97 protein-coding genes, 4 tRNA genes and 4 pseudogenes (1 of these 105 running past the window's edge) are annotated in these 115,343 nt (G+C 68.4%); 57 read left to right on the forward strand and 48 right to left on the reverse strand.

Going from position 1 to position 115,343, the window contains the following annotated elements:
- The first annotated feature begins 79 nt into the window (after positions 1–79).
- The 3 genes and pseudogenes from ACWCP8_RS12825 to ACWCP8_RS12835 form a co-directional block, all read left to right on the forward strand.
- Positions 80–313 carry a hypothetical protein gene (locus ACWCP8_RS12825; protein WP_382828987.1) on the forward strand — a complete coding sequence of 78 codons (234 nt, stop codon included), beginning with the start codon at positions 80–82 and terminating at the stop codon, positions 311–313.
- 591 nt (positions 314–904) lie between these two features.
- Positions 905–1,248, forward strand: a pseudogene (locus ACWCP8_RS12830) (replication initiator); the annotation flags it as partial.
- A gap of 163 nt (positions 1,249–1,411) precedes the next feature.
- Positions 1,412–1,847, forward strand: a pseudogene (locus ACWCP8_RS12835) (site-specific integrase); the annotation flags it as partial.
- Between the two features lie 896 nt (positions 1,848–2,743).
- On the opposite strand, the gene ACWCP8_RS12840 reads toward ACWCP8_RS12835, so the two are convergent.
- Both ACWCP8_RS12840 and ACWCP8_RS12845 read right to left on the reverse strand, forming a co-directional pair.
- A tRNA-Arg gene (locus ACWCP8_RS12840) sits at positions 2,744–2,816 on the reverse strand.
- A 215-nt stretch (positions 2,817–3,031) separates the two neighbouring features.
- Positions 3,032–3,122: transfer RNA gene (locus ACWCP8_RS12845), tRNA-Ser, on the reverse strand.
- Between the two features lie 199 nt (positions 3,123–3,321).
- Here ACWCP8_RS12845 and ACWCP8_RS12850 point away from each other — a divergent pair.
- The 4 genes from ACWCP8_RS12850 to ACWCP8_RS12865 all read left to right on the forward strand — a co-directional run bounded on the left by ACWCP8_RS12850 (position 3,322) and on the right by ACWCP8_RS12865 (position 9,765).
- On the forward strand, positions 3,322–3,813 hold the full coding sequence (locus ACWCP8_RS12850; RefSeq protein ID WP_451115880.1) for an SSI family serine proteinase inhibitor: 492 nt from the start codon (positions 3,322–3,324) through the stop codon (positions 3,811–3,813).
- A gap of 226 nt (positions 3,814–4,039) precedes the next feature.
- The gene (locus ACWCP8_RS12855; protein WP_451115882.1) at positions 4,040–8,104 is read left to right on the forward strand and encodes a PAS domain-containing protein; all 4,065 of its coding nucleotides are present in this window, start codon (positions 4,040–4,042) and stop codon (positions 8,102–8,104) included.
- Between the two features lie 116 nt (positions 8,105–8,220).
- The gene (locus tag ACWCP8_RS12860) at positions 8,221–8,985 is read left to right on the forward strand and encodes a hypothetical protein (RefSeq protein WP_451115884.1); all 765 of its coding nucleotides are present in this window, start codon (positions 8,221–8,223) and stop codon (positions 8,983–8,985) included.
- A 558-nt stretch (positions 8,986–9,543) separates the two neighbouring features.
- Positions 9,544–9,765 carry a winged helix-turn-helix domain-containing protein gene (locus ACWCP8_RS12865; RefSeq protein WP_352264095.1) on the forward strand — a complete coding sequence of 74 codons (222 nt, stop codon included), beginning with the start codon at positions 9,544–9,546 and terminating at the stop codon, positions 9,763–9,765.
- 113 nt (positions 9,766–9,878) lie between these two features.
- Here ACWCP8_RS12865 and ACWCP8_RS12870 read toward each other — a convergent pair whose 3' ends face one another.
- The 9 genes from ACWCP8_RS12870 to ACWCP8_RS12910 all read right to left on the reverse strand — a co-directional run bounded on the left by ACWCP8_RS12870 (position 9,879) and on the right by ACWCP8_RS12910 (position 18,504).
- On the reverse strand, positions 9,879–11,570 hold the full coding sequence (locus tag ACWCP8_RS12870) for a long-chain fatty acid--CoA ligase (protein ID WP_451115886.1): 1,692 nt from the start codon (positions 11,568–11,570) through the stop codon (positions 9,879–9,881).
- Between the two features lie 155 nt (positions 11,571–11,725).
- Positions 11,726–12,121 carry a nuclear transport factor 2 family protein gene (locus ACWCP8_RS12875; RefSeq protein WP_451115888.1) on the reverse strand — a complete coding sequence of 132 codons (396 nt, stop codon included), beginning with the start codon at positions 12,119–12,121 and terminating at the stop codon, positions 11,726–11,728.
- A gap of 153 nt (positions 12,122–12,274) precedes the next feature.
- Positions 12,275–12,964 carry a SigE family RNA polymerase sigma factor gene (locus tag ACWCP8_RS12880; protein WP_352264090.1) on the reverse strand — a complete coding sequence of 230 codons (690 nt, stop codon included), beginning with the start codon at positions 12,962–12,964 and terminating at the stop codon, positions 12,275–12,277.
- Between the two features lie 178 nt (positions 12,965–13,142).
- Complete coding sequence (locus tag ACWCP8_RS12885) at positions 13,143–14,312, reverse strand: lipid-transfer protein (protein ID WP_352264088.1); 1,170 nt, start codon at positions 14,310–14,312, stop codon at positions 13,143–13,145.
- Positions 14,309–14,704 (reverse strand): MaoC family dehydratase, encoded by a 396-nt coding sequence (locus ACWCP8_RS12890; RefSeq protein WP_352264086.1) that lies wholly within the window; start codon positions 14,702–14,704, stop codon positions 14,309–14,311. Before ACWCP8_RS12890 ends, ACWCP8_RS12885 begins: the two co-directional genes overlap by 4 nt.
- A complete protein-coding gene (locus tag ACWCP8_RS12895; RefSeq protein WP_451115891.1) occupies positions 14,701–15,783 on the reverse strand; it encodes an acyl-CoA dehydrogenase family protein in 1,083 nt (360 codons plus the stop codon). Before ACWCP8_RS12895 ends, ACWCP8_RS12890 begins: the two co-directional genes overlap by 4 nt.
- Before the next feature lies 1 nt (position 15,784).
- Positions 15,785–16,720 (reverse strand): bifunctional MaoC family dehydratase N-terminal/OB-fold nucleic acid binding domain-containing protein, encoded by a 936-nt coding sequence (locus ACWCP8_RS12900; protein ID WP_451116072.1) that lies wholly within the window; start codon positions 16,718–16,720, stop codon positions 15,785–15,787.
- Between the two features lie 80 nt (positions 16,721–16,800).
- Positions 16,801–17,985 (reverse strand): acyl-CoA dehydrogenase family protein, encoded by a 1,185-nt coding sequence (locus tag ACWCP8_RS12905; protein ID WP_451115893.1) that lies wholly within the window; start codon positions 17,983–17,985, stop codon positions 16,801–16,803.
- Between the two features lie 207 nt (positions 17,986–18,192).
- Positions 18,193–18,504 carry a hypothetical protein gene (locus ACWCP8_RS12910; protein WP_352264265.1) on the reverse strand — a complete coding sequence of 104 codons (312 nt, stop codon included), beginning with the start codon at positions 18,502–18,504 and terminating at the stop codon, positions 18,193–18,195.
- A 394-nt stretch (positions 18,505–18,898) separates the two neighbouring features.
- On the opposite strand from ACWCP8_RS12910, the gene ACWCP8_RS12915 reads away from it, so the two are divergent.
- Entirely contained in the window at positions 18,899–19,804 is a 906-nt protein-coding gene (locus tag ACWCP8_RS12915) for a bifunctional DNA primase/polymerase (protein ID WP_352264083.1), read from the forward strand.
- An 83-nt stretch (positions 19,805–19,887) separates the two neighbouring features.
- Here the strand turns inward: ACWCP8_RS12915 and ACWCP8_RS12920 are convergent.
- Together ACWCP8_RS12920 and ACWCP8_RS12925 are read right to left on the reverse strand one after the other, a co-directional pair.
- A tRNA-Ser gene (locus ACWCP8_RS12920) sits at positions 19,888–19,974 on the reverse strand.
- A 49-nt stretch (positions 19,975–20,023) separates the two neighbouring features.
- Entirely contained in the window at positions 20,024–21,490 is a 1,467-nt protein-coding gene (locus tag ACWCP8_RS12925) for a S1C family serine protease (protein WP_451115896.1), read from the reverse strand.
- Positions 21,491–21,712: 222 nt separating this feature from the next.
- Between ACWCP8_RS12925 and ACWCP8_RS12930 the strand changes: the two genes are divergently transcribed.
- The 3 genes from ACWCP8_RS12930 to ACWCP8_RS12940 all read left to right on the forward strand — a co-directional run bounded on the left by ACWCP8_RS12930 (position 21,713) and on the right by ACWCP8_RS12940 (position 24,391).
- Complete coding sequence (locus ACWCP8_RS12930) at positions 21,713–22,516, forward strand: glycerophosphodiester phosphodiesterase (protein ID WP_352264263.1); 804 nt, start codon at positions 21,713–21,715, stop codon at positions 22,514–22,516.
- A gap of 53 nt (positions 22,517–22,569) precedes the next feature.
- A complete protein-coding gene (locus tag ACWCP8_RS12935; protein WP_352264081.1) occupies positions 22,570–23,175 on the forward strand; it encodes an ATP-binding protein in 606 nt (201 codons plus the stop codon).
- Between the two features lie 250 nt (positions 23,176–23,425).
- Positions 23,426–24,391, forward strand: a complete 966-nt coding sequence (locus ACWCP8_RS12940) for a DUF5926 family protein (protein ID WP_382829016.1) — start codon at positions 23,426–23,428, stop codon at positions 24,389–24,391.
- Positions 24,392–24,632: 241 nt separating this feature from the next.
- Here the strand turns inward: ACWCP8_RS12940 and ACWCP8_RS12945 are convergent, their stop codons facing one another.
- Together ACWCP8_RS12945 and ACWCP8_RS12950 are read right to left on the reverse strand one after the other, a co-directional pair.
- On the reverse strand, positions 24,633–25,073 hold the full coding sequence (locus ACWCP8_RS12945; protein ID WP_451115899.1) for a hypothetical protein: 441 nt from the start codon (positions 25,071–25,073) through the stop codon (positions 24,633–24,635).
- Positions 25,074–25,519: 446 nt separating this feature from the next.
- Positions 25,520–26,203: a bifunctional DNA primase/polymerase gene (locus ACWCP8_RS12950; RefSeq protein WP_326604713.1), complete on the reverse strand. Its 684-nt coding sequence runs from the start codon at positions 26,201–26,203 to the stop codon at positions 25,520–25,522.
- A 472-nt stretch (positions 26,204–26,675) separates the two neighbouring features.
- Here ACWCP8_RS12950 and ACWCP8_RS12955 point away from each other — a divergent pair, with 472 nt between their 5' ends.
- Both ACWCP8_RS12955 and ACWCP8_RS12960 read left to right on the forward strand, forming a co-directional pair.
- Positions 26,676–28,163, forward strand: coding sequence for a PP2C family protein-serine/threonine phosphatase (locus ACWCP8_RS12955; RefSeq protein WP_352264077.1), 1,488 nt, complete (start codon positions 26,676–26,678; stop codon positions 28,161–28,163).
- A gap of 193 nt (positions 28,164–28,356) precedes the next feature.
- On the forward strand, positions 28,357–29,820 hold the full coding sequence (locus ACWCP8_RS12960) for an aminopeptidase P family protein (protein ID WP_451115901.1): 1,464 nt from the start codon (positions 28,357–28,359) through the stop codon (positions 29,818–29,820).
- A gap of 81 nt (positions 29,821–29,901) precedes the next feature.
- Here ACWCP8_RS12960 and ACWCP8_RS12965 read toward each other — a convergent pair whose 3' ends face one another.
- Complete coding sequence (locus tag ACWCP8_RS12965) at positions 29,902–30,459, reverse strand: ATP-binding protein (RefSeq protein ID WP_451115903.1); 558 nt, start codon at positions 30,457–30,459, stop codon at positions 29,902–29,904.
- A 228-nt stretch (positions 30,460–30,687) separates the two neighbouring features.
- On the opposite strand from ACWCP8_RS12965, the gene ACWCP8_RS12970 reads away from it, so the two are divergent.
- The 9 genes from ACWCP8_RS12970 (at position 30,688) to ACWCP8_RS13010 (ending at position 40,597) form a co-directional block, all read left to right on the forward strand.
- Positions 30,688–31,527 carry a hypothetical protein gene (locus ACWCP8_RS12970; protein WP_352264073.1) on the forward strand — a complete coding sequence of 280 codons (840 nt, stop codon included), beginning with the start codon at positions 30,688–30,690 and terminating at the stop codon, positions 31,525–31,527.
- 180 nt (positions 31,528–31,707) lie between these two features.
- Positions 31,708–32,454: a YcnI family copper-binding membrane protein gene (locus tag ACWCP8_RS12975; RefSeq protein ID WP_352264071.1), complete on the forward strand. Its 747-nt coding sequence runs from the start codon at positions 31,708–31,710 to the stop codon at positions 32,452–32,454.
- 46 nt (positions 32,455–32,500) lie between these two features.
- Positions 32,501–33,151 (forward strand): SCO family protein, encoded by a 651-nt coding sequence (locus ACWCP8_RS12980; RefSeq protein WP_352264069.1) that lies wholly within the window; start codon positions 32,501–32,503, stop codon positions 33,149–33,151.
- Positions 33,148–33,597 carry a copper chaperone PCu(A)C gene (locus ACWCP8_RS12985; RefSeq protein ID WP_352264067.1) on the forward strand — a complete coding sequence of 150 codons (450 nt, stop codon included), beginning with the start codon at positions 33,148–33,150 and terminating at the stop codon, positions 33,595–33,597. Before ACWCP8_RS12980 ends, ACWCP8_RS12985 begins: the two co-directional genes overlap by 4 nt.
- A 14-nt stretch (positions 33,598–33,611) precedes the next feature.
- Positions 33,612–35,558, forward strand: coding sequence for a copper resistance CopC/CopD family protein (locus tag ACWCP8_RS12990; RefSeq protein ID WP_352264065.1), 1,947 nt, complete (start codon positions 33,612–33,614; stop codon positions 35,556–35,558).
- Positions 35,559–35,566: 8 nt separating this feature from the next.
- Entirely contained in the window at positions 35,567–36,916 is a 1,350-nt protein-coding gene (efeB, locus tag ACWCP8_RS12995; protein WP_451115907.1) for an iron uptake transporter deferrochelatase/peroxidase subunit, read from the forward strand.
- A 27-nt stretch (positions 36,917–36,943) separates the two neighbouring features.
- Positions 36,944–37,879, forward strand: coding sequence for a prephenate dehydratase (gene pheA, locus ACWCP8_RS13000; protein WP_326604723.1), 936 nt, complete (start codon positions 36,944–36,946; stop codon positions 37,877–37,879).
- 646 nt (positions 37,880–38,525) lie between these two features.
- Entirely contained in the window at positions 38,526–39,803 is a 1,278-nt protein-coding gene (serS, locus tag ACWCP8_RS13005; RefSeq protein ID WP_267004211.1) for a serine--tRNA ligase, read from the forward strand.
- A complete protein-coding gene (locus ACWCP8_RS13010) occupies positions 39,800–40,597 on the forward strand; it encodes an HAD family hydrolase (protein WP_451115910.1) in 798 nt (265 codons plus the stop codon). Before serS ends, ACWCP8_RS13010 begins: the two co-directional genes overlap by 4 nt.
- An 82-nt stretch (positions 40,598–40,679) precedes the next feature.
- On the opposite strand, the gene ACWCP8_RS13015 is transcribed toward ACWCP8_RS13010, so the two are convergent.
- The 6 genes and pseudogenes from ACWCP8_RS13015 to ACWCP8_RS13040 all read right to left on the reverse strand — a co-directional run bounded on the left by ACWCP8_RS13015 (position 40,680) and on the right by ACWCP8_RS13040 (position 45,567).
- Positions 40,680–40,766, reverse strand: a tRNA-Ser gene (locus ACWCP8_RS13015).
- Positions 40,767–41,037: 271 nt separating this feature from the next.
- Positions 41,038–41,732, reverse strand: a pseudogene (locus ACWCP8_RS13020) (hypothetical protein).
- 304 nt (positions 41,733–42,036) lie between these two features.
- Positions 42,037–42,756, reverse strand: a complete 720-nt coding sequence (locus tag ACWCP8_RS13025) for an ABC transporter permease (protein ID WP_267004208.1) — start codon at positions 42,754–42,756, stop codon at positions 42,037–42,039.
- 30 nt (positions 42,757–42,786) lie between these two features.
- Complete coding sequence (locus ACWCP8_RS13030; protein WP_451115912.1) at positions 42,787–43,698, reverse strand: ABC transporter ATP-binding protein; 912 nt, start codon at positions 43,696–43,698, stop codon at positions 42,787–42,789.
- The gene (locus tag ACWCP8_RS13035; RefSeq protein WP_352264056.1) at positions 43,695–44,603 is read right to left on the reverse strand and encodes an ABC transporter permease; all 909 of its coding nucleotides are present in this window, start codon (positions 44,601–44,603) and stop codon (positions 43,695–43,697) included. The genes ACWCP8_RS13030 and ACWCP8_RS13035 overlap by 4 nt, the downstream gene beginning before the upstream one ends.
- A complete protein-coding gene (locus tag ACWCP8_RS13040) occupies positions 44,593–45,567 on the reverse strand; it encodes an ABC transporter ATP-binding protein (protein WP_451116075.1) in 975 nt (324 codons plus the stop codon). Before ACWCP8_RS13040 ends, ACWCP8_RS13035 begins: the two co-directional genes overlap by 11 nt.
- Positions 45,568–45,922: 355 nt before the next feature.
- On the opposite strand from ACWCP8_RS13040, the gene ACWCP8_RS13045 reads away from it, so the two are divergent.
- The 7 genes and pseudogenes from ACWCP8_RS13045 (at position 45,923) to ACWCP8_RS13075 (ending at position 52,754) form a co-directional block, all read left to right on the forward strand.
- A complete protein-coding gene (locus ACWCP8_RS13045) occupies positions 45,923–46,774 on the forward strand; it encodes a M24 family metallopeptidase (protein WP_352264055.1) in 852 nt (283 codons plus the stop codon).
- On the forward strand, positions 46,771–48,552 hold the full coding sequence (locus ACWCP8_RS13050; RefSeq protein ID WP_352264053.1) for an SDR family oxidoreductase: 1,782 nt from the start codon (positions 46,771–46,773) through the stop codon (positions 48,550–48,552). Before ACWCP8_RS13045 ends, ACWCP8_RS13050 begins: the two co-directional genes overlap by 4 nt.
- A 20-nt stretch (positions 48,553–48,572) precedes the next feature.
- Positions 48,573–49,523, forward strand: a complete 951-nt coding sequence (locus tag ACWCP8_RS13055) for a MerR family transcriptional regulator (RefSeq protein ID WP_451115915.1) — start codon at positions 48,573–48,575, stop codon at positions 49,521–49,523.
- Positions 49,524–49,670: 147 nt separating this feature from the next.
- Positions 49,671–50,213 carry an RNA 2'-phosphotransferase gene (locus tag ACWCP8_RS13060; RefSeq protein ID WP_451115917.1) on the forward strand — a complete coding sequence of 181 codons (543 nt, stop codon included), beginning with the start codon at positions 49,671–49,673 and terminating at the stop codon, positions 50,211–50,213.
- A gap of 91 nt (positions 50,214–50,304) precedes the next feature.
- Positions 50,305–50,756: pseudogene (locus ACWCP8_RS13065) on the forward strand (hypothetical protein); the annotation flags it as partial.
- Between the two features lie 43 nt (positions 50,757–50,799).
- Positions 50,800–51,708 (forward strand): LLM class flavin-dependent oxidoreductase, encoded by a 909-nt coding sequence (locus ACWCP8_RS13070; RefSeq protein ID WP_451115919.1) that lies wholly within the window; start codon positions 50,800–50,802, stop codon positions 51,706–51,708.
- A 179-nt stretch (positions 51,709–51,887) separates the two neighbouring features.
- Positions 51,888–52,754, forward strand: a complete 867-nt coding sequence (locus tag ACWCP8_RS13075; RefSeq protein ID WP_352264046.1) for a Cof-type HAD-IIB family hydrolase — start codon at positions 51,888–51,890, stop codon at positions 52,752–52,754.
- 44 nt (positions 52,755–52,798) lie between these two features.
- Here the strand turns inward: ACWCP8_RS13075 and ACWCP8_RS13080 are convergent, their stop codons facing one another.
- The 5 genes from ACWCP8_RS13080 to hisC form a co-directional block, all read right to left on the reverse strand.
- Complete coding sequence (locus ACWCP8_RS13080) at positions 52,799–54,505, reverse strand: sensor histidine kinase (protein ID WP_352264044.1); 1,707 nt, start codon at positions 54,503–54,505, stop codon at positions 52,799–52,801.
- Between the two features lie 83 nt (positions 54,506–54,588).
- A complete protein-coding gene (gene cydD / locus ACWCP8_RS13085) occupies positions 54,589–58,137 on the reverse strand; it encodes a thiol reductant ABC exporter subunit CydD (RefSeq protein WP_451115922.1) in 3,549 nt (1,182 codons plus the stop codon).
- 90 nt (positions 58,138–58,227) lie between these two features.
- A complete protein-coding gene (cydB, locus tag ACWCP8_RS13090; RefSeq protein ID WP_352264040.1) occupies positions 58,228–59,229 on the reverse strand; it encodes a cytochrome d ubiquinol oxidase subunit II in 1,002 nt (333 codons plus the stop codon).
- An 18-nt stretch (positions 59,230–59,247) separates the two neighbouring features.
- Positions 59,248–60,759, reverse strand: a complete 1,512-nt coding sequence (locus ACWCP8_RS13095; protein WP_352264038.1) for a cytochrome ubiquinol oxidase subunit I — start codon at positions 60,757–60,759, stop codon at positions 59,248–59,250.
- A gap of 322 nt (positions 60,760–61,081) precedes the next feature.
- Positions 61,082–62,161 carry a histidinol-phosphate transaminase gene (gene hisC, locus ACWCP8_RS13100; RefSeq protein ID WP_352264036.1) on the reverse strand — a complete coding sequence of 360 codons (1,080 nt, stop codon included), beginning with the start codon at positions 62,159–62,161 and terminating at the stop codon, positions 61,082–61,084.
- A 369-nt stretch (positions 62,162–62,530) separates the two neighbouring features.
- Between hisC and ACWCP8_RS13105 the strand changes: the two genes are divergently transcribed.
- The 3 genes from ACWCP8_RS13105 (at position 62,531) to ACWCP8_RS13115 (ending at position 65,879) form a co-directional block, all read left to right on the forward strand.
- A complete protein-coding gene (locus tag ACWCP8_RS13105; protein WP_451115925.1) occupies positions 62,531–63,643 on the forward strand; it encodes a LacI family DNA-binding transcriptional regulator in 1,113 nt (370 codons plus the stop codon).
- 173 nt (positions 63,644–63,816) lie between these two features.
- Positions 63,817–64,872, forward strand: coding sequence for a metallophosphoesterase (locus tag ACWCP8_RS13110; protein ID WP_451115927.1), 1,056 nt, complete (start codon positions 63,817–63,819; stop codon positions 64,870–64,872).
- 182 nt (positions 64,873–65,054) lie between these two features.
- Positions 65,055–65,879 (forward strand): hypothetical protein, encoded by an 825-nt coding sequence (locus ACWCP8_RS13115; protein WP_326604740.1) that lies wholly within the window; start codon positions 65,055–65,057, stop codon positions 65,877–65,879.
- 159 nt (positions 65,880–66,038) lie between these two features.
- Here ACWCP8_RS13115 and thiC read toward each other — a convergent pair whose 3' ends face one another.
- A complete protein-coding gene (thiC, locus tag ACWCP8_RS13120; protein WP_352264032.1) occupies positions 66,039–67,814 on the reverse strand; it encodes a phosphomethylpyrimidine synthase ThiC in 1,776 nt (591 codons plus the stop codon).
- A 197-nt stretch (positions 67,815–68,011) separates the two neighbouring features.
- On the opposite strand from thiC, the gene ACWCP8_RS13125 reads away from it, so the two are divergent.
- A complete protein-coding gene (locus tag ACWCP8_RS13125) occupies positions 68,012–69,349 on the forward strand; it encodes a YibE/F family protein (protein WP_451115930.1) in 1,338 nt (445 codons plus the stop codon).
- Positions 69,350–69,444: 95 nt separating this feature from the next.
- Here the strand turns inward: ACWCP8_RS13125 and ACWCP8_RS13130 are convergent, their stop codons facing one another.
- The 4 genes from ACWCP8_RS13130 to ACWCP8_RS13145 form a co-directional block, all read right to left on the reverse strand.
- On the reverse strand, positions 69,445–69,882 hold the full coding sequence (locus ACWCP8_RS13130; protein WP_030930605.1) for an SsgA family sporulation/cell division regulator: 438 nt from the start codon (positions 69,880–69,882) through the stop codon (positions 69,445–69,447).
- 101 nt (positions 69,883–69,983) lie between these two features.
- Positions 69,984–70,754, reverse strand: a complete 771-nt coding sequence (locus tag ACWCP8_RS13135) for an IclR family transcriptional regulator (protein ID WP_352264027.1) — start codon at positions 70,752–70,754, stop codon at positions 69,984–69,986.
- A 247-nt stretch (positions 70,755–71,001) separates the two neighbouring features.
- A complete protein-coding gene (locus ACWCP8_RS13140) occupies positions 71,002–71,220 on the reverse strand; it encodes a DUF5326 family protein (protein ID WP_030930600.1) in 219 nt (72 codons plus the stop codon).
- 137 nt (positions 71,221–71,357) lie between these two features.
- Entirely contained in the window at positions 71,358–71,675 is a 318-nt protein-coding gene (locus ACWCP8_RS13145) for a cupin domain-containing protein (RefSeq protein ID WP_352264026.1), read from the reverse strand.
- Positions 71,676–71,743: 68 nt separating this feature from the next.
- Here ACWCP8_RS13145 and ACWCP8_RS13150 point away from each other — a divergent pair, with 68 nt between their 5' ends.
- From ACWCP8_RS13150 to ACWCP8_RS13165, 4 genes are all read left to right on the forward strand, one after another.
- Positions 71,744–72,121, forward strand: a complete 378-nt coding sequence (locus tag ACWCP8_RS13150) for a phage holin family protein (protein ID WP_313938212.1) — start codon at positions 71,744–71,746, stop codon at positions 72,119–72,121.
- 85 nt (positions 72,122–72,206) lie between these two features.
- On the forward strand, positions 72,207–73,337 hold the full coding sequence (locus tag ACWCP8_RS13155) for a cystathionine gamma-lyase (RefSeq protein ID WP_352264025.1): 1,131 nt from the start codon (positions 72,207–72,209) through the stop codon (positions 73,335–73,337).
- Positions 73,338–73,547: 210 nt separating this feature from the next.
- The gene (locus tag ACWCP8_RS13160; protein WP_451115933.1) at positions 73,548–74,444 is read left to right on the forward strand and encodes a LysR family transcriptional regulator; all 897 of its coding nucleotides are present in this window, start codon (positions 73,548–73,550) and stop codon (positions 74,442–74,444) included.
- Between the two features lie 52 nt (positions 74,445–74,496).
- Positions 74,497–74,976, forward strand: coding sequence for an NUDIX domain-containing protein (locus tag ACWCP8_RS13165; RefSeq protein WP_267004160.1), 480 nt, complete (start codon positions 74,497–74,499; stop codon positions 74,974–74,976).
- A 52-nt stretch (positions 74,977–75,028) separates the two neighbouring features.
- Here ACWCP8_RS13165 and ACWCP8_RS13170 read toward each other — a convergent pair whose 3' ends face one another.
- Positions 75,029–76,366, reverse strand: a complete 1,338-nt coding sequence (locus ACWCP8_RS13170; protein ID WP_451115936.1) for a globin domain-containing protein — start codon at positions 76,364–76,366, stop codon at positions 75,029–75,031.
- 149 nt (positions 76,367–76,515) lie between these two features.
- On the opposite strand from ACWCP8_RS13170, the gene ACWCP8_RS13175 reads away from it, so the two are divergent.
- Positions 76,516–77,043 (forward strand): DUF2269 domain-containing protein, encoded by a 528-nt coding sequence (locus ACWCP8_RS13175; RefSeq protein WP_451115938.1) that lies wholly within the window; start codon positions 76,516–76,518, stop codon positions 77,041–77,043.
- A 5-nt stretch (positions 77,044–77,048) separates the two neighbouring features.
- A complete protein-coding gene (locus tag ACWCP8_RS13180) occupies positions 77,049–77,936 on the forward strand; it encodes a GNAT family N-acetyltransferase (protein ID WP_355996930.1) in 888 nt (295 codons plus the stop codon).
- 129 nt (positions 77,937–78,065) lie between these two features.
- On the opposite strand, the gene ACWCP8_RS13185 is transcribed toward ACWCP8_RS13180, so the two are convergent.
- Positions 78,066–78,497, reverse strand: a complete 432-nt coding sequence (locus ACWCP8_RS13185; RefSeq protein WP_355996933.1) for a GlcG/HbpS family heme-binding protein — start codon at positions 78,495–78,497, stop codon at positions 78,066–78,068.
- Between the two features lie 56 nt (positions 78,498–78,553).
- Positions 78,554–79,765 carry an MFS transporter gene (locus tag ACWCP8_RS13190; RefSeq protein WP_352264017.1) on the reverse strand — a complete coding sequence of 404 codons (1,212 nt, stop codon included), beginning with the start codon at positions 79,763–79,765 and terminating at the stop codon, positions 78,554–78,556.
- 138 nt (positions 79,766–79,903) lie between these two features.
- On the opposite strand from ACWCP8_RS13190, the gene ACWCP8_RS13195 reads away from it, so the two are divergent.
- Genes ACWCP8_RS13195 through ACWCP8_RS13205 form a run of 3 tightly spaced genes read left to right on the forward strand, consistent with a single transcriptional unit; the run spans position 79,904 to position 82,057 of the window.
- Positions 79,904–80,371, forward strand: coding sequence for a MarR family winged helix-turn-helix transcriptional regulator (locus tag ACWCP8_RS13195; protein ID WP_352264015.1), 468 nt, complete (start codon positions 79,904–79,906; stop codon positions 80,369–80,371).
- A gap of 19 nt (positions 80,372–80,390) precedes the next feature.
- A complete protein-coding gene (locus ACWCP8_RS13200) occupies positions 80,391–80,843 on the forward strand; it encodes an N-acetyltransferase family protein (RefSeq protein ID WP_451115940.1) in 453 nt (150 codons plus the stop codon).
- 50 nt (positions 80,844–80,893) lie between these two features.
- Positions 80,894–82,057, forward strand: a complete 1,164-nt coding sequence (locus ACWCP8_RS13205; RefSeq protein ID WP_451115942.1) for a winged helix DNA-binding domain-containing protein — start codon at positions 80,894–80,896, stop codon at positions 82,055–82,057.
- A gap of 96 nt (positions 82,058–82,153) precedes the next feature.
- On the opposite strand, the gene ACWCP8_RS13210 is transcribed toward ACWCP8_RS13205, so the two are convergent.
- Together ACWCP8_RS13210 and ACWCP8_RS13215 are read right to left on the reverse strand one after the other, a co-directional pair.
- A complete protein-coding gene (locus ACWCP8_RS13210; protein ID WP_352264009.1) occupies positions 82,154–83,536 on the reverse strand; it encodes a serine hydrolase domain-containing protein in 1,383 nt (460 codons plus the stop codon).
- 58 nt (positions 83,537–83,594) lie between these two features.
- Positions 83,595–84,179, reverse strand: a complete 585-nt coding sequence (locus ACWCP8_RS13215) for a dihydrofolate reductase family protein (RefSeq protein ID WP_451115944.1) — start codon at positions 84,177–84,179, stop codon at positions 83,595–83,597.
- Positions 84,180–84,295: 116 nt separating this feature from the next.
- Here ACWCP8_RS13215 and ACWCP8_RS13220 point away from each other — a divergent pair, with 116 nt between their 5' ends.
- Positions 84,296–84,886: a TetR/AcrR family transcriptional regulator gene (locus ACWCP8_RS13220; protein WP_451115946.1), complete on the forward strand. Its 591-nt coding sequence runs from the start codon at positions 84,296–84,298 to the stop codon at positions 84,884–84,886.
- A 128-nt stretch (positions 84,887–85,014) separates the two neighbouring features.
- On the opposite strand, the gene dnaB is transcribed toward ACWCP8_RS13220, so the two are convergent.
- The gene (gene dnaB, locus ACWCP8_RS13225) at positions 85,015–86,493 is read right to left on the reverse strand and encodes a replicative DNA helicase (protein ID WP_382829122.1); all 1,479 of its coding nucleotides are present in this window, start codon (positions 86,491–86,493) and stop codon (positions 85,015–85,017) included.
- A gap of 460 nt (positions 86,494–86,953) precedes the next feature.
- Here dnaB and ACWCP8_RS13230 point away from each other — a divergent pair, with 460 nt between their 5' ends.
- Positions 86,954–88,291 carry an MATE family efflux transporter gene (locus ACWCP8_RS13230; RefSeq protein WP_451115949.1) on the forward strand — a complete coding sequence of 446 codons (1,338 nt, stop codon included), beginning with the start codon at positions 86,954–86,956 and terminating at the stop codon, positions 88,289–88,291.
- A gap of 91 nt (positions 88,292–88,382) precedes the next feature.
- Here ACWCP8_RS13230 and rplI read toward each other — a convergent pair whose 3' ends face one another.
- From rplI to rpsF, 4 genes are all read right to left on the reverse strand, one after another.
- Entirely contained in the window at positions 88,383–88,829 is a 447-nt protein-coding gene (rplI, locus tag ACWCP8_RS13235) for a 50S ribosomal protein L9 (RefSeq protein ID WP_352264002.1), read from the reverse strand.
- An 18-nt stretch (positions 88,830–88,847) separates the two neighbouring features.
- Positions 88,848–89,084 (reverse strand): 30S ribosomal protein S18, encoded by a 237-nt coding sequence (gene rpsR / locus ACWCP8_RS13240; protein ID WP_003967857.1) that lies wholly within the window; start codon positions 89,082–89,084, stop codon positions 88,848–88,850.
- Positions 89,085–89,127: 43 nt separating this feature from the next.
- Positions 89,128–89,751, reverse strand: coding sequence for a single-stranded DNA-binding protein (locus ACWCP8_RS13245; protein ID WP_352264000.1), 624 nt, complete (start codon positions 89,749–89,751; stop codon positions 89,128–89,130).
- Positions 89,752–89,825: 74 nt separating this feature from the next.
- On the reverse strand, positions 89,826–90,116 hold the full coding sequence (rpsF, locus tag ACWCP8_RS13250) for a 30S ribosomal protein S6 (RefSeq protein ID WP_030930552.1): 291 nt from the start codon (positions 90,114–90,116) through the stop codon (positions 89,826–89,828).
- A gap of 277 nt (positions 90,117–90,393) precedes the next feature.
- Here rpsF and ACWCP8_RS13255 point away from each other — a divergent pair, with 277 nt between their 5' ends.
- The 3 genes from ACWCP8_RS13255 (at position 90,394) to ACWCP8_RS13265 (ending at position 93,202) form a co-directional block, all read left to right on the forward strand.
- Complete coding sequence (locus ACWCP8_RS13255) at positions 90,394–90,708, forward strand: hypothetical protein (RefSeq protein WP_352263999.1); 315 nt, start codon at positions 90,394–90,396, stop codon at positions 90,706–90,708.
- Positions 90,709–90,918: 210 nt separating this feature from the next.
- On the forward strand, positions 90,919–92,037 hold the full coding sequence (locus ACWCP8_RS13260) for a lipid II:glycine glycyltransferase FemX (RefSeq protein WP_451115952.1): 1,119 nt from the start codon (positions 90,919–90,921) through the stop codon (positions 92,035–92,037).
- Between the two features lie 133 nt (positions 92,038–92,170).
- Positions 92,171–93,202, forward strand: a complete 1,032-nt coding sequence (locus tag ACWCP8_RS13265; RefSeq protein ID WP_030973776.1) for an alanine racemase — start codon at positions 92,171–92,173, stop codon at positions 93,200–93,202.
- Positions 93,203–93,280: 78 nt separating this feature from the next.
- On the opposite strand, the gene ACWCP8_RS13270 is transcribed toward ACWCP8_RS13265, so the two are convergent.
- Positions 93,281–94,777, reverse strand: coding sequence for a glycosyltransferase family 87 protein (locus ACWCP8_RS13270; RefSeq protein WP_451115954.1), 1,497 nt, complete (start codon positions 94,775–94,777; stop codon positions 93,281–93,283).
- A 137-nt stretch (positions 94,778–94,914) separates the two neighbouring features.
- Entirely contained in the window at positions 94,915–97,632 is a 2,718-nt protein-coding gene (locus ACWCP8_RS13275) for a transglycosylase domain-containing protein (protein WP_451115956.1), read from the reverse strand.
- Positions 97,633–98,009: 377 nt separating this feature from the next.
- On the opposite strand from ACWCP8_RS13275, the gene ACWCP8_RS13280 reads away from it, so the two are divergent.
- The 3 genes from ACWCP8_RS13280 to ACWCP8_RS13290 all read left to right on the forward strand — a co-directional run bounded on the left by ACWCP8_RS13280 (position 98,010) and on the right by ACWCP8_RS13290 (position 101,260).
- Positions 98,010–98,717: a PadR family transcriptional regulator gene (locus tag ACWCP8_RS13280; protein ID WP_352263993.1), complete on the forward strand. Its 708-nt coding sequence runs from the start codon at positions 98,010–98,012 to the stop codon at positions 98,715–98,717.
- A gap of 67 nt (positions 98,718–98,784) precedes the next feature.
- On the forward strand, positions 98,785–99,867 hold the full coding sequence (locus ACWCP8_RS13285) for an inositol-3-phosphate synthase (RefSeq protein WP_352263992.1): 1,083 nt from the start codon (positions 98,785–98,787) through the stop codon (positions 99,865–99,867).
- A 124-nt stretch (positions 99,868–99,991) separates the two neighbouring features.
- A complete protein-coding gene (locus ACWCP8_RS13290) occupies positions 99,992–101,260 on the forward strand; it encodes an MFS transporter (protein WP_451115959.1) in 1,269 nt (422 codons plus the stop codon).
- 206 nt (positions 101,261–101,466) lie between these two features.
- On the opposite strand, the gene ACWCP8_RS13295 is transcribed toward ACWCP8_RS13290, so the two are convergent.
- The gene (locus ACWCP8_RS13295; RefSeq protein WP_451115961.1) at positions 101,467–102,909 is read right to left on the reverse strand and encodes a CCA tRNA nucleotidyltransferase; all 1,443 of its coding nucleotides are present in this window, start codon (positions 102,907–102,909) and stop codon (positions 101,467–101,469) included.
- 186 nt (positions 102,910–103,095) lie between these two features.
- Between ACWCP8_RS13295 and ACWCP8_RS13300 the strand changes: the two genes are divergently transcribed.
- The 7 genes from ACWCP8_RS13300 (at position 103,096) to trxA (ending at position 112,775) form a co-directional block, all read left to right on the forward strand.
- Complete coding sequence (locus ACWCP8_RS13300; protein WP_451115963.1) at positions 103,096–105,393, forward strand: DUF6049 family protein; 2,298 nt, start codon at positions 103,096–103,098, stop codon at positions 105,391–105,393.
- Positions 105,394–105,442: 49 nt separating this feature from the next.
- On the forward strand, positions 105,443–107,599 hold the full coding sequence (gene murJ / locus ACWCP8_RS13305) for a murein biosynthesis integral membrane protein MurJ (protein WP_451115965.1): 2,157 nt from the start codon (positions 105,443–105,445) through the stop codon (positions 107,597–107,599).
- A gap of 128 nt (positions 107,600–107,727) precedes the next feature.
- Entirely contained in the window at positions 107,728–109,449 is a 1,722-nt protein-coding gene (locus ACWCP8_RS13310; RefSeq protein WP_352263982.1) for a protein kinase family protein, read from the forward strand.
- 161 nt (positions 109,450–109,610) lie between these two features.
- Positions 109,611–110,315, forward strand: a complete 705-nt coding sequence (gene sigM / locus ACWCP8_RS13315) for an RNA polymerase sigma factor SigM (protein WP_352263980.1) — start codon at positions 109,611–109,613, stop codon at positions 110,313–110,315.
- Positions 110,312–111,301 carry an anti-sigma factor family protein gene (locus ACWCP8_RS13320; protein ID WP_451115968.1) on the forward strand — a complete coding sequence of 330 codons (990 nt, stop codon included), beginning with the start codon at positions 110,312–110,314 and terminating at the stop codon, positions 111,299–111,301. Before sigM ends, ACWCP8_RS13320 begins: the two co-directional genes overlap by 4 nt.
- Positions 111,302–111,434: 133 nt before the next feature.
- Positions 111,435–112,397, forward strand: a complete 963-nt coding sequence (gene trxB, locus ACWCP8_RS13325) for a thioredoxin-disulfide reductase (protein ID WP_352263976.1) — start codon at positions 111,435–111,437, stop codon at positions 112,395–112,397.
- Positions 112,398–112,442: 45 nt separating this feature from the next.
- Positions 112,443–112,775, forward strand: coding sequence for a thioredoxin (gene trxA, locus ACWCP8_RS13330; RefSeq protein ID WP_352263974.1), 333 nt, complete (start codon positions 112,443–112,445; stop codon positions 112,773–112,775).
- A gap of 79 nt (positions 112,776–112,854) precedes the next feature.
- Here trxA and ACWCP8_RS13335 read toward each other — a convergent pair whose 3' ends face one another.
- From ACWCP8_RS13335 to ACWCP8_RS13345, 3 genes are all read right to left on the reverse strand, one after another.
- Positions 112,855–113,472, reverse strand: a complete 618-nt coding sequence (locus ACWCP8_RS13335) for a GNAT family N-acetyltransferase (protein WP_451115970.1) — start codon at positions 113,470–113,472, stop codon at positions 112,855–112,857.
- 299 nt (positions 113,473–113,771) lie between these two features.
- Positions 113,772–114,869: a ParB/RepB/Spo0J family partition protein gene (locus tag ACWCP8_RS13340; protein WP_352263970.1), complete on the reverse strand. Its 1,098-nt coding sequence runs from the start codon at positions 114,867–114,869 to the stop codon at positions 113,772–113,774.
- Positions 114,866–115,343, reverse strand: the end of a protein-coding gene (locus ACWCP8_RS13345) for a ParA family protein (RefSeq protein ID WP_313941610.1). Its footprint extends 599 nt past the window's final position; the window shows 478 of its 1,077 coding nt (coding positions 600–1,077); its start codon lies beyond the right edge, outside the window — the gene reads right to left on this strand; the stop codon is at positions 114,866–114,868. Before ACWCP8_RS13345 ends, ACWCP8_RS13340 begins: the two co-directional genes overlap by 4 nt.

A 115,343-nucleotide genomic window follows, 5' to 3' on the forward strand; every position in this document is an offset into this window, starting at 1 on the left:
GACCCCACCGATCTGACCCGTGTTCGGAGTGTTCGGGGTGTTCGGCGTGTTCGGGGTGTTGACCCCACCGATCTGACCCGTGTTCGGAGTGTTCGGCGTGTTCGGCGTGTTCGGGGTATTGAAGATCCGGCCACTCGGAGTGTTTGGCGTGTTTGGCGTATTCGGCGTGTTGAACCGGCGACTCGGCGTGTTTGGCGTATTCGGCGTGTTCGGCGTGTTGGCGAGCCTGCACCTTCGGTCGTTCTTACCGCACGTCCTTGATGGCTCGTGCTGTGAGTCCGCCGCAGCCGTCGTCGCCTTCGTCGTCGCTTGAGGAGCCGCCTCAGCGCTCGTCACACCCCCCGTTCCGGCGAATACCGCGGCGGCGCAGGACAGGCCCACGATGCAGGGAACGCGCTTCCGAATATTTGCATTCACGACGATCTCCTCTTGAGTGGATGAGGTCCGATCTTCCGGAATGCGGCGAGCCGAGCAGCTCGACTCACTGCACTGCACCATCTCCATGGGATGGCCGGGACGGTCGCCCAAACCGTGCTGCAAGGGCTGTGCGCCCATAGGCTTTTTCCCCTAAGTCCACGCTGCGCCTTTCCGTGGCGCCTGGCAAGCTCAACCGATTGATGCCCCAGGGGCGGCCGGACTGGGCCGCCTCCGAGACACGCCATCAATCATTCAACTGCCGGGAAATCGCGGACACAGACCGATTTCATGTGACAGTCACCGGTGACTCACCGGCCGTAGGCCCTGGCACAGTTGTCATTCACAGCCCGCAACGCTGCCCACAATTCGCCCAATTGACAGGACGCCTCCGCTGTGGCACTGACGGCCACTGCGGTTGCCGACGCGGCAGGGACGCATGGAGAAGGAACCCACGCACGAAAAGGCGGGGTTCGCCAACGGCTGGATGCTGCGCTGGGGCGCACGGCTCGACGTCCAGGCCATCGTTGCCTTCGGCAACGGCGAAGACCTCACCGAACAAGCCGTCGCCTCCTAAGTCGCCAGGTACGCCACCAAAGCCGTCGAGACCACCGGCACCGTCGTCCACCGCATCGGCAACGAAGAAACCTCGTACTCCTCGACGCCTCGGCCACCCCGAAGCAGCCACCCTCGTCGTCGCCCACTGGGTACGCCGTCCACGGCGCCCTCGGTGAATCCTGTCTCGTCGCCGGCATACACCGCGACATCCAGTACCGGCGTGAAACCGCCTGCGTAGCACGTGCCGAGTTGCACGACCTGGAAGGAGATGCTGCATGGCTTCCGCTCCGATTCAACGAAAGTGGCACACCACGAAGAAGGTCGCCGAAATGTTCGGCTTCGGGCTTTCCAGGACCAGGATGCTCGTGCTCACCGAGGAGATCCGACGAGTACATTCAGCACGTCACTGCCGACGCCGAAGGGTGGGCGGGTCGCCTAGCTGGTGAAGGCATCCAAGCCGCGTCGCCGCGGGGTCAGCCGTGGTCCGTCGCTGAGGCCGGCCAGTTCCTCGCGGACGCCGCTGCTCGTGATGACTACCCTTTCGCGGCCCGGGTGCTCGTGCTGCCCCTCGACCTTCGTCGGGGAGAGGTGTTGGGAACTGACGGGGAAGTCGATCGACTTCGAGACCGGTGAGTTGTACGTGACCACCGGATCAGCACGCCGGGCGTCAGATGCCGTGCCGGCCTTCGGGCCATCCCGCTCCGGAACACCTGGCACACGTGCAGTTCGCTCCCGGTCGCCCTCAAGGTTCACCCGAAGATCACTCAGCGGATCCTGCGGCACTCGCAGATCGCCACGTCTACGCCGGAGCGAGCGAGGAGGAAGTGCGCGACGCGATCGGCCAACTGTCGGACGCAAGGGGCGATACCGGTTGAGCACCGTGTATCCGATAACGGTGCAGGCGACCCCGGAGTCCCGGGGCCGCCTTGCGCATGGGGCCCTAGTCTGACGCGCCTTCAACAGTGAGCGAGTAGTCCACGCCGGTCGAGAAGTCATCGGACTGGCCGCGAATCTTCAGCGAGTGTGGCCCGGGTTCCAGCGGAGGCAGCTGGACCCACAGGCCGCACCCGGTGGTTGTACCGCGTCCGGCCGTCCCGGTGACAGCGTTGTTTGCGACGCTCGCCACCGTGATCTTCTCTCCCCGGTGAGCGTCCGAGTCGACCCGTTCGCCGTCCAGGACCGCCGACCCCTTGGCTGTCCTCATGAAGAGTGCGCAGTCCTCAGGGCTTCCGAACACGTTCACGAGGGGAAAGGCGACCGGAACTCCGTTGGGAACGGTGCATGTGCGGCTCGCCCGAGTGCCGAAAGTGCCGGCCAGGAACCACACGTCCCGCGGCTGATTGCGCCCACATGCGCTTCCGTCCTGGTCGGCGACCGGGTTGGTCGACTCGGGTTCCGACGCTGCCCATGTCCACCATCGGCCCTGTAGGTCCGCAGAAGAGAGGCGAGTGTGCGCCGTCGCCGTTGTGGTCCGGGGAGAAGGCACTGCCGATGCTCGCTCCACCGCGCCCTCTGGTCCTGCAGTCGTCGCAGTCCCACACCCCGCCAATGCGGCCAGGACTACCGCGGTGAGCCCCACCGTGCCGGTCTTGAACTTCATGTATGCCCCTCCCGCCGTCGCACAGGTGTCTCGTCTCTACGACTGGCGCGACGTGCGCGGTCACCCTACTCACGAGCTGGTCCCGCGCTTGATGGGCTCGTTGCTGCACTTCGCTGCTGCACGGCCCAACGCAAGAGGCCCCCGGATTTCTCCGGGGGCCTCTCAGCTGTGTGCACTCGGCAGGATTCGAACCTGCAACCTTCTGATCCGTAGTCAGATGCTCTATCCGTTAAGCTACGAGTGCTTGGCGTTCCGGGCTTTTCTGCCTGGTCGGCGTTGCGGGAACAACATTACATGACCTGCGCCGTCACGCGAAATCCATTAGCCACACCACGCCTGACCTGCGAAAACGCCCTGTGGCGCCTCATTCGGTCACCTCGCCTCGCGCTGCCGCGAGCACGTTCCGCGTCCGGGTACGACTGAAGCCCCGGCCAGTGGCTCGGGGCTTCAGCGATCAAGCGGAGGCGGAGGGATTTGAACCCTCGATGGGCTTTAAGACCCAAACCGCATTAGCAGTGCGGCGCCATAGACCGGACTAGGCGACGCCTCCAGCACACCTCGCGCGAGCGCGAGTGGTGCGTGCAGATGATGACACAGCTGAGCGCTGTCTCTCCAATCGCCGCCTACGGTACTAGGCAGTCGGCCACGAGGGCAAAGCGTCCGGGTTGCGCAACGCCGCGGCGTGCGGAGCGTTAGTGAAGACGGGGGTACCGCCTCCGCCGTTCTTCCGCGTCAAACAGGAGCTCCGCATGCTGCGCCGCCTCGCCCTCACCGCTGTCGCATCCCTCGCCGTACTGTCGGCTGCCGTACCGGCCGCGACCGCCGGAACCGGCCCCCTGCCGCTGCTGCCCATTCCGCTGCCGCTGCCGTCGGCTCTTCAGGGCGACGACGACACCGAGAAGACCCGGCTGAGGGTGACGGTCTCGGACTCCGGCGACCGGGAGGCCGACGGCGTGTACGAACTGCAGTGCCTCCCGGCAGGCGGCACCCATCCGGTGGCGAAGCAGGCCTGCGACCGGCTGACGGAGCTCGCGCAGCCCACGGACAGGAATGGCGACGCGGACCCCTTCCGTCCGGTGCCCGCGGGCACCATGTGCACCCAGCAGTTCGGCGGCTCGGCCACGGCCCGGGTCACCGGGACCTGGCGGGGGCAGCACGTCGACGCGTCCTTCGACCGGACCAACGGTTGCGAGATCGCTCGCTGGAACACGCTGCGGCCGGTGCTCCCCAACGTCCGCTGAACACGGCGGCCGGGCACGTCGCAGAACCCGTACCGGGCTCTTCACAGGACTCGCACAGGGCAGGAGTCGTACACCGTATGCACAGAACCTTGGTGAGAGCTCCCCCTCATCCGCCGTCGGATGCCCCTCTTCTGCCTTTAGACTCCTCCAGTGACAGCCTGCGGCCCGAGGGGCAAGATGGGGCCCGCTGTCGGCAAGGTGCGGTAATCAGGGAGGAAGCGTCGTCGTGAGCAGCAGGCCATCCCGAGGCGCTGCTCGCCTCGCAGCCATACTCGATGCCCTTCCGGACGGGCTGTTGCTCGTCAATTGCAACGGCACGGTCGTCAACGCCAACACCATCGCCCTCGAAATGTTCGAGACTCCGGGCACCGCGCTCGTCGGTCGTGGACTGCTCGATCTGCTGCCGGAGTTCGACTCCAAGCTGATTCCGGGGTCGATGCGCAGGCCCGAGGGCGCGGACGAGCGGGGTCGTACGAAGCCGACGCGGATGACCGCGCGGCGGACCGACCGCACCGAGTACCCGGTCGAGGTCACCAGCGCCAGCCTGGAGGACGGGCAGGCCGCGTACAACGACTTCCAGGCCGGCTACGCCGGCAGCTACACGGGTGACGAGCTGCTGATGCTCGTCGTACGGGATCTGTCGGGCACCGTCGACACCGAGGCCGAGCTGGCCCGTTCTCAGCGGCAGACCGAGATGATCCTGCGGGCCGCGGCCGAGGGAGTCGTCGGTACGGACACGGACGGCCGGGTCGTTCTGGTCAACCCCGCCGCCGCGCAGATCCTCGGATTCCGCGCCAGCGACCTGGGCGGCCAGGAGCTGCACCCGCTCATCCTGCACTCGCGTGCGGAGGGCGAGCCGTTCCCGTACGAGGAGTCGCCGCTCGCCGACACGCTCAAGTCCGGGCGCAAGCACCGGGTGCGCGGGCAGGTCCTGTGGTCCAAGAGCGGCGCACAGGTGCCTGTCGACCTGACGACCGCACCCGTCCGCGACGGGGACCAGCTGGTCGGCGCGGTGATGACGTTCACCGACCGCAGGCCGTACGAGGAACTCACCAAGCAGCACACGGCGCAGCTCACCGAGCTGACCGAGAGCCACACCGCCGAGGTCACCGAGCTCACCGAACAGCACACCGCCGAAGTCGCCGAGCTCACCGAACGGCACACCACCGAGCTGGCCGACCGGACCGAGCGGTACGCGGCAGAGCTGGAGGAGCAGGCCGAGCGGATCACGGACCTGACCGCCCGGCACCACCAGCTGACGGCCGTACTCGGCGAGTCGCTGCGCGGCCCGCTGGAGGAACTGCGCGGCGAGCTCTTCAAGCTCGCCGCCGACCCGGCGGGCCAGCTGTGGCCCGAGGCCAACCAGATCCTGCACCACCTGGCTGCCGGCTATGCCCGCATGACGACGCTCGTCGACAACGTGCTGGGCTTCCAGCGGCTGGACAGCGGTGCGGAGCAGCTGGTCAAGGAGACTGTGCTGCTCGACGGCGTCGTGACGGCCGGTATCGACGCCGCCGTCGAGCTGATCGGCCCCGGCCGGGCCCAGTTCGCGGTGCACGCGCCGCCGATCGAGGCCGAGGTCGACGCGGGTCGACTGGTGACCGCGCTCGCGCATCTGGTCGCGGATGTCGCCGGCGTCGACTCGACCGGCAAGGCACGTGTGGTGCCGGGCGGCGGCTATATCGACTCGACTGTGGTCGTGGCGGCGGCGCAGCGCGGTGAGGTCGTACGGATCGAGGTGCGCGGACCGTTCGCCGGGGGAGACCCGGTGCACGAGCCGATCGTGCGCGGAATCGTACGGGCGCACGGCGGTGTGCTCCAGACACACGAGATGCCGGGGATGAGCGGCAGCGCGTATGTACTCGAGGTGCCGCTGGGCGCGGGGTCGGGCACCGTGATGCCGCCGGAGCCGCCCGTCGTGCAGGCACCGGCGGAGGCGACGGCCGGTGGTGTTGCCGGGGCCGGGGCCCGGGCCGTTGCCGTTCAGGAGCAGCCGGGGACACCGCCCGGCGGGCGGCGCAGGGCCCGCAGGGCGTCGACGGATGCCTTCCTGGAGAGCCCGATGGGTGCGGCGGAAGCCGGACCGGGGGCCGGCACAGGGGCGGTGGAGCCGACCGGACGGCGGCGGGCGCGGCGCGAAACGGTGGCACAGGAGGAGTCGGCGCAGCAGGTCCAGCACGCCCAGCAGGGTCCGCAGTCGCCTCAGGGGCTCGTCCCTGCCCAGCAGCAGGGCGAGGGATCCGGCCGCCGGCGGGGGAGGCCCAGCCCGGCCGAGGCGACCGCTGCGCCCGTGCAGTCCCCGCTGCCCGCACAGTCCACCCAGTCCCCGCAGCCGGGACAAGGGCCCGGGCAGGCGTTGGCTCTGACCGGAGCCGCGGCGCCGTCCGAGGGCTCCGTGGTGACGGCGGCCGAGGGCGCACAGGGCGGTGGCGGCCGTCCGCAGCGCGGGCAGACCGTGCCGCCGCAGGGTGTTCCGGCCGAGATGCCGATGCCGGTGCCTGCGGGCGGACACCGCACGCGTCAGGGCAACGAGAATCAGCTGGCCCTCTCGGCAGTCGCTCCTGCCGTCGGCCACGGGCAGAGCGAGGGCGGCCCGCAGCAGGGCCAGGCCCAGCCGCAGCCGACCGGGCGGCGGGCCCGGCGGGCGCTCGGGACCGCGCAGGACCGGTCCGTTCCGGCCGAGTCGACGGGGCCGCGGACCGCGTTCGCGCTCCCGCCCGCCGAGGCCGACCGGATTGCGCCCACGGCCGGTGAGGCGGACGCCTCGCTGCCCGGACGCCATGACGCCGTACGGGACCCGCAGGACGACGCCCACACGCCACCGCAGGCACACCCCGGGCCGACCGGCCGCCGCCGGGCCCGTCAGGCCGACGCACCGCAGCAGCCGGAGCCCCTGCAGCGGCCGATGCAGCCCGGACTGCCCGCGCAGCCCGGGGGCTGGACGGAGAACGGCACCTCGGGACAGGGGCCGGCCTCCCTGACACCCCCCGGCGGCGACCTGGACCGGACCGGAGGGGGTCACACCACCCACACCACCGGCACCACCAGCCCCGCCGGTGTGACGGAGAGCCACCCGCGAGACACCGCAGCCGTGCCGGTACCCGAGCCGGTGCCGGATGCGCGGCGCCAGCCGCTGCCGGCCGAGGCCCCCATGCCCGCCTCCGCGTCGGCCGACTCGACGCAGGGGCGCGCGTTCAGCGTGCGGACGCTCGGGCAGGGCGTGCCGTTCGTCCAGCACCTCGCCCATCAGCAGAACCAGACGCTCGGCGGCGCCGGCCGGCGCCGTAAGCTCGCCGCCCCGCCCGAGGTCGAGCGCACGGCACAGCCCGCCGTACCGCAGCCGGCCGCCACGCAGCCCGGCGCCGCACCGGCCGCTACTGCGCAGCCTGCCGCCGCTCCCACCACCAGTACCTCCGGGCAGCTGCTGTCCGCCCCTGCGGCCGAGGGGCGCGCATACGCCATCGGGGCACCCGACGAGGGCGCCGAAGGTCCGGAGCCGCTGGACGGCCCGGGAGGTGCGGTAGAGGTCGCCAACCGCCCGTCGCCGCAGCCGGTCGACGACGAGCTGCCTCCGGAGCCGCTGGACAACCCGCGTCGGCTCCTCGTCTGGCCCGCGCCCGACGTCTCCACCCAGCAGGCGCTGAGCGACCGCGGCTACCGGCCGGTGATCGTGCACTCCCGCGAGGAGGTGGACGCCCAGATCGCGGCATTCCCCGCCGCGCTCTTCGTGGACCCGCTGACCGGCCCCATCACCCGTACGGCCCTGCAGTCGCTGCGCCAGGCGGCGGTGGCCGCGGAGGTTCCGGTACTGGTGACGGCCGGTCTGGGGCAGGCGTCGCGGGAAGCGGCGTACGGTGCCGACCCCGCCGTGCTCCTCAAGGCGCTCGCTCCACGCGACAGCGAGCAGCACCCGCCGCGGGTGCTGCTGATCGAGGAGCACGAGGAGATCGCGGTGGCACTGACGGCAACGCTGGAACGCCGCGGCATGCAGGTCGCGCGGGCCGCCACCGACAACGAGGCGGTCTCGCTGGCCACCCGGATGCGGCCGAACCTGGTGGTGATGGACCTGATGCAGGTACGCCGCCGCCGGGCCGGGATCATCGACTGGCTGCGCGCGAACGGCCAGCTCAACCGGACCCCGCTGGTCGTCTACACCGCGGCCGACATGAACCGGGCGGAACTGCCGAAGCTCAGCTCGGGCGAGACCGTACTGTTCCTGGCGGAACGCTCGACGAGCGAAGAGGTGCAGTCCCGCATCGTCGACCTGCTGGCGAAGATCGGCACGAACTGACGGACGGACGCATGCGACGAGGGCGGTACGGGGTTTCCCGTACCGCCCTCGTCGTCTGCGCCTGGCGGACCCTCTCAGGCCGTGGCGGATCCGTCGGACCCGTCGATCAGAGCTGGGTGATCTCCAGCTCGCCGTCCGCGTACTGCTTGCGGATCACCTTCTTCAAGGACTTCCATGCCTATTGCTACGGCCCCTCGGCCCTCTCAGGGGCCGTCTGGCAGGCGTCTTATACGCCGACCAAGCCAGGTTCTTACGCGGGTTTCTGGGTGTACTCCGGGGGTTATGAGCGCTTCACCTTTGAAGCCGTGGGGACACTCCTTGTCTCCGTGGGCGATATTCGCTCCTTTGAAGACGTGCTATCGGACAGGGTCAAGTTTCCGATCCTTGCCCTCACTAGGGCACGTGATGTTGTTACCGAGGAATTCGAGCGGATCACGGACCGGTCCTTTGTTGTCCAGGGCCGCACTGAGACGGTTACGGCGTCGCCCTGGGGGCATGTGCCGCTAACGTCATTCGACGTTCAGTCGGTTACCGGTGTGACCTACAGCGGAGGGACCATTGATCCGGCCGCCTATTCCCTGGACGCCTCCGGGGGCCTTTCCTTTGACGGTCTCCCCGTGCCGTCCGGCACACCTCTTGCCGTGACGTACGCATACGGCTTTGACCGTGTGCCGGACGACGTTAAGCGGGCCGCGCTACTGCGCGTGCGTGACCTCCTGGCGTCGGCCTCCTCCGGTATCCCGGATAGGGCCGTTTCCTTTCAGGTCAACGACATGGGCACGTATCAGTTGGCGACGGCCGGTAGGGCCGGTTTCGAGACTGGTTTGCCGGACGTGGATGCGATCCCGTCCCGCTACAAAATGCCTTTCTACGCCCTCTAGGATCTCCGGGAAGGAAGTAAGGAAGGAAATATTAGGAGGCCGCAGACGGTCGTCCAAGGCGCGAAAAGTGGGCCCCCGGATACCGGAAGCTCTTTCATCGCATGAGGCTGTCTACTCGCCGTCCGGCGGCACTGCAGGCCGGGAGCCTGTCTCCCGCTCCTCTTCAATGGGGGCGGGGGCGTCTTCCTCGCGGTGCCTTAGGCGCCACTCTTCGGTGAGGGAGATTGGCATTGCGGGCGTAGGGGTAAAAAGCACAGCCGATCACTTCCCTGGGCATTCGATGTGCCGATACGTGGACTGGCTTTCCGCGCTGTCTCTCCTGCGTGCGATTTCGTCAGCCATGATCGGCCTGCCGCATGTGGTGCAGTCCGTACCCGTGGGGGCGTAGGTGGCGTAATCGGTGGTGTCGCAGTCTTCCAACTGTCCTCGCTCCTAACAGCGTTGACCGGCCCCAGAACGTCACTGCGCCACCGGGGCGCCTCTTTTCCGAGGTGTACCGGAGTGCACCGAAGCGTACTCAGGATGCGAAGAGCACTTCAGTGCACTGAACCTGGACTTATGGAGATCGACCGCACCCGGGCTATGTGGCCGCAGATCACTGCCGTGATCGTTCAGCGAATCAAGGACGGCACCTATCCATCCGGCTCGAAGGTGCCGAGCGTGGTGCAGATCGCCGATGAATTCGGCGTGGTCAACTCGACTGCCCAACGGGCGATGGAGGCCGTAAAGGCGGAGGGCCTGACGCGGGCAGAGAAAGGCATGGGGACGTACGTCCTGTGAGCCCCCTGGAGGGCGGCCCCCTGGTGCCCCTAGAGGGGGCTGGGAGACATGCCGGAGGCCCCGGCATCAACCGGGGCCCCTGGTGGCCCTGGTGGGCCCTGTCTGAGTGTGCGTCAGTCGTTCGAGGGGACCTCGGCACCCTTGCTGACCTGCGAAGGCAGCGTTGTGACCTCCAGTTCGCCAGACTGATGTAGTGCACGCAACTTCTTCTTGTCGAACTTGCCGACGCTGGTCTTCGGCACCGACGGAATGAGCGTCCAGCGCTCCGGCAGCTGCCACTTCGCTATGCCGTACTCCGCGAGGAACCCCTTCAAGGTCACGTAGTCGGCGGTGGCGCCGTCCTTGAGGACCACGGTCGCGAGCGGACGCTCGCCCCACTTCTCGTCCGGGACGGCGACGACGGCGGCCTCCGCCACATCCGGGTGCGCCATCAGGGCATTTTCCAGCTCGACGCTCGAAATCCACTCCCCGCCGGACTTGATGACGTCCTTGGCACGGTCGGTGAGGGTGAGGAAGCCGTCCTCGCTGATGACGCCGACGTCACCGGTCTTCAGCCAGCCGTCCTCGCTGAACTTGTCCTCGGGGCGCAGCGCCTCGCCGTCCGCACCCCCGTAGTACGCACCTGCGATCCAGGGACCGCGCACCTCCAGCTCGCCGGCCGACTCGCCGTCCCAGGGCAGATGGTCGCCGCCGGGGCCGACCAGCCTCGCCTCGACGCCGGCCGGGAAACGGCCCTGGGTGATCCGGTACGGCCACTCCTGCTCCTCCGTCAGACCGGCGGGCGGGTTGGCCATGGTGCCGAGCGGCGACGTCTCCGTCATGCCCCAGGCGTGGCAGAGGCGGACACCCAGCTTGTCGTACGCCTCCATCAGGGCGGGCGGACAGGCGGCGCCGCCGATGGTGACGCGGGCCATCGAGGTCAGATCGCGCGGGTTGGCGGTGACCTCGGCGAGCAGTCCCTGCCAGATGGTGGGGACGGCGGCGGCGTGGGTCGGCTTCTCACGCTCGATCATGTCGGCGAGCGGGGCGGGCTGCAGGAAGCGGTCCGGCATGAGCATGTTGACGCCGGTCATGAACGTCGCGTGCGGCAGACCCCAGGCGTTGACGTGGAACTGGGGGACGACCACCAGCGTGGTGTCCTTGTCCGACAGCCCCATCGACTCGGCCATGTTGACCTGCATGGAGTGCAGGTAGATGGAGCGGTGGGAGTAGACGACGCCCTTGGGGTCGCCGGTGGTGCCGGAGGTGTAACACATGGCGGCGGCCTGGCGTTCGTCCAGCTCGGGCCAGTCGTAGCTGGTCGGGCGGTCGGCGATCAGCTCCTCGTAGTCGTGCACCTGCGGCACGGCGCCGTCGAGCACCGAACGGTCGCCGGGCCCCACGACCACCACATGCTCGATCGACGTCAGGTGGGGGAGGAGCGGCGCAAGCAGCGGCAGCAGCGAGCCGTTGACGAGGACGACCTTGTCATCCGCGTGCTTGACGACCCAGATCAACTGCTCGGCGGGAAGCCGCAGGTTGAGCGTGTGGAGCACCGCGCCCATGGAGGGGATCGCGAGATACGCCTCGATGTGCTCCGCGTTGTTCCACATGAGGGTCGCCACCCGCTGGTCGCCGACGACACCGAGGTCGTCGCGCAGGGCGTGGGCGAGCTGTGTGGCACGGCGGCCCACTTCGGCGAAGCTTCGCCGCTGCGGCTCGGGCTCGCCGGTCCAGGTCGTGACCTGAGACTTCCCATGGATCGTCATCCCATGCGTCAGGATGCGGGTGACAGTCAGCGGTACGTCCTGCATGGTGCTCAGCACGGCGTCCTCCCGGTGGGCGCTACGCGGCAGTAAGGTTCCGCTGATTCTGCGCACATACCGCTTGGTATGTCACTACTCCCGGGAGTACGAATCGGTTTCCGTCGGAATCCCCCGGCCGGCATGCCGGCCGGACCTGCGGTGCGAGGAACCGGGAATCAGGACCAGAACTCGTCGCTGACCTCAATGTCTTCCATGCACTCGTCAAGGTCGGTGGCCTTGTCGCCGATGATCCGGAAGACGATCCCGCCCATGGCGTCGAGCGTCCGCCCCATGCGCTTCGCCATGACCCGATGCACGGACACTGCGTGCCCCCGGCCGTCGACCAGTACATTCAGCAGCGTGGCCGTCATCGTGCCGTCCGATTCCTCGACCAGCCGCCGGTAGTACGCGAGCATCTCGTCCCGGCCCTTGTAGTCACCGGAGAGTGGACTGTTGCCCGGGACGTGCTGGGTCGCGTCGCCCGCGAGCATCTCGGCCAGCGTCTCCATGTCACCGCGGTTGAACGCTTCGTAGCCCTTGCGGACCAGCGCGGCATGCGGATGTTCAGCCATGACCGTCGCCACCTTTCTCGGCTTCTGGTTTCCCGGTGTCCTGGGAGGAAGGCTGATACCCCCAACCGTCGCACCGCCCGGAACGCCTCGCGAGCCCGCGCCCCGCCCGCCTGCCGGCCCGTCGGCCCGCCGTACTGCCGGCGAGCTCCGGGCTCAGCGCACGGGGGTCAGCTCCGGATCCTCGCGGAGCTTGCCGAGCGCTCGTGAGACCGCGCTCTTGACGGTGCCGATGGACACCCCGAGCACCTCGGCCGTCTGCGCCTCACTGAGGTCCTCGTAGTAACGCAGGACGACCATCGCCCGCTGCCGGTCCGGAAGCTTCAGCACGGCCCGCCACATCGCATCGTGCAAGGACTGCTGCTCGGCGGGATCGGGCGCCGGAGAGGCCTCCTGCTCGGGCAGCTCGTCGCAGGCGAACTCGTCGACCTTGCGCTTGCGCCACTGCGAGGTCCGGGTGTTCAGCAGCGCCCGGCGAACGTAACCGTCGAGCGCCCGGTGATCCTCTATCCGCTCCCACGCCACGTACGTCTTGGTGAGCGCGGTCTGCAGCAGGTCCTCGGCATCACTCGGGTTCGCGGTGAGCGAGCGCGCGGTACGCAGCAGCACCGGCCCCCGCGCCCGCACGAACGACGAGAACGACGGGTACGGAACGTACGGAGCACGCGCCCCGTACGGAGTGAGCGCGGTGTGCGAGGCCTGCGTGGTGGCCGATGCGTGCTGCGGGTATGACGCCGATGAGGCGCGTGGCGCGTGCTGCGTGTGCGACGCCGACGAGGTGTGCGGCGCGTATCCGGTGGCGGCAGCGGCTCCCCTGGAGGCGCCCGTGCAGACTGGCGTGGTCATGGGTCCACGCTAGGAGTGGGCACTACCCCGGGGGATCGGCCCCAGGTCCCGAAGCCACGTCCGCCTCAGGTTGTAGGGGTGGGGTCGGCCCCACCTCCTGAAGGAGTAGGGGCCGTCATCAGGACTCAGGGTCGCCCCCGGACCGCCCCACCGCCCCGCCGGCGCCGTCGCGCCCCCGTCACGCGCCGTCCGTGCCCAGTATCAGTCCCGAGGTGGGGACCCCCGTGCCTGCTGTCACCAGCGTTCTCGCCGCTCCGGGTATCTGATTCACCGACGTGCCCCGGATCTGCCGGACCGCCTCCGCAATGCCGTTCATCCCGTGCAGATAGGCCTCTCCCAACTGGCCTCCGTGCGTGTTCAGTGGCAGCGCGTCGTCCGCCACGAAGTCGGCTGCCTCACCCGGTCCGCAGAATCCGAACTCCTCCAGCTGCATCAGAACGAACGGGGTGAAATGGTCGTAGAGGATGCCCACATCGATGTCGGTGGGAGCGAGTCCGGAGGTACGCCAGAGCTGTCTGGCGACGACGTCCATCTCCGGCAGTCCGGTCAGCCCGTCACGGTAGAAGCTGGTCATCTGTTCCTGCGCCCGCCCGGCACCCTGAGCGGCAGCGGTGATCACTGCGGGTGGCCGGGGAAGGGCGCGGGCCCGCTCGACACCGGTGACGACGATCGCCTGTCCGCCGTCGGTCTCCTGACAGCAGTCGAGCAGCCGTAGCGGTTCGACGATCCAGCGCGATGCGGCGTGATCGGCAAGCGTGATCGGCTTCTCGTAGAAGTACGCCGCCGGGTTGCGCGCAGCATGGCGCCGGTCGGTGACCGCGACATGGCCGAAGGCTTCCGGCGTCAGGTTGTACGTGTGCAGGTAGCGCTGGGCGGCCATGGCGACCCAGGAGGCCGGGGTGAGGAGTCCGAAGGGGAGATTCCAGCCGAGCGCCGTCCCCTCAGCCGTCGGTTCCCGGTGCTGCACCCCGGAACCGAAGCGGCGCCCCGACCGCTCGTTGAATGCGCGGTAGCAGACCACGACATCGGCCACCCCGCTCGCCACGGCGAGCGCCGCCTGCTGCACGGTGGCACAGGCAGCCCCGCCCCCGTAGTGGATGCGGGAGAAGAACGACAGCTCCCCGATGCCGGCCGCCTGGGCGACAGTGATCTCGGGGCTGGTGTCCATCGTGAAGGTGACCAGGCCGTCGACATCGGCGGGGGCCAGCCCGGCGTCGGCGAGGGCGGCCCGCACCGCCTCGACGGCCAGCTTCAGTTCGCTGCGCCCGGAGTCCTTGGAGAACTCGGTCGCCCCGATCCCTACTATCGCGGCCCGTCCGCCGAGCGAATCTGCCCTGCGCACGCTCATGCGGATCCCTCCGGAACGCTGATGGTCACCTTGCCGGTGACGTGCCTGCCGAGACCATTGGCTCCGACGACCGTCACCTCGACCGTCCCGTCGTCGCCGAGGGCCGTGACGGTGCCGCTCAGCACCATGGTGTCCCCCGGATAGTTGGGGGCGCCCAGCCTGATGGCAACCTTGTGGAGCACCGTCGAGGGCCCGAAGTGGTCGGTGACGTACCGCCCGACCAGGCCGTTGGTCGTCAGGATGTTCATGAAGATGTCCGGGGAGCCCTTCTGCTGTGCGAGCTCGGCGTCATGGTGCACGTCCTGGTAGTCGCGGGAGGCGATGGCGCCCGCGACGACCAGGGTGCGGGTCACTGCGACCTCCAGCGGCGCCAGCTCCTCGCCGACCTTCATTGCGATCCCTCCTTCACCAGCAACTGACCCAACTCCTCCAGCACTTCGCTGCCGCATCCCAGATAGGCGTCGAGCTGGCGGCCCCAGAGGAAGTGCCGGTGCACGGGGTGGTCGAGGTCGGCTCCCGTCCCACCGTGCAGATGCTGTCCGGCGTGCACGACCCTCTTGCCCGCCTCCGACGCCCACCAGGCTGCGGTCAGCGCCTGGGCCGCGTACGACAATCCCTTGTCGTGGCGCCACGCCGCCTCGTACGCGGTGACCCGTATCGCCTCGGTGTCCATATGGGCATCGGCGGCGCGCAGCAACACCCCCTGGTTGGTGGAGAGCAGGCGTCCGAACTGCTCCCTGGTGGTGGTGTGGGCGACCGCCCGGGCCAGCGACCCGGCGCACACCCCGGCCTGCAACCCCGCAAACGCCGTACGGCTCGTGGCCAGCACAGCTCCATACGCCGCCGTCCCGGTCGCACTGTCCGCCCCCGTGTCCGTCCCCGTCCGTCGTGCTGGTCCACCGAGCCGCTCGCCGGGCGCCCGGTCCAGGTCGAGCCGGGCCGCCGACCATGGAGCCGTGGTCTCCACGGGCGTCACCGTCACACCCGGGTCGGCGGTCCGTACGATCCACAGCACCCGGTCCGCGTCCGCCACGAGCACCAGAGTGGCGTCCCGCAGCCACGGCACATAGGGCACGCTGCCGCTCAACCGCCCTTCCCCGGCGGCCCGTAGACCATCGCGTGCCGGGAACGCGCCGGTGGCGAAAGCAGTGCCGTCCCGCAGCGGCGGAAGCAGTCGCTCCCGCTGTTCGTCCGTACCGTGCTCGGCAATGGCAAGCAGCCCGTACGCACATGTCACCGCGAACGGCACCTGCGCAGTCGTTCTCCCCTGCTCCTCCAGCAGCAGCACCAGACCCAGCAGCCCGATCTCCTCGACGGCGGCGGTCAGCCCGGCCGCGCACAGCTCCTTCCACAGCTCGGTGTCCGTCCCCGTCCCGGCGGCGGCCAGCCGCTCGTGCGTGGCCAGATCTCCGAAGATCTGCGCGGCGAGGCCCTGCGCCGCGGTCTGCTCCTCCGTGGGCGTGAAGTCCATGTCAACCCTCCCTCCCCCGGAAGACCGGCAACTCCAACTCCGGGTCCATGCACAGGAATTCCAGCCTGACCGGCATCCCAGTCCGCACCTTGTCGTACGGCACACCGACCACATTGCTGACCATCCGTACGCCCTCCGCCAGCTCTATCAGCGCTACCGCGTACGGTCCGGCGTCGTCGGAGGCGGCGAAGGCGGGGAAGGGCGGGTGATGCATCACTACATAACTGAAGACGGTGCCCTCACCACTCGCCTCGACCGTGTCCCACTCCTGACAACCGCACTCATTGCACCCGGGCAGCCAGGGGAAGCGCAGGGTCGCGCACTCCCCGCACCGCTGGATGAGTAATTTGTGTTCGGCGACGCCCTGCCAGAACCCGGCGTTGTCCCGATTGATCACCGGCCTCGGCCGCAGACTCCGGCCGCCTTCCTTCACCCCCGCCGACCCTCCCGGCTTCGCCCCCCGCCTCACCGCTGCGGGTGTGTACTTGAGGATCCGGAAGCGGTGCGTCCCGGCCGGCTCCCCGGCTGCTCGGACATCCATCCGCGTCGTGACGAAGTAGCCCGTCCCCAGCCTGGTCGTCTTCCGCTCCGACACCGACTCGATCACCGCGTCGAAGGTGATCCGGTCCCCGGGACGCAGCGGCCGCAGATACTCCTGCTCGCAGTCGGTCGCGACCACCGAGGTGTACCCGGCGCCGTCGAGGAGGGCGAACAGCTCGTCGTACGCCCCTGAACGGTCCGAGTGCCCCGACAGGCCGCCCATCGTCCACGCCTGCAGCATGGTGGGCGGAGCGATCGCCGCGGGCCCCGCGTACGCCGGGTTCGTGTCTCCCATGGCCTCGCACCAGTGCCTGATCATCGGCTCGTTCACCAGGTCCTTGCCGACGCCCGCGGTGGCGGCCGCCCGCCCCTCGTACGCCTTGAGCCGCTCGTACATCTCGTCCGACCCGCCCCGCCCGCCGCGCTCGTCCTGCGGGCTCCGGCCGCCCTGTCCGCCCTGCTCGTATCGCACGTCCGTCACCGCTTCCCCCTCTTCATGCCGAGCCGCATCGTCGCGACGATCTCCCGCTGCACCTCGCTCACCCCGCCCCCGAAGGTGTTGATCTGCGCCGCTCTGTTCATCCGCTCCAGCTCCCCGTCCCCGAAGGAACCGAGCGAACCACCGCGGACCAGTCCGACCTCGCCCGTGATTTCCTGGCACATTCGATACACCTCGACGGCCGATTCGGTTCCCATGAATTTCACGCCGCTCGCCTCGCCGGGGGCCAGCGAGCCCGCCCCCACATCCCCCACCAAACGCCAGTTGAGCAGGCGCGTTGCCGCCAGCCGGGCATAGGCCTCGGCCAGTCGGGACCGCACCCACGGCTCGTCAACCGGGCGCCGCCCACTCACCGGATCGGGGGTACGAGCGTGGGCGAGCGCCGCCTCGTAGAACTCCTCGGCCTGCATCCCGATCGCGGCGAGCGCAACCCGCTCATGGTTCAGCTGGTTGGTGATCAGCCCCCAGCCGTCGTTCTCCTCGCCGACCAGATTCGCGGCGGGTACCCGTATCCCGTCGTAATAGGTGGCCGTCGTGGTCAGACCACCCACGGTCTCGATGGGGGTCCAGGTGAACCCGGGGGCGTCCGTCGGGACCAGGATGATCGAGATGCCCTTGTGCTTGGCCGCATCCGGATCCGTACGGCAGGCGAGCCAGATCCAGTCCGCGTTCTGCGCATTGCTGGTGAAGATCTTCTGCCCGTCGATCACCCAGGCGTCGCCGTCCCGCACCGCCCTGGTGCGCAACGCCGCCAGGTCCGTGCCGGCCTCCGGCTCGCTGTAACCGATCGCGAAGACGAGGTCGCCGTTGAGAATCCGCGGCAGGAAGTACGCCCTCTGCGCCTCGGTCCCGTACTTCATCAGGGTCGGGCCGACAGTGTTGAGCGTGACCATGGACACGGGCGCACCCGCCCGGTACGCCTCGTCGAAGAAGACGAACTGCTCGTCGGGACCGCGGCCCTGACCTCCGTACTCCACGGGCCAGCCCAGTCCGAGCATCCCGTCGGCGCCGATCCGGCGCAGCAGTCGGCGTTGTTCGGCCGGATCATCGGCACGTCTTGCCCACATCCCGGACGCCGCATCCGGCCCGGTGATCACATCGCGGAAATAGGTGCGGAGCTCGGCGCGCAGCTGTTGCTGACGCTCCGTCGGGGCGAGGTGCACGGCGGCGGGCCTTCCGGACGCGGGCGTACGGATCAGAGTTTCTGACTGTCCGTCAGCTTCGTGGCCGCTGTCAAGGTCGGCGACGCCCGAACGCTCCTGCGCGGGAAACGCGAACGGCCTGCGCGAAGACGCAGAAGCGCCCTCACGCAGGCCGTTGTTCACCCCACCCCGCACCGGCCCCCCGACCGGCCCACGGTGGACCCCGGCTCACCAGAGTTTCGTGAAGTTCACCGTGACGTTCCTGTTGGACTGGTAGATCGCGGTGAACGCCGAGCGGTTCACCTGCGCCAAGTTGCTCTGGTTCGATGCCCCGGAACCGGTGGCCTGCTGCTGCGACGTCGACGAGTTGCCGGAGTTGTTCCTGCCGACTCCACTGCCACTGATCGTCGCAACTCCCGCGTTCGACCCGTCGTTCGCGAACGAGCCGTTGTCGGCCTGGGCAACGCCGCCGAAGAGTGCGGCGGCGAGGGGCAGTGCGGCAACAGCGGCGAGGGCACGAGCAGTACGGATGCTTGCCATGTCAATTTCCTCCAGGAACCGAAAGTGCGGCTGTTTTCGAGGCAGTTGGCCGACCGCCTCGATCTTGGTCACGACGTCGCGAGACCAAAGCTGCCCACCGAATCCCTGGCGAACCACCCAGGTCCACCGATTCCCCCGCAAGCATGAGGAACACCCGATAAACCTCCTGCCCGCCCCAAAGCCCCAGCTCACACCCCTGGCACACACCCCCGGCACCGCGCGATCCCGCGCGCCCCAAGAGGAAAAGCGTTTCGGCACATTTTCCGCCCTTCCACCCCGCCCGATCCACCCCGCTCGATCCGCAGCAACCGACCCGGCGCCACCCTCCACCGTCGCCCGCCCCTCACTCCCGCCACCTCTTCCTTTCTTCGAACAGTTGTACGAACATAGAGCTATGGCCATCACCGACCGGCAGACCGCCACCCTGGCCCTCGCCCACGCGCTCTCCGCCGCCGAGCACGGGCTCCCCGTCATCCCGCTGTCCGCCACCAAGCTCCCCGCCCTGCGCTCTCCCCACCACGACGAGGACCGGCCGGTCACGTGCCGGGGCGCCTGCGGTCTCCCCGGACACGGCGTCCACGACGCCACCACGAACCCTGCCGCCGTACGCGCCCTCTTCGCCGCCGCCCCTTGGGCCACCGGCTACGGAATCGCCTGCGGCCGGGCCCCGCACCACCTCATCGGCGTCGACCTCGACATCGACACCACCGGCCGGATCGACTCCGTGGCGGCCCTCCAGCAGCTGGCCCTGCACCACCTGTTCACCATCCCGCCGACGGTCACTGTGATCACTCCCAGCGGCGGCCGCCACATCTGGCTCACCGGCCCGCCCGGCATATCCGTACCGAATTCCGCAAGCCGCCTCGCCCCCGGCATCGACATCCGCGGCACCGGCGGCTACCTGGTCGGTCCCGGCTCGGTCACCGCTCGCGGCACCTACCGCCTCGCCCCCGGCGCCGCCGATCTCTCCCCGGCCCCCTGCCCCCGCGCGCTCCTCCGGCTGCTCGCGCCCCCCGCACGTCCTCACCACCCCTCCGGCCGCCCCCACCACGGCCAGGGGCTGGTCCAGTTCGTTCTCGCGGCACACGAAGGACAGCGCAACACCCGTCTCTTCTGGGCTGCTTGCCGTGCGTACGAACACGGCTTCGGCGACGCCCTGGCGGACGCCCTTACCGACGCCGCCGTCCGCACCGGCCTCACCGAACGCGAGGCCCGGGCCACCATCGCCTCAGCCGCCCGCCTCACCTCCGGCCGCCCCATGGGCCCGGAGGACGCCGACCGTCCCGACCGATTCCCCTGAGCCCGCACCACCGACCGGTCTCGACACCGTCGTCCGTGCACGCAGAAAGGGGCGCCCTCTCGGACGCCCCTTCACAGGTGCTGCGGTGGGTGTGGGATTTGAACCCACGGTGACATCGCTGCCACGACGGTTTTCAAGACCGTTCCCTTAGGCCGCTCGGGCAACCCACCCCACGTCATCGGTCATCGACCGGCCTTGACGCGAGGACAGCCTAGCCGGTCAGCTGTCGCCCTTGCGCTCCCCCAGGGTGACTTCGGCCGTCGACACCTTGCCGTCGCGCTTGTAGGTCAGCGTGACCTTGTCGCCCGGCTTGTGGGTCCAGATCTCGCCGATCAAGGTCGGGCCGCTGTCGATCACCGTGTCGTTGAACCTGGTGATCACGTCGCCCGCCTTGAGACCGGCCTTGGCGGCGGGACCGTCCGGGCTGACGGGCGGCGTGCCGCCCGAGCCCTGGTCCGAGATGACGGCGCCGCCGGTCTTGTCGTCCATGGTGACCGTGGCACCGATCACCGGGTAGACCGGCTGACCGGTCTTGATCAGCTGCTGGGCGACGTTCTCCGCCTGGTTGATCGGGATCGCGAAGCCGAGGCCGATGGATCCCGCCTGGGCCTGACCGCTGCTGCCGGTCGACTGGATGGCCGAGTTGATACCGATGACCGCACCACGCGCATCGAGCAGCGGGCCGCCGGAGTTGCCCGGGTTGATCGAGGCGTCGGTCTGCAGTGCGCTCATGTAGGAGTTGCTGCCGCCGGAACCGTCACCGGAGGCGACCGGGCGGTTCTTCGCGCTGATGATGCCGGTCGTGACCGTGTTGGACAGACCGAACGGCGCACCGATCGCGATCGTCGAATCGCCGACCGCGACCTGGTCCGAGTTGCCGAGGGCCAGCGGGGAGAGCCCCGACGGCGCGTTCTTGAGCTTCAGTACGGCGACGTCGTAACCCTCCGCGCGGCCGACCACCTCGGCGTCGTACTTCTTGCCGTTGGAGAACGTCGCCGTGAGCTGGCCACTGTTCGCCGCGGAAGCCACCACGTGGTTGTTGGTGAGGATGTGGCCTTCCTTGTCGTACACGAAGCCGGTGCCCGTGCCGCCCTCGCCGTCGCCGTTCTGCGCGTCGATGGTGACCACGCTGGGCAGCGCCTTGGCCGCGACGCCCGCGACCGTGCCGGGGTCGCGCTTGAGGGCCTGCGGATTGGTCGACGCCGTGACCGTGGTCGAACCGGAGGAGTTACCGCTGTCGTTCCGGTCGGCAGCCCAGTAGCCGAGGGCGCCGCCGACGCCGCCCGCCACGAGGGCCGCGACAGCCACCGCGGCCACCAGGCCACCGCCGCGCCGCTTGCGCGGAGCCTCCGGCGGCAGCTGGTTGGCCGCCCCCCACACGGGACCACCGCCACCACCCGCGCCCTGCGCGTACGCGGGAACGGCAGGCGGGGGCGGCGGCCAGGCACCGGCCGACTGCGGCTGCGCGGACGGCGCGTGCTGCGGCCCAGGGGACTGCGGCGGCGGCCAGTCCATCGCCTGCCCGGACTGCTGCGTCGCCGCCGCGTCCGACGAATCCGGGCCCGCGGGCGCCGACGGGGGCGCAGGCGTGCCCTCAGGAGCAGCGGCCGGCACGGGAGGTGCGGACGGAACGGACGGAACGGCCTGAGCCGCAGTGCCCTCGTTGCCCTCGTTCTCTGTGCTCACAGCTCTTTACTCCTCGGTTCCTCATCAATTTTCGGCAAGAGATCCGCTGCGTACGTGTCTGGAGCCAGCTTTTCCCATGACCCGTCAGGCCACTGTAAGCAGGACCTGTGTGTCCGTGCACCAATCTTTATATCCGGCAAAACGGTCCCCCGCCGCAAGGTACGCACCCCCGCCGCCACTCGGTGGCACCATGACGCGGTGACCCAAGCACGGCAGCACACCATGCAGCATCCCATCCAGGTCATCGCACACCGCGGGGCGTCCGACGACGCTCCCGAGCACACCCTGGCCGCCTACCGGAAGGCCATCGAGGACGGCGCGGACGCGCTGGAGTGCGATGTACGGCTCACCTCCGACGGCCACCTCGTCTGCGTGCACGACCGCCGGGTGAACCGTACGTCCAACGGCCGGGGCGCCGTCTCCGCCCTGGAACTCGCCGAACTCGCCGCCCTCGACTTCGGCTCCTGGAAGGACCGCGAGGAGTCCCCGGACTGGGATCCGGTGCCGGGCGAGTTCACCTCCGTACTCACTCTTGAGCGACTGCTCGAGCTGGTCGTCGAGACGCGTGCTGCCGGGCGCCCCCTCCAGCTGGCCATCGAGACCAAACACCCCACTCGCTGGGCGGGCCAGGTGGAGGAACGGCTGCTGCATCTGCTGAAGCGCTTCGAGCTCGACACTCCGCCGGACGAGGGCCCCTCGCCGGTCCGGATCATGAGCTTCTCGGCACGCTCCCTGCACCGCATTCAGGCTGCCTCGCCCACCCTGCCCACCGTCTATCTGATGCAGTTCGTATCGCCGCGGCTGCGCGACGGGCGACTGCCGGCCGGCGCCCGGATCGCCGGCCCGGGACTGCGGATCGTACGCAGTCACCCGGGCTACATCGAGCGACTGCACCGGGCCGGCCACCGTGTGCACGTCTGGACGGTCGATGAACCCGAGGACGTGGAGCTCTGCGCACGCCTTGGCGTCGAGGCAATCATCACGAACCGCCCAAAACGGGTTCTGTCCCAACTGGGTCGCCTTTAACATCAGTTACAGGGTGTACACCGGCGCATTCAGTCTGTATTCGATCGTTACGAATGCGTCACTGGCAGGCCATTGGCCGGTTTCCGGTCCAGTCCAGGGGGGCATCCACTCCGTGGCGTGGGGCAAAGGAGGTCTCGGGGGTGGCGTTGGTGGTGGCACAGGAAGTGCCCACGTCGTCGAGCATGGCCGTACCCCATGGCCCTGCGGGCGTGGGGCAGGCGCGGCACCGGATGCGCGAGCAATTGCGCAGCTACGGGGTGTCGGATTCGGTCGTCGACGATGCTGTATTGATCCTTTCCGAACTTCTCAGCAATGCCTGCCGACACGGCAGGCCGCTGGGGCGACACACAGATGTGGGTGACGGCGACGTACGTGCCGCCTGGCACGTCGACAGAACAGGCGGGCTGACCGTCGAGGTGACGGACGGAGGCGGTCCGACCCGACCGATTCCGGCCACACCGTCCGTGACGGCGCGCGGTGGCCGCGGGCTCAACATCATCAGCGCGCTCGCCCAGGAGTGGGGCGTACGCGACAGCTCGTCCGGCGAGGTCACCGTGTGGGTACTGGTCAGCGAGGGCCGCGGGCATGGCCACGGGAACGGGCATCTGCCGGGGCTCGACGGGCTGGACTTCGCCGACGCCTTCGACGACGCGGGCTGACGTGGCCCGAGGCCGATGCACCGGTTCGGCGTACGCACGGACCGGTGAACCGACGGGCTTGCGAACCTGTGGACGGATGAGCCTGTGCACCGAGGTCCGGATGGGGCCCGGGAGCCGCTGAACGGAGCGCGACACACCGGCGCTCCCGCGTACGTACCCCATGCGCCCCGGGCGTCTGTGTCCCGGACCCGACACGGGCGGCTAGGCTCGCGGCCCAGACCGCACTGTCGCAATCGGGAGAAAGCCCACCATGGCCAAGAAGCGCCCTCAGACCAAGGCCGGGAAGCAGCAGCTCAAGGACAGCGAGATCCCGGTGGTCGGGGCTCGCGAGCCCTGCCCGTGCGGTTCGGGCCGCCGCTACAAGGCCTGTCACGGCCGCGCCGCCGCCCAGGCCGTGACCGAGCTGGTCCAGCGCCCGTTCGAGGGCCTGGCGGGTGAGTGCGACTGGGTCGCCATGCGCGAGCTGGTGCCCGCCGCAACGGTCGAGCTGACCCTGAAGGGCGGACTGCCGGAGGGCGTGCCGTCCGTGACGCTCGCGACCGTGCTGCCGATGGCGTGGCCGGCGCTGCGCCGCGACGACGGCTCCGTCCTGCTCGCCCTGCAGAACGACACCTCCTCCGGCGACCTCAGCCGCGACCTCGCGGACACCCTGCAGCGCGCGCTGGCCACCGAGCCCGGCTCACCCGTCGCCGCCCGGCGCGTACCGGCCGACGGGCCGCGCCTGCAGGACCTGCTCGACCCGGAAGCCGCATTCGAGCCCGTCGTCCACTCCGGCTTCGAGTTCTGGGTCCCGGGCGCGGAGAACGCCACGCCCGAGGTGTCCGCATCGCTGGAGCGTGCGAACGAAGCGGCGATCCCGACCAGCATGCTCTCCGGCGTGGACGCTGCGTACTGGTGCGAGACCCCGGAGAAGAACCACCTGCGCTGGGTCATGCCGCACCCCGAGGAGCAGCTCCTCGACGCGCTCGCCCGGCTGCACGCCGCCGGCACCTCCTCGCTCGGTGAGGGGACGCGGCTGGTCGGCTCCTTCCGCGCGCACGGACTGATGGTCCCGGTCTGGGATCTGCCGAGCACGATGGGGGCCGAGGAGTGCGAGAAGCCCGCGGCCGAGCTCGCGGAGCGGCTGGCGCAGGCGCTCGCCTCGGACGCTCCGCTCACCGCGGACGAGCGGCGGGCCCGCGGCGGTCTCACCAACCGCCAAGTGACGCTCAGCTGACCGTGACCGCGTGACGACAGCGGCGGGCCGATCGGTGACTCATGTCACAACTCGCAGTACCCGCAAGTCAATAGCTGTCCGAATAAGCGAGATCGAATTTGCGAACGGCAGATCTCTTGTTACCGTTCTAGAAGCCCGGTCGCTGGTGCATCCCCCGTCGCCAGCGACCGGGCGTTCTCATGCCCGGACACGGCGCACGGAGCGACGCGCGGGACCGGGCACAGCGACTGCGGATCCGGCGTCAACCCGCCGCGGAAGGCGCCGGATCGGATCCGGACCTCAGCAGCAGCGGAGCCTCCTCGGCCGTCCCGTCGGGCACCCCGCCGCCCGCGTACTCGGCCACCGTCACATACTCGTCAGGACCTCCGCAGGACGAGCGGTGCGGCGTCCCGCAGCCGCCCGGCTCATCCTGTGACTCCACCGTGCAGTGAGTTTCGACGATCCGGCCTCCGGGCCCCATCAGCGTGAGTACGGACCGGAGTTCGTCACCCGTCGTATTGCGGCAGTAGCTGCGCGCCCATGTGGCGCGCCCGTCGGTCATGGCACAGGTCTGCCCGTCGATGCCCTCGGGAGAGGTCAGCTCGGGGCCGTACCGGGCGCCGGTCCGCAGCGCGGAAGCGTCCGATCCGGTGAAAGGCTGAGCCGCCCCCTCCGCCGGGCCCCCCGACTTCCCCGCGACCACTCGGCAGGTCGATATCGGACAGAAGTCCGGGCCAGGAACTCCCCTGCGAAGATCCCTTCGAGGGAGCCCCCGAAGACTCCTTCGAACCGGTTCCGGAAGGCCCATCAGAAAGCCCGCCATGGCTGGACTTTGCATCGGCAGACTTTGCATTACGCGGTACGTGACCGCGGCCGCCCGCGGGTTCCGCAGAGGCCGCGCGCGGAAGCACGACGGCGGAGACCACCACGCCCGCCATAACGATCAAGCGGAGATTCATGGCGGCCCCACCTGTCGACTCGCGGGAATTCCTGACGGTGCGCCGAAGATATCGACGAAAATGCGGGCGCCGGGGTGGAGCGCACCCATTTCACGCAGAACTCGACCGGCTCACACCCGAACGAGTGAGCCGAACAGCCCGTACGCCCGCTCGGAGCCCCACCGGGTCCGCCGACGCCGACCGGCCGCTCTCAGTACGCGAGCCGGCTGCCGCCGTCGGGAGCACTGTTGCTCGCTTCGACCAGCGCGTCCAGGACCGCCTCCACGCCCGGCAGCCAGGGCGTCACGGGGCCGGGCAGTGGAGCCCGTTCCCAGCGCACCTGCCCCGTACCCACTTCGGACGGGGGAAGGACGAGATAGCCCCCCTCGCCGTGGAAACGCAGCGAACTGGGCACCCAGTCCTTGGCGTGCAACAGCTCGCCGAGCTGTTCGAGGGTGTAGGGAGCGACCAGCAGCGACCACCGCGTCGGTGTCGCCACCACCGGACCGAGCCGCATCCCCATGCGGTCGAGCTCGGTCAGCGCCCGGGCACCGGCCATGGCCGGCAGGCTGAGCGCGCACGGGGCGCGGCCGCCGGTGGCCAGCATGATCGGCGCGGTCGGTCGATTGGTCCACCACCAGCGCACCATGCGCTCGTCGGTGGTCGCCGCGAGGAGACCGGGATCGAAGGGGTGTGCGCCGGGTACGGCGCACTCGGGATCGGGGCAGGCGCAGCCACGGCCGCGGTCACCGCGACCACCGCCTGCGCTCAGCCCCACTCCGGGAAGCACGGGCCACTGCCATGCGGTGGCACAGGTCAGGGCCGCGTCGAGCTGGGCGGGCCGTGCCTTGCGCCGGAGCCGGAGCCTGCGTCGCCTTCCGAGGATCTCGCGCATGAGCGCTCGTTCCTTTCCGTTGAACGCCGAGGGCCACATCACAACACGTGTGCGTCACGCCACGTGTGTATCACTTCACCGTGCGTACATGTTCTCTAAGTCTGCGGTACGGGTAACCCATCGGTACCGAGCGTGAGCCGAGTCGAGCTGAGCCGGTCCAGCCAAAAACATGGCGAGGGGCAGCGCGCATCGCGCCTGCCGTCCCATGGTGCACAACCCCGCCACTCGGGGGTGGGGCGCGGCCGTCACACGTGAGGACGTCCGGGCTCCCTGCCAGGTTCCGGGGCGATCAGAACTGCCCCTGGTTCATCACCGATTACGTACCCAGCATGCCCGGAATGACGCTCCCCCGGGACTTCACCCCGAGGTAACCCCCTGTCGAGCCAGACCCAGTCGACAGCAAATGGCATCCATAGGGTGCATTTTTTGGCCAACTTAGCGGTCCGCGGACACCACGAATCCCGCAGGGACAATGCTGGACATCTGCTTACTTGTGCGTGTACATGTGGATGCACTGATAGCGGCGCAGAATGACATGGGGGTTTGCGATGCTATTCGACGAAACGCACTGGTCGGAAAGCCGGTTGCCATGAGCGCCCCTCACCTGCCGAAAGTGGCTGGAATCGATCCCGCAGTTGCTGTTTCAGCGCACACTGCCGGGCCTCTGGACGATGTGCCGGCCGCGCCAGGGGCCTTTCTTCAAGACCGTCTGGCCGGTTGGGTCTCCGACCTCACCACGCTGCACGAACTCACCGAGCGCCTGGCCGGAACCAACACCCTCGACGACGCGTTGCACGAGCTGCTCGGTGCCGGCGCGGCCCTGGTCGGTGCCCGCCGCGGGCTGATCGTCTTCGAACCCTCCGACCGTCGCGGCCCGGTCTCCACCATCGGTCTCGGACTCGCCCACGCCGAGCTCGGCCACATCGAGACGGTGCCGCGCAGCGCAACCTCGTACGGCAGGATCCTGGACGGCCTCCCGGGCGCCGAAGGACCCCAGACCAGCCCCGATCTGCTCGGCGACACAGGCCTGGACCCCCGCCACCGCGAAGTCGCCGCCCGGCTCGGATACGCCGCCAGCTACGCCCTGCCCCTGACCACCCCCGCGACCGGACGGCTCGGCGCGGCCGTCTGGCTCTACGACGAGCCCGCCGAGCCCCTGGAACGCCAGCGCCACCTCGTCGGTCTCTACGCCCGTTACGCGGGCGCGCACCTGGCCCGGCTGCTGGAGCTGCATCGGGCCAGGGCAGAAGTGGCCGCCCTCACCGAGGAGCTGCGGCCCGGCCGGCTGCCCCGGGTCCCTGGCGTACAGCTGGCCGCCCGCCATCGCGCCGCACCGCGCGGCGGCGGTGACTGGTACGACGCGATGGCGCTGCCGGAGGGTGCGCTCGGTCTCGCCGTCGGTTCGGTGGGCGGCTCCGGGCCCAGCGCGCTGACTGCCATGGGACGGCTGCGGGCCGGTCTGCGGGCGTACGCGGTGATGGAGGGCGAGGATCCGGTTGCCGTGCTCTCCGATCTGGAGCTGCTGCTGCGGCTGACCGAACCCGCACGGTCCGCTACTGCGCTCTTCGCCTGCTGCGAGCCCGCCGCACGCAAGATCGTGCTGGCCGGTGCCGGGCACACCCCACCGCTGGTGACCGGCGACCGGCGCACGGAGTTCGTCGAGACGACCCTGTCCGCGCCACTGGGCATGCTCGCCTGCTGGGAGGCGCCGAGCGTGGAGTTCGCTCCGGCGCCCGGCGAGACGCTGCTGCTGTACACCGACGGGCTGCTGCGCCGCACCGGCGACTCGATGGACCGGGCGTTCGCACGGCTCCACTCGGCGGCCGCGAGCGTACCGAAGGCGCTGCGCCGGGACGCCGGATCGGTGGCCGACCATGTGCTGCGGACCGTCCTGCCGAATGGGCTCGACCAGGTCGACAGCGCCGAGGACGTCGTCATTCTGGCAGCGCGCTTCGACTGAGCCGCGTCATCAGCGGAGCTTCGCGTTTCGGCCGAGCAGGTGGTTCGGCCGGTCTCTCCGATCGGTCTTTGTGATCAGTCTCTGCAACAGGTCTCGGCAGCCGGTCTCTGTAAGAGGTCTTCCGGCCCTGGGCCCCCTTCCGCACGCCCGTACGATGGACGGGGTCCAGTGTCGTATCAAGGAGAGACAAGTCGTGTCTGAGGAGCCCACCCCGGAGACCCCGGAGACCGAAGAGACCGAGACGGTCAAGCAGCGGAAGAACGGCCTGTACCCGGGCGTCTCCGATGAACTCGCCGCCAACATGAAGTCGGGCTGGGCCGACACCGAGCTGAACGGCCTCGAGCCGATCGCCCAGGCCGAGCACACTGCGGCCCGCCGCGCCGCACTGTCCGCGCGCTTCCCCGGCGAGCGTCTGGTCATTCCTGCGGGCAACCTGAAGACCCGCTCCAATGACACCGAGTACGCCTTCCGCGCCTCCACCGAGTACGCGTACCTCACCGGCGACCAGACCCAGGACGGCGTGCTCGTCCTGGAGCCGAAGGACGACGGGCACGAGGCGACCGTCTACCTGCTGCCGCGCTCCAACCGCGAGAACGGCGAGTTCTGGCTCGACGGCCAGGGCGAGCTGTGGGTCGGCCGCCGCCACTCCCTGGCCGAGGCCGAGCAGCTGCTGGGCATCCCGGCGAAGGACGTACGTCAGCTCCCGGCCGCGCTGACCGAGGCCACCGGACCCGTCCGTAACGTCCGCGGCCACGACTCGGGCATCGAGTCCGCGCTGACCGACAAGGTCACCGCGGAGCGCGACGAGGAGCTGCGGGTCTTCCTCTCCGAAGCGCGCCTGGTCAAGGATGCCTTCGAGATCGCCGAGCTGGAGAAGGCCTGCGATGCCACGGCGCGCGGCTTCGAGGACGTCGTGAAGGTCCTCGACAAGGCCGAGGCGACCAGCGAGCGCTACATCGAGGGCACGTTCTTCCTCCGCGCCCGCATCGAGGGCAACGACATCGGCTACGGCTCGATCTGCGCGGCGGGCCCGCACGCCACCACCCTGCACTGGGTGCGCAACGACGGCCCCGTGCGCTCCGGCGAACTGCTGCTGCTCGACGCCGGTGTGGAGACCAATGACCTCTACACCGCCGATGTGACGCGGACCCTTCCCATCAACGGCACGTTCACGCCGCTCCAGCGGAAGATCTACGACGCGGTGTACGAGGCCCAGGAGGCGGGAATCGCGGCCGTCAAGCCCGGCGCGGCCTACCGCGACTTCCACGACGCCGCGCAGCGCGTGCTCACCGAGAAGCTCGTCGAGTGGGGTCTGCTGGGCGACCTGTCCGTGGACAAGGTCCTGGAGCTGGGTCTGCAGCGCCGCTGGACCCTGCACGGCACCGGCCACATGCTCGGCATGGACGTCCACGACTGCGCAGCCGCACGCACCGAGACGTACGTCAACGGGACGCTGGAGCCCGGCGTCTGCCTCACCGTCGAGCCCGGTCTGTACTTCCAGGCCGACGACCTGACCGTGCCGGAGGAGTACCGCGGCATCGGCGTCCGGATCGAGGACGACATCCTCGTCACCGAGGACGGCAACCGGAATCTCTCCGACAAGCTGCCGCGCCAGGCCGACGAGGTCGAGGCCTGGATGGCTCAGCTCAAGGGCTGATTCAAGGGTTGATCAAGCGCTGATCATCGACGGTCGGGACCGGTCGTGGACGGTCGGCACCGCGCGTCGGGGGCGCCCCGCTCAGGACACCATGAGCAGGGCGCCCTCCCGCCATTTCAGGACCTTGTCGAAGCTCACCACCGCACCACGCCCCGGGCGGTTGGCGAAGTGGACGTGGTCGGCGAGCTGTTCGATGAGGCAGAGTCCTCGGCCGTCCTCGGCGCTGAGCGGCGGAAGCGGCTGCGGTTGGTGCGCGGGCGGTTGATGCGCATGCGGCTGTTCGGCAGTGCGAAGCACACGCCGGGTGGGGAAGCCGGGCCCCGAGTCGGCGACTTCGATACGGCATTTCTCACCGTCCAGATAGGCGGTGACCCAGTACTGCCCGGAGGTCGTACCGGACTGCTCGCTCCAGGAGTCCCACGCGTCCCACGGGTCGCAGTCCCCGGGGGTGACGTTGGCACCCCTCTGCTCCCCGCCGTGCTCGACGGCGTTCGCACAGGCTTCGCTGAGCGCGAGCGACAGGTCGAAGGAGATGTCCGGATCCACGCCCGCGGACTCCATGGTGCCGAGCAGGAAGCGACGGGCGAGCGGAACGCTCGCAGCTTCGCGCCGCAAATGGAGTGACCACCAGATGCTCATGCTCCAGCCTCCTGGCTGCGGCTCGACATACCGATACGTATTGCCGCGCCGGGCGGTTCGTAAGCACAGTTCTGATGTGAGACCGCTCATTCGGCGGATACCAGCACTCCGTACACCCGTGTATGCCGGACCCGTCCAGCTCACGCGCCTCGTGTCCAACCGGTCAGAAGGCGACTTTCCGGACCTGACGTACGGCGGCCGGGGGCGCAGTGCGATGATGACCCGGCCATGTCTACGCCTGTCGCACGCGCCGGAGCCGGTCTGCGGCTACTGAGGGCCGCGGTGTTCACCGCGGCCTGCGTCGGGCTGTCCGCGGCAGGGCACACACTGGCCTCCTGCGCGACCGTTCCTTGGTGGACGCTGCTCGCAGGCTTCCTCGGGGTCTTCGCGGTGGTGGCGCCACTCGCCGGACGCGAGCGTTCCATGCCGTCCATCGCCACCGCCCTGGCCGGCGGGCAGATCGCCCTGCACACTCTCTTCGGCCTGGGCTCGCACGGCGTCCCCAGCACGTCGACGGGCGATGGGGCGGGCGACCGCTCACTGATCCGGTTCGCGGCAGGCCTCGTCTGCGGCGCAGGACCGGAGCAGCTGAACGCCGCCGCCGCCCACCGCATCGTCACCGCCGCAGGCATCGATCCGGCGACGGTGACGGCGATGGACCAGGGCCATCAGCACATGGCCACCGGGACGGGAGCGGCGGTCACCGCCGTGACCGACCCGGCCGCGCTCGCCGGTCTGCTGCCCAGCCTGCCCATGCTGCTCGGCCACCTACTGGCCGCGCTGGCCACCGGCTGGCTGCTGCGGCGCGGCGAAATCGCACTGTTCCGGCTGGTCCGGCTGTCGGCGCATGGCGCCAAGCAGCTCATGGCCGGGGCCCGGTTGCGTACGCTGCGGGCCGCGCTCGCTCTCGTACGGGCACTGTGCGCCGGTCTCCCGGGCGAACCGGCGACCGGGCCGCACATCCCCCGTAGTACCACGGTCGACGCCCCGGCTCCCGCCACCGGCGATCCACTGCAGCACCTGGTGATCAGGCGCGGGCCTCCGCCCGCATTCACCCTCGCAGCCTGACGCGACACCCTCCGCTCGTTGCACGCACGACTCGACCGCAGTCACCGCTCGGCGCCCGCCATGCGGTGGTCCCCGGCTCGGTGCAGGCACGCCGAAGGTGAGGAAGAGGTGTCGCGACGCCGCCGCGCATCCGCGCGTCGGACCACCTTTCCTTCGTGCTTCAGTGGAGTGATTTCTGACATGAACGTTTCCCGCATCGCCCTCGCCGGCGGCGTCGCCGCGTCCACCGTGCTGATCCTTGCCGGCACGGCCTCCGCGCACGTCAGCGTGCAGCCGCAGGGCGAGGCCGCCAAGGGCGGCTACGCCACGATCAACTTCAAGGTCCCCAACGAGCGCGACAACACCTCGACGACCAAGCTCGAGGTCAACTTCCCGACCGACCACCCGCTCGCTTCCGTGATGCCGCAGCCGGTGCCCGGCTGGAAGATCGTCGTCACCAAGAGCAAGCTCGCCAAGCCGCTCGAGGTCCACGGCAACAAAATCGACGAGGCGGTCTCCAAGGTCACCTGGTCCGCCGAGGGCAGCAAGAACGACCTCGGCATCCGCCCGGGCCAGTTCCAGCAGTTCCCGCTCTCCGTCGGTCAGCTCCCCGAGGACGCCGACCAACTGGTGTTCAAGGCCATCCAGACGTACGACAACAAGGAAGTCGTCCGCTGGATCGAGGAGCAGAAGGACGGCGCCGAGGAGCCCGAGAGCCCGGCGCCGGTTCTCAAGCTGACCGCCGCGACCACCGACGAACACGGCGCCGCCGACGACAAGGCCGGTGCGGCCGGCGCCGACCAGGCGAAGGACGAGCACACCGAGGCGTCGTCCGCGTCGTCCTCCTCCAGTGACACCACGGCCCGGGTCCTCGGCATCGTCGGCATCCTCATCGGCGCTGCCGGGGTGGCCTTCGGCGTCCTGGCCGGCCGCCGGCGCACCGCCTGACCCTCCGGCCCCACCGAACCACCGACCCACCAGGAATCAGCAATCCATGCTTAAGAAGACAGTGCTGGCCGCGGCGTTCGTCGCCGCGGCCGCGCTCACCCTGTCGGCCTGCGGCAGCAGCGACGACGCCAACAAGCCCCTCGCGGACGTCTCCGCCCAGGCGAAGACCCAGGCCGCGACGGTGCTCGACCAGCCGTTCACCAAGCCCGACCTCGTCCTGACCGACACCCACGGCAAGAAGTACGACCTGCGCGAGCGGACCAAGGGCAAGCCGACGCTCATCTACTTCGGCTACACCAACTGCCCCGACGTCTGCCCGCTCATCATGAGCAACATCGCCATCGCCAAGAAGTCCCTGCCCAAGGCCGACCAGGACAAGCTCCAGGTCGTCTTCGTCACCACCGACCCCGAGCGGGACACCCCGTCCTCGCTGGGCAGCTGGCTCAGGGCCCAGGACGCCTCCTTCATCGGTCTCACCGGCGACTTCCCGACCATCCAGGCGGGCGCACGCCAGATCGGCATCGGCATCGACCCTCCGAAGAAGGAGAAGGACGGCACGGTCGTCTCGATGCACGGGTCGCAGGTCATCGCGTTCTCCCCGAAGACCGACAAGGGGTATGTGCTGTACAGCGAGGACACCACGCCCGACGACTACACCAAGGACCTCCCCAAGATCATCAAGGGGGAGAACCCGTGAACCGCCGCGCCGTCTTCGCCGGCATCGTCGCCCTCACCACCGGGCTGACGCTGGCGGGGTGCTCGTCCTCGGGCGGCATGCCCGAACTGAAGGTGACCGGTGCGTTCATGCCGCAGCCCGTCAACGACATGGCGGCCGGCTTCCTCGTCGTACGGAACAGCGGCGACAGCTCCGACCGGCTCACTTCGGTCACCAGCCCGCTCTCCGACGACGTCACGATCCACCGGACGACGAACCAGACCATGCGCATGGTGACGTCCTTCGAGGTGCCCGCGGGCGGCGAACTGGACCTGGAGCGCGGCGGCAACCACATCATGTTCATGAAACTGAAGCAGCGGCCCAGGCAGGGCGAGAAGGTGTCCGTCGAGCTGCACTTCGAGAAGGCCGATCCCATCAAGGTCGACCTTCCCGTGAAGGAGACCACCCACAACCCGAAGAAGCAGTGAGGGACTGACACTCCATGACAGCCACCGCCCCGCACTTCGGGCCGACCCCGTCCGTGTCCCCGATGCGCCGGCCACTCGCCGCTGCCGCACTCCTCGCCGCATTCGTCGGCATGGTGTTCGGCCTGCTGCTGGGAGGCGCGGGACCGGCGTCCGCGCATGCCGCGCTCACCGGGAGCGATCCGCAGGACGGGGCGGTGGTCGCCACCGCCCCCAAGGAGGTCACGCTCACCTTCTCCGAACAGGTCGCCATGGGCGACGGCTCCGTCCGGGTCCTGGATCCCAGCGGCAAACGCGCCGATACCGGTGCGGAACCACGGAACCTGCAGAGCGGCTCCACCGTGAAGTACGGCGTCCCGCTGCACACGGGGCTGCCCGACGGCACGTACACCGTGGCCTGGCAGGCCGTCTCCGCGGACAGCCATCCGGTCTCCGGCGCCTTCACCTTCTCCATCGGCGCCCCGTCCAAGACGACCGTCGCCCTGCCGACGGACCAGGCCGGAGGCGGCCTGGTCGGCACGCTCTACGGCATCGCGCGCTACGCCGCGTACGCCGGTTTCATCCTGCTGGCCGGTGGCGCCGCCTTCGTACTGGCCTGCTGGCAGCGCGGGGCGAGTGCCCGCCCGCTGCAGCGCCTGGTCGTACGCGGCTGGATGACGCTCACCACGGCCACCCTGGCCATGCTGTTGTTGCGCAACCCGTACACCGGCTCCGGAAAGCTCGCGGACACCTTCGACCTGGACGGCCTGAAAGCCGTGCTCGACACCAAGCCGGGGGCCGCGCTGGTCTCCCGGCTGCTGCTGCTCGGCGCCGCCGCGCTCTTCATCGCCGTGCTGTTCGGGGCGTACGCGAAGCGCGAGGACGAGCGGGAGAAAAAGGACCTCACCTTCGGGCTGGCCATCGGCGGCGCGGTCATCGCCGCCGGGATCGCCGGGACATGGGCGCTGGCCGAACACGCCTCGACCGGGATCCAGCCCGGCATCGCGATGCCGGTCGACGTACTGCACCTGCTGGCCGTCGCCGCATGGCTGGGCGGCCTCGCCGCGCTGCTGGTCGCGCTGTACCGGACGCCGGACATCGAAGTCACGGCGGTACGCCGCTTCTCCCGTATCGCGTTCGGCAGTGTGCTGGTGCTCACCGCGACCGGGCTCTACCAGTCCTGGCGGCAGGTCGGCTCCTGGTCCGCGCTGACCGGTACCCGGTACGGGCAGCTGCTGCTCGTGAAGGTGGGGCTCGTCGCCGTCCTGGTCGGGGTCGCCTGGATCTCACGGCGGTGGACGGCTCGCCTGGCTGCGGGCACGCCGGAGGCGGTGGGCACGGACGCCGGCACCGCTGACGCCGATACCGGGTCCGCTGTGGAGACCGAGCCGGTGGCTGTACCCGAGGATCCCGCACGGGCCGTCCAACTCGCCCGGCAGAAAGCCGCCGTGGCGACCGCCACGAAGAAGCGGATCCGGGACGCCGACCCCGATCGGTCCGGGCTCCGCCGCTCGGTACTGGCGGAAGTCGGGGTAGCGGTGGCGCTGTTGGCAGTGACGACCGTGCTGACCTCGACCGAGCCCGGACGTACCGAGGAGGAAGCGGCCCGCACGTCGACGGCCGCATCCGCGCCCACGACCGCGGGCCCCATCGCGGTGAGCCTGCCGTTCGACACCGGCGGCCGGAACGGCAAGGGGACAGTCCGGATGGACATCGATCCCGGTCGTACCGGCGCCAACGGGCTCCACATCTGGATCGACGGCCCCGACGGACAGCCCATGGACGTCCCCGAGGTGAAGCTCGCCTTCACCCTCGCGGCCAAGGACATCGGTCCGTTGCCCGTCGTCCCCGACCGGCTCACCGAGGGGCACTGGACGGCGAGCGGCGTCCAGATCCCGATGGCGGGCAACTGGAAGATCGCGGTGACCGTGCGTACGTCGGACATCGATCAGACCACCATCGCCAAGAACGTGAAGATCGGCTGAGCGGGATCATGAGCGGAACCAGCATGAGCAGCGCGAACAGCAAGAACGGTGCGGGCAGCAAGCGCGGCACGGGCACTGGAGCCGAGGCCACCACAGGGGACCTCTCCCGGCGGCGGCTGCTCGGCAGTGTGGGTGCGGCCGGTGCGGCCGGACTGGTGCTGGGCGCGACGGGTGGCGCTACGGGCTACGCCGCGACCCGCTCCGACGAGCCGACCGCGCTTGCGACGATCGGCACGGCCCGGGCAACGTTTCACGGGAGACATCAACCGGGGATCACCACTCCGCTTCAGGCGCGCGGCCATCTCGTCGCGTTCGATCTGGCACCCGGCGCGGGACGGAAGGAAGCCGCCGCCCTGATGCGCCGATGGTCCGCCGTGGCCCAGCGGCTGATGGCCGGCGAACCCACCGCCGGCGGCAGTGCGGACGGCACGACGCACGACACCGGGATCGCATTGGACGCTGGACCGTCCTCGCTGACCGTCACCTTCGGCTTCGGGCACACCTTCTTCGAACGCACGGGTCTGGTGGCCCATCGGCCGCCGGGGCTGGACCCGCTGCCGCCGTTCTCCTCCGACCGGCTCGACCCCAAACGCTCGGGCGGCGATCTCTGGGTACAGATCGGTTCCGACGACGCTCTCGTCGCCTTCCACGCACTGCGCGCCATCCAGAAGGAGGCCGCCACGACGGCCGGGGTGCGCTGGCAGATGAACGGCTTCAACCGCACCCCCGGCGCCACGGCCAAGCCGATGACAGCCCGCAACCTGATGGGCCAGATCGACGGCACCGGAAACCCGAAGCCGTCGGAGCGCGACTTCGACCGGCGCATCTTCGTCCCGTCGCACACGGCGGAGGGCGACGACGTGAAACACGCCTGGCTGGCCGGTGGCTCGTACGCAGTCGTGCGACGGATCAGGATGCTGCTCGACGACTGGGAGAAGCTCCCGCTGGACCGGCAGGAGCGGGTCATAGGGCGGCGCAGGGCGGACGGTGCGCCGCTGAGCGGTGGCACCGAGACCACCGAGATGGACCTCGACAAGGCGGGGCCCGACGGCAGGCTGCTGATCCCGGACAACGCACACGCCCGGATCTCCTCCCCTGAAAGGAACAGCGGCGCGGCGATGCTGCGGCGCCCCTTCTCGTACCACGACGGCATCGCGGCGGACGGCACTCCGGATGCCGGGCTGCTGTTCATCTGCTGGCAGGCAGATCCGCTGAAGGGGTTCGTGCCGGTGCAGCGCAAGCTCGACCGGGGAGACGCGCTGTCGCCGTTCATCCGGCACGAGGCGAGCGGCCTGTTCGCGGTGCCGGGCGGCGCGGCGGACGGGGAGTACGTGGGTCAGCGGCTGCTGGAGTCGTGAGCCACCGCGGCGCATTAGGGTGACGGTATGTCCGCCACGCGCTACGCCTATCTCGGTCCCGAAGGCACCTTCACCGAGGTCGCCCTCCGTACGCTCCCGGAAGCAGCCACTCGGGAACTTGTCCCGATGGTCTCCGTACCGGCGGCTCTGGACGCGGTACGGAGCGGGGCTGCCGCGGCAGCACTCGTACCGATCGAGAACTCCGTCGAGGGCGGCATCACCGCGACCCTCGACGAGCTGACGACCGGCGAACCGCTGATGATCTACCGCGAGGTGCTGCTCTCCATCACCTTTGCGCTGCTCGTGCGGCCCGGCACCAAGCTGTCCGACGTCAAGACGGTCACTGCACACCCGGCAGCGCAGCCGCAGGTACGCAACTGGATGGCGGCCCATCTGCCGGAGGCCATGTGGGAGTCGGCCGCGTCCAACGCGGACGGTGCGCGGTTGGTGCAGGAGGGGCGGTACGACGCCGCCTTCGCCGGTGAGTTCGCTGCGGCGACATACGGTCTCGAACCGCTGGTAACGGAGATCCACGACGCGGAGAACGCGCAGACTCGCTTCGTCCTGGTGGGCCGCCCGGCCCGGCCTGCGGCGCCGACCGGTGCGGACAAGACGTCGGTGGTCATCTGGCTGGGCGACGACCACCCCGGTGCGCTGCTCGAACTCCTCCAGGAGTTCACGGTGCGCGGGGTGAACCTGATGCTGATCCAGTCGCGGCCGACGGGTGCGGGCATCGGGAACTACTGCTTCGCGGTGGACGCCGAGGGGCACATCGCGGACCGCAGGGTCGGTGAGGCGTTGATGGGCCTGAAGCGGATCTGCCCGAAGGTACGGTTCCTCGGTTCGTATCCGCGGGCCGGGGTGGCGCCGGAGGACGTACGACCGCTGCGTGCGGGGACGTCGGACACCGACTTCACGGACGCCTCGGACTGGCTGGCCCGGAACCAGGACGGCCGGGCCTGACGGTCGGGACCAGGAGTCGCGATTGACGGTCGGGGCTGAGAGTCGGGGGCGAGGGTCGGGGTCGGCCCTCATGCCGCGGTGGCGTGCGCCCATCACCGGTGTTATCTGCTGATTCTCACAACCCGCAGAGTTATCCACAGGGCGGGTTCTCGACCTGGGGACAAGTCGACACCCCAATGCGACATGGTCGACAAATCGCTCCAGTCACCCCACACCCCTCCACAGAGCCGCAGGTCGGCCGGTGTCACCTCAATTCCATTGATCAACTCTTTAGGGCGAGGAATTCCCACCCGAATGGGTGTGTGAAGCGAGTTTGAACGGGGAATCGATGAGCCTTCATGTGGCTTTCGGAATGATCTCTTCCTGTGTCCACAGATCTTCTTCACAGCCTGTGGATAACTTCGGAGGGTCACCGCCCCCTGTGGACAAGCGACCTCCAACTCCCGCTCCACGCAAGGTCGGTACGTCAAGAACGGAAGCCCCTTAATACCCCATTTAGGGGAATAGGAGCCCTTTATTTGACAGCCAAGATCAACTGAGGCCATCGAGCGTTCCTCAGTATTGCCAATTCCGGCAATTCGGGCAAAGTGACACGCTCGGCAATATCGGTTCGAGCTATGGAAGCGCACACCGGTAGCCTGGAGGCGTGATTGACCTTCGCCTGCTCCGTGAGGACCCCGACCGTGTTCGCGCCTCCCAGCGCGCCCGTGGAGAGGACGTCGCACTCGTCGACGCTCTTCTCTCCGCCGACGAGCGGCGCAGGTCGTCCGGTGTCCGCTTCGACGAACTCCGCTCCGAGCAGAAAGCGCTCGGCAAGCTCATCCCCAAGGCTTCGCCCGAGGAGCGCACCGAGCTGCTCAAGAAGGCCGAGCAGCTGAAGGCCGACGTCAAGGCCGCCGACGCGGAACAGGACGAGGCGGACGCGGAGGCCAAGAGCCTGCTGCTGCAGCTCGGCAACATCGTCCACGAGGACGTGCCGGTCGGCGGCGAGGAGGACTTCGTCGTTCTCGAGACGCACGGCACCATCCGCGATTTCGGCGCCGAGGGCTTCGAGCCCAAGGACCACCTGGAGCTCGGCGAGGCGCTCGGCGCAATTGACGTGGAGCGCGGCGCCAAGGTCTCCGGCTCGCGCTTCTACTACCTGACAGGTGTCGGCGCGCTGCTGGAGCTCGCCCTCGTCAACGCTGCGATCGCGCAGGCCACCGAGGCCGGATTCATCCCGATGCTGACGCCGGCGCTGGTCCGCCCGCGCGCCATGGAGGGCACCGGCTTTCTCGGTCAGGCCGCGGAGAACGTGTACCACCTGGAGAAGGACGACTACTACCTGGTCGGCACCTCCGAGGTCCCGCTCGCCGCGTACCACATGGACGAAATCATCGACGCGGACAAGCTTCCGTTGCGGTACGCCGGCTTTTCGCCGTGCTTCCGCCGCGAGGCCGGTACGTACGGCAAGGACACCCGAGGCATCTTCCGGGTGCACCAGTTCGACAAGGTCGAGATGTTCTCGTACGTCGACCCGGCGGACGCCGAGGCCGAGCACCGGCGTCTCCTCGACTGGGAGAAGCAGTGGCTCACCGGACTTGAACTGCCGTTCCAGGTGATCGATGTGGCCACCGGCGACCTGGGGTCCTCGGCCTCCCGGAAGTTCGACTGCGAGGCGTGGATCCCGACCCAGGGCAAGTACCGCGAGCTGACGTCCGCGTCGAACTGCGACGGTTTCCAGGCGCGTCGCCTCTCCGTCCGGATGCGCGAGGGCAAGAAGGTTCAGCCGCTCGCCACCCTGAACGGCACGCTCTGCGCCGTACCGCGCACCATTGTGGCGATCCTGGAGAACCACCAACTGGCCGACGGTTCGGTGCGGGTGCCCGAGGTGCTCCGTCCGTACCTGGGCGGGCGTGAGGTTCTGGAGCCGGTCGCCAAGTGACCTTCCCCTACAAGCTCGTCGCGACCGACCTCGACGGCACGCTGCTGCGTAACGACGACACGGTCTCGGAGCGCACCCGCGCGGCACTGGCCGCCGTGACGGCGGCCGGTGCCGCGCACATCATTGTCACCGGACGGGCCGTCCCATGGACCCGCCACATCCTGGACGCCCTGGGCTACAACGGCATCGCGGTCTGCGGTCAGGGCGCGCAGGTCTACCACGCGGGCGAGCACAAGCTGCTGACCTCGCTGACGCTGGACCGGCAGCTCGCCGGTCTCGCGCTGTCCAAGATCGAGGCGGAGGTCGGCCCGCTGGCGCTGGCGGCGAGCCGCGACGGACTCGACGGCGAGGTGCTGGTCGGCCCCGGCTACCAGGTGCAGGAAGGGCCGCTTCCGGCCGTCTTCGTCGACGACGCGACCGAGATGTGGTCCGCGCCGCTGAACAAGGTCTACATCCAGCATCCGGCACTCGACGACGACGCACTGGCGAAGGCCGCGCGCGGAGCCGTCGGCAGCCTGGTGGACGTGGTCATGGCAGGACCCGGCGTGGTGGAGATCCTGCCGCTGGGGCTGAGCAAGGCGACCGGGCTCTCTCTGGCAGCGCGCCGACTGGGCGTGAAGGCGGCGGACACGCTCGCCTTCGGCGACATGCCGAACGACATCCCGATGTTCGCCTGGGCGCAGCACAGTGTGGCGATGGCCAACGCGCACGACGACCTGAAGGCCGTGGCACACGAGATCACCGCGTCGAACGAGGACGATGGCATCGCAGTGGTGCTGGAACAGCTGCTCTAGGCATCTGCGCCGGTCGCACAGCTGCGCCGACGCGCGGATACGCAGATGAGTTGGCTGTGCCGGCTGGGCTGACGTAACTGTGCGGAGGATGCGCGGATCGAACGCGCGCGGGGTCCAGGCCCCGACGACGGCTTAGCAAGCCGCTGCCTTACCACTCGGCCAATCCTCCGGGAGGGCGGCCGCGCGATGCGCGCAGAACGGCCGCCCCGGGCTTCCCGCTGCGAGCGGCTCGGCGGAGTGAGGTGATGGTTACTCCGGCGCCTGCTCCGGGCCGCCCCGATGGGAACTCGACGGACTCGGACTCTCGGTCATCGCCGCGCTCCTCTCCCGGTCTGTGGAATTCCTGTCGGCCTGTGCCGCATCAACAACTGTGCCCGGGACGGACTTTCGGTGCCACCCATTTTCCGGGTGGCACCGAAAGTCCGCGATCAGCCGTCGGATCAACGCTGCCTGTTGCGGCGGCTCAGATCCTTCAGGTTACGGGCAAGATCATCCATCCGGCCGTCGATGCGGACGATGTCCTCGGACATGTGGCCGAGCCGTACGCTCATGGCGCCGACGACCTGATGCGTGACGTCCAGCCGACGGTCGAGGCTGTCGAGCCGGTGCGACATCCGGTTGAGGACCGGCCCGAGCTCCTGGAGAGCACTGCCGACTCCGGCGAGGCAACTCTCGACCCTGGTGACGCGATGTTCGAGCGAGGCGTACCCCGCACGCAGGTCCTGCTCGGCGTCGAGCAGGTAGGTACGGACGCATCGTGCGATGTCGCTGTCGCGAAGAAGCATCGCGACATTGAGCACGGTCCTGCGGGTGTAGAGGGTGAGTTGAGTGGCCGCCTGTGGATAACTTTCAGCCTCTTCACCTTCCCATAGGGACATCATGTCCCTATGGAAGTTCCGCAGCTCAGCGCCTCGCAGCAGCGTGAGGCCGTTCTCCTCCATCTCATCTCGATGGCGCTGGATCACCTTTTTGATGACTCTGTCGATACTTCGAAGTAACGAGCCACGTCCTCTGTGCGGACGTGAATTCCGTCCGGGAGCATGACAAGACTCTTGACCCTGTCGAGGACGTCGACGCGCTCCATCTGCTCGACGCGCAGCGCGCGCGATTCGAGCAGGGCGACTTCCGTGGGCATGGACATGCCTTCCGATGGTGAAACGGACGATGAACAGCCCTGTCCCCGGGCTTCAGAGGCGGAGGACGCTCACGGTTGCCACTCACCCAATGACCGACCCGGCGGGTGTTCCCTCACCGGCATCGGCAATCCCAGATTTCACGAACGCTACGACGCCACGGATTCCAGTTGCCTCCACGCACCCTGAACAACGAGCCGATAAACGGACAGTTACGCGTACGACTGTCCGCTCATGCGGCAACCCCCGCCCACCGGACGGGGGTTGCCGCATATGAGGCGTGAAGAGATTCCGATCGACTCCCGCTCACTCCTCGCCGGCGAGCTTCAGCGTGCGCAGCTTCTGGCCCGCGTACCAGGTGGCGAGCACCGTGACTGCCGCCAGCAGCACCGTCGCGAGCGGCAGTCCGACCTCGGAGGTGATCGCGCCTTCCCCGCCGACCTTCTCGGCAAGTGCGAGCGACCACTGCTGCACGCTGAGCGTGCGCGCCCCGGGCACGAAGCTGCCGAAGAGGGCCTCCCACACCAGGGCATAGACGAGACCGAGGACCACTGCGTGCCTGCTGACCGTGCCGAGCAGCAGGAACAGCGCGCTGTACGCGATCGAGGCGACCAGCGCCGCGATCGTGTACGCCACCGCGATCTGCTGGCCGTTGCCATTGAGGATCAGACCCGCGACGAATGTCGGCAGGGCGGAGAAGACCATGGTCACGGCGATCGCCACGATCAGCTTGGTGAAGATGATCGTCGGCCGTTTCACCGGCTTGGCCAGCAGATAGACGATCGATCCGTCGTCGATCTCCGGGCCGATGGCCCCCGTACCGGCGATCACACCGATCAGCGGCACCATCGTGGCGATGGCGAAACCGCCCAGCACATTTGCCGCGACCTGGTCATCCGCCCCGGCGAACATCCGTACCGCCACGGCGATGACGATCAGCAGCGCGGGCAGGACGAAGAGGATCGCGGCCCGGCGTCGGCCGAGCAGGGCCCGGTAGGTGAGCCGGGCGACTGTGGGGTTGTACATGACGCTTCACAGCTCCTTTCAGGCCGCTACTCAGGCCGCTACGAGATAGGAAAAGACCGATTCGAGGGACTCGTCGGACGGCGAGACCGTCAGCAGACGGATGCCGTGTTCACGCGCGACCTTCGGGAGCAGCGTGGTGAATCGTCCGAAGTCGACCGCCTGGATCCGCAGGGCCTTTTCGCCCAGGTCGACTTCGATCCCGGCCGTCGACGGGTCGGCGATGAGCGCGGCAGCGAGTGCACGGTCGTCGCTGGACCGTACGAGATAGCGGTGCGGGCGGTCCGTCATCAGCCGGCGGATCTTCCGGAAGTCACCGGACGCCGCATGCCGTCCGGCCACGATCACCTCGATGTGCGAGGCGAGTTGCTCGACCTCTTCGAGGATGTGGGAGGAGAACAGGACCGTACGGCCCTCGGCGCCCATCCGCCGCAGCAGCTCCATCAGCTGCATCCGCTGCCGCGGGTCCATCCCGTTGAACGGCTCGTCGAGGAGCAGCACCGACGGCTCGTGAACCAGCGCGGACGCCATCTTCACGCGCTGGCGCATGCCCTTGCTGTACGTGGAGATCTTGCGGTCCTGCGCGTACTCCATCTCGACCGTGGCCAGCGCCTTGCGCGCCGCCGCATCACCGAGTCCGTGCAGTTCTGCATTGGCGACGACGAATTCGCGGCCGGTGAGGAAGTCGTACATCCCCTCTCGCTCCGGCACGATGCCGATCTGCCGGTACACCGCCTCGTTGCGCCAGATCAGCGCGCCGTCGAGCGTGACCCTGCCCGTCGACGGCGCAAGGAACCCGGCCATCATGTTGATCAGCGTGGACTTCCCCGCGCCGTTGGGGCCGAGCAGCCCGGTCACGCCGGGGCCCACCGTCATGGTGACGTCGTTGACGGCGACCACATTGCCGAACCAGCGCGAGGTGTGGTCGATCTCGATGGTGGTCACAGCCCGACCCTCCGGTAGCGGCGCATCAGTACGGCGTACGAGCCGGCGACAAGCGCGAGAACAACGATCAGATACACCACACCTGTCCCGGCGCCCGGTCCTTCCCCTCCGGGGAAGGCGGAGGTGGCGCCGAGGAACGCGGTCTGGACGCCGCCGATCAGCGTGATGGGCGAGAAGAGCCCCAGCCACTGCACCGCGCCCGCCGAGCCCGTCTCCCAGGCAATGGCCTGGACCGTGGAGACCGCTCCGTACGAGATGGTCAGCACGGCGATCACCGCCGCGACGCCGAAGCCGCGGCGCGGTGTCAGTGCGGCGACGACCAGACCGAGCCCGGCGAAGAGCACGGAGAGCAGCGTCACCGACGCCACCCCCTGCCCGAACCACTTGGTCTGGTCGGCGAAGTCGAACTTCGCCAGCAGCGCGCCCACGTACATCACCAGAAGCGGCGTCACAGTGAGGATGAACAGGGCGGATGCCATGGCGGCGTACTTGGCGACGACGTAGTCGGCCCGCTCGATGGGCCGCGAGAAGTAGAGGGGGACACTCTTGAAGCGGAGATCCCGGGAGACGGACTGCGGTGCCTGCGAAGCGATGAAGAGGCCGATGACGGCCTGCAGATAGATCGCAAAGTCCGTGTACTTCATCATGAGCTTCGTCGCGTCGGGCGCGACCATCGCGACGGCCACGGTGATCAGCGCGACCATGCACATCACACCGAAGAGCAGCATCGGCAGCACCTTGGACTTGGCGGAGCGGCCCAGTCCGAAGGAGCCCCGCAGGGACTGCGAGTAGAGCGAGCGGCGGGCATAGCTGCGACCCAGGCGCGGGCCGTCGTAGGCGCGGTACCCGATGTTATGGATCCGGGTGTTGTCGCTCCCGGTCACGGCCCCGGTCTCAGTGCTCATCGTGACCGCTCCCCTTCTGCTGTGCGGCGCCGGCCAGGGCTGTCTCCGCAGCCTCTGTGGCGCCTTCGGTACGGAAGACCTCGGCGATGTGGTGGCGTCGCTGTTCCATCCGTACGAGTCCGAGCCCGAGCCCGGCGACGCTGTCGCGGACGACGTCGTACGTCTCCTCGCCGGTGGCCTCGATCAGCAGGATGTGACCGGCGCCGGGCAGGCTGTCGGCCTCGATGCCGTCGCGGCCCACGAGCCTGACCCCTGCCGCCGTCAGCGCCCGGCGCAGCGCGTCCGTGCCGTCCGGGTGGGTGTCGCTGTCGGTGACCTCGACCGCGAGGGTCGTGGTGGTCTGGGTGAAATCGCTGGTGGAGCTGGAGCGCAGCAGCGCGCCGCCGTCGATGACGACGACATGGTCGCAGGTGCGCTCCAGCTCGCCCAGGAGGTGCGAGGTCACCAGGACCGAGATGCCGAAGTCGGTGTGGATGCGGCGGATCAGGCCGAGCATCTCGTCCCGCCCGACCGGGTCCAGTCCGTTGGTCGGCTCGTCGAGGAGGACCAGCTGCGGGTCGTGGACCAGCGCCTGAGCCAGCTTCACACGCTGCTTCATGCCGGTCGAGTAGCCGCCGATGGGGCGGTAGCGCTCCTCGTACAGCCCCACATGGCGCAGGGTGTCGGCGGTGCGCTCACGCGCCGCCGTCGGCGACAGTCCGGACATCCGCGCCATGTGGACGACGAACTCGGTGGCCGAGACGTCCGGCGGCAGGCAGTCGTGCTCGGGCATGTAGCCGACCCGTTCCCGGATGGCGGCGCCACTGGTGGCGACGTCCAGCCCGAGCACCGCGGCCCGGCCTTCGGTGGCGGGGGACAGACCCAGCAGGATCTTGATCAGTGTGGACTTGCCGGCTCCATTGGCACCCACCAGGCCGGTTACACCGGGCCCGATGTCCAGGGAGAGCCGGTCAAGAGCGGTCACCCGGGGGAACCGCTTGCTCAGGCTTTCGGTTGCGATCACAGTCACGTACTCGAAGGTAGTGGCGCGGGCCACACCGGTCGTCAGACCAGGCGGTTGGATCCGCATCAGACTCCAGTCGTACGGACCCGTAGGGGGACCCCACGAAGGAGGACAGCGGAGCGCGACGAAAGCAGGGGGGCGACGGAGGACAGAGGGACGAAAGCAAGGGGTGAGGCCGGAGGCGGGCCGGTGCGGGGTGCTCGTGGAGTTGTCCACAGGTCTGCGCATGCCCCTTGACGTAGCCGCCGAGCATTGTCACATTCATCAATGTCACGTTACGAGCACGTACCGCACACGGCATGGGACGGACGGTGGCATGGCATCACCGGTGAAGGACGCAGCAGTCCCGGAACTCCAGGGGTTCAGAGAGGTGCAGCGCCTCGCGTACGCATGCGCGGAGGCGGTCGCCGCCCGGCTCGAACCGGGCGTGACGGAGCGCGAGGCGGCCCGGATGCAGCGGGAGTGGCTGCGCGGGCGCGGGGTGCGGGACTGGTTCCATCTCCCGTTCGCCTGGTTCGGGGACCGTACGGCGTTCGCCGGTTTCAAGGTGCCGCTGCAGTTCTTCCCGACCAACCGGAAGCTGGAGCCGGGAATGCCGTTCATCCTCGACATGGCTCCGGTGTACAAAGGATTCACGGCGGACATCGGATACTCCGGCTGTCTCGGGCTCAACCCGCTGCACGACAAGCTCCTCGCCGACCTGGAGGCCCACCGCGCGCTGATTCTGGGCGAGGTGCGCGAGCGGCGTTCGCTGCGCGGGATCTATGAGGACGTCGAGCGCCTGATGATCAGGCAGGGGTATGCCAACAGGCATCGCGCGTACCCCTTCGGAGTCATCGCTCACAAGATCGACCGGGTCACCGAACGCCGTTGGTCCCCGCGTGTCTTCGGGTTCGGTACGCAGTCGCTCAAGGGGCTGGTCAGCGATGCACTGCACGGGCACCGGGACGGCTGGTCGCCGCTGTGGAGTCCGTACAGCTTCTCCGACCATCCGCCGCAGCCGGGGCTGTGGGCGGTCGAGCCCCATCTCGGATTCCGGGGCACAGGCGCCAAGTTCGAGGAGATCCTGGTCGTCACCGACTCCAAGGACCCCGAGCAGAGCGCCTTCTGGCTGGACGACGATCTGCCGCATGTGCGGCGCTGGGCCGAGGAGAGGGTGGCGGCGTGAGTCTTCAGGATGTGCCGGGGATCCGCGAACGCCGGGTAAGTACCGGCGGGATCGAGTTGTGCGTTGCCGAGCTGGGCGACGAGACGCGTCCCACGGTCGTGCTCGTGCACGGCTACCCGGACAGCAAGGAAGTCTGGACGGAGGTCGCGGAGCAGCTGGCCGAGCAGTGGCATGTCGTGCTGTACGACGTGCGCGGGCACGGCCGGTCGACGTCTCCGGCGCCGCTGCGCGGCGGGTTCACACTGGAGAAGCTGACCGACGACTTCCTGGCCGTGGCCGAGGCGGTGAGCCCGGACCGGGCGGTGCATCTGGTCGGGCACGACTGGGGTTCGGTCCAGTCGTGGGAGTTCGCGACGGTCAAGCGCACCGAGGGCCGGATCGCTTCCTTCACTTCGATGTCGGGTCCCTCCCTGGACCACTTCGGGCACTGGATCAAGCAGCGGTTGTCCCGGCCCACCCCGCGCCGGGTCGGCCAGCTGCTCGGCCAGGGCGCCAAGTCCTGGTACGTGTACATGCTGCACACTCCGGTGCTGCCGGAGCTTGCCTGGCGCGGTCCGCTCGGCAAGCGGTGGCCCCGGATACTGCAGCGGCTGGAGAGCGTGCCCGCGGGCGACTACCCGACGCCGTCCCTGCCGAACGATGCGGCGCACGGCGCCTGGCTCTACCGCGACAACGTCCGTGCCCGGCTGCGCAGGCCGCGTGAAGACGCATTCGCACATGTGCCGGTCCAGCTGATCACACCGACCGGTGACATTTTCCTTTCGGAGCGGCTCTACGACCAACTGGAGCTGTGGGCACCGCAATTGGTGCGACGCACCCTGCCGGCCAAGCACTGGGTACCACGCACCCGGCCGGACCAGTTGGCTTCCTGGATCAGCGAGTTCGTGGCCGGCATCGAGTCGGCCCAGGAGGACGGGCGGCCGCTCCAGGACCACAGACCGACCGGGGCGCACGCGGACCGGTTCGGCGGGCAGCTGGTGCTGGTGACGGGCGCGGCCGGCGGTATCGGACGGGCCACCGCGTTCGCCTTCGCCGAGGCCGGCGCCCGGGTGGTGGCCGTGGACCGGGACGCGGAAGGGGCGGCCAGAACAGCCGAGATGGCCCGCCTGATCGGCTCCCCCGCGGCCTGGGGCGAGGCGGTCGACGTCAGCGACGAGCAGGCGATGGAGAAGCTCGCCGAGAAGGTCGCCGACGAGTACGGCATCGTCGACGTCCTGGTCAACAACGCCGGGATCGGGCTGTCGGGCTCCTTCCTGGAGACCACGAGCGAGGAATGGAAGAACGTCCTCGACGTCAATCTGTGGGGAGTCATCCACGGCTGCCGGATCTTCGGTAAGCAGATGGCCGAGCGTGGCCAGGGCGGCCATATCGTCAACACCGCATCCGCCGCCGCGTATCAGCCGTCCCGGGCGCTGCCCGCGTACAGCACCTCCAAGGCGGCCGTGCTGATGCTCAGCGAGTGTCTGCGGGCCGAACTGGCCGAGCGCTCGATCGGGGTCAGTGCGATCTGCCCCGGCATCGTGAACACCAACATCACCGCGACGACGCGGTTCGCCGGGGCCGACGCCGCCGAGGAGAAGCGGCTGCAGAAGCGGGCCGGCCGGCTGTACGGGCTGCGCAACTACCCTCCGGAGAAGGTCGCTGACGCGATCATCGAGGCCGTGGTGCACAACCGGGCCGTGGTGCCGGTGACACCGGAAGCCCGCGCCGCCCGGTTCCTGTCCAGGTTCGGCCCCGGCACGCTGCGCGGGATCGCCCGGCTGAAGCCGCCGCTGTGACCCGGCACGGAACGTCGGCGGTGACGAGCCGGTCCGCCGCCGAGTACCGGATCGAGGACCTGGCGCATGCGAGCGGCGCCACGGTCCGCACGATCCGGGCCTACCAGGACCGTGGACTGCTGCCGACACCGGAGCGGCGCGGCCGGGCCAATGTGTACGGGGACACGCATCTCGCCCGGCTCCGGCAGATCGCCGACCTGCTGGACCGCGGTTACACGCTGGCCAGCATCAAGGAACTGCTGGAGGCGTGGGACGCGGGCCGCGGTCTCGGCGGGGTGCTCGGGCTCGTCGCCGAGGTGCACGGGCCCTGGACGGACGAACAGGCAGACCGGATCACCCGGGACGAGCTGCACAGGAAGTTCGGCGGTGTGCAGGACGACCAGGCGGTCGCCGAGGCGGTCGAGCTCGGTGTGCTCGAACCGATCCCGGGACGGCCCGACGAATTTCTGGTGCCGAGTCCACAAGAGCTGTCGGTGGCAATCGAGTTGCACAGGGCAGGCGTACCGCTGACCGCAATCTCTGGTCATTTGAGGGAACTTCGCGGTCAGATCGAACACATTGCCTCCCGTTTCCTGGAGTTCACCACGGAGCACGTGTTCGCGCGCTATCTCGGTCATCGTCCGCCGAGGGACGCGGATGCGGCCGAAGCCGCCGAGCTCGTGCGGCGACTCCGCCCGCTCGCCCAGCAGACAGTTGATGCGGAACTGGCGCGCGCCATGCGGACGGTCGCCACCCGCCATCTCCAGCATCATCTCGGCGCGGACACACCGCTCGGCTCGGCTCCCTCCGCGTGCGAGCCTCGTCCCGTACTGCTGCCACCGGACACATTTCGGTCTGTGCAACAGCTCGTTGGGCCGCAGAACGTCGCGGCCTTCGTCATGGCAGCCACCGAACGCGAGCTCCAGGCACGGACATTGGATGCACTTGCCACATCACACGCTAAATCCAGTCAAGTTGATCAAATGGATTGATTTCACAGTCACTTGTCCACAGAATCACCAAATCCCCTGTGGATAACTCAAGTTGACTGTGGATCAAACCTGTGGACGAAAATCGCTGGTGTGAATCCTGAGCAAATCCGGATGCGCCGACGAGATCGTCACGGGCACCCTTGCGGGATGGACGAAAGACGCACCGTCAAGGTGTCCAAATACCTTTCGAAACACCTGCGGCATCACCCCGAGCGGATCGGCATCACTCTCGATGCAAACGGCTGGGTGCCGATCGACGAGCTGCTCCGCGCCACGGCCCGGCACAACTTCCCCATCACCCGGGACGAGCTCGATCACGTCGTCGCGGTCAACGACAAAAAGCGCTACGCCATCGAAGGCGACCGCATCCGTGCGAGCCAGGGCCACACCGTCCCGGTGGACCTCGATCTGCCGCCGGTCGAGCCGCCCGCGTACCTCTACCACGGCACGGTTGGCCGCGCCCTGCACGCGATCCGTACCGAGGGGCTACGCCCCATGAACCGACGCCACGTCCACCTCTCGCCCGACCGTGAGACGGCGACCCATGTCGGCGCCCGACGCGGCCGACCTGTCGTCCTCTCCGTGGACGCGGCCGCGATGCACCGAGCGGGTCATGTCTTCTACGTCAGCGCGAACGGGGTCTGGCTCACGGAGGCGGTACCGCCCGAGTTCCTGCGCTTCCCCGGCTGAACCCGAACGGAACCGACCGGGGTCTGATCGCACCGCCGCCCACCACACCGACCCAGTGCACCGACCGGTGGCACCCGGCAAGATCGTGAGCATGGTCCGTCCACACTTCGCCGGCACCGAAGCCGTAGTCGTAGCGATCCGCGAGGTCGCCCGCGCATTCGATCTGGAGGTGCGGACCACCGATGGCATCGGCGCCGACCAGGTCTCCCGGCGTACTTCCGCCGGCGCCTTCTCGGTCATCGATCCGGACTGCTCGCTGCCGCACGAGGCCTTCGTCGAGCTGAGCGGCTCCCCGGCCGTCACCATTCAGGTCTTCCCTGACGACGACGCGAAGATCACTGTCGACGGCATCGAGTTCCCCGAGTCCCGCGCGACTCCGTGCTCGCCTTCCTACGGTCGGTCCACACCGGGATGGCCCATGTGAAGGGCAAAATCTTCCCGCCCGGCTGGTGGCTGATTGTGTCGCTGCCCGGCGACGAGACCTACAAGGAGCTCGTGCCGCGCGGAACGCTGTCGCCCTGGTTCAGCCGCAGCGTCCGTCGTCAGGGGCTGCCATGTGCTTTTTTGTCCGCAGCACGTCCACCGTATGGTCGTAGGTATGCGTCTGAGCACTGTAATTCTGCCGATCCACCGCTGGAGCGACGGCCGGAGGATCTGGCAGCGCGCCGAGGAGCTGGGGTTCCACGCCGCGTACACGTATGACCATCTCGCCTGGCGGACCTTCCGCGACGGACCGTGGTTCGGTGCGGTTCCGACCCTGACCGCCGCGGCCGCCGTCACCGAGCGGCTGCGTCTGGGCACGCTTGTCACGTCCCCCAACTTCCGGCACCCGGTGACCCTGGCCAAGGACCTCATCACGCTGGACGATGTCTCCGACGGACGTATCACCCTCGGCATCGGCGCAGGCGGCAACGGTTTCGACGCCACGACGCTGCGCAGGAGCGACGAAGAGCCGTGGACCCCGCGCGAACGGGCGGACCACTTCGCCGAGTTCGTGCCACTGCTCGACCGGTTGCTGCGGGAACCGTCGGTCACGCACGAGGGCGAGCTCTACGTGGCGAACGAGGCACGGAACATCCCCGGCTGTGTGCAGCGGCCTCGGCTGCCCTTCGCGGTGGCCGCAACCGGGCCGCGCGGGCTGAAACTCGCCGCGCAGTACGGCCAGGCATGGGTCACCACCGGAGACCCCAAGCTGTTCGAGACGGGCACCCCGGAGCAGTCCGTGGAGGCCATCCGCGGGCAGATCATCAAGCTCGGCACGGCCTGCGAGGCCGTCGGCCGGGATGTGGCCGAGCTGGACAAGATCCTGCTCACCGGCTTCACCCCGGGCCGCCCGCTGGAGTCCTTCGACGCGTTCGTGGACTTCGCGGGCACCCACTTCGAGCTGGGCTTCACGGAGATCGTCATCCACACGCCGATCGCGGACTCCGACTTCGCGGCGGACGAGAAGATCTTCGAGCGGATCGCCACGGAGGGCCTGTCCCAGCTCGGCTGACCCGCACCCGCCGCCCGCCGACCCGCCCACTGACTGGCACACCCGCCACCGACAGCGCGGCAGCGGCCCGTCGGATCCTCCGGCATATGGCTGAGGCATATTCCCCAGCTCAGGGGCGCGCATCCTCAAATGCGCGCCCCTCTGCACACCGGTGCGCTCCCGTACGCGAGAATGACTGGGTGACCTCAGCTATCGATTCGCCTCTGCCTGCCGTTCCCCGGCTGATTGCAACCGATCTGGACGGCACTTTGCTGCGCGACGACAAAACCGTCTCGGAGCGCACAATCGCGGCACTCGCCGCGGCCGAGGAGGCCGGGATCGAGGTCTTCTTCGTCACCGGCCGGCCGGCCCGCTGGATGGATGTCGTCAGCGACCATGTCCACGGCCACGGTCTGGCGATCTGCGCGAACGGCGCCGCGGTCGCCGATCTGCACGCGGGCGGCGAGCTGGTCCAGGTACGGCCACTGGATCGCGACGTCGCCCTCGATGTCGTCCACACCCTGCGTGTCGCCGCCCCCGGCACCTCGTTCGCCGTCGAGCTGACCACCGGCATCCACTACGAACCGTCCTACCCGCCGTTCCACCTCGACCCGGGTGCCACCGTCGCCATCGCCGAGAAGCTGCTCCACGAAGAGGTGCGCGGCTCAGGCGCCCCCGTGCTGAAGCTTCTCGCGCACCACGCAGAACTGGCACCGGACGAATTCCTCGAAGTGGCTCGCACCGCAGCCGGTGACCGGGCGTCCTTCACCCGGTCCAGCCCCACGGCCCTGCTGGAAGTCAGCGGTCCCGGCGTCTCCAAGGCCAGCACGCTGGCGCTCTGCTGCGCCGAGCGCGGCATCTCGCCCGCTGAGGTCGTCGCCTTCGGGGACATGCCGAATGACGTGGAGATGCTGAGCTGGGCGGGCACCTCGTACGCGATGGGCAACGCCCACCCCGCGGCGCTGGCCGCCGCCTCCGGCCGGACCGTCACCAACAACGAGGACGGTGTCGCGGTCGTCATCGAGCGGCTGGTCGCCGAGCGCCGGACGCACCGTAGCGAAGGCTGAAACGCCGTTCGCCCCGAGGCCCGCCCGAACGCCGAAGACAGCCGTCACAGCGGTGCCTCCCACACCACCGTCGTACCGCCCCCGTCCTCAGCGATTCCCGGCCCGAACCAGCTCGCCCCACCCAGCGATTCCGCCCGGCGCGCCAGGTTCCGCAGCCCGCTGCGCCGACCGCCCTCCGGGACGCCCACCCCGTCGTCGGCGACCGACAGACGTACCGCGTCGCGTCCGTCGGGCAGCGTGACGGTCGCATCGACCACCACGTCCATGCGGGACGCCCCGGCATGCCGGAAGGCGTTCGACAGCGCCTCCCGCAACGCCGCGATCAGGTTCTTGCCGGTCAGCTCGCCGACCAGTGAGTCGACCGGGCCGAGGAAGCGGTGCGCCGGCTTGAAGCCGAGCGGGACGGCCGCCATGTTGATCTCACGCAGGACGCGGGTGCGCAGCCCCGACGGTGCCTCGGCCGGCTCCTGCTGCAGCGCGAAGATCGCGGTACGGATCTCCTGAATGGTCACGTCCAGTTCGTCGACCGCCCGGCCGACACCGGTCTGCACCTCGGGCACCACCGACCGGCGCTGGGCGCTCTCCAGCATCATCCCGGTGGCGAACAGCCGCTGGATGACGAGATCGTGCAGGTCACGGGCGATCCGGTCGCGGTCCTCATACACTGCGAGCCGCTCCCGGTCCCGCTGCGCCTCGGCCATCATCAGCGCGAGTGCGGCTTGCGAGGCGAACTGTGTGGCCAGGGTCTGTTCGGTCTCGGTGAACGGCCGGTCGCCCCGGGCCCGCGGGGTGGCGAGTGCGCCGAGCACCCGCCCGCCGCTGTGCAGCGGCAGCAGCATGCTCGGGCCGAACCGGTGGGCAAGACCGGTGACCATGCGGAAGTCGGTGGCTGAGTCGTCCGTGAAGACCGCCTCGCCGGCCAGCAGCTGCGCGACCACCGGACTCTCCGGGCCGATGATCACCCCCAGCGAGGCGGACGGCTCGTCGGCGGAGACGGCGGCGACCTCCAACCCGCCCCCCTCGGCCGGAAGAAGCACGATCCCCGCGGCGGAGGCAGCGAGATGGCGGGCCTGTTCGGCGACGACGGCGAGGGCGTCGTCGGCGTCCCCGCCGGAGAGCAGCGCGGTGGTCACGGCCACCGACCCGTCGATCCACCGCTCGCGCTGGCGTGCCGCCTCGTACAGCCGGGCGTTGCCGATGGCGATCCCGGCCTCCGTGGCGAGCACCCGAACCATGTGCAGGTCGTAGTCGGTGAACTCGCCCCCGTCGGCCTTCTCGGCCAGATAGAGATTGCCGAAGATCTCGCCCTGGACCCGGATCGGGACGCCGAGGAAGGTCTGCATCGGGGGATGGCCCGGCGGAAATCCGGCGAACCTCGGATCGGCCGTCAGATCGGCAAGCTTCACGGGGGCCGGGTCGTGGAGCAGCGCACCGAGAAGCCCCCGGTGGCCGTCGGGCCGGTGCCCGATGGCGGCTTCCACCTCTGTCGACACCCCGTGTGTGAGGAAGTCGGAGAGCCCCTTGCCCCCCTCGTCGGCGACGCCGATGGCGGCGTAGTCGGCGTGGGTGAGCTCGGCGGCGGTCTCGCAGATCCGATCGAGGGTGGAGTGCAGTTCGAGCCCGGTGCCGACGGAGCGCATCGCTTCCAGCAGTTGCGGGATGCGAGCGGTGAGCTCGGTGGACAGGCCCTGCAGACCGCGGGTCGCCTGCGTTGCGGCTTCGAGTGAGTCCTTCGGGTCCTGCTCTGCCATACCCAGAGCCTAGTTAGTCCCATTTGGGGAGGAAAGTGGACCGATGGGTCCTGCGGATCGATCCGGCGGCCGCCGCCCTCCTTCTACGCCCGCGCGGCACCGTCCGGCACTCGATCCGCCTCCCGCACGGTCTCCCGTTCGCGCTCCAGCATCCGGCGCAGCGGGCCGTCCGCCGCCGCGAGAGCGGCATACGGACCACGCTGCACGATCCTGCCCGCGTCCATCACCAACACCTCGTCGACCGCGTCGAGCCCCGCCAGTCGATGGGTGATCAGGACTGTCGTACGGCCCCGGGTCGCGACCAGCAGATCCGCTATCAGCGCGTCCGCCGTCTCCAGGTCGAGATGCTCGGCGGGCTCGTCCAGAACGAGCACGGGGAAGTCGGCGAGGAGCGCCCGGGCCAGCGCGAGCCGCTGCCGCTGCCCGCCGGAGAGGCGGGCCCCGTGCTCGCCGACGAGGGTGTCGAGCCCGTCGGGCAGCGCTTCTGCCCAGTCGAGCAGCCGTGCCCGGGCGAGGGCGGCCCGCAGCTCGTGGTCCGTTGCGACGGTACGGGCCAGCCGCAGGTTCTCCCGGATGGAGCTGTCGAAGACATGCGCGTCCTGGGCACAGAGCCCGACGAACCGCCGGACAGTGTCCCCGTCCAGCGCCGAGGCCTCCACACCACCGATCCGGTACGTCCCCGCCCGCGCGTCCAGGAAGCGGAGCAGGACCTGCGCGAGGGTGGTCTTCCCGGAGCCCGAAGGGCCGACGACCGCAATGCGCCGGCCTGCGGTCAGCGTCAGGTCGACGGAGTCCAGGGCGTCCCGCGACGCTCCCGCATAGCGGGCCGCCACCCCCCGTACCTCCAGCGGGAAAGGTGTCGCGGGGGCCTCGACCGGGGTCGCGGGCTCGTGCACCGGCACCAGGGCGTCCAGCACCTCGTACACCCGCTCTGCGCTCCGCTTGACCCGCTGCCGGTACTGCACGGCGAGTGGCAGACCGGTGACGGCCTCGAAGGCGGCAAGCGGGGTGAGAACCACCACCGCGAGTTCCACACCCTCCAGCCGTCCGTCGTGAACCGCCGGGAGGGCGACGAGTGCGGCGGCGACGACGGTGAGGCCGCAGATCAAGGCGGAGAGGCCACCGCCGAGCGCTGTGGCCGTCGCCGCGCGTGACGCGATCCGGGTCAGGACGGTGTCGGCCTCCCGCGTCCTCTCCTTGCGCGCGGGCAGCGCGCCCGCGACGGTCAGTTCGGCGGTCCCGCCGAGCAGATCGGTGATCCGGGTGGCCAGATCGGCCCGCGCGGGCGCCAGTTGGCGTTCCGCACGACGGGCACAGGCGCCACTCACGAGCGGCACGCCGACCCCGGCCAGCAGCAGTCCGAGGGCGAGCACGACACCCGCCTGGGGCAGCAGCCAGCCGGTGAACCCGGCTGCCGCAGCTCCCACCACGACCGCGGTCCCGGCGGGCAGCAGCCACCGCAGCCAGTAGTCCTGCAGCGCGTCCACATCGGCGACGAGCCGGGACAGCAGATCCCCGCGCCGCGTCCGACCCAGTCCGGCCGGTGTGATGCGCTCCAGTCCGCGGTACACGGCGACGCGCAGCTCGGCGAGCATCTTCAGCACAGCGTCGTGCGAGACGAGACGCTCGGCGTAGCGGAAGACGGCGCGGCCGAGCCCGAAGGCGCGGGTCGCTGTCACGGCGACCATCAGATAGAGCACCGGGGGCTGTTCGGAGGCGCGGGAGATCAGCCAGCCGGAGACGGCCATGAGTCCGACGGCCGACGCCAGAGCGAGGCTGCTCAGCAGCAGTGCGAGCGCCAGCTGTCCGCGCTGTGCCCCTGCGGCCTCCCGGACCCGGGCGAGTACCTGCCCGGACCGGGCTGCGGTCTCCCGCAGCACCTCGGGCTCCTGCCCGGCTTCGTACGTGTCCCGGTTCCCGGAGCCGTCCGCGCGCGCCTGTCGGGACACCACGGCCGCCCCTTCGCCCAGCACCGTTGCCCACTGCTGTTCCGGTGCCGCACCGGGTTCCAGCACCACCACCCGGTCGGCGACCGAGAGCAGGGCCGGGCGGTGCACGACCAGCAGCACGGTCCGCCCCGCCGCCAGCCTCCGTACCGCCTCGACGATCCCCGCCTCCGTCTCGCCGTCCAGGCTCGCAGTCGGCTCGTCGAGCAGCAGGAGCGGCCGGTCGGCGAGGAACGCCCGCGCGAGCGCGAGCCGCTGCCGCTGACCGGCGGAGAGTCCCGCACCGTCCTCGCCGAGGAGCGTCTGCGCGCCGTCGGGCAGTTCCGCCACGAAGTCGTACGCCCCCGCGTCCCGCAGCGCCGCCGTCACCGCGCTGTCGTCCGCGTCCGGCCGGGCCAGCCGTACGTTCTCCGCGATCGTGCCCGCGAAGAGCTGTGGGCGCTGCGGCACCCAGGCGATCCGTTCCCGCCAGCGCTCGGGCGCGAGCGTCGCCAGATCGACGCCGCCGACCCGTATCCGCCCCTCGTCGGGCGCCGCGAAACCCAGCACCACATTGAGCAGCGTGGACTTCCCGACACCGCTCGGGCCGACCAGGGCGACGGTCTCCCCCTCGTCCACCACCAGCGAGGCTTCGTCCAGCGAAGGTTCGGCACGGCCCTCGTGCCGGACGGTCACCCCCTCCAGCTCCAGCCGCAGCGACGGCGGGATGTCCGCCGTACCGCCCGCCCGCGGCTCGGTCTCCAGAACCGCGAAGATCTCTTCCGCCGCCGAGAGTCCCTCGGCTGCCGCGTGGTACTGCGCCCCGACCTGCCGGATCGGCAGATAGGCCTCGGGCGCGAGGATCAGCACCACCAGGCCGGTGTAGAGGTCGAGTTCACCGTGCACGAGCCGCATGCCGATGGTGACGGCGACCAGTGCCACCGACAGGGTGGCGAGGAGCTCCAGGGCGAAGGACGACAGGAAGGCGATCCGCAGGGTCCGCAGGGTGGCACTGCGGTACTGCGAGGTAATGGTGCGGATGGACTCGGCCTGGGCCTTGGCGCGGCCGAAGACCTTCAGCGTCGGCAGTCCGGCGACCACGTCGAGAAAGTGTCCGGAGAGCCGCGAGAGCAGCTGCCACTGGCGGTCCATCCGGGACTGGGTGGCCCAGCCGATCAGGATCATGAAGAGCGGGATGAGCGGCAGCGTGACCACGATGATCGCTGCTGAGACCCAGTCCTCGGTGACGATCCTGGCGAGGACTGCCACCGGAACGACCACCGCGAGTCCGAGCTGCGGCAGATAGCGCGCGAAGTAGTCGTCGAGCGCGTCGACACCGCGGGTGGCGAGCGCCACCAGGGAGCCGGTGCGCTGGCCGCTCAGCCAGTCCGGCCCGAGCGCCGCCGCCCGGTCCAGCAGCCGGCCGCGGAGCTCGGACTTGACCGCCGCACTGGCCCGGTACGCGGCCAGCTCGGTCAGCCAGGAGACCAGCCCGCGGCCGAGCGCGACCGCCACGAGCAGGATCAGCGGGGTGCGCAGCCCGGGAACGGTGAGCCCGTCCTCGAACCCGCCCACCACCACGTCGGCGATGAGCATGGCCTGGGTGATGACCAACGCAGCCCCGACCACTCCGAGTGCCACCACGGCCGCCAGGAAGAGCCGGGTGGCACGGGCGTAACGGAGCAGACGCAGGTCGATCGGTTTCACGTGAAACAGCCCCCAGAGAGCTCGTTCGGTGGACCGGGGCGAGAGAAGAGCCGGAACCCTTCTCTCGCCCGAAAGAGAGGCCCGGGCGTGTCAGTGCGCCTCGGCGATGTGCTGCGTGCCGATCCGCTTGCGGAACACCCAGTACGTCCATCCCTGGTACAGCAGCACCACGGGGGTGGCGATCCCTGCGCACCAGGTCATGATCTTCAGCGTGTAGGGACTGGACGAGGCGTTGGTGACCGTGAGGTTCCAGGCGTCGTTCAGCGAGGACGGCATGACGTTCGGGAAGAGCGTCAGGAAGAGCATCGCGACCGCGGCCGTGATGGTCACTCCGGAGAGCGCGAACGACCAGCCCTCACGTCCCGCCGCTATGGCACCGATCGCTCCGACCAGCGCCAGCACAGCGACGATCATCGCGACAAGGCTCTTGCCGTCGCCGTTTTCGATCTGGGTCCACATCAGGAAACCGAGCGCGAGCACCGCGGTGACCAGACCCAGCTTGAGCGCCATGCCGCGCGCCCGCTCCCGGATGTCCCCGACCGTCTTGAGTGCGGCGAACACCGCACCGTGGAAGGTGAAGAGGAAGAGCGTGACCAGACCGCCGAGGATCGCGTACGGGTTGAGCAGGTCCCCGAAGTTGCCCACGTACTCCATGTCGGCATCGATCTTCACGCCGCGCACGATGTTCCCGAAGGCCACACCCCAGAGCACGGCCGGGATCAGCGAAGTCCAGAAGATCGCGTGTTCCCAGTTGGTCTGCCACTTCTCCTCGGGCCGCTTCGCCCGGTACTCGAAGGCGACACCGCGCACGATCAGGCAGAGCAGGATGATCAGCAGCGGCAGGTAGAAGCCGGAGAACAGTGTGGCGTACCACTCCGGGAAGGCGGCGAAGGTAGCGCCGCCCGCAGTGAGCAGCCACACCTCATTGCCGTCCCAGACGGGCCCGATCGTATTGATCAGGACCCGCCGTTCCCGGCGGTCCCGGGCCAGCAGCTTGGTGAGGACACCGATGCCGAAGTCGAATCCCTCCAGGAAGAAGTAGCCGATCCAGAGGACGGCGATGAGGACGAACCAGACGTCGTGGAGTTCCATCTCTCCGCTCCTCTGCTCTCAGTAGGAGAAGGCCATCGGCCGGTCGGCGTCGTCATGGTCGTCGCCGCCGATCTTGGTGGGCGGGTTGAGGTCGGACTCCGTGAGTTCTGGCGGTCCGGCCTTGATGTACTTCGTGAGCAGCTTGACCTCGATCACAGCGAGCGCCGCGTAGAGCAGGGTGAAGAGGATCAGCGAGGCGAGCACCTCGCCCTGCGAGACGCCGGGGGAGACGGCGTTGCGGGTCTGCAGAACCCCGAAGACGACCCAGGGCTGGCGGCCCGTCTCGGTGAAGATCCAGCCCCAGGAGTTGGCGATCAGGGGGAAGAGCAGCGTCCAGAGGGCGACGATCCAGTAGAGCTTGGTGAGCTTCGGGCTGAGTGCCTTGCTCTTGAACAGGACCAGATGCGGCACCTCGTCCTCACCGGTCCGCAGCCCCGGTCGCAGCATGAATTTCTTCCGCGTCAGCCACAGTCCGAGCAGGCCGAGGCCGAAGGACGCCATGCCGAAGCCGATCATCCAGCGGAAGCTCCAGAAGGCGACCGGGATGTTGGGCCGGTAGTCGCCGGGTCCGAACCTCTCCTGCTCGGCCTTGTTGATGTCGTTGATGCCGGGGATGTACGAGTGGAAGTTGTCGTCCGCGAGGAACGACAGTATCCCCGGGACGGAGATCTCCACGGTGTTGTGCCCCTTGGCCACATCGCCGACCGCGAAGATCGAGAAGGGTGCCGCGTTCTGCCCCTCCCAGAGCGCCTCGGCGGCGGCCATCTTCATCGGCTGCTGCTTGAACATGACCTTGCCGAGCAGGTCGCCGCTGACGGCGGTGAGGAGTCCGGCGATCACGACGGTGACCAGTCCGAGCCGCAGCGAGGTGCGCATCACCGGGATGTGCTGCTTGCGCGCCAGGTGGAAGGCGGCGATGCCGACCATGAACGCGCCGCCGACCAGGAAGGCCGCCGTGATGGTGTGGAAGAACTGGGTGAGCGCGGTGTTCTGGGTGAGCACATTCCAGAAGTCGGTGAGCTCGGCCCGGCCGCGTTCCTTGTTGATCCGGTAGCCGACCGGGTGCTGCATCCAGGAGTTGGCCGCGAGGATGAAGTACGCGGAGAGGATCGTCCCGATGGAGACCATCCAGATGCAGGCGAGGTGGATCTTCTTCGGCAGCTTGTCCCAGCCGAAGATCCACAGCCCGATGAAGGTGGACTCGAAGAAGAAGGCGATCAGCGCCTCGAAGGCCAGCGGGGCGCCGAAGATGTCGCCGACGAAGCGCGAGTAGTCGGACCAGTTCATGCCGAACTGGAACTCCTGCACGATGCCGGTGACGACACCCATGGCGATGTTGATCAGGAAGAGCTTGCCCCAGAACTTGGTGGCCCTGAGGTACTTCTGATTCTCGGTCCGCACCCAGGCGGTCTGCAGGCCGGCGGTGAGCGCGGCGAGAGAGATCGTCAGGGGAACGAAGAGGAAGTGGTAGACGGTGGTGATCCCGAACTGCCATCGCGCCAAGGTCTCCGGCGCCAGAGCTAGCTCCACGTCGTCTTCTCCTTACGTCGCCGTAGTGAGCGGAAGTGTGCACTGCAAACCGACCGATCACGGGAGGAACAGGACGCGCTTGTGAACGCGTTCACATTCACAAGCATTATGGCGCACGGGCTTTCGACGTGTTCGAGGGGGGTCCCCCTATCGGGACGCTCCCACGCGAAGGCCCCGCACCTCGACGAACGAGAGGTACGGGGCCTTCCGGGTGCACGCGTACGCGCCGCGACGGGTCGCGGCAAGCGCGAGGCTGATCGCGGCATGCACACCCACCGCTGCACGCACGAGGCTCGCGCCGTATGCGCAAGCGGGACTTCGGTTACAGCTCCTTGCGGTACGCCTCCGCCACCCTCAGGAACACGTCGTTCGCCTCGTCCTCGCCGATCGAGACCCGCACACCCTCGCCCGCGAACGGCCTGACCACGACTCCGGCCCGCTCGCACGCCCCGGCGAAGTCCAGCGTACGGCCGCCGAGCCGCAGCCAGACGAAGTTGGCCTGGGACTCCGGAACGGTCCAGCCCTGGCTCACCAGAGCCTTGTGCACCCGGATGCGCTCGCAGACCAGGGAGCCGACCCGGCCGAGCAGTTCGTCCTCGGCACGCAGCGAGGCGACCGCCGCGTCCTGCGCCAGCTGACTGACCCCGAACGGCACCGCCGTCTTGCGCAGTGCGGCCGCCACCGGCTCGTGGGCCACTGCGAATCCGACCCGCAGGCCGGCCAGACCGTAGGCCTTGGAGAATGTCCGCAGCACCGCCACATTGGGCCGGTCCCGGTAGATCTCGATGCCGTCCGGCACCTCGACATCGCGGATGAACTCCTTGTACGCCTCGTCCAGCACCACGAGCACATCGCCCGGCACCCGGTCCAGGAACCGCTCCAGCTCGGCCCTGCGCACCACCGTCCCGGTCGGGTTGTTCGGGTTGCAGACGAAGATCATCCGGGTACGGTCCGTGATCGCGTCCGCCATCGCGTCGAGGTCGTGCACCTCGCCGTCGGTCAGCGGCACCTTCACCGAGGTCGCGCCGCTGACCTGGGTGATGATCGGGTACGCCTCGAAGGAGCGCCAGGCATAGATGACCTCGTCACCCGGGCCCGACGTGGCCTGGAGCAGCTGCTGCGCCACCCCGACGGAGCCGGTTCCGGTGGCGAGATGCGAGATCGGCACGCCGAACCGGTCGGCCAGCTCGTTCATCAGACCGGTGCAGGCCATGTCCGGGTAGCGGTTGAAGTTCGCGGCCGCGGCCAGGGCGGACTCCATCACGCCGGGCAGCGGCGGATACGGGTTCTCGTTGGAGGACAGCTTGAACGCGAGCGGTCCGTCGGCCGCCGCCGGCCTGCCCGGCACATAGGCGGGGACGCCGTCCAGTTCGGCACGCAACTTGGGGCTCGTCTCGCTCACCGCAGGTCCTCCTCGACCGTCGTACACATCAATACTGCTCACCTTATGAGGATTGGGCGCCGGTGCGAATGGGCGAGCGAAGGAATCGTCCGGTGAGCCCGGGAATGGGGGGAGCATCCCTCATCCCGGCGTGCGCCGGTGGCTCACTCCGTGGCGCGCATCCCCCGAAGAGGTGAGTTGAGACCTCTTCGAAACATCGACCATTTGGTAGGCCCATCCTCATCGACGCATCACACATTGCGTTCGACCCCATCAACGCCCTTGTTTTGTAAGGTATTTGACATCAAACGATCATGCAGAAACGTGCCTGTCAATGCGTGAATATGCGACCGGCCCGACCGCCTGCCCGAGCCCTACTATCGGCTCGCCATGACAGCAGCAGGGAAGCACCAGGTGAGCCGGACGGAGACACCCCGGCGCGGCGGCCGGCAGGGACGAGCGGGAATCCGGGATGTGGCCGCCGCCGCCGGAGTCTCCATCACGACCGTCTCCGACGCGCTCAACGGCAAGGGACGGCTCCCGGACGCCACCCGCCGCCATGTCCGCGAGGTCGCCGAGCGCCTGGGCTACCGCCCGTCCGCCGCGGCCCGAACCCTCCGTACCGGCAAGTCCGGCCTCATCGGCCTGACCGTGACGACGTACGGGGATGAACCTTTCACCTTCACCGAATTCGCCTACTTCGCGGAGATGGCCAGAGCGGCCACCTCCGCCGCGCTCGCCCGCGGCTACGCCCTCGTCATCCTTCCCGCCACCTCACGCCACGATGTCTGGTCGAACGTCGCCCTCGACGGCACCGTCGTCATCGACCCCTCCGACCAGGACCCGGTCGTCACCGAACTCGTCCGCCAGGGGCTGCCCGTCGTCTCGGACGGCCGCCCCGCCGGCACCCTGCCGGTCACCGCGTGGGTGGACAACGACCACCGGTCCGCTGTGCTCGACCTCCTCGACCACCTCGCCGCCGCCGGGGCCCGCCGGATCGGCCTGCTCACCGGCACCACCACCGACACATACACCCGGCTCTCCACCACGGCATACCTCCACTGGTGCGAGCGCGTGGGCCAGGATCCGGTGTACGAGTCCTATCCCGCCCACGACCCGTGCGCGGGAGCGGTCGCAGCCGACCGGCTCCTCGCCCGCCCGGACCGGCCCGACGCCGTATACGGGCTCTTCGACCCCAACGGCACCGACCTGCTGGCGGCCGCCCGCCGGTACGGGTTGCGCGTCCCCGAGGATCTGCTGCTCGTCTGCTGCAGCGAGTCCACCGTGTACGCGACGACCGAGCCCCCCATCACCACGCTCTCACTCAAACCGCGCCAGATCGGCACAGCGGTCGTCCAGCTCCTCATCGACGCGATCGAAGGCGTCGACCAGGACGGTCCGGTGGAGCGGGTCATACCGACCGAACTCATCGTCCGGACGTCCTCGCAACGCCGTCCGCCCCGCACCACGGTCAGCCCACCTCGATCCCCGTCCAGGGATTGATCAGGCCAATTGGGACCAATCGGCCGGTGAACCTGTCGTGCGCCCGGATTCACCACCCCTGGTGCATCACACTGCACGATCCGCATTCCTATGATGGGCGCACGACACCGCGGACCACCCCGACCAGCAGGGCCCGTCAGGTGTACGGCGGCGCGACGGTGGTGGAGGGGTCGATGACACAGGGGGCCGGTCAGGAACCCGTGGAGCGGACGGCGACGTTGCGTGACTTCCGTGTGCCGCCCTATGCGCAGACTCCGGCGCCGCCCGCGGCACCGCACCCCGGCCATGCGGTACCGGGCGACGAGCCGGAGGGATACACGCCCACCGCGCGGGATCTTCCCGTGATCAACCGCGGTGACACCGTCCAGGTGCGGGCCGTCCCGGATCCGCGGCCCGCCACGGACCAGGGGCTCGGACCGCTGTACGTGGTCGGCGACGTCCACGGCTATCTGGACGAGCTTCGCGACGCCCTCATGGGACAGGGCCTCATCGACGCCGAAGGTGCCTGGGCCGCGGGCAACGCCCGGCTCTGGTTCCTCGGCGACTTCACCGACCGCGGTCCGGACGGCATCGGCGTCATCGACCTGGTCATGCGTCTGTCCGCCGAGGCCGCGGCCGCGGGCGGCTACTGCAAGGCCCTGATGGGCAACCACGAACTGCTGCTCATCGGCGCCAAGCGGTTCGCCGACACGCCGGTCAACTCCGGTGCGGGCACTGCCACCTTCCAGGCCGCCTGGCTGCTCAACGGCGGCCAGAAGACCGACATGGAGCGGCTCCAGGACGTCCACCTCCAGTGGATGTCCCGTCTCGACGCGGTCGTCGAGGAGGACGGGCACCTTCTGATGCACTCCGACACGACGGCGTACCTCGACTACGGCTCCACCATCGAAGACGTCAACGAGACCGTGCACGCCATTCTCACGCGTAACGACGCCGACGAGTGCTGGGACCTGTTCCGCAAGCTCACCAAGCGGTTCGCCTTCCGCGACGAGGGGGGCTCGCAGGCGGTCCAGGAGCTGATGGCGGCGTACGGCGGGCAGCGCATCGTCCATGGTCACAGCCCCATTCCGTATCTGCTCGGCGAGGTCGGCCCCGAGGACGGCGAGGACAGCGCAGGCCCCGTGGTGGACGGCCCGCACGTGTACGCGGACGGGCTCGCCATCGCCATGGACGGCGGTGTGACCATGGCCGGAAAGCTGCTGGTCGTCCGGCTGCCGTTGCATGACTGACAGTCTTCGGGGAAGACGCATCCACGACCTGACCACGCCGACCACTGGGCCTATTTACGGAAACCCCCTGTCACCCCGTGCCGTGGGCGCTCTACCATCGGCCTATCAGTAGCAGGCTCTCCTCCGTTTCCGCCCAACTGCCCGGTCCAAGCGGGTACTCAGGCCCAACGGAGCATCGGGGGATGCACATGAACAGCGCTCCGCACCTGCTGGCCGAGGACCGACCCGAGTACGAGCGGATCCTCGGCGATGCGCTACGTCACGCTCACGAACGACCGGATCTGGCCGGAGTCGGCGAACGGCTCAACACGGAACAGCTGCGCACCATGGCGCTGAACGCCACGGCCCTGATCACCGCGGCGGCGGCCACCGAGTACGACCACTACGTGAAGGTCCGCGAAGAGCTGCGCGGACCGGCCGCCGACTCGGCCCAGGGTTCGGGCCTCGGGTCCGAAGCGGACGATCCGGACCGGCCGGGCGCCGGCATAGGGGCGGTCGTCACCGTCCTGGCGCCGATGCTCGCGGGCACCGCCGCGCTGATCTTCCTGCTGGTCGGCTACATCCTGAAGATGCTCAATCGGCCTCCGTCGTTCGCCGACACCATGGTCACCGCCGGCTGGTTCTTCGCGGCGGTCATGGCGGCAGCGATACTGGCCGCCGCCATCGGACTGCTCACCACGGCGCTGCGCAACGGCTCGACGTCGCTGCCGGCCGAGGACACCGAGGACGAGCTGCCGGAGGATGTGGCGCGCGCCAGGGAGGCCTGGCGCCATGCGCTGCTGGAGCGGGGCATCCTGCCGTTCCTGCGGGACGCGCTCGCCGATCCCACGGCCGGCCCCGCATCCCGTACACCGCACCGCTCGGCCAACCGCATCCCGAAGATCGGCTACTCCAGGCCGGACTTCTCGGGCCCGGAGGAGGGCCCGGCAGCGGGTCCCCGCCCGTCGTTCACCAGCCCCGACTTCACCAGCCCGGACTTCGGCGGCCCGGAACACGAGCTGGACTGACCGGGACCGAATCCCTTGTTCGTCGTCCTCGTGCCGGCGATCGGAGCGGGTCTCGTTGTCCTCGTGGCCCTGCCCCTCCTTCTGGTCTTCGGCCCCGGAGAGATGCACTGAGCCGGGACGGTTCTCGCAGCGCCCCGGCTCAGTGCTCCACCCGATGACTCAGTCCGCGATCGGCAGATAGACGCGGTTGCCGGCCGCCGCGAACTCCTTGGACTTCTCCGCCATGCCCGCCTCGATCTCCGACTGCGAACCGCCGTGCTCACGACGGATGTCCTGGGAGATCTTCATCGAGCAGAACTTCGGGCCGCACATCGAGCAGAAGTGCGCCGTCTTCGCCGGTTCCGCCGGCAGCGTCTCGTCGTGGAACTCCCGTGCCGTGTCCGGGTCGAGAGCCAGGTTGAACTGGTCCTCCCACCGGAACTCGAAGCGCGCGTCCGACAGCGCGTCGTCCCAGTCCTGGGCACCCGGGTGCCCCTTGGCGAGGTCGGCCGCATGGGCCGCGATCTTGTAGGTGATGACGCCCGTCTTCACGTCGTCCCGGTTGGGCAGGCCCAGGTGCTCCTTGGGCGTGACGTAGCAGAGCATCGCAGTCCCCCACCAGGCGATCATCGCGGCGCCGATGCCCGAGGTGATGTGGTCGTACGCCGGGGCCACATCGGTGGTCAGCGGGCCGAGCGTGTAGAACGGCGCCTCCTCGCAGATCTCCTGCTGGAGGTCGATGTTCTCCTTGATCTTGTGCATCGGGACATGGCCCGGGCCCTCGATCATCGTCTGGACGCCGAACCGCTTGGCGATCGTGTTGAGTTCGCCGAGCGTGCGCAGTTCGGCGAACTGCGCCTCGTCGTTGGCGTCGGCGATCGAGCCGGGACGCAGCCCGTCGCCCAGCGAGTACGTCACGTCGTACGTCGCGAGGATCTCGCAGAGCTCCTCGAAGTTCTCGTACAGGAACGACTCCTTGTGGTGCGCCAGGCACCAGGCCGCCATGATCGAGCCGCCGCGGGAGACGATGCCGGTCTTGCGGCGGGCGGTGAGCGGGACGTACGGGAGGCGCACCCCGGCATGGACCGTCATGTAGTCGACGCCCTGCTCGGCCTGCTCGATGACGGTGTCCTTGTAGATCTCCCAGGTCAGTTCCTCCGCCCTGCCGTCGACCTTTTCGAGGGCCTGGTAGAGCGGAACGGTGCCGATCGGCACCGGGGAGTTGCGCAGAACCCACTCACGGGTGGTGTGGATGTTGCGGCCGGTGGAGAGATCCATGACCGTGTCGGCGCCCCATCGCGTCGCCCACGTCATCTTCTCGACCTCCTCCTCGATGGAGGAGGTGACCGCCGAGTTGCCGATGTTGGCGTTGACCTTCACCAGGAACCGCTTACCGATGATCATCGGTTCGATCTCCGGGTGGTTGACGTTGGCCGGCAGAACCGCCCGGCCGGCGGCGATCTCCTCACGTACGACCTCGGGTTCGACGTTCTCCCGGATCGCCACGTACTCCATCTCCGGGGTGATCTCGCCCCGGCGGGAGTATGCGAGCTGGGTCACCGGCTGCCCGTCGCGGCTGCGGCGCGGCTGCCGCGGGCGGCCGGGGAAGACCGCGTCGAGGTTGCGCAGTCCGCCGCGCGGCGAGGTGTGCTTGAGCCCGTCGTCCTCGGGGCGGACCGGGCGACCCGCGTACTCCTCGGTGTCGCCGCGGGCGACGATCCAGTTCTCCCGCAGAGCCGCGAGGCCGCGGCGGACGTCGGTGTCGGTGGCGGGATCGGTGTACGGCCCGGACGTGTCGTACAGCGTCACGGCGTCGCCGTTGGTGAGGTGCACCTGCCGGACCGGCACCCGGAGGTCCGGGCGCGAGCCCTGGACGTATCCCTTGTGCCAGCCGATGGACTTTCCGGCCTCGTCGCTCTGGTTCGAGGCAGGCGTGCGTGCGTCCGATGTGGTCATGAGACCTACTCCCTACGCCGGCATTACCCGGTAACAGGTTCGGCGGTCGGCGCAGCCTGTCCCGTACGGATGTACGGATATCAGCGCCCTCTCAGCCCGGTGCTCCGAGCTCCCGCGTGTACAAAGGTGCCACCAAGCTAGCGCCCTTCGAGGCGTACTGAACAGTGGCCCCCTTCCCTTCTTGCGATGATCCCCCGGTGACGTCCCCTCAAAATAACTCCGGACCGCAGGACCATCAGCACGGTCACTCGCACAGCCACGGGCCTGCCGCGCCGGTCTCGAAACATCTGCGCAAGGTCATCGCGGCCGTCCTGATCCCGTTCGCCACCGCCGTCGTCGTCGGCCTGGTGGTGCTCTGGCCGGGCGGTGCACCCGCGCACGAGCGCACCGGTGTCGGCTTCGACCGGCAGACCCAGCAGGCCACGGTGGTGAACGTCGACAAGGTCGACTGCAAGGACGTGAACGCCGCGCAGACCCCGGCCACCGGCAACACCACAACGCCGTCGGGGAACGCCACTCCCGGCCAGGAGCCGGGGCTGTGCGAGAAGGCCACGATCGAGGTGACGACCGGCCACGACAAGGGAAGGACCTTCGTCGAGATCGTCCAGCCCGACGCGCCACGGCAGTTGCACGAGGGGCAGGGTGTGATCGTCGCGTACGCCCCCGACGCACCCCATGACCTTCAGTACTCCGTGACGGATGTGGACCGGAAAGTACCGATGGCCCTGCTGGCCGGGATCTTCGCTCTCGCAGTGGTCGTGGTGGGCAGGCTGCGCGGGGTGATGGCGCTGATCGCGCTCGCCGTGTCGTTCGCCGTGCTGACCCTGTTCATCCTCCCCGCGATCCTGCAGGGTTCGAACCCGCTGCTGGTCGCAGTCGTCGGGGCCAGCGCGATCATGCTGATCGCGCTCTACATGTGCCACGGGCTGACCGCCCGTACCTCGGTCGCGGTCATCGGCACGCTGATCTCACTGCTGCTGATCGGGCTGCTCGGTTCGCTCTTCATCGACTGGGCGAGCCTGACCGGCAACACCGACGACAGCACCGGCCTCATCCACGGCCTGTACCCCCACATCGACATGAGCGGCCTACTGCTGGCCGGTGTCATCATCGGCTCGCTCGGCGTGCTGGACGATGTGACGGTCACCCAGACATCGGCGGTCTGGGAGCTGCACCAGGCCGACCCGACGATGGGTGCGCGGAGGCTCTACCGGGCAGGTATCAGGATCGGTCGCGACCACATCGCCTCAGTGGTCAACACGCTGGTGCTCGCCTACGCCGGCGCCGCGCTTCCCCTTCTGCTGCTGTTCTCGATCGCGCAGAGCAGCGTGGGCACGGTGGCCAACAGCGAACTCGTGGCGGAGGAGATCGTACGAACGCTGGTCGGATCGATCGGACTGGTCGCCTCGGTGCCGGTGACGACGGTGCTGGCGGCCCTGGTCGTCTCCGCGGACCGCACAGGGCTCGGTGCGGAAGCCGGAGCTTCGGCGCCTGCACGGAACGGAAAGGGCCGGCGTCGCAGGGCGAGGCATTGACGCTCAAGCCGGTGGCCGTGTCGGCGCGGTGCACATATCACCCGTTCGGCAGATACCGCGTTCGACCGGTGCGCCGACCGTCGGCGCAAACCTTTTCAGCCGGCGTTCTGTTCCTTGGCCAGGATCCGGCCCAGCGCCTCCTCGAGGTTGCCCTCGAAGTCACTCAGCGTGCACTCCTGGCCGAGGGGGACAAGCTTGTCCGTCCGGTCGAGAAACGCAACGAGTGGCGCTGTGCCGGCCCTGAAGAGAGCGCGATCCGCGCCGACCTGAAGCCGGATGTGTACGTCGGACAGCCCCTCGGGCTCCGTGGGACTGATGTGCACATCACCGTCACCGCTGGGGCTGTTGAGGCCGTCCAACAGCAGCTCACGACCGAAAGCCCAGGTGACGGGGGCGTCACCGGGCAGATGGAAGGTCATCCGGATCGCGTACGGATCGCATACCTCGTACCGGAGCTCCACCGGGATACGGAATGAGAGCTCCTCGGAGACGAGAAAACTCATCATGACCTCAGCTTGAACCGACTCGCGCATCGTTCAACCCCGCAGTAGATGAATCTGGCCAGGAATGATCCCCCATGGCCCTATTGACGCCATCGTGGTGCACCCGATAGCAGATCACAAGGAGTGAGTTTTCAGATACTGATAGAGAACACGAGCGAACGCAAGAGGCTTGCCACTTCTCCGCGTAGTCGTTCGACTGCGGGGAGCAAGCGATCTTCTTCGTCGAGGGGTACCGAAATGGCCACGGCTGCGGCCGTGAATCCGACTGCGATCGGGATGGCGGCGCAGACCGTTCCCAGGGCGTACTCCTGTCGTTCGACAACAGGTTCCGTTCGCTCCAACGACCTCAAACGCTCAAGAAACGCCGGTCGGTCCCGCACCGTGTACCGCGTCAGCGGCTGCACAGGGTGACGATCCAGATGGTCCTCACGGGCCTTCTCGTCGAGCCGGCTCAATAGACACTGGCCGATCGCATGAGCATGTCCGGTCTCCCTGAACGAGGCCCACTCCTCGACCGCGGGTGCTGCAGGGGCGTCGGCGACCGCGATGAGTTCGATCTCACCCTCGCGGTAGACGGCGCAATACACCGGTGCACCGATGATGTCGCGCCAGCGGGCCAGCGACTGGGCCATGGTGCTGCGACGATTCTGCAGTGCACCGTCGTCGACCAGCCTCTCGGCGGCGGAGCCGAAGAGGAATACCCCGTTCTCCCGGCGCAGATAGCCTTCATGGGTCAGGGTGCGCAACAGGTGATAGGCAGTGGGAAGGGGAAGCCCCGCTTCCCGTGCGAGCTGCTTCGCAGGCGCCCCGTCCCGATGGGCGCCCACAGCCTCCAACAGCCTCAACGCCCGCTGAACCGAACCGATCAACGTCGGGACAGCGGTACTCGATGCCGTGGTCAAAGGTCACCCCCAGGCATGGTGACGGGCAGTCAGCCCGTTCGTGGGGGCCGCCCCCACGGACCTGCCGCAGACCTGGGGTCCGGAGACCGGGCGTATACACAAACCAGTGGTCAGGGTGGTGACGGACAGTTGTTTCCCAGGCAACGACAGCGGACCGCCACTGTATCGGCAGCGTGCGCGAGCGATGTCGTTTCGTCTGGTACTTAGCTCAGCTGGGCTAATCGCCCGACCGGTGACCGGCCGCCGTCTACCAGTCGCCGCGCGACGACGAGGACGACATGAACTTCCGTACGACGAACACGAGCCCGCCGACCAGGATCACGAAGACCAGGACCTTGAAGAGCAGACCGATCACGAACCCGATCACGCTGGCGATCAGGCCGCCGAACACGACGATCGCGATGACGGGCACCGCGACCCACTTCACCCACCAGGGCATCCCCGCGAATATCTCCCGAACGGCCATCGTCCCTACCTCGTCTCTGTGCGTAACGGCTTCGATGAGCACCTGCTTCGATGCTAGAGGCGCGGGGGTGACCTGCGGGGGCACCGGAGCCCCCGAACTCCCCTGATCGAACCCTTAGGGATCCCTGAGGGCCCGGCTCAGCTCTCCGGCGGAGAGAAGACCACCATGACCCGCAGATCCTCGGTGATGTGGTGGAACTTGTGGGCCATACCGGCCGGTACGTACACCACGCTTCCCCTGCCCACCTGTGTGGTCTCCATGCCGACGGTGATCGAGGCGCGGCCGCTGACAACGAAGTAGACCTCGTCCTGGTTGTGCGGCTGCTGCGGATCGAGGTCGCCGGCGTCCAGCGCGTACAGGCCGACGGACATGTTCCGTTCCCGCAGGAAGTGCAGATACGCGCCGTCGTTGGCGGCCCGTTCCGCCTCCAGTTCGTCCAGTCTGAATGCCTTCATGGCCCGTCCGCCCCTTGCTTTCGTTCTGCCGGTGTTCGCCACCGATCATGTCTGCCACGATCAGACACATGAAGAATTTTGTAGTCAAGACGATCGCCAACGCAGGTGCGCTGGCCGTGGCCATCTGGCTGCTCGACAACATCACGTTGTCCGGCGGCAGTACCGGTCGCAAGGTGCTCACCCTGATACTCGTGGCCCTGCTCTTCGGGCTGGTGAACTTCGTGGTGAAGCCCATAGTCAAGTTGCTCACCCTGCCGCTGTTCATCCTCACACTGGGTCTGATCACCCTTGTGGTGAACGCGCTGATGCTGCTGCTGACCTCCTGGCTGGCCGACCAGTTCGACCTCAGTTTCCACGTCGAGGGCTTCTGGACCGCCGTGCTCGGCGGCCTGATCATCTCGGTCGTGTCCTGGGCACTGAATGTCGTCCTGCCGGACGAGGACTGATCCGACCGAATCAGAGCGATCAGCGGAGCCGGCTGGATCAGCTGGATCAGAGGCACCGGTACAACCAGAGAACAGAAGGAACAGCATGAGCACCATGGGTGACGGAACCCGGGCGGTACGGGCGGGCCTTCCCGAACCGGAGCAGTACGAACCCACGCTGCCCGGTCCGGTATTCGCCGCGCACTTCCACCTCTCCGGCGAGCCGACCGGCCCGTACACGTACGGCCGGGACACCAATCCGACCTGGACCCATCTGGAGCGGGCCATCGGCGAGCTCGAAGCTCCGGGGGAGACCGTCGAGACCACGGTGTTCGCCTCCGGCATGGCGGCGATCTCGGCCGTACTGCTGTCCCAGGTGCGGTCCGGTGACACGGTCGTCCTGCCCGATGACGGCTATCAGGCGCTGCCGCTGGTACGCCAGCAGCTGGAGGCGTACGGCGTCGAGGTGCGCACCGCGCCGACCGGAGGCGACGCACAGCTGGCGGTCCTGGAAGGGGCCCGACTGCTGTGGATCGAGACACCGTCCAACCCTGGGCTCGACGTCTGCGACCTGCGGCGGCTCATCGAGGCCGCGCACGGGACCGGCGTCCTGGTGGCCGTCGACAACACGCTCGCCACCCCGCTCGGTCAGCGTCCGCTGGAGCTGGGCGCCGACTTCTCGGTGGCCAGTGACACCAAGGGCATGACCGGACACGGTGACATCCTGCTCGGCCACGTGACCTGCCGCGATCCGGAACTGGCGGCGGGCGTACGACGCTGGCGCAAGGTCGTCGGGGCGATCCCCGGACCGATGGAGGCCTGGCTCGCGCACCGTTCGCTGGCCACGCTGGAGCTGCGGATCGACCGGCAGTGCGCAAACGCACTCGTTCTCGCCGAGGCGCTGGGCAAGCGCCAGGAGATCACCGGGCTGCGGTATCCCGGGCTGCCCACCGACCCTTCGTACCCGGTCGCAGTGCGGCAGATGCGGCGCTTCGGCTCCGTGGTGTCGTTCGTGCTGCCCGACCGCGACATCGCCGAGCGCTTCCTGGCCGGGCTGCGGCTGGTCGACGACGCCACGAGCTTCGGCGGCGTACGTTCCACCGCCGAGCGGCGGGCGCGCTGGGGCGGCGACGCCGTACCGGAAGGCTTCATCCGGTTGTCGGTCGGGGCCGAGGACGCGGACGACCTGGTGGCCGACGTGGAGCGGGCGCTGGACGAGGCGATGGGCCGGCGCTGAGCCGGCCGGGCACAGCAAGACATGGCCGGTACGGACGGTCCGAGCCTCCCCCCTCGTGGCTCGGACCGTCCCGGTTCCACGCGCGAAGAACCGCCTGGACAAGGCTAATTGACTCTGCGTCAGTGTCCAATCACAGTAGCGACAGCGACCTATCGACATATTTATAGTTGTTCGGGTCGGACGCTTCGCAAGGGTGGGAGGGGACAGGACGTGGACCTGGCCCTGCTGCGTACTTTCGTGACGGTGCACCGGGCCGGGTCCTTCACTCGGGCCGCCGCACTGCTCGGCCTCTCCCAGCCCGCGGTCACCTCGCAGATACGCACACTGGAACGGCAGCTGGGCCGCCCGCTCTTCCTGCGCAGGGCCCGCGGTGTGACCCCGACGACCATGGGCGACGAACTCGCGCACCGGGCGGCCCCCCATCTGGACGCGCTGGTCGAGATCGCCGAGAGCGGGGTCGACGAGGAGTCGGCCGTACGGACGCTGCATCTGGCCGGGCCCCCGGAATTCATCTCGCTGCGCGCTCTGCCCGCACTCATCCCTCTCGTCTCCCACGGCCTCGCCCTGCGCAGCTCGTTCCTCGCGAACGCCGAGGAGGCGCTGGAGGGGCTCGCCGCCGGACACCATGATCTGGCCATCGCGACGGCCCGGCCGCGCGGTGGGCTGCTCACCGCGACTCCGCTCTGCGACGAGGAGCATGTGCTGGTCGCCGCCCCGCGCTGGGCCGCGCGCCTCGGCCCCGGAACGCTGCGGCACAAAGGTCCTGTGGTGCTGGAGCAGCTGCCGGTGGTGGAAGTGCACGAGAGCCTGCCACTCGTCTCCCGCTACTGGGCCGCTGTCTTCGACTGCCGTCCCGCGGCCGCGGGCACAGTCGTAGCACCGGATCTGCGGGCTGTGCTGGAGTGCACCGCCGCAGGCGCCGGGCTTGCCGTACTGCCTCGCTATCTCTGCGAGGGGGCGCTGGAGCGCGGCGAGGTGGTGGCGCTCCTGGACCCGCCGGTCCCGCCGCTGCGCACCTACTTCCTTGCCGCGCGGACCGGCACACTCGCCCTGCCCCACATCGCGCGGGCGCACGAGTGGCTGCTGCGCGCTGCAGCCGACTGGTGACCCCCGGGCGTGCGGGTGTTTCAGAACGGGTTCTGTGGGCCACTCTCTTGCCATGACCGAACGTCCTGTGGTCAAGCGCACCGCACGCGCCATCTTGCTCGACGGCAACGACCTCATCCTCATCAAGCGCACCAAGCCTGGGGTGGATCCGTACTGGCTCACGCCGGGCGGCGGGGTCGAGCCCGAGGACGCAACCGTTGTCGACGCTCTGCACCGCGAGGTGGACGAGGAGCTCGGCGCCAAGATCACCGATGTGGTCCCCTGCTTCGTCGACACCGTGGAGCACATCGAGGGCGGTGGGGTGAAGGGCGTGAAGGTGCAGCACTTCTTCGTCTGCCGGCTGGACTCGATGGACCTGTCCCGCCGGCACGGCCCCGAGATCGAGGATCCGTGCGGCGAGTACGACGTCGTACGGGTGCCGTTCAGCCGGATCGGGATCGCCGCCGTTCATCTCGTACCGCTCTCGCTGCGGCACTACCTGGACGGCAATATCGAGGGCGTGCGGGCGATGCACGCGCCGGACCTGGGCTGATCCGGGGCCCGGGGACCTGCTTCTGCCTGCTTCTGCTGGGACGGGCTTGTGTTCAGGCCGGGCCCGTCGTGGGTGCCAGTTCCTCGACGGAGTCGTATCGAATGCGCTCGCGCGGCATGCCGATGCCTGTGAGTACGTCCACGCCGCTGCGGATCATCCCCGGCGGGCCCGAGAGATAGGCGTCGTACTCGTGCCAGGGGCCGAGCTCGCGCACCGCGTCGGGCAAAAGGCCCTTCAGTCCCCTGCCCGACCCGCCGGAGACCACCGGGCGGACGGCGAGCCAGGGGAAGGTCTGCTGGAGCCGCAGCATCGTGTCGATGTCGTACAGGTCGCGGTCGCTGCGTGCGCCGTAGAAGACCTGCATCGGGCGCCGGTCGCCGTGTTCGGCGACATCCTCGACGAGCGCCTTGATGGGTGCGATGCCCGTGCCGCCTCCCAGGCAGAGCAGACCGTTGTGGGTGGTGTGGTCGACCGTCATCGAGCCGGTGGGCGGGCCGAGCCGCAGGACGTCGCCGGGGCGGGCCCGGTGCACCAGTGCGTTGGAGACCCAGCCTGCCGGAACCGCCTTGATGTGGAACGTGAGCAGACCGTCGGGCCGTGGCGCCGAGGCGAAGGAGTAATGCCGCCAGATCCGCGGCCACCACGGGGTTTCCAGGGCGGTGTACTGGCCGGCCAGGAAGGGATAGGCCTGGTCGGGGCGGAGCGTGAGGATCGCTATGTCGGGCGTTCTGAGGTCATGGGAGACGACCTCCGCGACCCACCAGGCGGGCGCTCGTTCCTCGTCCTCGGCGGCCGCGTCGATCATGATCTGCGACAGCGCGGTGTAGGTGCGGATCCAGGCCGCCTCGGCCGCCCCGTCCCACGTGGTGGCGTAGCGGCTCAGGGCGCCGAGGAGGGCCTCGCCGACCGCCGGATAGTGCGTGGGCAGGGTGCCGTATTTACGGTGTCCCCGGGCCAGTCCGCCGAGGTACTCGGTCAGCGCATCGGGGTCGTCCATGCGGTCGGCGGCCGTCAGGATCGCCCGCAGGAGACGGTCTCGCTGGGCGTCCATCGCGGCCGGGAACAGGGCGCGCAGTTCGGGGTGGCGGACGAAGAGCAAGGCGTAGAAGTACGAGGTGGCCTGGTCCGCGACAGGGACGATCTCCGTCAGGGTGCGGTGGATCAGGGTCGCATCGGGAGATCTGAGAGTTTCGTCGCCGGGCATGGTGGCCGGAGCGTCCATAACTGAGCCTCGCCTCGAACATCTTCTGGTCGCCTTGCGTGCCGACAGTGCTCGCAGCCACCGCGTGCGGCCCCTCGCCCCAGCATGCCTGCGCCGACTCCAGGCCGGACAAATAACGGGAAGTCCGGGTATCCGAACCACGTTTCCCGTTACGCTCCCTTGCCCCATGGCTGTACCCGGAATCCACGGCAGGGCTTCGACCCACCGCCCCCGGCGGGCGAGTGCAGCAGGAAGGCGCCACGTACGCCCAAGCAAGTACGCACGGATACTCCCGCTGTCGGACGCCCAACTGCCCTTTGCCAGGCACCGTGTTTCACGTGAAACCACTCAAGCGTTCGGCTCGCCGAAGTTTCCTGGTCGCCCATGTCGCGGTCTCCGTCAGTTGGCTGGGCCTCACCGTCGGCCTGCTGACACTAGGGATCACGGCCTTCCTGACCGGCGATACCACCACCGCGCAGGCCGCGACCCGCGCCATGAAGATCTTCGGGGACTGGTTGGTCGTGCCCGTCGCTCTGGTCTCGCTCCTCAGCGGTCTCGTGCTGGCGCTCGGCACCTCGTGGGGCCTGGCCAGACACCGTTGGGTCTGGACAAAGTTCTGGCTCACTCTGATCACCACGACCCTGTCGATCTTCTCGCTGCGGCCGGGCATCAACGAGGCTGCGGCACAGGGCGCCGTCGACATCGATCTGGTCGTCGCACCTTCCGTGGCAACAGCCACGTATCTCTTCATCACCGCGGTCTCGGTACTGAAGCCATGGGGGCTGACCCGGCGCAGCCGACGGCTACGCGTCTCGGCCAGTTCCGGTAAAGCGGTGGACGAGCGATCACTGCGTCGGACAGCCTGAGCCTCATGCCCAGCCGACTACCCCGTCCGCACGCCGACGCACCCGTCCGGCGTCTCACCCGGGGAGACCTGGTCCCCTGTGCCGATCTCTGCGAGGACCGCGGCTGGCCGCGTGATGAGCTCCGATGGGGCCTGCTCCTGTCCGCGGGGACGGGCTACGGCATCGACGACCCCGAGGGCAAAGGCCTGATGGCCACCTGTGTGGTGACCTCCTACGGCCAAGGCCTCGCCGCCGTCGGCATGCTGCTCGTCGCCGAGCGGTACACACGGCAGGGGATCGCCCGTCGTCTGATGCGCCATGTGATCGAGGCGACCGGGAAGACCTCGCTCAGCCTGTACGCGACGGAGTCGGGGCGGCCGCTCTACGAAGAGCTCGGCTTCGAAACGGTGGGGCGGGCAGAGCGAGTGATCGGGCACTTCCGGCCGAGCGAAGCATCGAGCGGCGGCCTTTCGACGGCGGGCGCCGTGACCGTCCGCCCGGCCGCCGCCGGGGATCTGCATGCCATGCTCCGGCTGGACACGGAGGTCTTCGGCGCCGACCGGACGCACATTCTCGCCCGACTGCCGGCGTTCGCGGACCACCTGCGGGTCGCGGAGGACGACGGTGAGCTGGTGGGCTACGCGGCGATCTGGCCGAGTGAGCGGGTCCATGCAGTCGGTCCGCTGATCGCCCGGGACACCGATACGGCCGAGGCGCTTGTCACCTCGCTCGCGAAGGCAACGGACCGCCCCCTTCGCATGGACATCGACGCACGCCACGAGGGGCTGCTGAGACTGCTCAAGGAGTGCGGTCTGCAAGCCGGTTCCGGTACCACGGTGATGACCTACCGGGCCCCGGATCTGCCGGGTGACTGGACCCGTCGCTTCGCGCCGCTGACTGTGGCGACGGGCTGACGCCGACCGGTCGGCCGAAGTGTTGTCAGCCCGCGCAGCCGCGAATGTCCGCTGCCCTGTGCCGTGGGTCTCCAGGCGCTTGGGAACGGACATTCATGCGTTTCCGCTGTCGTTGCGGTGGTTCGCCGACTAGGCGAGCGCCTCCACGGCAGCTGTCGCGAAGCCGTGGTCCTGCTCGGGTGCGCCGCCGCCCACGCCGACGGCGCCGATCAGCCGGCCGTCGCGGAAGACCGGCACCCCGCCGGCAATGAAGAGCAGCGGCCGGTCAAGGGCGGTCGGCAGGGTGTGAAAGAGCCCGCCCGGCTGAACCGCGTCGACGAGGTCGGCGGTCGGAGCACCGAGCTGGAGGGCCGTGTACGCCTTGCGGGTGCTGGTCTCACCCGCAATGAGAACGGCCCGGTCGTCGCGCCGGAAAGCCAGCAGGTGACCGCCCGCGTCGAGGACCGTGACGGCAGCGGAGACACCGGCGGCCTCCGCGGCGGTGCGAGCGGTGGCGACGAGCGCTTCCGCGTCCTGGATGGTCAGCGGCGTGACGGCGGCCGGCGAGAGGGTGGTGGTCATGAGGGACATCTCCTTGGTGCGGTGGGGCTTACGTATGTGTGGTGACTGTGGGGATGTCAGTGCCGGGCTTCGGCGACTGCGACCGGCTCGGGGACGTGACCGGCGACGCGTCGGCTGTGCGTGACCGTCCGACGTTCCAGGACGCTGGAGAGGACGGCGAGGACCAGGGCGGATGCGGCCAGTGCGGCGCCGACCCAGTTGGGTGCGGTGTAGCCGAGGCCCGCCGCGATGACGATGCCGCCGAGCCACGCCGACAGTGCGTTGCCGAGGTTGAAGGCGCCGATGTTGACGGCGGAGGCAAGGGTCGGGGCACCCGCGGCCTGGTCGAGCACGCGCTTCTGCAGCGGCGGTACGGTCGCGAAGCCCAGACCGCCGATCAGAACGATGGTGACGGCTGCCGCGATCTTGTTGTGGGCGGTCAGGGTGAACAGGGACAGGACCACGGCGAGGGCGCCCAGTGACACGTACAGCATCGGCATCAGGTGGCGGTCGGCGAACTTGCCGCCGAGCAGATTGCCCCCGACCATGCCAAGCCCGAAGAGGACCAGCAGCCAAGTGACGGAGGACGCGGAGTAGCCGGCGATCTCGGTCATCATCGGCGTGATGTAGGTGATCGCGGCGAAGACACCGCCGAAGCCCAGGACGGTCATCGCCATGGCGAGCAGCACCTGCACATTGCGGAACGCGGCCAGCTCGTGCCGGAGCCGTACGCCCTCGGCCCTCGGCTGCTCGGGAACCAGCTTGGCCACACCGAGGAGGCCGACGACTCCGAGGGCCGCAACGATGAAGAATGTGGTGCGCCACCCGACGCTCTGCCCGATGTACGTGCCCAGCGGTACGCCGACGACATTGGCGACGGTGAGGCCGGTGAACATCATGGCGATCGCGCCGGCCTTCTTCTGCGGGGCGACCAGATCGGCCGCGACGACCGAACCGATGCCGAAGAAGGCACCGTGGGCGAGTGAGGCGATCACCCGTCCCGCGAGCATCACGCCGAAGACGGGGGCTACGGCGGACACCGCATTGCCCAGGATGAACAGGCCCATCAGGAGCAACAGCATGCGTTTGCGGGTGACCCGGGTGCCGAGGACCGTCATCAGCGGGGCGCCGAGTACGACACCTAGGGCGTAGCCCGTGACCAGGAATCCTGCGCTCGGGATCGAGACCTGGAAGTCCGCTGCAACCTCGGGGAGCAACCCCATGATCACGAACTCGGTGGTGCCGATACCGAATGCCCCAATGGCGAGGGCGAGGAGCGCGAGCGGCATGGGTTTCACCTTCCCAGAAGATTGCGTCTGCGCCTTACGAGCGTCAACAATAATTGCAGACGCTGTTACTTGCAAACGCGGGCTATTGCAGACGTCCCCTATCCTGGACGGAAGCAGCTCCCGCACGGAGGAGAGACCATGACAGCGACGGATCCCGCACTGACCGCCCTCTCCCAGGGCTGGTGCGCCCTCTCCCTGCTCCACGGCAAGATCGAGGCCCGCATCGAACGGGCCCTGCAGTCCGGGCACGGCCTCAGCGTGCGGGAGTACTCCCTGCTCGACGTCCTGAGCCGGCAGCACAACGGCCCGGGCGGCCATCTCCAGATGAAGCAGGTCGCGGACGCCGTCGTGCTCAGTCAGAGCGCCACCACCCGCCTGGTCACCCGTCTCGAGGACCGCGGGCTGCTGACCCGGTATCTCTGCGACACCGACCGCCGCGGCATCTACACGGATGTCACCGAAGCCGGCCTCACCCTTCTCGCCGAGGCCCGGCCGACCAATGACACGGCGTTGCGTGCCGCTCTCGACGAGGCCGCCAAGAATCCCGAGCTGGCACCCCTCGTCAGGACGGTCGAAGAGCTGAAGGTCCCCGCGCGGGCCGTGTGATCTGCGTAGTCTGCCGATCATGAGCGATCTGGAGATACGGCCTGCTGCCCTCACCGACATCCCGGCCGTCGTGGCCATGTTGGCGGACGATGCACTGGGCGCACAGCGCGAGTCACCGGACGACCTCGCCCCGTACCGCGCCGCGTTCCAGCGGCTCGCCGACGACCCGAACCAGCATCTGGTCGTCGCCGTACGCGACGGCGCTGTCGTGGGGACCCTGCAGCTGACCGTGGTCCCCGGGCTGTCCCGGCGGGGCTCGACGCGCTCGATCATCGAGGGCGTCCGTGTCCATGCCGATGAGCGCGGGAGCGGCCTCGGCACCCGGCTGATCCATTGGGCCGTGGACGAATCCCGGCGCCAGGACTGCCAGTTGGTCCAGCTGACGTCCGACGCGACCCGGACCGATGCGCATCGCTTCTACGAGCGACTCGGCTTCATCGCCAGTCATGTGGGCTTCAAGCTCGCCCTCTGACCGCTGCTCGCAGCCCGAAGGCAGGATCCCAAGGACCGAAGGAGGTCCCGGTGCACGGCATCAGCGACGCACAGCGTCGGTTCAGGCTCGGCCGGCGCCATCTCCTGGCACCCTCCGTACGGGCAGCGTCCGCGGAGTCCGTGGCCGACGCGGTCGTGGCCCTGCACGCCACCGACGCGGCCACGGTCTTTCTCTCCGTCTGCGCCCGGTTGTCCGAGGCAAGCGTCGGCGCGGTGGAACGAGCTCTCTACGAGGACGTCTCGCTGGTCCGGCTGCTCTCCATGCGCAACACCCTCTTCACCGTGTCACATGGGCTCGCTCCGTACGTCAACGCGTCGAACGCCCGGACCGTGGCCGCCAAGGAGCGCCGGACCTTCCTCAAGCACCTGCGGGACGACGGGAACGGACTGGACACGCACTGGCTCGCCGAGACGGAGAAGAAGACTCTCGCCGCCCTGACGGCTCGCGGCTGCGCCACCGGCAGTGAGCTGTCCGCCGCCGTACCGGCGCTGCGTACGAGGATCACGGTCTTCCCCGGCAAGAAGCAGGAGACGGTGCAGGGCGTCGCCACACGCGTCATACGAGTGCTGGCGGCCGACGGTCTGATCCGCAGGGACAAGCCGCGCGGCTCCTGGACGTCCAGCCAGTTCCGATGGACAGCAGCCGAGCCCTGGCCCGCCCGGGAGCCCGCAGCGGCACAAGCGGAACTGGCCCTGCGCTGGCTCCGCTCGTACGGCCCAGCGACCGAGGCCGACCTGAAGTGGTGGACGGGCTGGAGCCTCGGCCAGGTACGCCAGGCGCTGGAGGCCACCGGAGCCGAGGAGGTGCGGCTCGACAACGGCGCCACGGGCTGGGTCTCGCCGGGGGACACGGAGCCCGAACCGGTCCTGGAACCGTGGGCGGCGCTGCTCCCGGCCCTCGACCCGAGCGCGATGGGCTGGGCCGATCGCGGCTTCCACTTTCCGGCCGAGTACCGGGCGGTGCTCTTCGACCGGGCCGGCAATGTCGGACCGACAGTGTGGTGGAACGGCCGGATCGTGGGCGGCTGGGCTCAGCGCGCCGACGGTGAGCCGGTGTGGCGACTGTTGACCGACGTCGGCCGGGAGGCCACCACCGCGATCGAGGCGGAGGCGTCCCGGCTGTCGGGATGGGTGGGTGAAACGCGGATCACTCCGCGCTTCCGTACGCCACTGGAAAGGGAGTTGACGGCCTGAGCAGTCCGCGTCGGCGGCCTGTATAGGTCACCACGCGTCGCGTTTCACGTGAAACCTGACGCCGACGCGGCACAGGGCCGCGTGACGACGTGACACTCAGGCGCCGAGGCCTCGCCAGCCCTCCGCGTCCACCCCACCGGGGACAGCCGATGCAGGGTCGTACGGTTCACGCGTGAAGACGAACGACCCCAGGTCGAGGTGGCTCACGCTGCCGTCGCCGGCCCTGACGACGCGGAGCGTCTCCCCGGCGTAGTACCCGTCCAGACCGATCCAGCTGCCATCAGGCTGCGCGACGAAGCGGGCACCGCGGCCACTGCCACGCAGCGGCTGCAGTGTCAGCCCCCCGTCCGCGGTCAGCTGCAGGATGTTCGGACGCGTGCCCCAGTACCAAGGACCGGTGAGAGCGAGGAGTTCCGCGTCGACGTCGGTCAGCGGGCGCCAGGGCTCCGGAATACGGGGCTCGGCCTCGGCGACGATCCCCACGAGGTCTGCGGCGACCTCACCGACGAACAGCCCCGAGGTGGTGTTGGTGAGCACCACCGCAGCCACATCGTCCTCGGTGCTGAGCCAGAGCGCTGCCAGGAAGCCCGGCAGCGAACCGGTGTGCCCGAGAAGGGTGCGCCCGTCCTCGCGTACGACCTGCAGGCCGAGACCGTAATTGCCTTGCCAGTCACCGGACTCGGGCGGCGCCGACGGCGCGCGCATCTCCTCCACCGAGGCGGCGCCGAGAACCCGGTCGTCCCCCTCGGCGAGGAAGGAGGCGAACCGGAGGAGGTCGGTGGACGTGGACCAGAGCTGCCCTGCCGGAGCCATCAGGCCGAGGTCCTCGGCAGGTTCGGGCAGCAAGGCATCGGCCCAGGGGTGCACTGCCCAGCCACCCGCATGCGGCGCCTGCGGCTGGGTGGAAGTACGGCTCATGCCCAGCGGCTCCAGAATCTCGCGCTCCAGCACCTCCGCCCAGGATGCCCCGCGCACCGCCTCGATCAGCGCGCCGAGCAGTGTGTAGCCGGGGTTGGAGTAGTGATGCCGCCGGCCCGGAGGATGCATCCGGGTCTGCTCGCCGAGGACATCGGCAAGTTCGGGACGCAGCGTGCCCGGCGTCCGCTCCCACCAGGGTGCGGGCGACTCGGCGCCCAGTCCCGCGCTGTGGCCGAGCAGCTGAAGGATGGTGACACCGCCGACGCCCGTGCCGGGCAGATGCTTCTCCAGTGGGTCGTCGAGATCCAGCAGGCCCTCGTCGCGCAGCCGCAGAACCAGTACGGCGGTGAAGGTCTTGGTGAGGGAACCGATCCTGAACTGCGTATCGGCGTCCGGAGCATGGCCGTCGACGCAGCTGCGGGAGCCGCTCCAGACGGTCCGGCCCTGGCGCTGCACCGCGGCGACGAGTGAGGGTGCGCGGCCTTCGGCCTGCGCAGTGGCGATGCGGTGCAGCAGAGCGCGCTGCGTGCCGGGAAGCAGTTCTTCCGAGTGGTAGGTCATGGTCAACAAGTACCGGTGCAGCCGCTCCGTGGCGACCTCATTTATGCGGGCCGAGAGGTCAGCGCTTGCGGCTGTACGTCCTGACCAACACCCCGTTGTCGAAGGTACGCACCGACTCCAGCGCGAACTCGGTGGCCGCGAAATCCGAACCGAACATCGGCATGCCTGATCCGTAGACCAGCGGATACGTCTTGATCACGAGCTCGTCGATCTCGTCGAGCAACTCCCCCGCGAGCTGCGAGCCGCCGCAGAGCCAGATTCCTAGCTCGCTGTCCTCCGCCTTGAGTTCCCGCACCCTGCCGACCACATCGTCCGAGACGAGCTCCACGTTCGGGTCGGGCGATTCCTTCATGGTCCGCGAAGCCACGAGCTCGCGCAGCTGGGCGTACGGACTGGTGATGTTCATGTCCAGCGCCAGCTGGTAGCTGGCCCTTCCCTGGATCACGGTGTCGAACTTCTGATTCTCGGCGTCGTGAAAGCCGAGCTGGCGGCGGCCTTCGGTCGCAACCGTCTCCGGATACTGGGATGTGAGGAACTCGAGGAACTCCTCGTTCACGAACAGGTACATGGACGACGCGTCGCCGCCCGGGTCCCCGATGAAGCCATCGATGGAGCAGGCAATGAAGTAGGTCAGCTTTCGCACGAGGTCCCCGCTCGACGAGGGTTGGCGGAGTGCTCAACCACTACACTCATAGTGCTTCATATGTAGTGGTTGAGCACTCCTTTTCCACCGATGAGCCAGAGGATGCGGAGATACGCATGGTCAGGAACCCCGAGCGCAGGACGGCGCTCGTCGACGCCGCCATCGAGCTGCTGGCGCACGAGGGCGCACGAGGATTCACCTTCCGCGCGGTCGATGCACGGGCGGGCGTCCCTGTGGGCACATCGTCCAACTACTTCGCCAGTCGGGACGATCTGTTCATGCAGACGGGTGCCCGGATCACCGACCGGATGACACCGGACCCGGTCAGGGTCGAGGAGGCCATGCGCTCGACGCCCTCACGCGAGCTGGTCACCGAGCTGATGCAGTGGCTGGTGCAGCGCATGACAGACGACCGCACCGACTATCTCGCCATGCTGGAACTGCGCCTGGAGGCCACCCGCCGGCCGGCCCTCCGCGACCACCTCAACCGAACTGTTCGCGCCGACCTGGACGAGAACGCCCGCTTCCACCGTGAGGCCGGCCTGCCGGGCGATACCGACGCCTTCCTCGTGCTCTACCTCGCCATGACGGGCCTGCTGCTGGACCACTTCACCCTGCCCGGCATGCTCACCGGCGGCCACCCCGCCGCCCGCGACCTGGACCGGCTGGTGGAGACGATCGTCACGCGGATCATCCCGACGGAGTGACCACGTCCGCGAACGCGGCAAGCATGGCCTGGCCTCTCTCGCGCAATCCCGGCCCTCGGTACGTCACACACGGCCCACCGGGGCACTCACCCAGCTCACGGACCCGGCGATGATCTGCCGGGCACGCCTCAGGTCTGTGCCATGTCCACGAAGCGTGAGTAGTGACCCTGGAACGCCACGGTGATCGTCGCCGTCGGACCGTTACGGTGCTTGGCCACCATCAGGTCCGCCTCGCCCGCTCGCGGGGACTCCTTCTCGTACGCGTCCTCGCGGTGCAGCAGGATCACCATGTCGGCGTCCTGCTCGATGGAGCCGGATTCACGCAGGTCGGACACCATCGGCTTCTTGTCCGTGCGCTGCTCAGGACCACGGTTCAGCTGGGACAGCGCGATGACCGGCAGCTCCAGCTCCTTCGCCAGCAGCTTGAGGTTTCGGGACATGTCCGAGACTTCCTGCTGACGGCTCTCGGCCCGCTTCGAACCACCGGACTGCATCAGCTGCAGATAGTCGATGATCACCAGCTTGATGTCGTTCCGCTGCTTCAGACGACGACACTTCGCCCGGATCTCCATCATCGAGAGGTTCGGCGAATCGTCGATGTAGAGCGGGGCGGCCGAGACGTCCGGCATCCGGCGGGCCAGCCGCGTCCAGTCCTCGTCGGTCATCGTGCCCGAGCGCATGTGATGCAGCGCCACCCGCGCCTCGGCGGACAGCAGGCGCATCGCGATCTCGTTGCGCCCCATTTCGAGGGAGAAGATCACGCTGGGCAGGTTGTGCTTGATGGAAGCGGCCCGGGCGAAGTCCAGGGCCAGCGTGGACTTACCCATGGCCGGACGTGCCGCGATGACGATCATCTGGCCCGGGTGCAGGCCGTTGGTCAGCGCGTCGAAGTCGGTGAAGCCGGTCGGTACACCGGTCATCTCACCGGAGCGCGATCCGATCGCCTCGATCTCGTCGAGTGCGCCTTCCATGATGTCGCCGAGCGGCAGATAGTCCTCGCTGGTGCGCTGCTCGGTGACGGCGTAGATCTCGGCCTGCGCGGAGTTGACGATCTCGTCGACGTCGCCGTCGGCCGCATATCCCATCTGCGTGATCTTCGTGCCGGCCTCGACGAGCCGCCGCAGGACCGCCCGCTCGTGGACAATCTCCGCGTAGTACGAGGCGTTGGCCGCGGTCGGCACGGACTGGACGAGAGTGTGCAGATAGGGGGCGCCGCCCACCTTGGTGATCTCGCCGCGCTTGACCAGCTCGGCCCCGACCGTGATCGGGTCGGCCGGCTCGCCCTTGGCATAGAGGTCGAGGATCGCCTGGAAGACGGTCTCGTGGGCGGGGCGGTAGAAGTCGTGCCCCTTGATGATCTCCACGACGTCGGCGATGGCGTCCTTGGACAGCAGCATGCCGCCGAGAACCGACTGCTCGGCGTCGAGGTCCTGTGGAGGTACACGCTCGAAGCCGGGCGATCCGCCGTCCCAGCCGCTGCTCGCCCGGCCGCGGTCGTGCTGCTCACCACGTTCCCGGCTGTCACCGCGGCGCTGGCGGGAAACAGGCAGACGGTCACTGGGACCGGCGTCGGTCCAGGGGTCGTCCAAAGGCTCGGGAATACTCACCGGCCACCTCCTCCCGTCCGCTCCGCGGACCCTCGCCGTGCCACTCCTTCTTACGGCACAGCACCGACAATCAAGACGCTCGACTCCGGTTCCATCACGTCGAGCTTCTGTGGGATTCCAGGGCTGAAACGGGGTGTGGGCGCCGGTCCACGGTAGGCGCCCCGGCACCGTCAGCCAATCTGGTTATCCACAGGGCATGTGGACGACGGATCAGATGCTGTGGAGAACTCTGCAGAACCTGTGCACGGAGCGGGGGACAGCACTGTGGACAAACTCATAACGCCGCCATGACCACAGCCCTGACCTGGCCTTTCTCCGTCCACGGGCTGTGGGGGAGAAAAACTTTCCGACTCGGCACAAGATCACGGCAAACCAGGTGCAGAAGAACACAACACACCAGCGAATGTAAGGACTGCTATGGCATTGCATCTGTTACCTGTGGAAGGTTAGATTGGCGCCTATGACCCTGGCTCCAGCGACCTCGCACTCCAGCCGCCGACGGCACGATCGCGAGATCATCGCGCTCGCCGTCCCCGCCTTCGGCGCACTCGTCGCCGAGCCGCTCTTCGTCCTGGTCGACAGCGCCATCGTCGGTCATCTGGGCACACCGCAACTGGCCGGCCTGGGCGTCGCGGCGGCACTGCTGACCACCGCCGTCAGCATCTTCGTCTTCCTCGCGTACGCCACCACGGCAGCGGTCGCCCGGCGGGTAGGGGCAGGCGATCTCGCCTCCGCGATACGGCAAGGCATGGACGGCATCTGGCTGGCCCTGCTCCTCGGCGTCGCCGTCATAGCCGTGACGCTTCCCTCGGCCTCCTGGCTCGTCGGGATCTTCGGCGCCTCCGACACCGCCGCCCCGTACGCCACCACCTATCTGCGGATATCCAGTCTCGGCATCCCCGCCATGCTCATCGTGATGGCCGCGACCGGCGTACTCCGCGGCCTGCAGGACACCAGAACCCCGCTCTATGTCGCCATCGGCGGCTTTGCGGCCAACGGCGCCCTCAACGCGGTTCTTGTCTACGGCGCCGGGCTCGGCATCGCCGGATCGGCCTGGGGCACGGTGATCGCCCAGTTCGGGATGGCTGCCGCCTATCTGCTCGTGGTGGTGCGTGGAGCGCGTCGGCACGGGGCTTCGTTGCGCCCCGACGCGACAGGAATCAGGGCCAGCGCGCAGGCGGGCGTTCCCCTGCTGGTCCGTACGCTGTCGCTCCGTGCCGTACTGATGATCGCCACCGCCGTCGCCGCACGCCTCGGCGACACCGATATTGCCGCCCACCAGATCATCCTCTCCCTGTGGAGCCTGATGGCTTTCGCCCTCGATGCCATTGCCATCGCCGGGCAGGCCATCATCGGCCGCTACCTGGGAGCCAATGACACCCAGGGCGCACGCGAGGCATCCCGTCGCATGGTCCAGTGGGGCATTGCCTCGGGTGTGGTGCTCGGGGCTCTGATCGTGCTCGCCAGGCCCCTGTTCATTCCGCTCTTCACCGGCGACGGAGCGGTGCGGGACACACTCATCCCGGCCTTGCTGGTGGTGGCACTGTCCCAGCCGATCGCCGGCGTGGTCTTCGTCCTGGACGGTGTGCTCATGGGCGCCGGGGACGGCCGTTACCTCGCCTGGGCCATGCTGATCACCCTGTCCGTCTTCGCTCCGGTCGCCCTGCTCGTGCCCACGATCGGCGGGGGGCTGACGGCGCTGTGGTGGGCGATGACCCTGATGATGACCGTCCGCATGGTGACGCTCTGGCTGCGGACCCGTTCGGGCAAGTGGATCGTCACCGGGGCCACCCGCTGACCACCGGCCACGGAGCCTGTTTCACGTGAAACGACAAGGGGCCGCACTCCCACGGAGTGCGGCCCCTCACCTGCTCTGGTGAGCTCTGCCCTTAGGCAGCAACGACCTCGATACCGAGCTTCGCCGCAACCTCGGGGTGCAGACGCACGGACACCTGGTGTCCGCCGAGCGTCTTGATCGGCGAGCCGAGCTCGACGCGACGCTTGTCGACGTCCGGGCCACCGGCAGCCTTGATCGCCGAGGCGATGTCGGCCGGGGTGACGGAGCCGAAGAGACGGCCGGCGTCGCCGGAGCGAACAGCCAGACGGACCTTCACGGCCTCGAGCTTGGCCTTGATCTCGTTGGCCTGCTCGATCGTCGCGATCTCGTGGATCTTGCGGGCGCGGCGGATCTGCGCCACGTCCTTCTCGCCGCCCTTGGTCCAGCGGATGGCAAAGCCACGCGGAACCAGGTAGTTGCGGGCGTACCCGTCCTTGACGTCGACGACGTCGCCGGCAGTGCCGAGGCCGGAGACCTCGTGGGTAAGGATGATCTTCATTATTCGGTCACCCTTCCCTTATCGCGCGGTGGACGTGTAGGGCAGCAGCGCCATCTCACGGCTGTTCTTGACTGCCGTGGCGACGTCACGCTGGTGCTGCGTGCAGTTGCCGGTGACGCGGCGGGCACGGATCTTGCCGCGGTCGGAAATGAACTTCCGCAGCATGTTCGTGTCCTTGTAGTCCACGTACTGGGTCTTGTCCTTGCAGAACGCGCAGACCTTCTTCTTAGGCTTGCGCACAGGCGGCTTCGCCATGGTGTTTCTCCTGTGTGATCAAGAAGTGGGGGTACGAGCTTCCCTAGAAGGGAGGCTCGTCCGAGTAGCCGCCACCAGAACCACCAGAACCGCCGGAACCGCCGGAGCTTCCGCCCCAACCGCCTCCGCCGCCCTGCTGACCCCCGCCCTGCTGGCCGCCGGCCGGCGCGCTGGTGGCCCACGGGTCGTCGGCGGGAGCACCGCCGCCACCCTGCTGGCCACCGCCACCGGGACCGCCGCCCCAGTTGCCGCCGCCCTGCTGGCCACCGCCGTAACCACCCTGGCCGCCCTGGCCACCTCGACCAGTGGTCTTGGTGACCTTGGCCGTGGCGCTCTTGAGGCTGGGGCCGACTTCCTCGACGTCCAGCTCGTAGACCGTGCGCTTCACGCCCTCGCGGTCTTCGTACGACCGCTGCTTCAGCCGGCCCTGCACGACAACGCGCATGCCTCGCTGGAGCGACTCGGCGACGTTCTCCGCCGCCTGTCGCCAGACCGAGCAGGTGAGGAACAGGCCTTCGCCGTCCTTCCACTCATTGGTCTGCCGGTCGAAGATGCGGGGAGTGGACGCGACACGGAACTTCGCGACCGCCGCACCGGACGGGGTGAAGCGCAGCTCGGGGTCGTCGACGAGATTGCCGACGACCGTGATGACGGTCTCGCCTGCCATGGGTGAACCTCTCGGCGGGGATTGCTTCTGGCTGCTTGCTGCTACTCGAACCCGATGACCGCTGAGCTAGATGCTCAGTGGATCTCGGGACGGAGGACCTTGGTCCGGAGGACCGACTCGTTCAGGTTCATCTGGCGGTCGAGCTCCTTGACGATCGCAGGCTCGGCCTGCAGATCGATGACCGAGTAGATGCCCTCGGGCTTCTTCTTGATCTCGTAAGCGAGACGACGACGGCCCCAGGTGTCGACCTTCTCAACCTTTCCGTTGCCCTCACGGACGACGGAGAGGAAGTTCTCGATCAGCGGGGAGACAGCGCGCTCCTCGAGATCGGGGTCGAGGATGACCATCACCTCGTAGTGACGCATGTGGAACCCACCTCCTTTGGACTCAGCGGCCACGGTCGTTCCGTGGCAGGAGGGTCGTGATGCGTAAGCAACAGTGTCTCCGAGTAAAACAGCCGGCACTGACAACGCCCTCCATCGAGAGGGGCTGATGTGCTGGCCTGGGCAGACACCGGTGCAGACCGTACAGAGTACCCGCACACCGGCCTCCGGTTGAAATCCGGTGCTCAGGAGACGCAATCTGTACACATCGGGTGTGAGCGGCGACACGATGCGCCGCCTTTCGGCCAGGAGGTACTCCATGGCACAGACAATGCGAACCCGCCCTGCCGTTTCCCTGCTGGCCACGGACGGCAGGCCCCATCCGCTCCAGAACACCCTGGTGGCGGTGACCGCCGTTCTCGGCCTTCTCGCCTTCGTGACGGCGATGTTCCACAGTCTGCATCTGATCAGCTCGTGGGCCGGACTCGTCGGGATCCTGACGGGTGCGTACGGGCAGTACATCTCGGTGACCACCCGCGAGAGGTTCCCGCTGATCCTCGGCATGGGCGCGTCCGCCATCGGATTCTTCCTGGGCATGGCCCATGGAGGCCTCTTCGGCGGCGTGGTCGGTTGATCCCGGCCCGGACCCGGCCGAACACACCGGGACCCGGCGCCGGTCCACACCACGGGGCCGTCCAGGTCCCGGTGGACCGGGTTGCCGGGTTCCACCGGGTCGGCAAGGTCCCATAGGGCCAGACGGGGCGCTCCCCGGTCGCAGTAGGCTTCGGCGCGAGAGCCGGAGCCCCTGACCGATGGGGACACACCTGCCGAGGAGCGCCCCGACATGAGCCTGACCCTGAGGACCATCAGCCGAGAGCAGCATCTGGCGTACATCCAGAGTCTGCCTTCGGCCAGTCACTGCCAGGTCCCGGCGTGGGCTGATGTGAAGACCGAATGGCGCTCGGAGAATCTGGGATGGTTCGACAAGACCGGCAAGTTGGTCGGCGCCGGCCTGGTCCTGTACCGACAGCTGCCCAAGATCAAGAGGTATCTCGCGTACCTCCCCGAAGGCCCGGTCATCAACTGGTACGCCCCGAACCTCGACGACTGGCTGCAGCCGATGCTGGCGCATCTCAAGCAGCAGGGGGCCTTCTCCGTGAAGATGGGCCCGCCGGTCGTCATTCGTCGCTGGGACGCGACCGCCATCAAGTCCGGTATCCAGGACCCTGATGTGAAGCGTCTGCGCGACGTCGAGGCCACCCACATCGAGCCTCGTGCCTTCGAAGTTGCTGACCGGCTGAGGAAGATGGGCTGGCAGCAGGGCGAGGACGGCGGCGCCGGATTCGGTGACGTACAGCCGCGCTATGTCTTCCAGGTCCCGCTGGCCAACCGGTCGCTGGAAGACGTCCTCAAAGGCTTCAACCAGCTGTGGCGCCGCAACATCAAGAAGGCCGAGAAGGCCGGTGTCGAGGTCGTCCAGGGCAGTTACGAGGACCTCGCCGAATGGCAGCGGCTGTACGAGATCACCGCGGTCCGCGACCACTTCCGGCCGCGCCCGCTCTCTTATTTCCAGCGCATGTGGACGGTACTCAACTCCGAGGACCCCAACCGCATGCGGCTCTACTTCGCGCGGCACAACGGCGTGAACCTGTCGGCGGCGACGATGCTCGTCGTCGGTGGCCACGTCTGGTACTCGTACGGCGCATCCGACAACATCGGGCGCGAGGTCCGGCCCTCGAACGCGATGCAGTGGCGCATGCTGCGCGACTCGTATGCGATGGGCGCGACCGTCTACGACCTTCGCGGTATCAGCGATTCGCTCGACGAGACGGACCACCTCTTCGGTCTGATCCAGTTCAAGGTCGGTACCGGCGGCGAAGCCGTCGAGTACGTCGGCGAGTGGGACTTCCCGCTCAACAAGCTGCTCCACAAGGCTCTCGATATGTACATGTCGCGCCGCTGACGAAACCGGCTTCATTCGTTTCAATAGGTGCTTCAGCAGGCATGCCGGAAGGCAGGCCAACAATCTCAGGCACTTCATCAAGCTCCGCATACCTCTGATACACCGCAGCCACCAGAAAGGTTCCGGACCGGCCATGGCGCTCTCCCTCTACGTCGACACCGCGCGCTGGCGGGCGCACCAGAAATCCGTGCTCGACCAGTTCCCCGGGCTCGTCCCGGTCTGCAAGGGCAACGGATACGGCTTCGGTCACGAGCGGCTCGCCGACGAGGCGATCCGCTTCGGCTCCGACACTCTGGCCGTCGGCACCACCTATGAGGCGGCCCGCATAAAGGACTGGTTCAGCGGCGATCTGCTGGTGCTCACCCCGTTCCGGCGGGGCGAGGAGCCGGTGCCGCTGCCCGACCGTGTCATCCGGTCCGTGTCCTCCGTGGACGGTGTGCACGCCCTGGTCGGGGCTCGTGTCGTCATCGAGTGCATGAGCTCGATGAAGCGTCACGGCGTCAAGGAGGAGGAGCTGGGGCAGCTGCACGCCGCCATCGAGGACGTACGCCTCGAAGGTTTTGCCCTGCACCTGCCGCTGGACCGGACGGACGGCTCGGACGCGGTCGAGGAGGTCATCGGCTGGATGGACCGCCTGCGGGCGGCCCGACTGCCGCTGCACACCATGTTCGTCAGCCATCTGCGTGCCGAGGAACTGGCCCGGCTGCAGCAGCAGTTCCCGCAGACCCGCTTCCGCGCCCGCATCGGCACGCGGCTGTGGCTCGGCGACCACGACGCGACGGAGTACCGGGGCTCCGTCCTCGACGTCACACGTGTCGTCAAGGGCGACCGGTTCGGCTACCGCCAGCAGAGGGCCGCCTCCGACGGCTGGCTGGTGGTCGTCGCCGGCGGTACGTCGCACGGCGTGGGCCTGGAGGCCCCGAAGGCCCTGCACGGCGTGATGCCGCGGGCCAAGGGCGTCGCCCGCGCCGGCCTGGCCACGGTCAACCGCAACCTGTCGCCGTTCGTCTGGGCGGGCAAGCAGCGCTGGTTCGCCGAGCCGCCGCACATGCAGGTGTCGATCCTGTTCGTACCCGCGGACGCACCGGAGCCGAAGGTCGGGGACGAGCTGGTCGCCCATCTGCGCCACACGACCACCCAGTTCGATCGTCTCGTCGACCGCTGAGGCGCTGGGCCGACCCGGAGAACGACCGTTGAGGCCAGGGCCTCGCCGAGGGCTCGCGGCCTTCCGGCGAGGCCCTGCTCAGTCGGTAGCCGATTCGTGCGCCGCGCCCCACTCCACCCACGGTCCCTCGACCGCGTGCGCCGCGTGCCGCGGCCGGTGCGTCACTGCGTGTCCCAGTACAAAGACGTCCTCGGCCCCGTCGAGTACCCCGCCCGACGGATCGTCCGACCCGTCACTGCGTACGACGTCCCGCTCCGGCATCAGGATGTCCCGTACGACGACGGCGCAGAGGTACAGCGTGCCCAGCAGATGCACGGCGATCGCCAGCTGGTAGCCCTCCGTCGGCAGCCCCTGGTGCTTGTCGCCGCTCGTCGTGTACGCGAGGTACATCCAGATCCCCAGGAAGTACATGACCTCGCACGCCTGCCAGATGAGGAAGTCCCGCCAGCGCGGCCTGGCCAGCGCCGCAAGAGGGATCAGCCACAGCACGTACTGCGGTGAATAGACCTTGTTGGTGAGGATGAACGCCGCGACGACGAGAAACGCCAGCTGAGCGAAGCGGGGCCGGCGCGGGGCCATCAGCGTCAGCACGCCGATGCCCGCGCACAGCAGGAGCGTCAGCAGCAGCGAAATGTTGTTCACGGTGTCGACCGAGATGGAGATACCGGCACGCTGCGCGATGATCAGCCAGAACGAACCGAAGTCGAGCGGCCGGTCGTGGCTGAACGTGTAGAACTTCTTCCACCCCTCGGGCGCGAACACCATCACCGGCAGGTTCACCACCAGCCAGGATGCGGCCGCGCCGAGCGTCGCCACGAAGAACTCCCGCCATTTGCCCGCCCGCCAGCAGAGCACGAAGATCGGCCCCAGCAGGAATACGGGATAGAGCTTGGCGGCCGTGGCGAGGCCGATGAGGATGCCGAACGCCAGCGCCCGCTGCCGGGACCACATGAGCATGGCCGCGGCCGTCAGGGCGACGGCCAGCAGGTCCCAGTTGATCGTCGCGGTGAGCGCGAAGGCGGGCGCCAGGGCGACCAGCAGCCCGTCCCACGGACGGCGCCGGTGTGTACGGGCGACACACACGGCCATGACCGCGGTACAGATCATGAGCATGCCCGCGTTGACCATCCAGTACATCTGCTCGCGGTACTGCATGGAGCCGCCGGGCGTCAGCCAGGCCGCGACCTGCATGAACACCCCCGTCAGTACGGGGTATTCGAGGTACTGCATGTCGCCGCTCAGCCGGTCGAAGTACGGCACGAGGCCGTCGGCGAAGCCACGCCCGACGAAGAGATGCGGAATGTCGGAGTAGCAGGCATGCGTGTACTGCGAACTGGCGCCTCTGAACCACGCCCAGTTGTAGCAGGGCGCCTTCTGCACCATGCCGAGCGCAAACATCCCGATCGCCACCAGCGCGACGACACGCACGGCTGTGAGCGGCCCGGTGCCGGTCCTCGCCCAGCGTCCCGACCGGCCGCCGATCAGCTCGCTGCCGGCCGCCGCGATCTCGTCCTGCTGCGTGGGCCGTACGACGGGCCGCTCCTGATGCACGCTCGTGTCCTCTGCGCTTGGCATGCCGCACATCCTGCCGTACGGGACTGTGGAAACGGCGAGGGCCGCCGCACCGAGTGGTGCGGCGGCCCTGCGGACGTCCTCCTGCGGCTCCCCCTTCACCGGCCTGCCGGCCGAGTGGAGCGCTTGCCTGCCGGGCGCTACCCGGCCGGGCCTCCGAAGATGCTGCCGTTCCCGTTTCCGTTCCCGTTGCCGCCACCGGCGCCCCCGGGGGACGACGTCGGGTCTGTCGAGGGCACGGGCGTTCCTCCCGTGCTGCCGTCGGTCGTTCCGGTGTTGCCGCCTGTGTTGGTGCCGCCGCTGCTGTCCTGGCAGTTCCAGTCCCACGCCTTGCAGCTCTTGCTCGGGCCGGGTTTCGGGAAGGACGGGGTGCTCGAGGGCGTCGAGGACGGCGTGCTGGAGGGGGTCTCCGAAGGCACGATGCTCGGCGTCGGAGACGGGCTGGGCGCGCCGCCGCCATAGACCGTCTCGCCCCAGGGCTCCGGCTTCGGGAAGGGCACGGGCGATTCCCCGGCCAGCGCTTCGATCATGTAGTCGTGCCAGATCTGGGCCGGGAACGAGGCACCGTGGATCGTCTTCTCACCACCCGTCCCGTACATCTTCTCGAACTTACGGTTCTTGTGCTTCTCGTTGTCGTCCAGCCGGTACATGCTGATGGCCGTCGACAACTGCGGGGTGTAGCCCACGAACCAGGCGGACTTGTTGTCGTCCGTCGTACCCGTCTTGCCCGCCACGTCGCGGCCGGGAAGCTGGGCAGGCGTGCCGGTTCCCTTCTCCACGACGTTCTTCAGGACGTCGGTGACGTTGTCGGCGATGGCGTTGTCGAAGGCGCGCTTGTTGACCTTCGGGTGCTGATAGACGGGCTCGCCGCGGTACTTGACCTCTTCGACCGAGTACGGATCGTGCTGCATACCGCTGGTGGCGAAGGTGCCGTACGCCCCCGCCATCCGGATCGCACTCGGCTGGGACGTACCGATGGAGAAGGACGGAACGGTCGAGTCCGCCATGGAGCGGTCGTCGCGCAGACCTGCGGCGATGGCGACGTCCTTCACCTTTTCGGTGCCGACGTCCATACCGAGCTGGACGTACGGGGAGTTGGCCGACCACTGCATGGCCTCGCGAAGGGTGATGTTGCCCCTCGACTCATGGCCGTCATTGGACTGCAGCCATTCCTTGCCGTTCTCATCGGTCCAGACCTCACCGTTGTACTTCTTGATCTTCAACATGTCGTCGGCGTTGTAGATGCTCTTCGGTGAGACCTTCGTACGCTGCGACTCGCCCTGATCCTCGCCGCCGGCCGGGTCACGCTTGCCGTACTCCATCGCGGCCGTCAGCACGAACGGCTTGAAGGTCGAACCGACCTGTGCACCGGTGGTGTCGGCGTTGTTGGTGTAGTGCGTCGTCGCATCCTGGCCGCCGTAGATCGCGGCGATGGCACCAGTATTCGGATCCACCGACGCGCCACCGAACTGGACGTGCGTGTCCGTCGTGGGGCGCTGCTTCGGCTTGATCTTGTTGTCGTAGACCTTCTTGACCGCGGCGTTGAGCTTGTCCACCTTGCTCTTCACGAAGGTGGTGTGGATCTCGTATCCGCCCTGGGCGAGCTTGTCCGCGGTGATGCCCTTGGTGTTGTTGTTGAGGAAGTTCGACTTGGCCAGGTCCACCAGATAACCGATCTGGCCGCTCAACTCCGCACTCTTCTTCGGCGGGTGCGGAGTGGGGAACCCCTGCTTCAGGTACTTCTGGCGATCCTCAGCCGTCATCCGGCCGTCCTTCACCTCTTCGTCGAGGATCCAGGCCCAGCGCGTCTTCGCGCGAGCCAGGTTCTTCGCCGGGGTGGCCTGTATGGGGTCGTACTCGGGCGCACCCGCCGGGTCGTAGTAGGTCGCGCCCTTGAGCAACGTGGCCAGGAAGGCACACTGACTCGCGTTCAGCTTCCTGGCATCCGTGCCGTAGTACGTACGGGCCGCGGCCTGGATCCCCGATGCACCTCGTCCGTAGTACGAGATGTTGAGGTAGTCGGCCATGATGTCCTTCTTGTCCATCGTTTTGCCGACCTTGAGCGTGATGAACAACTCCTCGAACTTGCGGCTCAGCGTCTGATCCTGAGAGAGCCGCGAGTTCTTCACATACTGCTGGGTGATCGTCGAACCACCCTGGGTCTCACCACCCTTGGCCATGTTGTAGAGGGCCCGGGCAATGCCCATGGGGTCGATACCACTGTCCGTTTCGAACGACTTGTTCTCTGCCGAGATGACAGCGTTCCGCATGGCTGCGGGGATCTGCGAGTAATCGATGATCTGACGGTTGATCCCACCACCCGTCGCGACCATCTGCGTGTTGTTGGCCCAGTAGTAGACGTTGTTCTCCGCCTTGGCGGCATCCTTCACCTTGGGCGTGCCGACCATCGCGTACGCCAGCCCGGCGAAGCCCATGAGCAGGCCGAGGAAGCCGATGCACAGACCGGAGACCAGCCTCCACGACGGCAGCCAGCGCCTCGCTCCGTACTTGCCGGCGCGCGGGTAGTCGATGAAGCGCTTCTTGGCAGGAGGCTGACTACCGCGTCCCCGGCCCCGGCCGGGGCCTTCGCGCCCGTCGCCGCCACCGCGACGGCGGCCCCCTCCGCCATAACCTGCGCCACCCCCCTCGGCGGCACGGCGCCCGCCGCGCTGGGCGGCCCTCCTGGCCTCGGCGCGTCCGCCGTACGGACTCTCCCCGCCATAAGAATCGGAAGGTGACTCAGAAGTTACTCCGCGTGACGGCGCTGCACGGCGTCCTGAGGACGACTGGGCGGCTCGTCTGGCCGCGGCACGCCCGCCACCTTGCGGTTGCTGCGTTTTGCGACGGTGCTCGCTCATCGAACGACTACTCCTCGGGCAGGCGAGAACGCCTGGAAGCGGCAGTTGAGATCCGGTCCCCCCGAATTACGGACCAGCCCTGCGACAGGCTCATCCGCAGCCGGTCCGGTCGGTCCGCGATGACTGACGCGCGCGGACGTCACACGGTTCCCGGTGGTCTGCATCCCGCACAGACTACGCACGCTCAAAACCCCCCTAGAGCCGAAGTTCACCCTAAATAACGCAAGTCGCTTCCTACGAATTGATGATGTGACGCCGTTCACGACGGTCCCCCTTGTCGCAACGCGGCGAGCGATCTATCGTCGGGATGTATCGAGTCGATACATCAGCTCGGCATAGGGCTCCGCGAGAGCACTCGGAGTAAGGAGGAGGCGAAGTTGAGCAGACGCTCCGGCATCCTCGAATTCGCCGTACTCGGCCTGCTCCGCGAGTCGCCGATGCACGGGTACGAACTGCGCAAACGCCTCAACACCTCGTTGGGGATCTTCCGCGCCTTCAGCTACGGCACCCTCTACCCCTGCCTCAAGACGCTGGTCGCCAACGGCTGGTTGATCGAGGAGACAGGAAATGCGCCCGTCGACCTTCCGCCCGTCACCGGCCGTGCGGTCGCCCCTGCTTCTTCACTGGCTGGGCGTCGCGCCAAGATCGTCTACCGGCTGACGGCAGAAGGTAAGGAGCACTTCGAGGAGCTGCTCTCGCACACCGGCCCCGACTCCTGGGAGGACGAGCACTTCGCAGCCCGCTTCGCCTTCTTCGGGCAGACGGAGCACGAGGTGCGGATGCGCGTGCTGGAAGGCCGCCGCAGCCGGCTGGAGGAGCGCCTGGAGAAGATGCGCGCCTCTCTGGCACGAACCCGCGAACGACTCGACGACTACACACTTGAGCTGCAGCGACACGGCATGGAGTCCGTGGAGCGCGAAGTGCGCTGGCTGAACGAGCTCATCGAGAGCGAGCGGTCGGGACGGGATCAGCGACGATCCTCGCCCGAGGGCTCGGCTCCGCAGAACACAGCAGGAGAGACGGACGGCCTGCCCCGGCATCGGGGTCTTACCCCGCCGGATCCGTCCGACGACACCGGCAAATGAAGTCCCGGCAGTTCCGCAGGGCCTTCATCGGAATCACCGAGAACACTCAACACAGGGAGCAACCGGAATGGGTTCGGTTCGCGTAGCCATCGTCGGCGTGGGCAACTGCGCCGCCTCGCTGGTACAGGGCGTCGAGTACTACAAGGACGCCGATCCGGCCGGCAAGGTGCCCGGTCTGATGCACGTCCAGTTCGGCGAGTACCACGTGCGTGACGTCGAGTTCGTCGCCGCCTTCGATGTCGACGCGAAGAAGGTCGGCCTCGACCTCGCGGACGCCATCGGCGCGAGCGAGAACAACACGATCAAGATCGCCGACGTGCCCAACACCGGCGTGACGGTCCAGCGCGGCCACACCCACGACGGTCTGGGCAAGTACTACCGCGAGACCATCGAGGAGTCCACCGAGGCCCCGGTCGACATCGTCCAGGTCCTCAAGGACAAGCAGGTCGACGTTCTCGTCTGCTACCTGCCCGTCGGTTCCGAGGTCGCTGCGAAGTTCTACGCGCAGTGCGCCATCGACGCCAAGGTCGCGTTCGTCAACGCCCTCCCGGTCTTCATCGCCGGCACCAAGGAGTGGGCTGACAAGTTCACCGAGGCCGGTGTCCCGATCGTCGGTGACGACATCAAGTCGCAGGTCGGCGCCACCATCACGCACCGCGTGATGGCGAAGCTCTTCGAGGACCGGGGCGTCGTCCTGGACCGTACGATGCAGCTGAACGTCGGCGGCAACATGGACTTCAAGAACATGCTCGAGCGTGAGCGCCTTGAGTCCAAGAAGATCTCCAAGACGCAGGCCGTCACCTCCCAGATCCGTGACCGTGAGCTGGGTGCGGACAACGTGCACATCGGCCCGTCGGACTACGTGGCCTGGCTGGACGACCGCAAGTGGGCGTACGTGCGCCTCGAGGGTCGCGCCTTCGGTGACGTTCCGCTGAACCTGGAGTACAAGCTCGAGGTCTGGGACTCCCCGAACTCCGCCGGTGTCATCATCGACGCCGTGCGTGCCGCGAAGATCGCCAAGGACCGCGGCATCGGTGGCCCGATCCTCTCCGCGTCCTCGTACTTCATGAAGTCCCCGCCGGTCCAGTACTTCGACGACGAGGCCCGCGACAACGTCGAGAAGTTCATCAACGGCGACGTCGAGCGCTGACCCGACCGGAAACGGCGTGTCACCGTAGGAGGGCGATGAGCGGCAACGCTCCGCCTCTCCCGCATCGTTGAGGGTCCCCAGGTAATCCGCCCGGGGACCCTCAACGTATGTGACCCTTGCCCTCATGCCCGTCGTACGTGATCTGCGCGTACTCCTGCGCCTTCGGAACTTCCGTCGTCTGCTCGCCGTACGGCTCCTCTCCCAGTCTGCCGACGGCGTCTACCAGGTCGCCCTCGCTGCACACGTCGTCTTCTCTCCGGAGAAGCAGACATCGGCGGGAGCCATTGCCTCCGCGATGGCCGTACTGCTGCTTCCGTACTCGCTCATCGGCCCCTTCGCCGGCGTCTTCCTGGACCGCTGGCCGCGCCGCCAGGTCTTTCTGTACGGCAATCTGCTGCGCACTGCCCTCGCCTGCTGCACCGCCCTGCTGATCCTCGACACCGCGCCCGACTGGCTCTTCTACGCATCGGCTCTGTGCGTCACCGCGGTCAACCGCTTTGTGCTGGCGGGCCTCTCTGCCGCACTGCCCCGGGTCGTCGACGAGGACCGGTTGGTCATGGCCAACTCACTCTCACCGACAGCGGGAACGCTCGCCGCCACGGCAGGCGGCGGCCTTGCCTTCGCCGTGCGTCTGATCGCGGCGGACTCCGATGCGGCGGTCGTGCTGCTGGGCGCGGGGCTCTACCTTGCGTCGGCGCTGGCATCCCTGCGCCTTGCGGCCGATCTCCTCGGGCCGGATCCGGGCGGCCCCCGTCTCCGACTGAGGGACGCCCTGGCCACCACCGCACGGGGACTCGTCGGCGGACTGCGCCATCTGGCGGAACGGAAGGACGCAGCACGGGCGCTGGCCGCCATCACGGTGATCCGGTTCTGCTACGGGGCGCTGACCGTCATGGTGCTGATGCTGTGCCGGTACGCCTGGTCCGACAGCAACTCCGGCGGACTGGCCCTGCTCGGCCTTGCCGTGGGGTTCTCAGCTGCGGGATTCTTCGCGGCGGCCGTGGTGACGCCCTGGGCGGTGGGGTGGCTCGGCCGGTTCCGCTGGATGGCGGCCTGTGCAGCCGCAGCCGCCGTCCTCGAACCCGCGCTGGGATTGTGGTTCAGCCCCGGCCCGACGCTGGTCGCGGCGTTCGTCCTCGGACTGGTCACCCAGGGAGTGAAGATCGCAACGGACACCGTCGTACAGACGTCGGTGGACGACTCCTTCCGCGGCCGAATCTTCTCCCTGTACGACGTGCTGGTCAACGTGGCCTTTGTGAGTGCGGCCGCAGTAGCCACCTTGGCCCTACCTCCTGACGGCGAGTCGGCCGCAGTGGTGATCGGAGTTGCCGTGCTCTACGCGATCGTCGCAGTGACGATGTTCCGGTGGAGCCGCGTCGCCGGCGTGCGATAGCGGCGGCTACCCCCGGCGGCCCTCCGCGGCAGGGTCGGCCGCCCCAGAACTTCAGACCTGTGAGTGCACCGAGCGCCACCACGATGACGACGACACCGCGAACCGCCAGGACAGCCGCGACGAGGGGCACTGTTTCACGTGAAACAGTGCCCCTCGTCGCATCGGTCGCGTCATGTTTCACGTGAAACATGACGCCGGTTCCGACCTCAGGTCTGCGTGGCCCACCACTTCTTGAGCTCAGCCACCGCGGTGTCGTGCCCCATCGGACCGTGCTCCATCCGCAGCTCCAGCAGGAACGCGTACGCCTTGCCGATCACCGGCCCAGGACCGACACCCAGTGCCTGCATGATCTCGTTGCCGTCCAGGTCGGGCCGAATGGCGTCCAGCTCCTCCTGGTTCTTCAACTGTGTAATGCGCTCCTCGAGTGCGTCATACGTCCGCGAGAGGGCATCGGCCTTGCGCTTGTTCCGCGTCGTGCAGTCCGAGCGGGTCAGTTTGTGCAGCCGCTCCAGCAGCGGACCCGCATCACGCACATACCGACGAACAGCGGAATCGGTCCACTCCCCGTCGCCGTAGCCGTGGAAGCGCAGATGCAGCTCCACCAGCTTCGAGACGTCCTTGATCATGTCGTTGGAGTACTTGAGCTCGGTCATTCGCTTCTTGACCATCTTGGCGCCCACCACCTCGTGGTGATGGAACGAGACACGTCCGTCCTTCTCGAAGCGGCGGGTCCGCGGCTTGCCGATGTCATGGAGCAGCGCAGCGAGCCGCAGAGTCAGATCGGGCTCGTCCTCCTCCAGATCGATCGCCTGCTCCAGGACGGTCAGCGAGTGCTCGTAGACGTCCTTGTGACGGTGATGCTCGTCACTTTCCAGTCGCAGCGCGGGCAGCTCCGGCAGCACCTGCTGCGCCAGTCCCGTGGAGACAAGCAGGCCAAGACCCTTCCGAGGATGAGCGGAGAGCAGCAGCTTGTTGAGCTCCTCACGGACCCGTTCGGCGGAGACGATCTCGATACGCCCTGCCATCTCAGCCATCGCGGTGACTACATCGGGGGCGACATCGAAGTCCAACTGCGCGGCGAAGCGCGCGGCGCGCAGCATGCGCAGCGGGTCGTCGGAGAACGACTCCTCGGGCGTCCCCGGGGTGCGCAGCACGCGCTCCGCCAGGTCCTCGAGGCCGCCGTGCGGGTCGATGAATTCCTTCTGCGGCAGCGCGACGGCCATCGCGTTGACCGTGAAGTCGCGGCGTACGAGGTCTTCCTCGATGGAGTCGCCGTAGGAAACCTCCGGCTTGCGTGAGGTCCTGTCGTACGCCTCTGACCGATACGTGGTGACTTCGATCTGGTAGCCGTTCTTCTGGCACCCCACTGTGCCGAAGGCGATACCGACCTCCCACACCGAGTCCGCCCACGGACGGACGATCTTCAGGACGTCCTCGGGGCGGGCATCAGTGGTGAAGTCCAGGTCGTTCCCCAGCCTGCCGAGAAGCGCGTCCCGGACCGAGCCGCCAACCAGGGCGAGACTGAATCCGGCATCCTGGAAACGGCGGGCGAGGTCGTCGGCGACCGGGGACACCCGCAGCAGTTCGCTGACTGCGCGGTGCTGCACCTGGGTCAGGGCACTGGAGATGTCTTCATTGGCGTTCGGCACAACAGAAAAGGGTACGTGCCCGGACCGGCCCGGGCGTCATCGTTTCTTTCTGCCCTGCAAGACTCTCCCGATCACCACCAAGCGCACTCCCCAGCGCTTGGCCCCGGCGCACATCGTTACCATGCGGGGACGCAGCAACCGACAACGATCGACAGCAGCTGACTACGACGAGGGACGGACAGGCGCGTGGCCGAGGCGGCAGACATTCAGGGGATCAGTCACTCTCCTGCCCGCCGGTGGCTGCGGCGCACAGCCTCCGTGATCCTCGGAGCGCCGCTCGTCGCCACTCTGCTGGCCGGTCCGGCCGTGCCCGGGGCGCAGGCCGACGAGGCGAGCAAGGCTCCGGCCGGCTCCGGCACCGTCGACGTGACCCTGGACTCCCTGGCCCCCAGCGCGCCGGTGAAGGGAGACACGCTCACTGTCTCCGGCACTTTGACCAACAGGAGCAAGGAAGCGGTCACCGATGCCCGGGTCGACCTGCGGGTGGGGCCGCGACTGTTCGGCAGGACGTCCATCGACGCGGCAGCCGAACGCACCGGGTATGTGCCCGGCAGCGATCCTGCGGCGATCGGCGGCAAGTACACACTGAAGATCGCGAAGCTCCCGTCCGGGATCACCCAGAACTTCACGCTGTCCGTGCCCGTCGGCAAGCTGGGGCTCGATGACGCCGGTGTCTACCAGTTCGGTGTCTCGCTGTCCGGACAGACCTCCCGTGCCCCGTACGAGCAGGTCCTCGGCATCGAGCGCACCTTCCTTCCCTGGCAGGAGGACGAGAGTGATTCCAGGACCCGGATCACCTATCTCTGGCCGCTGATCGCGTCGGCCCACCTCACTGCCGAGACGGGTTCCGACGAGCAGCAGACCCCGGTCTTCGCCGACGACGACCTCGCCGCGGAGCTTGCTCCGGGCGGGCGCCTCGAGCAGATGGTCTCGCTGGGCAGCCAGCTGCCTGTGACCTGGGTGATTGATCCGGATCTGCTGGCCGGTGTCGACGCGATGACGAAGAGCTACCGCATCAAGGTCGGCGACACCACCATCGCCGGGAAGAACCAGGCCGTCGCCAAGCAGTGGCTCACCGAGCTGGAGACAACTGTGGCGGACGACAAGGTCGTCGCGCTGCCGTTCGCCGACCCGGATCTGGCGTCCCTCGCCCACCGCGGAAAGAACGTCTCGGGAAGCCTCAGCCACCTGCAGAACGCCACCGAGGTGGCCGGCACGACGGTGGAGACCGTCCTGCATGTGAAGCCGTCCACGGACTTCGCGTGGCCGGTCGAAGGCGCCATCGATCCATCGATCGTCGATGTCGCCACATCGGCCGGTGCGCACAACGTGATCGCCCGCAGCGACAGCCTCCAGGAGACCGGGGGGCTGCCGTACACGCCGAGCGCGGCCCGTCCGATCGGTGGCGGCACCACCGCTGTCGTCGCCGACTACCGGCTCTCCAAGGCCTTCGAGGGCGACATGTCGAAAGCGGGAAATTCCACCCTCGCCGTTCAGAAGTTCCTCGCCACGACCCTCGCGCTGAACGACCAGGACACGGACGCCGAGCGCAGCATCGTTGTCGCACCGCAGAGGATGCCGACCGCCGCTCAGGCACAGTCGATGGCACGCGCCCTGCACGCCCTCGACGACGAACGGTGGACACAGCCCCTCGACCTGGTGGACGCTGCCGAGGCGGAGCCCGACGCCGACGCGACGACGAGGGTTCCCGGGACTTCCCAGTACCCGAGGAAGCTCCGCAGCCAGGAGCTGCCCACCCAGGCCTTCCAGGACATCAAGGCCACCCAGGCCTCGCTCGACAGCTTCCGGGGCATCCTCACCCAGCCCGAGCGGGTCGTCACACCCTTCGGCAACGCGATCAACCGGTCCATGTCGACCTCGTGGCGCGGCAAGCCGCTGGAGGCCCAGCAGTACCGGGACGCGGTTCGCACGTATCTGCATGGGCTCACCAACGAGGTGCAACTCATCTCCAAGTCGGACGTCACCCTGTCCGGCCGCAGTGCCACCATCCCGGTGACCGTGCAGAACAAGCTGGTGCAGGGTGTCGATCATCTTGTTCTCCGGCTGAAGTCGGACAACGCGACGCGGCTCAGGCTGAACGACGGCGGCGCGGTGGCGGAGAAACCGATCCGCATCGCGGGCGGCCACAGCCAGTCCGTGAAGTTCGACGCCTCGGCAAACGCCAACGGCCAGGTGCAGGTGAGGGCGCAGCTCTACACCGAGGACGGCACGCCGTACGGCGAGGAGATGACCTTCACCGTGAAGGTCTCCGAGGTCACGCCGACCGTGCTGCTGGTGATCGCCGGCGGACTGTTGCTGCTGGTCCTTGCGGGCATCAGGATGTACACCCATCGCAAGCGTGCCAACGCGGACGGCCCGTCCGGAGGCGACGGCGGTGAACCCGAGCAGCCGAGTGACCCGACGCCGGACACCGGTCCGGAAAGCGGGGAGCCGTCGGGCACGGGTGAGAAAGTGGACCGTTGAGCGATGTCTGTCGTGGCCGGTCGGCCGGGGACAATGAGGTGGGGTATCGATGAACGCGCCGTACGACGGTGACCGCGGTCAGAGTGCGGGCGGAGCTGGGCCTTCCGACGGATCCCCGACGCCTTCGGACCCGGGGCAGGTGGATCCGGCGCCGGACCCGTACCTCCAGGACGCGTACAGCCACGATCCCTACCGCGCCCAGGACCTCTCCGCCCAGGACCCGGTGGCCGAGGTGCTGTACGACCGCGCCGCACACCCGCCCCCGCCCCCTGGCACATACCAGCCACCGCAGCCGCTCTACCAGCAGCCGCCCGCGGCGCAGTACGCCCCCGATCCGCGCGTCTGGGCGCAGACCCCGCCGCCCGAGCCGGCCGGGCCGTCCCGCCATCTGCCGTACGGCGAAGACGCGGCGACCACCCAGTTCGTCGGCGTCGACGACCTCGTCACCCAGGCGTCCGGGGGCCACGAGGAACCGGATGCGTTCGCGCACCTGTTCCGGGACCAGGAGGGGCCGGCCGGGCCCCCCGTTCCGCCCGAGCCCGAACCGGCTCCGGCGCCCGCTCCGCCGAAGTCCGGCGGCCGGGCCTCCAGCCTGCTGAAATCCAGCGCGGTGATGGCGGCCGGCACCCTGGTGTCCCGGCTCACCGGATTCGTACGCAGCCTGGTGATCACCGCTGCGTTGGGTGCGGCGCTGCTCGGTGACAGTTTCACCATCGCCTACACGCTGCCGACAATGATCTACATCCTCACCGTCGGCGGTGGACTCAACTCGGTCTTCGTTCCACAGCTCGTCCGTTCCATGAAGGACGACGAGGACGGCGGCGAGGCCTATGCCAACCGTCTGCTGACCCTTGTGATGGTCGCGCTCGGCGTGATCGTGGCGATCGCGGTCTTCGCCGCACCCCTGTTGATCCACCTGATGTCGAGCACGATCGCGAACGATCCGGCGGCCGACAACGTCGCCACAACGTTTGCCCGGTACTGCCTGCCGACCATCTTCTTCATGGGCGTGCATGTGGTGATGGGCCAGATCCTGAACGCCCGCGGCAGGTTCGGCGCCATGATGTGGACCCCGGTCCTCAACAACATCGTCATGATCTTCACGTTCGGCATGTTCATCTGGGTCTACGGCACCTCAGCCGAATCCCACATGGGTGTGCAGACGATCCCGCCGGAGGGCATCCGGCTGCTGGGCATCGGCACGCTGCTCGGTCTGGTCGTCCAGGCCCTGGCGATGATTCCGTATCTGCGCGAGGCCGGCTTCCGCTTCCGTCCGCGCTTCGACTGGAAGGGCCACGGCCTCGGTAAGACGGTCAAGCTGGCCAAGTGGACCGTCCTGTTCGTCTTCGCCAACCAGGCCGGTGTCCTGGTCGTCACGCAGCTGGCGACCGCAGCCGGCAAGGCTTCCGGCAGGAACGGCGCGGGTTTCCTCGCCTACTCCAATGCCCAGCTGATCTGGGGAATGCCGCAGGCGATCATCACCGTCTCGGTCATGGCAGCCCTGCTGCCCCGCATCTCCCGCGCCGCCCACGACAACGACCCCGGCGCGGTCCGTGACGACATCTCCCAGGGGCTGCGCAACTCCGCCGTGGCGATCGTGCCGGTGGCCTTCGCGTTTCTCGCTCTCGGCGTCCCGATGTGCACCCTGCTGTACTCGTCCAGCGGCACCGAGGCTGCCCGGTCCATGGGCTTCATCCTGATGGCGTTCGGACTCGGCCTCATCCCGTACTCCGTGCAGTACGTGGTGCTGCGCGGCTTCTATGCGTACGAGGACACCCGCACGCCGTTCTACAACACGGTCATCGTCGCCGGGGTCAACGCTGCGGCCTCCGCTCTCTGCTACGTGGTCCTTCCGGCCCAGTGGGCGGTCGTCGGTATGGCGGCCTCGTACGGGCTGGCCTACGCCGTCGGCGTGGGCATCGCCTGGCGTCGGCTGCGCAACCGGCTGGGCGGCGACCTGGACGGCGCCCATGTCGTGCGTACGTACGCCCGGCTGTGCCTCGCGGCGATCCCCGCAGCGGTCATCGGCGGTGGCGTGGGCTTCGCCCTGCTGCTGGGCCTGGGCGAGGGTGCCTTCGGTTCGCTGGTCGCGTTGATCTCGGGCGGGGCCGCGCTCATGGGGGTCTTCTTCGTCGCTGCGAAGCGGATGCGGATCGAAGAGATCAACGGCATGGTCGGTATGGTCCGCGGACGGCTCGGACGCTGAAGACCGGCGGCCCGCACAACCATCGCCGGTCTCCGTGTGTCGTGCATAGCGCTGGAGTGTGGGCACAATTGGCGTGACTGTGCAGAGCTGGCTGGCATCGCGCAACGGATGGGGAGGCAGGAACGACGGTGGCGGAACGTAGCACGGCTGCCGTCGACGTGGCCGACAACAGCGGTGATGAATCGCTGACCGCCAAGGCGGACGAGGCCACGACCGACGGGACGACAGAAGCCCAGGACACGGAGGGCACAAGCCCCCAAGACGCGGACGGTGAGCGAAGCAGCTCTGAAGCCGCCGCAGCGACCCCGGACCTGCACAGTGGTCACAAACTGGCCAGACGCTACCGGCTGGAGGAGTGCGTCACCCGTCTGGACGGATTCAGCAGCTGGCGTGCTGTCGACGAGAAACTGCGCCGCGCGGTGGGTGTCCATCTGCTTCCTGCGGACCATCCACGAGCCCGTGCCGTGCTGGCCGCGGCCCGCTCCTCGGCGCTGCTCGGAGACCCGCGTTTCGTGCAGGTCCTCGACGCGGTCGAGGAGGACGACCTCGTCTATGTCGTCCACGAATGGCTCCCCGACGCCACCGAGCTCACGGCTCTGCTGGCCGCCGGTCCGATGGATGCTCACGACGCCTACCAACTGGTCAGCCAGGTATCCCAGGCCATGGCGGCCGCGCACCGCGAGGGCCTCGCGCATCTGAGGCTCACTCCGGGCGCGGTACTTCGGAGCTCGACCGGCCAGTACCGGATCCGCGGCCTCGCCGTGAACGCCGCCCTGCGCGGCATTACCGCCGACGGTCCGCAGCGCGCGGACACCGAGGCGATCGGCGCCCTGCTCTATGCCGCATTGACGCAGCGCTGGCCGTACGAGATCGATGCCTACGGTCTCACCGGGCTCCCCAAGGGTGTGGGGCTGATCGCCCCCGACCAGGTGCGGGCCGGAGTCCACCGCGGCCTCTCCGAACTCGCCATGCGCGCCCTCGTCAACGACGGGGCCACCGCCTCCCGGCAGGAGCAGCCGTGCACCACACCGGACGAGCTGGCCAAGGCGGTCGCGGCGATGCCCCGCATCCGCCCGCCGGAGCCCACCTTCACGGCTCCGCCGGAGTACCAGCGCACGACCTACCAGCAGGGCAGCTACGGGCGTCCGCCCGCCAGCACCGGCGTTCCCGTGGCGCAGCCCGTCATGGTCACACCGCCGGCACCGCTCCAGAGCCGTACCGGCAAGGCGCTCAAGTGGGCCGTGTCGGCCCTCCTCATCGCTGCCCTGGGCCTCGGCAGCTGGCAGCTCGCGGAGACGCTCCTCGACCGCGGCAAGGAGACGGACGACCCGGGAACCACACAGACGGATCCGGAGAACGGTGACAAGCCTTCCCCTGCCCCGGCCAAGCCGCTGCGGCTCAGCGGTGCGACAGAGTTCATGCCCAGCGGGTCGGGGATCCAGCAACAGGACGCACCGAACGCCGTCGACGGCAAGTCCGACACTGCCTGGATCACCCCCAGCTACAAGGGCTACCCGAATTTCGGGAACCTCGCGCCCCGCAGAGACGGCAGCGGCATAGTCGTCGACCTGGGCAGTGTGCAGAATGTCAGAGGCATCAAGGTCCAGCTGTACCGCAGCGACCAGAAGATCGAAGTGCTCGCAGCTGCCGAGGACGCCTCCGCTCCGTCGTCGCTTTCGGATTTCCCGCAGCGCCTCACCAAGCTGAGCAAGGCAGGAAGCAGCCTGGATGAGACACTCACCAAGCCCGTACGCACCCGCTACGTGCTGATCCATGTCACCGAACTCCCACCGGACGGGTCGGCAAGTTCCTTCCGCGGCGGGATCTCGGAGATCTCCGTACTCGGCTGACCGAGCAGGCCGGCAGGGACCATCCTCCCTGCCGGCCTGCCGCATGTCCGGCCGCTGGTGACCGCAGCCCTCGCTTGAACCGATCTTCCTCATCTCTATGCCGCACGACATATGAATCGTGATAGACAGACGGCCCCGACGCACAGAGGGAGGGAGGGGAGGTGGCCTCCGAGCCGTCAGAGCCACTCAGCGACTCAGACCTCCTCGCTCGCCATGTAGCCGGTGAACCGGATGCTTTCGGTGAGCTCGTCCGACGCCACCGAGACCGGCTGTGGGCCGTGGCACTACGGACCCTGGGGGATCGCGAGGAAGCGGCCGATGCGGTCCAGGACGCCCTGGTCTCCGCCTTCCGGGCCGCCCACACCTTCCGTGGCCAGTCCGCCGTCACCACCTGGCTGCACCGCATCACTGTCAACGCATGCCTCGACCGGGTCCGTAAAGCCGCCACACGCAAGACCTCACCGGTCGACGACACCGAGCGGCTCGAGCAGCTTCTTGAGCCTCACGAATCCGCCGAAGCGCCGGCCGAACGCCAGGATCTGCACCGTGAGCTTCTGGCAGCACTCGGCACCCTTCCCGCCGAGCAGCGCGCCGCGCTTGTCCTCGTGGACATGCAGGGATACCCCGTGGCCGAGGCCGCCCGCATCCTCGACGTACCGACCGGCACGGTGAAGAGCCGCTGCGCGCGAGGCCGAGCCCGGCTCGCTCCTCTCCTCGCCCATCTGCGCAGCGAGAGCGGAGAGGCCAGTGAACTCAGCCCTGGAAGGAACCGGACGCAGAGAGCATCCGTCCCACCCGCGTCGGGGCCGAGAGACACAGGAACCAGTGATCCTGCCGAAGTGAAGGGCGGAGGTGGACACACATGACATCAACGACCGACACGACCCAGCACCCGGATGTCTCGGAGATCTCCGACCTCACCGAAGGAGTGCTGCCTCCGTCCCGCACGGCGGAAGTACGCCGTCACCTGAACGAGTGCGGCATCTGCGGAGAGGTCCTGATCTCTCTCGAAAAGATCCGTGAGCTGCTCGGCACCCTGCCTGATCCCGAGCGTATGCCCGACGACATCGCAGACCGCATCGATGCCGCACTGGCCGCCGAACCACTTCGCTCCTCGGACCACACAGCAGATGTTTCACGTGAAACAGAGGCCGTCGTGGGGCAGGATCAGGAAGCCGGAGATCAGGACTCAGGGGGCCAGGAAGCACGGGGCCGAGAGACACAGCCCGCCCTCGCGGACCGTCCTACAGGACACCCGCGGGCCACCACCGGCCCCGGCCGCCGACCCGCACGACGACGCCGCCGCGGCATAGTTCTCGGCACAGCCCTCGGTGCAGCCATGGTCGGCGTGAGCGTCCTCATGCTCCAGACGGTCCAGAATTCCCCGGACTCTGCAGGAGCCAGCAAGGCCACGGCTGCCGACAGCGGCGTCAGCGCCCCCGAGGACGGAGTGAACGCGTTCTCGGGTTCTCCGCTCAGCCGACACGTGGAAGCGCTCCTGAATGGCACCGGGATGCCCGCCTCAGGGGAATCGGACGAGAAGCGAGCACCGTCCGTCGAGATGCAGTCGCCGCCCGATACCGAGTCCCCCACGCCCCCCTCGCCCAAGACGCCGCTGCGTACCCCCGCGGTGACAGTCCCCGCCTGCATCCAGCAGGGCATCGGACGAAGGACTGCCGCTCTCGCCATCGAGGAAGGCACCTACGAAGGAACGCACGCCTACCTCGTAGTCCTGCCGCACCAGACCAACGCGGCGCTCGTCCAGGCCTATGTCATGGACGCCAGCTGTGTCGATGCAGACCCCACCGGCAATGGCAAGCTACTCCTGACCCACAGCTACGCCCGCCCCTGAGAATCGTGCCGGGCGCCGCTCCGGCACGTCGGGAATGCATCCCCCGTAGGATCCGTTGGGTGGGGTGTGAGTCGTTGAACCGACCCCATTAGGCGTGGACAGTAGGCAGTCTGCAGAGACGAGGAAGAAACCCGTGAGCGACGTCCGTAATGTGATCATCATCGGCTCCGGGCCTGCGGGTTACACCGCGGCCCTTTATACCGCGCGTGCGTCGCTGAAGCCTCTGGTGTTCGAGGGCGCCGTGACTGCTGGCGGCGCTCTGATGAACACCACCGACGTGGAGAACTTCCCGGGGTTCCAGGACGGGATCATGGGCCCCGAGCTCATGGACAACATGCGCGCCCAGGCGGAGCGGTTCGGCGCCGAGCTCATCCCCGACGATGTGGTTGCCGTCGATCTGGTCGGTGACATCAAGACCGTCACCGACACGGCGGGCACGGTGCACCGCGCCAAGGCCGTCATCGTCACCACCGGCTCTCAGCACCGGAAGCTCGGCCTGCCGAACGAGGACGCCCTCTCCGGACGTGGTGTCTCCTGGTGTGCGACCTGTGACGGCTTCTTCTTCAAGGACCAGGACATCGCCGTCATCGGCGGTGGCGACACGGCCATGGAGGAGGCAACGTTCCTCTCCCGCTTCGCCAAGTCGGTCACGATCGTCCACCGCCGCGACTCGCTGCGGGCCTCCAAGGCCATGCAGGAGCGTGCCTTCGCCGACCCGAAGATCAAATTCGCCTGGGACAGCGAGGTCGCCGGGGTCCACGGCGAGCAGAAGCTCTCCGGTCTGACGCTGCGCAACACCAAGACCGGCGAGACGTCCGAGCTCGCGGTCACCGGTCTTTTCATCGCTGTCGGCCACGACCCGCGTACGGAGCTCTTCAAGGGCCAGCTCGACCTCGATGACGAGGGCTATCTCAAGGTCAGTGCTCCATCGACGCGCACCAACTTGACCGGTGTCTTCGGTGCCGGCGACGTCGTCGACCACACCTACCGGCAGGCCATCACCGCTGCCGGCACCGGCTGCTCCGCCGCCCTCGACGCCGAGCGCTTCCTTTCTGCGCTCGCCGACGAGGAGAAGGCCGCTGCGGCCGCCGTCTGATCCACGCCTCTCACCCCACACCCCCGCAAAGTTAAGGAGGCCGCCGTGGCCGGCGCCCTGAAGAACGTGACTGACGACTCCTTTGACGAGGACGTCCTGAAGAGCGAGAAGCCCGTACTGGTGGACTTCTGGGCCGCCTGGTGCGGTCCGTGCCGCCAGATCGCCCCGTCGCTGGAGGCAATCGCGGCTGAGCACGGCGACAAGATCGAGATCGTCAAGCTCAACATCGACGAGAACCCGGCCACCGCTGCCAAGTACGGCGTGATGTCCATCCCGACGCTGAACGTGTACCAGGGCGGCGAGGTCGCCAAGACCATCGTCGGCGCCAAGCCGAAGGCCGCCATCCTCCGCGACCTCGAAGGCTTCATCGCCGACTAGGGCCACGGTCCGCTGTTTCACGTGAAACGGGTCCATCCCTTGGGGATGGACCCGTTTCACGTTCTCGTGGGCTTCTGGATCACAGCGGGCGCAGCGCCGGCTCCTTCTGTACGGCACCGAGCAGCCGGTCCAGCGCCAGCTCGACGTCTTCCTTCCACGAGAGCGTCGTGCGCAACTCCAGTCTCAGCCGTGGATGAACCGGATGCGGACGTACGGTCTTGAAGCCCACCGCCAGCAGATGGTCCGCCGGGAGCACACATGCCGGTTCCTTCCACCGGGCATCCCCGAACGTCTCAATCGCCTTGAATCCCCGTCGCAGCAGATCCTTGGCGACGGTCTGCACCATGACACGCCCCAGTCCCTGGCCCTGGTAGCGGGGCGTGATCCAAGCAGTTATCAACTGCACGGCGTCGGGGGAGACCGGGCTGGTGGGAAAGGCGGTCGAGCGCGGCACATACGCCGGTGGCGCATAGAGAACGAAGCCGACCGGCACGTCGTCCACATAGACGACACGGCCGCAGGATCCCCATTCCAGAAGGACAGCAGAGATCCAGGCTTCCTTCTCCAGCTCCGGGGTCCCTGCTTTTATCGCAGCTTCCCCACTGACCGGATCAAGTTCCCAGAAGACACACGAGCGGCACCGCTTGGGGAGATCGGGAAGGTTATCCAGTGTGAGCGGTACGAGCCGCCGTCCCATGAAGGCTGTTCCTCGCTTCCTTCGCCCGCCGCATCGCGTGCGGCGGCCAATGCACTCCGTTCACGGAGCAGGCCGCCGACGAATCCTCCGACAGCCCCCAGGCCCAGCCCCACTGTCACCAGTTGGCCGCGGCTCACTGATCGCATGGCCCTCCCTCCGCCGAGGTGGATCAAGCTGATGTGCCATACCAGAACGAATCGTATCCACCCGGAGATGAAGTCGATACCGTGAGAAAGCAAAGGGCGGGCTGTATTCCGGCAGGTTCCGGAATACAGCCCGCCCCGACGTTCCGCCGGACGTCAGCTCTCGCCGTCCTCGACAGTCTCGTCGGAGAGACCCTGCTCGAGCACGCGGCCCTCGCCCGGCGCCAGGCTGCCGAGAATGCGGTCCAGATCTTCCATCGAGGCGAACTCGACGACAATCTTTCCCTTCTTCTGTCCGAGGTCGACCTTCACCCTGGTCTCGAAGCGGTCTGAGAGCCGGGAAGCAAGGTCGGAGAGCGCGGGCGACAACCGGCCGCCGGCCCGAGGCCCCTTTGACTTGGGAGTGCTGCTGGGGCGGGAGCTCATCAGCGTCACGATCTCCTCGACCGCTCGCACTGAGAGCCCCTCGGCCACGATGCGATGGGCCAGCCGGTCCTGCTCCTCGGAGTCGTCCACGGACAGCAGCGCCCTCGCATGACCGGCGGACAGCACCCCGGCAGCGACCCTGCGCTGCACCGGCGGAGACAGGCGCAGCAGTCGCAGCGTGTTGGACACCTGCGGACGGGAGCGCCCGATCCGGTCGGCCAGCTGATCATGCGTGCACTTGAAGTCCTTGAGCAGCTGGTCGTACGCGGCTGCCTCCTCCAGCGGGTTCAGTTGAGCCCGGTGGAGGTTCTCCAGGAGCGCGTCCAGAAGCAGCTTCTCGTCGTCCGTGGCCCGGACAATGGCCGGGATCCGCTCCAGACCGGCCTCACGGCAGGCCCTCCAGCGCCGCTCGCCCATGATGAGCTCGTACCGTTCCGGCCCCAGCTTCCGCACGACTACGGGCTGGAGCAGGCCGACCTCCTTGATGGAGGTGACCAGCTCCGCGAGCGCGTCCTCGTCGAACACCTCACGCGGCTGACGAGGGTTCGGAGTGATGGATCCGATAGGAACCTCGGCGAAGTACGCCCCCGCGGCATCCGTCGGCCCCGCGGATGACTCGGACTCCGCGGGTGCACTCGGCTCCGGCACCACGGGAGCAGCCGTGAGTGCGGTCACCTTTGCGGCGGCCACGCCTCGCTCGGTGGTCATCACCGGGATCACGCCCGGCGAGTCCGAACCCGCCCCGGAGGCCGGCACCTGACGTTCCTGCGGGGCAGCGGGAATCAGCGCACCGAGCCCACGCCCCAACCCTCTACGACGCTCACTCACTGGATCCCCTCCGAAATGTTCTGCTGGCTGTTCTGGCTGCCCGTCTGGGCATGCTGAGCCTCGTAATGCACCCCGACCCCCCGAAAGGCGATCTCACGAGCGGCTTCAAGATACGACAGGGACCCACTGGAACCCGGGTCGTAGGTCAACACGGTCTGTCCGTAGCTCGGCGCCTCCGAGATCCGCACGGATCGAGGAATGCTTGTGCGCAGCACCTCCTTACCGAAGTGGCTGCGCACCTCCTCCGCCACCTGCGAAGCGAGCCTGGTCCTGCCGTCGTACATGGTGAGCAGGATCGTCGACACATGCAGATCGGGGTTGAGATGCCCCCGAACGAGGTCGACGTTCCTCAGCAGCTGCCCCAGCCCCTCCAGCGCGTAGTACTCGCACTGAATAGGAATCAGCACTTCGGCGCCCGCGACCAGAGCATTGACCGTCAGCAGACCGAGCGAAGGCGGGCAGTCGATGAGGATG

This window comes from Streptomyces sp. NPDC002206, from assembly GCF_053593595.1.

Bases quoted from the DNA above. Each gene is read 5' to 3' on its own strand.
- ACWCP8_RS13170 (WP_451115936.1), bottom strand. From the start codon at position 76,366: ATGGGGCAAGGGAGCGTAACGGGAAACGTGGTTCGGATACCCGGACTT.
- ACWCP8_RS12910 (WP_352264265.1), bottom strand. From the start codon at position 18,504: ATGGCAAGCATCCGTACTGCTCGTGCCCTCGCCGCTGTTGCCGCACTG.
- ACWCP8_RS13260 (WP_451115952.1), top strand. From the start codon at position 90,919: ATGAGCCTGACCCTGAGGACCATCAGCCGAGAGCAGCATCTGGCGTAC.
- ACWCP8_RS13190 (WP_352264017.1), bottom strand. From the start codon at position 79,765: ATGCCGCTCGCGCTCCTCGCCCTCGCCATTGGGGCATTCGGTATCGGC.
- ACWCP8_RS13070 (WP_451115919.1), top strand. From the start codon at position 50,800: ATGGTCGTAGGTATGCGTCTGAGCACTGTAATTCTGCCGATCCACCGC.
- ACWCP8_RS13155 (WP_352264025.1), top strand. From the start codon at position 72,207: ATGAGCACCATGGGTGACGGAACCCGGGCGGTACGGGCGGGCCTTCCC.
- ACWCP8_RS12975 (WP_352264071.1), top strand. From the start codon at position 31,708: ATGAACGTTTCCCGCATCGCCCTCGCCGGCGGCGTCGCCGCGTCCACC.
- ACWCP8_RS13275 (WP_451115956.1), bottom strand. From the start codon at position 97,632: ATGAGCGAGCACCGTCGCAAAACGCAGCAACCGCAAGGTGGCGGGCGT.
- ACWCP8_RS13145 (WP_352264026.1), bottom strand. From the start codon at position 71,675: ATGAAGGCATTCAGACTGGACGAACTGGAGGCGGAACGGGCCGCCAAC.
- ACWCP8_RS12930 (WP_352264263.1), top strand. From the start codon at position 21,713: ATGCAGCATCCCATCCAGGTCATCGCACACCGCGGGGCGTCCGACGAC.
- ACWCP8_RS13180 (WP_355996930.1), top strand. From the start codon at position 77,049: ATGCCCAGCCGACTACCCCGTCCGCACGCCGACGCACCCGTCCGGCGT.
- murJ (WP_451115965.1), top strand. From the start codon at position 105,443: ATGAACGCGCCGTACGACGGTGACCGCGGTCAGAGTGCGGGCGGAGCT.
- ACWCP8_RS13335 (WP_451115970.1), bottom strand. From the start codon at position 113,472: ATGGGACGGCGGCTCGTACCGCTCACACTGGATAACCTTCCCGATCTC.
- ACWCP8_RS12895 (WP_451115891.1), bottom strand. From the start codon at position 15,783: ATGGACTTCACGCCCACGGAGGAGCAGACCGCGGCGCAGGGCCTCGCC.
- ACWCP8_RS12955 (WP_352264077.1), top strand. From the start codon at position 26,676: ATGCTGGACATCTGCTTACTTGTGCGTGTACATGTGGATGCACTGATA.
- ACWCP8_RS13220 (WP_451115946.1), top strand. From the start codon at position 84,296: ATGGTCAGGAACCCCGAGCGCAGGACGGCGCTCGTCGACGCCGCCATC.
- ACWCP8_RS12935 (WP_352264081.1), top strand. From the start codon at position 22,570: ATGCGTCACTGGCAGGCCATTGGCCGGTTTCCGGTCCAGTCCAGGGGG.
- ACWCP8_RS13285 (WP_352263992.1), top strand. From the start codon at position 98,785: ATGGGTTCGGTTCGCGTAGCCATCGTCGGCGTGGGCAACTGCGCCGCC.
- ACWCP8_RS13210 (WP_352264009.1), bottom strand. From the start codon at position 83,536: ATGACCTACCACTCGGAAGAACTGCTTCCCGGCACGCAGCGCGCTCTG.
- efeB (WP_451115907.1), top strand. From the start codon at position 35,567: ATGAGCGGAACCAGCATGAGCAGCGCGAACAGCAAGAACGGTGCGGGC.
- ACWCP8_RS12890 (WP_352264086.1), bottom strand. From the start codon at position 14,704: ATGAAGGTCGGCGAGGAGCTGGCGCCGCTGGAGGTCGCAGTGACCCGC.
- ACWCP8_RS13025 (WP_267004208.1), bottom strand. From the start codon at position 42,756: ATGTACAACCCCACAGTCGCCCGGCTCACCTACCGGGCCCTGCTCGGC.
- ACWCP8_RS12850 (WP_451115880.1), top strand. From the start codon at position 3,322: ATGCTGCGCCGCCTCGCCCTCACCGCTGTCGCATCCCTCGCCGTACTG.
- ACWCP8_RS13110 (WP_451115927.1), top strand. From the start codon at position 63,817: ATGACACAGGGGGCCGGTCAGGAACCCGTGGAGCGGACGGCGACGTTG.
- ACWCP8_RS12950 (WP_326604713.1), bottom strand. From the start codon at position 26,203: ATGCGCGAGATCCTCGGAAGGCGACGCAGGCTCCGGCTCCGGCGCAAG.
- ACWCP8_RS12915 (WP_352264083.1), top strand. From the start codon at position 18,899: ATGGCCATCACCGACCGGCAGACCGCCACCCTGGCCCTCGCCCACGCG.
- ACWCP8_RS13130 (WP_030930605.1), bottom strand. From the start codon at position 69,882: ATGCGCGAGTCGGTTCAAGCTGAGGTCATGATGAGTTTTCTCGTCTCC.
- ACWCP8_RS13270 (WP_451115954.1), bottom strand. From the start codon at position 94,777: ATGCCAAGCGCAGAGGACACGAGCGTGCATCAGGAGCGGCCCGTCGTA.
- ACWCP8_RS13140 (WP_030930600.1), bottom strand. From the start codon at position 71,220: ATGGCCGTTCGGGAGATATTCGCGGGGATGCCCTGGTGGGTGAAGTGG.
- ACWCP8_RS12865 (WP_352264095.1), top strand. From the start codon at position 9,544: ATGGAGATCGACCGCACCCGGGCTATGTGGCCGCAGATCACTGCCGTG.
- ACWCP8_RS13265 (WP_030973776.1), top strand. From the start codon at position 92,171: ATGGCGCTCTCCCTCTACGTCGACACCGCGCGCTGGCGGGCGCACCAG.
- ACWCP8_RS13185 (WP_355996933.1), bottom strand. From the start codon at position 78,497: ATGACCACCACCCTCTCGCCGGCCGCCGTCACGCCGCTGACCATCCAG.
- ACWCP8_RS13200 (WP_451115940.1), top strand. From the start codon at position 80,391: ATGAGCGATCTGGAGATACGGCCTGCTGCCCTCACCGACATCCCGGCC.
- ACWCP8_RS13115 (WP_326604740.1), top strand. From the start codon at position 65,055: ATGCACATGAACAGCGCTCCGCACCTGCTGGCCGAGGACCGACCCGAG.
- ACWCP8_RS13245 (WP_352264000.1), bottom strand. From the start codon at position 89,751: ATGGCAGGCGAGACCGTCATCACGGTCGTCGGCAATCTCGTCGACGAC.
- rpsR (WP_003967857.1), bottom strand. From the start codon at position 89,084: ATGGCGAAGCCGCCTGTGCGCAAGCCTAAGAAGAAGGTCTGCGCGTTC.
- ACWCP8_RS12965 (WP_451115903.1), bottom strand. From the start codon at position 30,459: ATGAGCATCTGGTGGTCACTCCATTTGCGGCGCGAAGCTGCGAGCGTT.
- ACWCP8_RS13320 (WP_451115968.1), top strand. From the start codon at position 110,312: ATGACATCAACGACCGACACGACCCAGCACCCGGATGTCTCGGAGATC.
- pheA (WP_326604723.1), top strand. From the start codon at position 36,944: ATGTCCGCCACGCGCTACGCCTATCTCGGTCCCGAAGGCACCTTCACC.
- ACWCP8_RS13255 (WP_352263999.1), top strand. From the start codon at position 90,394: ATGGCACAGACAATGCGAACCCGCCCTGCCGTTTCCCTGCTGGCCACG.
- ACWCP8_RS12980 (WP_352264069.1), top strand. From the start codon at position 32,501: ATGCTTAAGAAGACAGTGCTGGCCGCGGCGTTCGTCGCCGCGGCCGCG.
- ACWCP8_RS13035 (WP_352264056.1), bottom strand. From the start codon at position 44,603: ATGAGCACTGAGACCGGGGCCGTGACCGGGAGCGACAACACCCGGATC.
- ACWCP8_RS13195 (WP_352264015.1), top strand. From the start codon at position 79,904: ATGACAGCGACGGATCCCGCACTGACCGCCCTCTCCCAGGGCTGGTGC.
- ACWCP8_RS12990 (WP_352264065.1), top strand. From the start codon at position 33,612: ATGACAGCCACCGCCCCGCACTTCGGGCCGACCCCGTCCGTGTCCCCG.
- ACWCP8_RS13165 (WP_267004160.1), top strand. From the start codon at position 74,497: ATGACCGAACGTCCTGTGGTCAAGCGCACCGCACGCGCCATCTTGCTC.
- thiC (WP_352264032.1), bottom strand. From the start codon at position 67,814: ATGACCACATCGGACGCACGCACGCCTGCCTCGAACCAGAGCGACGAG.
- ACWCP8_RS13060 (WP_451115917.1), top strand. From the start codon at position 49,671: ATGGACGAAAGACGCACCGTCAAGGTGTCCAAATACCTTTCGAAACAC.
- rplI (WP_352264002.1), bottom strand. From the start codon at position 88,829: ATGAAGATCATCCTTACCCACGAGGTCTCCGGCCTCGGCACTGCCGGC.
- ACWCP8_RS12970 (WP_352264073.1), top strand. From the start codon at position 30,688: ATGTCTACGCCTGTCGCACGCGCCGGAGCCGGTCTGCGGCTACTGAGG.
- ACWCP8_RS12900 (WP_451116072.1), bottom strand. From the start codon at position 16,720: ATGTACGAGCGGCTCAAGGCGTACGAGGGGCGGGCGGCCGCCACCGCG.
- rpsF (WP_030930552.1), bottom strand. From the start codon at position 90,116: ATGCGTCACTACGAGGTGATGGTCATCCTCGACCCCGATCTCGAGGAG.
- ACWCP8_RS13105 (WP_451115925.1), top strand. From the start codon at position 62,531: ATGACAGCAGCAGGGAAGCACCAGGTGAGCCGGACGGAGACACCCCGG.
- ACWCP8_RS12885 (WP_352264088.1), bottom strand. From the start codon at position 14,312: ATGAGCGTGCGCAGGGCAGATTCGCTCGGCGGACGGGCCGCGATAGTA.
- ACWCP8_RS13080 (WP_352264044.1), bottom strand. From the start codon at position 54,505: ATGGCAGAGCAGGACCCGAAGGACTCACTCGAAGCCGCAACGCAGGCG.
- ACWCP8_RS13230 (WP_451115949.1), top strand. From the start codon at position 86,954: ATGACCCTGGCTCCAGCGACCTCGCACTCCAGCCGCCGACGGCACGAT.
- cydB (WP_352264040.1), bottom strand. From the start codon at position 59,229: ATGGAACTCCACGACGTCTGGTTCGTCCTCATCGCCGTCCTCTGGATC.
- ACWCP8_RS13045 (WP_352264055.1), top strand. From the start codon at position 45,923: ATGGCATCACCGGTGAAGGACGCAGCAGTCCCGGAACTCCAGGGGTTC.
- ACWCP8_RS12880 (WP_352264090.1), bottom strand. From the start codon at position 12,964: ATGACCACGCCAGTCTGCACGGGCGCCTCCAGGGGAGCCGCTGCCGCC.
- ACWCP8_RS12875 (WP_451115888.1), bottom strand. From the start codon at position 12,121: ATGGCTGAACATCCGCATGCCGCGCTGGTCCGCAAGGGCTACGAAGCG.
- ACWCP8_RS13290 (WP_451115959.1), top strand. From the start codon at position 99,992: ATGCCCGTCGTACGTGATCTGCGCGTACTCCTGCGCCTTCGGAACTTC.
- ACWCP8_RS13150 (WP_313938212.1), top strand. From the start codon at position 71,744: ATGAAGAATTTTGTAGTCAAGACGATCGCCAACGCAGGTGCGCTGGCC.
- ACWCP8_RS12940 (WP_382829016.1), top strand. From the start codon at position 23,426: ATGGCCAAGAAGCGCCCTCAGACCAAGGCCGGGAAGCAGCAGCTCAAG.